This is a genomic window from Saccharopolyspora sp. NFXS83 (assembly GCF_026241095.1).
GTDB lineage: Bacteria > Actinomycetota > Actinomycetes > Mycobacteriales > Pseudonocardiaceae > Saccharopolyspora_C.
Genome location: NZ_JAPFGB010000020.1, coordinates 1 through 115,343 on the forward strand (window position 1 = coordinate 1; position 115,343 = coordinate 115,343).

At 71.7% G+C, this 115,343-nt stretch carries 100 protein-coding genes (1 of these 100 running past the window's edge); 45 read left to right on the forward strand and 55 right to left on the reverse strand.

Annotated features, from left to right (window positions below; translation table 11 throughout):
- Positions 1-83 precede the first annotated feature (83 nt).
- The 6 genes from OOZ19_RS20905 to OOZ19_RS20930 form a co-directional block, all read right to left on the reverse strand.
- Positions 84-638, reverse strand: a complete 555-nt coding sequence (locus OOZ19_RS20905; RefSeq protein WP_266091834.1) for a cupin domain-containing protein — start codon at positions 636-638, stop codon at positions 84-86.
- Between the two features lie 2 nt (positions 639-640).
- Entirely contained in the window at positions 641-2,476 is a 1,836-nt protein-coding gene (locus OOZ19_RS20910) for a class I adenylate-forming enzyme family protein (protein WP_266091835.1), read from the reverse strand.
- Positions 2,477-2,717: 241 nt separating this feature from the next.
- Complete coding sequence (locus OOZ19_RS20915; RefSeq protein WP_266091836.1) at positions 2,718-2,921, reverse strand: MbtH family protein; 204 nt, start codon at positions 2,919-2,921, stop codon at positions 2,718-2,720.
- Positions 2,918-14,287 carry a non-ribosomal peptide synthetase gene (locus tag OOZ19_RS20920; RefSeq protein ID WP_266091837.1) on the reverse strand — a complete coding sequence of 3,790 codons (11,370 nt, stop codon included), beginning with the start codon at positions 14,285-14,287 and terminating at the stop codon, positions 2,918-2,920. The genes OOZ19_RS20915 and OOZ19_RS20920 overlap by 4 nt, the downstream gene beginning before the upstream one ends.
- Positions 14,288-14,866: 579 nt before the next feature.
- Positions 14,867-16,057 (reverse strand): alpha/beta hydrolase, encoded by a 1,191-nt coding sequence (locus tag OOZ19_RS20925; RefSeq protein ID WP_266091838.1) that lies wholly within the window; start codon positions 16,055-16,057, stop codon positions 14,867-14,869.
- Between the two features lie 105 nt (positions 16,058-16,162).
- The gene (locus OOZ19_RS20930; RefSeq protein ID WP_266091839.1) at positions 16,163-16,432 is read right to left on the reverse strand and encodes a GlsB/YeaQ/YmgE family stress response membrane protein; all 270 of its coding nucleotides are present in this window, start codon (positions 16,430-16,432) and stop codon (positions 16,163-16,165) included.
- Positions 16,433-16,618: 186 nt separating this feature from the next.
- Between OOZ19_RS20930 and OOZ19_RS20935 the strand changes: the two genes are divergently transcribed.
- A complete protein-coding gene (locus OOZ19_RS20935) occupies positions 16,619-17,206 on the forward strand; it encodes a helix-turn-helix domain-containing protein (RefSeq protein ID WP_266091840.1) in 588 nt (195 codons plus the stop codon).
- A 225-nt stretch (positions 17,207-17,431) separates the two neighbouring features.
- On the opposite strand, the gene OOZ19_RS20940 is transcribed toward OOZ19_RS20935, so the two are convergent.
- Entirely contained in the window at positions 17,432-17,920 is a 489-nt protein-coding gene (locus OOZ19_RS20940) for a carboxymuconolactone decarboxylase family protein (RefSeq protein ID WP_266091841.1), read from the reverse strand.
- A 414-nt stretch (positions 17,921-18,334) separates the two neighbouring features.
- Between OOZ19_RS20940 and OOZ19_RS20945 the strand changes: the two genes are divergently transcribed.
- Positions 18,335-18,871, forward strand: coding sequence for an AAA family ATPase (locus OOZ19_RS20945; RefSeq protein WP_266091842.1), 537 nt, complete (start codon positions 18,335-18,337; stop codon positions 18,869-18,871).
- On the opposite strand, the gene OOZ19_RS20950 is transcribed toward OOZ19_RS20945, so the two are convergent.
- Entirely contained in the window at positions 18,855-19,757 is a 903-nt protein-coding gene (locus tag OOZ19_RS20950; RefSeq protein ID WP_266091843.1) for a chitosanase, read from the reverse strand. The two genes, OOZ19_RS20945 and OOZ19_RS20950, sit on opposite strands and share 17 nt — an antisense overlap.
- A 390-nt stretch (positions 19,758-20,147) precedes the next feature.
- Between OOZ19_RS20950 and OOZ19_RS20955 the strand changes: the two genes are divergently transcribed.
- Genes OOZ19_RS20955 through OOZ19_RS20970 form a run of 4 tightly spaced genes read left to right on the forward strand, consistent with a single transcriptional unit; the run spans position 20,148 to position 24,032 of the window.
- Positions 20,148-21,656 carry an ABC transporter substrate-binding protein gene (locus OOZ19_RS20955; protein ID WP_266091844.1) on the forward strand — a complete coding sequence of 503 codons (1,509 nt, stop codon included), beginning with the start codon at positions 20,148-20,150 and terminating at the stop codon, positions 21,654-21,656.
- On the forward strand, positions 21,653-22,318 hold the full coding sequence (locus OOZ19_RS20960) for a class I SAM-dependent methyltransferase (protein ID WP_266091845.1): 666 nt from the start codon (positions 21,653-21,655) through the stop codon (positions 22,316-22,318). The genes OOZ19_RS20955 and OOZ19_RS20960 overlap by 4 nt, the downstream gene beginning before the upstream one ends.
- Entirely contained in the window at positions 22,315-23,265 is a 951-nt protein-coding gene (locus OOZ19_RS20965) for an ABC transporter permease (RefSeq protein WP_266091846.1), read from the forward strand. Before OOZ19_RS20960 ends, OOZ19_RS20965 begins: the two co-directional genes overlap by 4 nt.
- Entirely contained in the window at positions 23,262-24,032 is a 771-nt protein-coding gene (locus tag OOZ19_RS20970) for an ABC transporter permease (RefSeq protein WP_266091847.1), read from the forward strand. The genes OOZ19_RS20965 and OOZ19_RS20970 overlap by 4 nt, the downstream gene beginning before the upstream one ends.
- Here the strand turns inward: OOZ19_RS20970 and OOZ19_RS20975 are convergent, their stop codons facing one another.
- The gene (locus OOZ19_RS20975) at positions 24,033-24,758 is read right to left on the reverse strand and encodes an enoyl-CoA hydratase (protein WP_266091848.1); all 726 of its coding nucleotides are present in this window, start codon (positions 24,756-24,758) and stop codon (positions 24,033-24,035) included.
- A gap of 450 nt (positions 24,759-25,208) precedes the next feature.
- On the opposite strand from OOZ19_RS20975, the gene OOZ19_RS20980 reads away from it, so the two are divergent.
- Genes OOZ19_RS20980 through OOZ19_RS21000 form a run of 5 tightly spaced genes read left to right on the forward strand, consistent with a single transcriptional unit; the run spans position 25,209 to position 28,592 of the window.
- The gene (locus tag OOZ19_RS20980; protein ID WP_266091849.1) at positions 25,209-25,991 is read left to right on the forward strand and encodes a transglycosylase SLT domain-containing protein; all 783 of its coding nucleotides are present in this window, start codon (positions 25,209-25,211) and stop codon (positions 25,989-25,991) included.
- A gap of 16 nt (positions 25,992-26,007) precedes the next feature.
- Complete coding sequence (locus OOZ19_RS20985; protein ID WP_266091850.1) at positions 26,008-27,078, forward strand: CHAP domain-containing protein; 1,071 nt, start codon at positions 26,008-26,010, stop codon at positions 27,076-27,078.
- Positions 27,075-27,347, forward strand: coding sequence for a YbaB/EbfC family DNA-binding protein (locus OOZ19_RS20990; RefSeq protein WP_266091851.1), 273 nt, complete (start codon positions 27,075-27,077; stop codon positions 27,345-27,347). The genes OOZ19_RS20985 and OOZ19_RS20990 overlap by 4 nt, the downstream gene beginning before the upstream one ends.
- A gap of 2 nt (positions 27,348-27,349) precedes the next feature.
- Positions 27,350-27,781: a hypothetical protein gene (locus OOZ19_RS20995; protein WP_266091852.1), complete on the forward strand. Its 432-nt coding sequence runs from the start codon at positions 27,350-27,352 to the stop codon at positions 27,779-27,781.
- A 28-nt stretch (positions 27,782-27,809) separates the two neighbouring features.
- Positions 27,810-28,592: a nuclease-related domain-containing protein gene (locus OOZ19_RS21000; RefSeq protein ID WP_266091853.1), complete on the forward strand. Its 783-nt coding sequence runs from the start codon at positions 27,810-27,812 to the stop codon at positions 28,590-28,592.
- A 21-nt stretch (positions 28,593-28,613) separates the two neighbouring features.
- Here the strand turns inward: OOZ19_RS21000 and OOZ19_RS21005 are convergent, their stop codons facing one another.
- The 5 genes from OOZ19_RS21005 to OOZ19_RS21025 form a co-directional block, all read right to left on the reverse strand.
- Complete coding sequence (locus OOZ19_RS21005) at positions 28,614-29,801, reverse strand: heparan-alpha-glucosaminide N-acetyltransferase domain-containing protein (protein WP_266091854.1); 1,188 nt, start codon at positions 29,799-29,801, stop codon at positions 28,614-28,616.
- A gap of 149 nt (positions 29,802-29,950) precedes the next feature.
- Positions 29,951-30,769, reverse strand: a complete 819-nt coding sequence (locus OOZ19_RS21010) for an SAM-dependent methyltransferase (RefSeq protein ID WP_266091855.1) — start codon at positions 30,767-30,769, stop codon at positions 29,951-29,953.
- Positions 30,770-30,853: 84 nt separating this feature from the next.
- Positions 30,854-31,303 carry an acyl-CoA thioesterase gene (locus OOZ19_RS21015; protein WP_266091856.1) on the reverse strand — a complete coding sequence of 150 codons (450 nt, stop codon included), beginning with the start codon at positions 31,301-31,303 and terminating at the stop codon, positions 30,854-30,856.
- Positions 31,304-31,313: 10 nt separating this feature from the next.
- Positions 31,314-32,066 (reverse strand): Clp protease N-terminal domain-containing protein, encoded by a 753-nt coding sequence (locus OOZ19_RS21020; protein WP_266091857.1) that lies wholly within the window; start codon positions 32,064-32,066, stop codon positions 31,314-31,316.
- Between the two features lie 31 nt (positions 32,067-32,097).
- Positions 32,098-32,688 carry a TetR family transcriptional regulator gene (locus OOZ19_RS21025; RefSeq protein WP_266091858.1) on the reverse strand — a complete coding sequence of 197 codons (591 nt, stop codon included), beginning with the start codon at positions 32,686-32,688 and terminating at the stop codon, positions 32,098-32,100.
- 227 nt (positions 32,689-32,915) lie between these two features.
- Between OOZ19_RS21025 and OOZ19_RS21030 the strand changes: the two genes are divergently transcribed.
- The 5 genes from OOZ19_RS21030 to OOZ19_RS21050 all read left to right on the forward strand — a co-directional run bounded on the left by OOZ19_RS21030 (position 32,916) and on the right by OOZ19_RS21050 (position 35,914).
- Positions 32,916-33,107 (forward strand): GXWXG domain-containing protein, encoded by a 192-nt coding sequence (locus OOZ19_RS21030; RefSeq protein WP_266091859.1) that lies wholly within the window; start codon positions 32,916-32,918, stop codon positions 33,105-33,107.
- Positions 33,104-33,253, forward strand: a complete 150-nt coding sequence (locus OOZ19_RS21035; protein WP_266091860.1) for a DUF4334 domain-containing protein — start codon at positions 33,104-33,106, stop codon at positions 33,251-33,253. Before OOZ19_RS21030 ends, OOZ19_RS21035 begins: the two co-directional genes overlap by 4 nt.
- A gap of 79 nt (positions 33,254-33,332) precedes the next feature.
- On the forward strand, positions 33,333-34,421 hold the full coding sequence (locus OOZ19_RS21040; RefSeq protein ID WP_266091861.1) for an NAD(P)-dependent alcohol dehydrogenase: 1,089 nt from the start codon (positions 33,333-33,335) through the stop codon (positions 34,419-34,421).
- Positions 34,422-34,535: 114 nt separating this feature from the next.
- Positions 34,536-35,159 (forward strand): hypothetical protein, encoded by a 624-nt coding sequence (locus tag OOZ19_RS21045; RefSeq protein ID WP_266091862.1) that lies wholly within the window; start codon positions 34,536-34,538, stop codon positions 35,157-35,159.
- 284 nt (positions 35,160-35,443) lie between these two features.
- Positions 35,444-35,914 carry an STAS domain-containing protein gene (locus tag OOZ19_RS21050; protein WP_266091863.1) on the forward strand — a complete coding sequence of 157 codons (471 nt, stop codon included), beginning with the start codon at positions 35,444-35,446 and terminating at the stop codon, positions 35,912-35,914.
- Positions 35,915-35,943: 29 nt separating this feature from the next.
- Here OOZ19_RS21050 and OOZ19_RS21055 read toward each other — a convergent pair whose 3' ends face one another.
- The 12 genes from OOZ19_RS21055 to OOZ19_RS21110 form a co-directional block, all read right to left on the reverse strand.
- Complete coding sequence (locus tag OOZ19_RS21055; RefSeq protein ID WP_266091864.1) at positions 35,944-36,318, reverse strand: hypothetical protein; 375 nt, start codon at positions 36,316-36,318, stop codon at positions 35,944-35,946.
- Between the two features lie 233 nt (positions 36,319-36,551).
- Complete coding sequence (locus tag OOZ19_RS21060; RefSeq protein ID WP_266091865.1) at positions 36,552-38,057, reverse strand: SulP family inorganic anion transporter; 1,506 nt, start codon at positions 38,055-38,057, stop codon at positions 36,552-36,554.
- Between the two features lie 239 nt (positions 38,058-38,296).
- Positions 38,297-38,674, reverse strand: coding sequence for a MerR family transcriptional regulator (locus OOZ19_RS21065; protein ID WP_266091866.1), 378 nt, complete (start codon positions 38,672-38,674; stop codon positions 38,297-38,299).
- 127 nt (positions 38,675-38,801) lie between these two features.
- Complete coding sequence (locus OOZ19_RS21070) at positions 38,802-39,800, reverse strand: aldo/keto reductase (protein ID WP_266091867.1); 999 nt, start codon at positions 39,798-39,800, stop codon at positions 38,802-38,804.
- A gap of 168 nt (positions 39,801-39,968) precedes the next feature.
- Positions 39,969-40,874 (reverse strand): bifunctional methylenetetrahydrofolate dehydrogenase/methenyltetrahydrofolate cyclohydrolase, encoded by a 906-nt coding sequence (locus tag OOZ19_RS21075; RefSeq protein WP_266091868.1) that lies wholly within the window; start codon positions 40,872-40,874, stop codon positions 39,969-39,971.
- Positions 40,875-41,066: 192 nt separating this feature from the next.
- Positions 41,067-41,222: a hypothetical protein gene (locus OOZ19_RS21080; protein WP_266091869.1), complete on the reverse strand. Its 156-nt coding sequence runs from the start codon at positions 41,220-41,222 to the stop codon at positions 41,067-41,069.
- A 125-nt stretch (positions 41,223-41,347) separates the two neighbouring features.
- On the reverse strand, positions 41,348-42,997 hold the full coding sequence (gene groL, locus OOZ19_RS21085) for a chaperonin GroEL (protein ID WP_266091870.1): 1,650 nt from the start codon (positions 42,995-42,997) through the stop codon (positions 41,348-41,350).
- 60 nt (positions 42,998-43,057) lie between these two features.
- A complete protein-coding gene (locus OOZ19_RS21090; RefSeq protein ID WP_266091871.1) occupies positions 43,058-43,501 on the reverse strand; it encodes a hypothetical protein in 444 nt (147 codons plus the stop codon).
- Positions 43,502-43,566: 65 nt separating this feature from the next.
- Positions 43,567-43,893, reverse strand: coding sequence for a propane 2-monooxygenase effector subunit MimD (gene mimD, locus OOZ19_RS21095; protein WP_416309475.1), 327 nt, complete (start codon positions 43,891-43,893; stop codon positions 43,567-43,569).
- A gap of 5 nt (positions 43,894-43,898) precedes the next feature.
- Complete coding sequence (locus OOZ19_RS21100; RefSeq protein ID WP_266091872.1) at positions 43,899-45,008, reverse strand: aromatic/alkene monooxygenase hydroxylase subunit beta; 1,110 nt, start codon at positions 45,006-45,008, stop codon at positions 43,899-43,901.
- Positions 45,009-45,086: 78 nt separating this feature from the next.
- Positions 45,087-46,118, reverse strand: a complete 1,032-nt coding sequence (locus tag OOZ19_RS21105) for an FAD-binding oxidoreductase (protein ID WP_266091873.1) — start codon at positions 46,116-46,118, stop codon at positions 45,087-45,089.
- Positions 46,119-46,309: 191 nt separating this feature from the next.
- Positions 46,310-47,944, reverse strand: a complete 1,635-nt coding sequence (locus OOZ19_RS21110) for a ferritin family protein (RefSeq protein ID WP_266091874.1) — start codon at positions 47,942-47,944, stop codon at positions 46,310-46,312.
- Positions 47,945-48,187: 243 nt separating this feature from the next.
- Here OOZ19_RS21110 and OOZ19_RS21115 point away from each other — a divergent pair, with 243 nt between their 5' ends.
- Positions 48,188-50,029 carry a sigma-54-dependent Fis family transcriptional regulator gene (locus OOZ19_RS21115; protein WP_266091875.1) on the forward strand — a complete coding sequence of 614 codons (1,842 nt, stop codon included), beginning with the start codon at positions 48,188-48,190 and terminating at the stop codon, positions 50,027-50,029.
- A gap of 114 nt (positions 50,030-50,143) precedes the next feature.
- Positions 50,144-50,419, forward strand: coding sequence for a hypothetical protein (locus tag OOZ19_RS21120; RefSeq protein WP_266091876.1), 276 nt, complete (start codon positions 50,144-50,146; stop codon positions 50,417-50,419).
- A 112-nt stretch (positions 50,420-50,531) separates the two neighbouring features.
- Here the strand turns inward: OOZ19_RS21120 and OOZ19_RS21125 are convergent, their stop codons facing one another.
- The 4 genes from OOZ19_RS21125 to OOZ19_RS21140 form a co-directional block, all read right to left on the reverse strand.
- Positions 50,532-51,011, reverse strand: coding sequence for a pyridoxamine 5'-phosphate oxidase family protein (locus OOZ19_RS21125; RefSeq protein ID WP_266091877.1), 480 nt, complete (start codon positions 51,009-51,011; stop codon positions 50,532-50,534).
- A gap of 187 nt (positions 51,012-51,198) precedes the next feature.
- Positions 51,199-51,903, reverse strand: a complete 705-nt coding sequence (locus OOZ19_RS21130; RefSeq protein WP_266091878.1) for a dienelactone hydrolase family protein — start codon at positions 51,901-51,903, stop codon at positions 51,199-51,201.
- A gap of 145 nt (positions 51,904-52,048) precedes the next feature.
- Positions 52,049-53,989 carry a YhgE/Pip domain-containing protein gene (locus tag OOZ19_RS21135; protein WP_266091879.1) on the reverse strand — a complete coding sequence of 647 codons (1,941 nt, stop codon included), beginning with the start codon at positions 53,987-53,989 and terminating at the stop codon, positions 52,049-52,051.
- 20 nt (positions 53,990-54,009) lie between these two features.
- Positions 54,010-56,739, reverse strand: a complete 2,730-nt coding sequence (locus OOZ19_RS21140; RefSeq protein ID WP_266091880.1) for an MMPL family transporter — start codon at positions 56,737-56,739, stop codon at positions 54,010-54,012.
- A gap of 175 nt (positions 56,740-56,914) precedes the next feature.
- On the opposite strand from OOZ19_RS21140, the gene OOZ19_RS21145 reads away from it, so the two are divergent.
- Positions 56,915-57,610, forward strand: coding sequence for a TetR/AcrR family transcriptional regulator (locus OOZ19_RS21145; protein WP_266091881.1), 696 nt, complete (start codon positions 56,915-56,917; stop codon positions 57,608-57,610).
- A 230-nt stretch (positions 57,611-57,840) separates the two neighbouring features.
- On the forward strand, positions 57,841-58,278 hold the full coding sequence (locus OOZ19_RS21150; protein WP_266091882.1) for an OsmC family protein: 438 nt from the start codon (positions 57,841-57,843) through the stop codon (positions 58,276-58,278).
- Positions 58,279-58,401: 123 nt separating this feature from the next.
- On the opposite strand, the gene OOZ19_RS21155 is transcribed toward OOZ19_RS21150, so the two are convergent.
- Complete coding sequence (locus tag OOZ19_RS21155; protein WP_266091883.1) at positions 58,402-59,889, reverse strand: amidase; 1,488 nt, start codon at positions 59,887-59,889, stop codon at positions 58,402-58,404.
- 253 nt (positions 59,890-60,142) lie between these two features.
- Here OOZ19_RS21155 and OOZ19_RS21160 point away from each other — a divergent pair, with 253 nt between their 5' ends.
- On the forward strand, positions 60,143-60,994 hold the full coding sequence (locus tag OOZ19_RS21160) for an EamA family transporter (protein WP_266091884.1): 852 nt from the start codon (positions 60,143-60,145) through the stop codon (positions 60,992-60,994).
- A gap of 54 nt (positions 60,995-61,048) precedes the next feature.
- On the opposite strand, the gene OOZ19_RS21165 is transcribed toward OOZ19_RS21160, so the two are convergent.
- The 5 genes from OOZ19_RS21165 to OOZ19_RS21185 all read right to left on the reverse strand — a co-directional run bounded on the left by OOZ19_RS21165 (position 61,049) and on the right by OOZ19_RS21185 (position 67,686).
- Positions 61,049-62,512, reverse strand: a complete 1,464-nt coding sequence (locus OOZ19_RS21165) for a condensation domain-containing protein (RefSeq protein ID WP_266091885.1) — start codon at positions 62,510-62,512, stop codon at positions 61,049-61,051.
- A 6-nt stretch (positions 62,513-62,518) separates the two neighbouring features.
- Complete coding sequence (locus OOZ19_RS21170) at positions 62,519-63,958, reverse strand: condensation domain-containing protein (protein ID WP_266091886.1); 1,440 nt, start codon at positions 63,956-63,958, stop codon at positions 62,519-62,521.
- Positions 63,955-65,505, reverse strand: a complete 1,551-nt coding sequence (locus OOZ19_RS21175) for a condensation domain-containing protein (protein ID WP_266091887.1) — start codon at positions 65,503-65,505, stop codon at positions 63,955-63,957. The genes OOZ19_RS21170 and OOZ19_RS21175 overlap by 4 nt, the downstream gene beginning before the upstream one ends.
- A gap of 571 nt (positions 65,506-66,076) precedes the next feature.
- A complete protein-coding gene (locus OOZ19_RS21180) occupies positions 66,077-66,541 on the reverse strand; it encodes an Lrp/AsnC family transcriptional regulator (protein WP_416309476.1) in 465 nt (154 codons plus the stop codon).
- Complete coding sequence (locus OOZ19_RS21185; RefSeq protein WP_266091888.1) at positions 66,538-67,686, reverse strand: M24 family metallopeptidase; 1,149 nt, start codon at positions 67,684-67,686, stop codon at positions 66,538-66,540. The genes OOZ19_RS21180 and OOZ19_RS21185 overlap by 4 nt, the downstream gene beginning before the upstream one ends.
- A 398-nt stretch (positions 67,687-68,084) precedes the next feature.
- Here OOZ19_RS21185 and OOZ19_RS21190 point away from each other — a divergent pair, with 398 nt between their 5' ends.
- A complete protein-coding gene (locus OOZ19_RS21190) occupies positions 68,085-68,996 on the forward strand; it encodes a 5'-3' exonuclease (RefSeq protein ID WP_266091942.1) in 912 nt (303 codons plus the stop codon).
- Between the two features lie 133 nt (positions 68,997-69,129).
- Here OOZ19_RS21190 and OOZ19_RS21195 read toward each other — a convergent pair whose 3' ends face one another.
- The 6 genes from OOZ19_RS21195 to OOZ19_RS21220 all read right to left on the reverse strand — a co-directional run bounded on the left by OOZ19_RS21195 (position 69,130) and on the right by OOZ19_RS21220 (position 78,858).
- Positions 69,130-70,350 (reverse strand): GNAT family N-acetyltransferase, encoded by a 1,221-nt coding sequence (locus OOZ19_RS21195; protein WP_266091889.1) that lies wholly within the window; start codon positions 70,348-70,350, stop codon positions 69,130-69,132.
- 49 nt (positions 70,351-70,399) lie between these two features.
- A complete protein-coding gene (locus OOZ19_RS21200; RefSeq protein ID WP_266091890.1) occupies positions 70,400-70,996 on the reverse strand; it encodes a DUF4333 domain-containing protein in 597 nt (198 codons plus the stop codon).
- A 352-nt stretch (positions 70,997-71,348) separates the two neighbouring features.
- Complete coding sequence (locus OOZ19_RS21205) at positions 71,349-74,180, reverse strand: DEAD/DEAH box helicase (RefSeq protein WP_266091891.1); 2,832 nt, start codon at positions 74,178-74,180, stop codon at positions 71,349-71,351.
- A 284-nt stretch (positions 74,181-74,464) separates the two neighbouring features.
- Entirely contained in the window at positions 74,465-75,376 is a 912-nt protein-coding gene (locus OOZ19_RS21210) for a diacylglycerol/lipid kinase family protein (protein ID WP_266091892.1), read from the reverse strand.
- A gap of 299 nt (positions 75,377-75,675) precedes the next feature.
- A complete protein-coding gene (locus tag OOZ19_RS21215; RefSeq protein ID WP_266091893.1) occupies positions 75,676-77,052 on the reverse strand; it encodes a helix-turn-helix domain-containing protein in 1,377 nt (458 codons plus the stop codon).
- A 486-nt stretch (positions 77,053-77,538) separates the two neighbouring features.
- Positions 77,539-78,858: a COG1470 family protein gene (locus OOZ19_RS21220; RefSeq protein WP_266091894.1), complete on the reverse strand. Its 1,320-nt coding sequence runs from the start codon at positions 78,856-78,858 to the stop codon at positions 77,539-77,541.
- Positions 78,859-79,080: 222 nt separating this feature from the next.
- On the opposite strand from OOZ19_RS21220, the gene OOZ19_RS21225 reads away from it, so the two are divergent.
- The 5 genes from OOZ19_RS21225 to OOZ19_RS21245 all read left to right on the forward strand — a co-directional run bounded on the left by OOZ19_RS21225 (position 79,081) and on the right by OOZ19_RS21245 (position 87,511).
- Positions 79,081-79,707 carry a helix-turn-helix transcriptional regulator gene (locus OOZ19_RS21225; RefSeq protein ID WP_266091895.1) on the forward strand — a complete coding sequence of 209 codons (627 nt, stop codon included), beginning with the start codon at positions 79,081-79,083 and terminating at the stop codon, positions 79,705-79,707.
- Positions 79,708-80,163: 456 nt separating this feature from the next.
- Complete coding sequence (locus tag OOZ19_RS21230; protein WP_266091896.1) at positions 80,164-83,223, forward strand: hypothetical protein; 3,060 nt, start codon at positions 80,164-80,166, stop codon at positions 83,221-83,223.
- Positions 83,224-83,239: 16 nt separating this feature from the next.
- A complete protein-coding gene (locus tag OOZ19_RS21235) occupies positions 83,240-83,932 on the forward strand; it encodes a Pvc16 family protein (RefSeq protein ID WP_266091897.1) in 693 nt (230 codons plus the stop codon).
- The gene (locus tag OOZ19_RS21240; RefSeq protein WP_266091898.1) at positions 83,929-85,905 is read left to right on the forward strand and encodes an AAA family ATPase; all 1,977 of its coding nucleotides are present in this window, start codon (positions 83,929-83,931) and stop codon (positions 85,903-85,905) included. The genes OOZ19_RS21235 and OOZ19_RS21240 overlap by 4 nt, the downstream gene beginning before the upstream one ends.
- Before the next feature lie 1,210 nt (positions 85,906-87,115).
- Positions 87,116-87,511: a hypothetical protein gene (locus OOZ19_RS21245; protein WP_266091899.1), complete on the forward strand. Its 396-nt coding sequence runs from the start codon at positions 87,116-87,118 to the stop codon at positions 87,509-87,511.
- A 222-nt stretch (positions 87,512-87,733) separates the two neighbouring features.
- Here the strand turns inward: OOZ19_RS21245 and OOZ19_RS21250 are convergent, their stop codons facing one another.
- A complete protein-coding gene (locus OOZ19_RS21250; RefSeq protein ID WP_266091900.1) occupies positions 87,734-88,324 on the reverse strand; it encodes a TetR/AcrR family transcriptional regulator in 591 nt (196 codons plus the stop codon).
- Between the two features lie 89 nt (positions 88,325-88,413).
- Here OOZ19_RS21250 and OOZ19_RS21255 point away from each other — a divergent pair, with 89 nt between their 5' ends.
- Positions 88,414-89,358, forward strand: a complete 945-nt coding sequence (locus OOZ19_RS21255) for an alpha/beta fold hydrolase (protein ID WP_266091901.1) — start codon at positions 88,414-88,416, stop codon at positions 89,356-89,358.
- Positions 89,359-89,507: 149 nt separating this feature from the next.
- Here the strand turns inward: OOZ19_RS21255 and OOZ19_RS21260 are convergent, their stop codons facing one another.
- Complete coding sequence (locus OOZ19_RS21260) at positions 89,508-90,338, reverse strand: helix-turn-helix transcriptional regulator (protein ID WP_266091902.1); 831 nt, start codon at positions 90,336-90,338, stop codon at positions 89,508-89,510.
- A gap of 114 nt (positions 90,339-90,452) precedes the next feature.
- On the opposite strand from OOZ19_RS21260, the gene OOZ19_RS21265 reads away from it, so the two are divergent.
- Both OOZ19_RS21265 and OOZ19_RS21270 read left to right on the forward strand, forming a co-directional pair.
- Positions 90,453-91,517 (forward strand): aldo/keto reductase, encoded by a 1,065-nt coding sequence (locus tag OOZ19_RS21265; protein WP_266091903.1) that lies wholly within the window; start codon positions 90,453-90,455, stop codon positions 91,515-91,517.
- A gap of 182 nt (positions 91,518-91,699) precedes the next feature.
- Positions 91,700-92,134, forward strand: coding sequence for a VOC family protein (locus OOZ19_RS21270; RefSeq protein WP_266091904.1), 435 nt, complete (start codon positions 91,700-91,702; stop codon positions 92,132-92,134).
- On the opposite strand, the gene OOZ19_RS21275 is transcribed toward OOZ19_RS21270, so the two are convergent.
- Positions 92,135-92,698: an eCIS core domain-containing protein gene (locus OOZ19_RS21275; protein WP_266091905.1), complete on the reverse strand. Its 564-nt coding sequence runs from the start codon at positions 92,696-92,698 to the stop codon at positions 92,135-92,137.
- A gap of 234 nt (positions 92,699-92,932) precedes the next feature.
- On the opposite strand from OOZ19_RS21275, the gene OOZ19_RS21280 reads away from it, so the two are divergent.
- From OOZ19_RS21280 to OOZ19_RS21340, 13 genes are all read left to right on the forward strand, one after another.
- Positions 92,933-94,450: a phage tail sheath family protein gene (locus tag OOZ19_RS21280; protein ID WP_266091906.1), complete on the forward strand. Its 1,518-nt coding sequence runs from the start codon at positions 92,933-92,935 to the stop codon at positions 94,448-94,450.
- A 25-nt stretch (positions 94,451-94,475) separates the two neighbouring features.
- Entirely contained in the window at positions 94,476-94,916 is a 441-nt protein-coding gene (locus OOZ19_RS21285; RefSeq protein ID WP_266091907.1) for a phage tail protein, read from the forward strand.
- Positions 94,913-95,380, forward strand: a complete 468-nt coding sequence (locus OOZ19_RS21290; protein ID WP_266091908.1) for a hypothetical protein — start codon at positions 94,913-94,915, stop codon at positions 95,378-95,380. Before OOZ19_RS21285 ends, OOZ19_RS21290 begins: the two co-directional genes overlap by 4 nt.
- Positions 95,377-95,535: a DUF6760 family protein gene (locus OOZ19_RS21295; protein WP_323055165.1), complete on the forward strand. Its 159-nt coding sequence runs from the start codon at positions 95,377-95,379 to the stop codon at positions 95,533-95,535. The genes OOZ19_RS21290 and OOZ19_RS21295 overlap by 4 nt, the downstream gene beginning before the upstream one ends.
- Before the next feature lie 4 nt (positions 95,536-95,539).
- Positions 95,540-98,290, forward strand: coding sequence for a hypothetical protein (locus OOZ19_RS21300; RefSeq protein WP_266091909.1), 2,751 nt, complete (start codon positions 95,540-95,542; stop codon positions 98,288-98,290).
- Positions 98,291-98,305: 15 nt separating this feature from the next.
- Positions 98,306-98,731 (forward strand): phage tail protein, encoded by a 426-nt coding sequence (locus tag OOZ19_RS21305; RefSeq protein ID WP_266091910.1) that lies wholly within the window; start codon positions 98,306-98,308, stop codon positions 98,729-98,731.
- 13 nt (positions 98,732-98,744) lie between these two features.
- The gene (locus OOZ19_RS21310; protein ID WP_266091911.1) at positions 98,745-99,464 is read left to right on the forward strand and encodes a CIS tube protein; all 720 of its coding nucleotides are present in this window, start codon (positions 98,745-98,747) and stop codon (positions 99,462-99,464) included.
- Positions 99,464-101,284, forward strand: coding sequence for a VgrG-related protein (locus tag OOZ19_RS21315; protein WP_266091912.1), 1,821 nt, complete (start codon positions 99,464-99,466; stop codon positions 101,282-101,284). Before OOZ19_RS21310 ends, OOZ19_RS21315 begins: the two co-directional genes overlap by 1 nt.
- Positions 101,285-101,316: 32 nt before the next feature.
- Positions 101,317-101,631 carry a PAAR domain-containing protein gene (locus OOZ19_RS21320; protein WP_266091913.1) on the forward strand — a complete coding sequence of 105 codons (315 nt, stop codon included), beginning with the start codon at positions 101,317-101,319 and terminating at the stop codon, positions 101,629-101,631.
- Positions 101,628-102,050 carry a GPW/gp25 family protein gene (locus OOZ19_RS21325; RefSeq protein WP_266091914.1) on the forward strand — a complete coding sequence of 141 codons (423 nt, stop codon included), beginning with the start codon at positions 101,628-101,630 and terminating at the stop codon, positions 102,048-102,050. The genes OOZ19_RS21320 and OOZ19_RS21325 overlap by 4 nt, the downstream gene beginning before the upstream one ends.
- Entirely contained in the window at positions 102,050-104,014 is a 1,965-nt protein-coding gene (locus OOZ19_RS21330) for a putative baseplate assembly protein (RefSeq protein WP_266091915.1), read from the forward strand. The genes OOZ19_RS21325 and OOZ19_RS21330 overlap by 1 nt, the downstream gene beginning before the upstream one ends.
- Positions 104,011-104,577 (forward strand): phage tail protein, encoded by a 567-nt coding sequence (locus tag OOZ19_RS21335; RefSeq protein ID WP_266091916.1) that lies wholly within the window; start codon positions 104,011-104,013, stop codon positions 104,575-104,577. The genes OOZ19_RS21330 and OOZ19_RS21335 overlap by 4 nt, the downstream gene beginning before the upstream one ends.
- Positions 104,578-105,095: 518 nt before the next feature.
- Positions 105,096-105,632 carry a discoidin/SUN/FTP domain-containing protein gene (locus OOZ19_RS21340; protein ID WP_266091917.1) on the forward strand — a complete coding sequence of 179 codons (537 nt, stop codon included), beginning with the start codon at positions 105,096-105,098 and terminating at the stop codon, positions 105,630-105,632.
- A gap of 94 nt (positions 105,633-105,726) precedes the next feature.
- Here OOZ19_RS21340 and tatC read toward each other — a convergent pair whose 3' ends face one another.
- The 5 genes from tatC to OOZ19_RS21365 form a co-directional block, all read right to left on the reverse strand.
- Entirely contained in the window at positions 105,727-106,608 is an 882-nt protein-coding gene (gene tatC / locus OOZ19_RS21345) for a twin-arginine translocase subunit TatC (protein WP_266091918.1), read from the reverse strand.
- Positions 106,609-106,710: 102 nt separating this feature from the next.
- On the reverse strand, positions 106,711-106,983 hold the full coding sequence (gene tatA, locus OOZ19_RS21350; protein ID WP_266091919.1) for a Sec-independent protein translocase subunit TatA: 273 nt from the start codon (positions 106,981-106,983) through the stop codon (positions 106,711-106,713).
- Between the two features lie 70 nt (positions 106,984-107,053).
- Positions 107,054-107,260: a bacteriophage holin gene (locus OOZ19_RS21355; RefSeq protein WP_266091920.1), complete on the reverse strand. Its 207-nt coding sequence runs from the start codon at positions 107,258-107,260 to the stop codon at positions 107,054-107,056.
- A gap of 18 nt (positions 107,261-107,278) precedes the next feature.
- A complete protein-coding gene (locus tag OOZ19_RS21360) occupies positions 107,279-108,253 on the reverse strand; it encodes a helix-turn-helix transcriptional regulator (RefSeq protein WP_266091921.1) in 975 nt (324 codons plus the stop codon).
- Positions 108,250-109,260 carry a helix-turn-helix transcriptional regulator gene (locus OOZ19_RS21365; protein ID WP_266091922.1) on the reverse strand — a complete coding sequence of 337 codons (1,011 nt, stop codon included), beginning with the start codon at positions 109,258-109,260 and terminating at the stop codon, positions 108,250-108,252. The genes OOZ19_RS21360 and OOZ19_RS21365 overlap by 4 nt, the downstream gene beginning before the upstream one ends.
- 209 nt (positions 109,261-109,469) lie before the next feature.
- Between OOZ19_RS21365 and OOZ19_RS21370 the strand changes: the two genes are divergently transcribed.
- Positions 109,470-110,174 carry an SDR family oxidoreductase gene (locus OOZ19_RS21370; RefSeq protein WP_266091923.1) on the forward strand — a complete coding sequence of 235 codons (705 nt, stop codon included), beginning with the start codon at positions 109,470-109,472 and terminating at the stop codon, positions 110,172-110,174.
- Positions 110,175-110,202: 28 nt separating this feature from the next.
- On the opposite strand, the gene OOZ19_RS21375 is transcribed toward OOZ19_RS21370, so the two are convergent.
- Positions 110,203-110,604 (reverse strand): VOC family protein, encoded by a 402-nt coding sequence (locus OOZ19_RS21375; protein ID WP_266091924.1) that lies wholly within the window; start codon positions 110,602-110,604, stop codon positions 110,203-110,205.
- Positions 110,605-110,725: 121 nt separating this feature from the next.
- Positions 110,726-112,084, reverse strand: a complete 1,359-nt coding sequence (pafA, locus tag OOZ19_RS21380) for a Pup--protein ligase (RefSeq protein ID WP_266091925.1) — start codon at positions 112,082-112,084, stop codon at positions 110,726-110,728.
- A 68-nt stretch (positions 112,085-112,152) separates the two neighbouring features.
- On the opposite strand from pafA, the gene OOZ19_RS21385 reads away from it, so the two are divergent.
- Complete coding sequence (locus tag OOZ19_RS21385; RefSeq protein WP_266091926.1) at positions 112,153-113,637, forward strand: bifunctional phosphatase PAP2/diacylglycerol kinase family protein; 1,485 nt, start codon at positions 112,153-112,155, stop codon at positions 113,635-113,637.
- A gap of 51 nt (positions 113,638-113,688) precedes the next feature.
- Here the strand turns inward: OOZ19_RS21385 and OOZ19_RS21390 are convergent, their stop codons facing one another.
- The 3 genes from OOZ19_RS21390 to prcB form a co-directional block, all read right to left on the reverse strand.
- The gene (locus OOZ19_RS21390) at positions 113,689-114,081 is read right to left on the reverse strand and encodes a VOC family protein (protein WP_266091927.1); all 393 of its coding nucleotides are present in this window, start codon (positions 114,079-114,081) and stop codon (positions 113,689-113,691) included.
- Positions 114,082-114,148: 67 nt separating this feature from the next.
- Positions 114,149-114,925 carry a proteasome subunit alpha gene (prcA, locus tag OOZ19_RS21395; protein ID WP_266091928.1) on the reverse strand — a complete coding sequence of 259 codons (777 nt, stop codon included), beginning with the start codon at positions 114,923-114,925 and terminating at the stop codon, positions 114,149-114,151.
- A 93-nt stretch (positions 114,926-115,018) separates the two neighbouring features.
- On the reverse strand, positions 115,019-115,343 hold the end of the coding sequence (prcB, locus tag OOZ19_RS21400; protein WP_266091929.1) for a proteasome subunit beta. Its footprint extends 524 nt past the window's final position; only the last 325 of its 849 coding nucleotides appear in the window; the start codon falls outside the window, past its right edge; its stop codon occupies positions 115,019-115,021.

The following is a 115,343-nucleotide window of genomic DNA, read 5'->3' on the forward strand; positions in this document are numbered from 1 at the left end:
GAGCCACTCGGGAAAAAGATCCCGCAGCGAGGAAGCCGCTGAGGTTCCGCCACCCGACCACCAAAGCAGAACGAGCCGAAATCTCAATCAGGCAAACCAGCACATTCGCGACAAGGGCAGTGGGGGCAGTCCAGGGAGTGCAGGTACCGCGGAGCCCCTGCCGTCTTGTCGCACAGCAGGCAGGTGAGGTCGCCGTCGTCGGCGATGATCTCCTCGTAGGGCACGGGCGTCATCCGGTCGCTGGAGTCGATGCGCTTGTGCGGGGCGCCGACCGCGACGATGAGGTGGTCGGTGATCGCGCCGACCGCGTGCGGCACGGACCCTTCGACGAGGAACGTCTGCCCCGCCTGCGTCTCGTGGATCCGGCCGCCGTAGGTGATGGTGCCGACCCCGGCGACCACCGTGAGCACGTGGTGCCCGGGGTGGGTGTGCGGCACGAATCCTTGGCCCGCGGGCAACCGGATGAGGTCGGCGCCGATCTCGCCGTTGGTGGCGAGTTCCCGGCCGCTGGCCGAGGCGGTGCCGTGCAGCGGGACGTCGAGCCCGCCGTGGTCCACGCGCAGGTCGGTGTGGTCGTCGGTGATGGAGTTCTTCGCCCAGGTGGCGATCTCCAAGGGATGGTCGTCGCGCCGTGCCATGCTCACTCCTCCTGAGTCGGGCGGGCCCAGATGACGCCGCCGAGATCGTGCCGTCCGGCACGCAGCACGGAGCAGCCGACGAGGGCATGTCCGTCGTGCCGGAGCCGGCGCAGCCTGCTCCACCGGTTCACGCGGTGGCCGGTCCCGCCGCCGGTGAGGAACGTCCACACCGGACCGAGCGCCCAGGGCGCCCGACCGGTGGTGGTTCCGGTCGCGTGCGGCAGCACCAGCAACCGCCCGTCTTCGATGGTCGTCTCCTCGCCGAACGGGACGGCCACGGCGGGAGCGCCTTCGGCCGCCGCCACTTCCGCGGCGAGTTCGACGTGGGCCGCCAGCGGCCAGGCCGCGGCGAGCTTCGCGCGCCACACTGATTTCGCCGCCGCCAGTTCCGCGCTCTCGGGGCTCGTCCAGTGCTCGCGGACGAAGTCGACCGCTGCGAACGCCACGTCGTCCTCGGCCGTCGCGGTCGGCGGGGCGAGCGCTGCGAGCGCTTGGAGTTCGTCGGATCCGGGCGCGTCGGCGTGCATCCGGCGGGCGGCGAGGGCGGCGTGCTCCAGCAGCCGCTCGTACCGCCCGGGGGCCAGCCGCCGGGCGGCCAGCGACGCGCCCATCTTCGACCGCTGCGGCTTTCCCGTTGCGGTGGCGCGGAATCCGCCGAACCGCAGCACCGCCGGGCGCAGCGCGGTCCGCTCGCAGAGGTCTTGGACCACGCCCACTTCCGCGTCGTCGGTGACCAGGCCGATCTCCTGGCCCAGCGCGGGTTCGGCGACGCCGACGGCGGCGAAGCGACCGGTGAGGCCGTCGGCGCGCCAGCCGCGTTCGACCTCCAGCGGGTAGTGCTTCTCGCCGCCCCGGTTGATCCGCTCCTTGGTGCGCCCGTGCAGCACGAGCAGCCCGTCGCGCAGGTCGCCCAGGTCGCCGGTGCGCAGCCAGCCGTCGTCGGTGACGGCTTCGGCGGTGGCGGCCGGGTCTTCCCAGTAGCCGTCCATCAGGTCGGGGGTGCGGATCTGCACCTCGCCGGATTCCAGCCGCAGTTCCGTGTCCGGCAGGGCTTCCCCGACAGGCGGGAACCGGTCCAGGTACTGCTCGGAGAATCCCGCCGCGTCCAGCAGGGGCATGGTGAAGCTGAAGTTGACGGCTTCGGTGAGCCCGTAGCCCTGCCGCAGCCGGGGACCGTAGGTCCGGTGGAAGCGGCGGACCAGGTCCCCGGTCAGCGGTGCGGCGGCGGTGATCAGGTAGTCGAGTTCCGCGGGCCAGTCGGGTGCGGCGTCGAGCAGGTCGGCCAGCAGCGCCGGGACGATCGACGCGGTGCGCGCTCCCCCTTCGGTGAGCGCGGCGAAGTACCCGGCCGGGTCGAACCGGGAGTGCAGCACCAGCGGCGCCCCGGTCCGGTGCGTGCCGAGCAACGACATCACCAGCGCGTTGCAGTGGTACAGCGGCAGGCATGTCCCATGTGGACGATCCGGTGAGATCCCGTGCAGCGCGGCGGTCTTCGCGGCGTTGCCGAGCACGGCGCGACGGCTGAGCCGGACGCCCTTCGGCCGCCCGGTGGAACCGGAGGTGAACATGATGAACGCCAGCCCCGCCGCGTCCGGGTGCTCCGGGGGGAGGCCGGTGGCGCGCACCTCGATCTCACCGGCGACCCGCTCCACCACGGCGCTCGCCCGGACCCGCCGCACGATCTCGGCGGGGTCGGTACCGCGCGGCGCCAGCGGGACCGCGACCAGCTCGCGGTCGAAGCAGGTCAGCAGCACGGACGCGAGGTCGGGGCCGTTGGGCAGCCGGATGACGACCCGCGCTCCGGCGGGCAGCGCCGCCAGCTCGGACCGGTACGGCATCGCGGAACACCTCGTTTCGGATAGGCGTTGTTCTCAGCCTCGTCAGGCGGAGGCCGCCGAGAACCCGTCTTCGATCGTCGTCCTGTCAGCGGCGGAGCCGCTGTGCGGTGACCGGCTTGAGCGGGCCGCTCACCGGTGGGTTCTCAGCGGCTTCCTCGCGGGGACGGTTCTTCCTTCGTGGCGGAGCCAGTCGGGAGAAACGACCCCGCGGCGAGCAAGCCGCTGAGGTTCCGCTGAGCGCCTACGCAGGCCGTTCCGCCGACGCGGGCCGGAGGTCCGTCCAGTGCTCTTCGACGTACCGCAGCGCGTCTTCGCGGCTCGCGCCGTCGAGCACCACGTCCCACCCGGCGGGGACCTCGGCGAACGCGGGCCACAGGGAGTGCTGGAGTTCGGTGTTGCGCAGCACCAGGAAGGTGCCGTCCTCGTCGTCGAACGGGTTGGTCATGACCGCCGGTCCTCCTCGTGTTCGGTGTGCTCTCGCAGGTGGTCGCGCAGGATCGCGCCGAGTTCGCCGACGTGGCGCGGTTGCATGACCCGGTGGTGCGGGTGGTCGAGCCGGTACGTCGTGAACGGCCCGTCCAGGTGCGGGCGCCAGCGCCGCGGATCCGGGCCGTCCGGAGTTCCGATGTGGACGGTCGCGCCGGTGTGGTGCCCGGGCCGGTGCCCGGGCAGCAGGCTCGCGTTGTGCCGGGACACCTCGACGAGGTCGGCGATGTCCTGCTCGGTGAGCTCGGCGAGCGCGCTGCCCTCCTGGCGCAGCGCGGCCGACACCTCGGCGAACGAGCGCGGCACGTCCCCGTCGCGGCCGACGGAGGTGAGCAGCACGCCGTGGATCCGCTCCAGGTCGATCGGATCGTCGTCACCGGGAGCTCCACCGCCGAGCGGCGGATCGATCAGGCACAGCAACCCGGTCTCCGCCCCGAGCCGCGCCGCCATCGCGTGCGCCACCAGCCCGCCGAACGACCAGCCCACCAGGTGGTACGGCCCTTCCGGGTGCGCCGACCGGAGCTCCGCGAGGTAGCGCTCGGCCATCGCGTCGACGTCGCCCGGCAGGTCCGCCACCCCGCCCGCACCGATCCCCTGCAGGCCGTACACCGGGTGCGCCGGGTCGAGGTGCGCCAGCAACCCCGAGTACAACCAGGCCAGGCCGCTCAGCGGATGCACGCAGACGACCGGCGGGGCGTCGCCCCCGGTGCGCAGCGGAACGAGGTGACCGGCGGGCGCGTCGGTGGCGCCGAGCACCCGTGCCAGACCGGCCGGGGTCGCGGCGGCGAACACGTCGCGGATGTGCGGCCGGATGCCGAACTCCGCCTCGACGCGGTCCACCAGGCGCACCGCGAGCAGCGAATGCCCGCCGAGTTCGAAGAAGTTCTCCCGGTGCCCGACCCGCGGCACGCCGAGCACGTCGGCGAACACCGCGCACATCGCCTGCTGCGCCGCCGTCCCGGCCGGTTCGGGTTCGACCTCCGCCCGCCCCGGGTCGGGCAGCCGGTCGCGCAGCAGTTTCCCGTTGTGCGACAGCGGAAGTTCCGGCGTGGTCAGCAGCCGGGACGGGACCATGTAGGCGGGCAGCCGCTCCGCCAGGTGCGCCCGCACCGAGGCCAGGTCCGCGCCGGGCGCCACCAGGTGCCCGACGAGCCTGCGGTCTTGGGCGTCGTGGTCGTGCACCGCGACGGCCGCCGCCAGCACCTGCGGATGTTCGGTGAGCACCGCTTCGATCTCGCCGAGTTCCACCCGGTGGCCCCGGATCTTGATCTGGTCGTCGTCGCGGCCGTGGAAGCGCAGCACGCCGTCCCCGTCGCGGGAGGCGAGGTCGCCGGTGCGGTACATGCGGGTTCCGGGCGGCCCGAACGGGTCCGCGACGAACCGGAGCGCGGTGAGCGCGGTGCGGTGCAGGTAGCCGGTGGCCACGCCGCGCCCGGCGAGGTAGAGCTCACCGACGACTCCGGGCGGGACCGGGTTGAGCCACCGGTCGAGCACGTGGCAACTCGTGTTCCACAGCGGACTCCCGAGCGGCACCGCCGCCGGTTGCGCCCCCTGCACCTGGTGCGCCGTGGACCACACCGTGGTCTCCGTGGGCCCGTAGCAGGCGACCACCTCGCAACCGAGGTCGCCGAGCCGCTCGGCCAGCGGGCCGGGCACGAACTCACCGCCGATCACGGCCCGCACGCCGCGCAGGTCCCTCGGTCGCTGCGCGAGCAGCGCGTGCCACAGCGACGGCGTGGCCTGCATCGCTCGCACCCGGTGCCGGTCGACGAGGTCGAGCAGCAGCGCGGGGTCGCGGGTGAAGTCCCGTCCGGCGAGCACCACGGCCGCACCGGTGACCACGCCCAGGTACAGCTCCGGCACCGACATGTCGAACCCGGCGGGCGCGGTCGCCAGGACCCGGTCGTCCGGCCCGAGCCGCAGCCGCTCGCGCAGGGAGCACAGCAGGTTCAGCACCGCGTCGTGCGGCACGACCACGCCCTTCGGCCGGCCCGTGGAGCCGGACGTGTAGATCACGTACGCGGTACCGGGCGGGACCGAGCCCGGCTCGCCGGGACCGTCCTCGCAGGTGAGCGCGCCGGTGTCGTCGTGCGTGACGACCAGGGCCGGGCGGGCGTCGGCGAGCACGCCCGCGACCCGGCGCCGCGGGAGGTCCGGGTCGTAGGGCAGGTACGCGGCACCGACGGCGGTCACCGCGAGTATCGCCGCGAGCAGGTCGGGTTCGCGGCGCAGGCCGAGCGCGACGAGCCGGCCCGGCCCGGCACCGCGCGCGGTGAGTTCCGCGGCGATCCGGTCCACCCGCTCGGCGACCTGCCGGTAGGTCAGCTCCCGATCGCCGTGGATCAGCGCCACCGCCTCCGGCGTGCGGGCGACCTGGGTGGCGAACAGCGAGTGCGCCGTGCCCGGCGGCACCTCCCGGGCGGTGCGCCGCGCTTGGTGCGCCAGCCCGGTGCGTTCGGCTTCGGTGAGCACCGGCAGCTCGGCGACGCTCCGCTCCGGCTCGGCGGTGGCGGCGCGCAGCAGCCGTTCCAGGCGGCCGATGAGCGCCCGTGCGGTGGCCGGGGTGAACAGCTCCGCGTCGTACTCCAGCACGCCGCCGATCCCGGCGGGCGCGCCGCGCTCGTCGTGGCCGGGGCGCAGGCTCCACAGCAGGTCCATCCGCGAGGAGGAACCGTGCAGCGCCACGGGTTCGACGGCCGTGCCGGGCAGGTCGAACTCGGTGGGCGGGGTGTCCTGGAAGGCCAGCATCACCTGGAAGATCGGGTGGTGCGCGAGCGAACGCGCCGGGCGCAGCACTTCGACGAGCCGCTCGAACGGCAGTTCCTGGTGGTCGAAGGCGTCCAGGTCCACCGACCGGATCCGCCGCAGCAACTCGCCGAAGGCGGGTTGCCCGGACAGGTCCGCGCGCAGCACCACGGTGTTCACGAAGCAGCCGACCGCGTCGTGCAGCGCGGCGTCGCCCCGACCGGCGACGGGGGTGCCGATGGGGAGGTCCGCACCGGCCCCGTGGCGGTGCAGCAGGACCGCGAGCGCGGCGTGCAGCACCATGAAGAGGCTGACGTCGTGGTCGTGGGCGAGCCGGGCCGCCGCCGCGTGCAGGTCGGCGTCGAACTCGATCTCGACGGTCTCCCCGACGTGCGCGGAGGCCGTCGGACGCGGGTGGTCGGTCGGCAGCGCCAACTGCTCCGGCGCGCCCTTGAGCACCCGCGTCCAGTGCTCGATCTGGTGATCGGTACCGATGTCCTGCTGCCACAGCGTGAAATCGGCGTACTGCACCGGATCCGAGGTCCACTGCGGAGCAGCACCGCCGATCCGCGCGCGGTAGGCGCGGGACAGGTCGCGGCTCAGCGGGGCGAACGACGAGCCGTCGGCGGCGATGTGGTGCAGCAGGATCAGCAGCACGTGCTCACCGGGCGCCGAGGTGTAGAGGGTGACGCGCAGCGGCGGATCCGCCGCCAGGTCGAAGCGGTGCGCGGAGTCGGCGTCCAACCGCCGAGGCAGCTCCTGCTCGGACACTTCGACGTGCTCGAAGCACAGCGAGTCCGGGGCCAGAACGCGTTGCCACGGGCCGTCTTCCGCTTCGGCGACGACGGTGCGCAGGACCTCGTGGCGGGCCACCACGTCCCGCCACGCCTCCCGCAGCGCGACCGGGTCCAGCGCGCCGCGCAAGCGGTGGGCGAACCGCAGGTTGTAGGTCGAGCCGAACTCGTCGAACCCGCTGATGAACCACAACCGGCGCTGCGCGGGCGACAGCGGGACGCGCTCGGGACGCCTGCCCGCGCGCAGCCGCGGTCGGGACGCCTCGGCCTGGTCGGCGATGCGGCGGGCCAGTTCGGCCACCGTGGGCGCGTCGAACAAGGTGCGGATGTCGAGCTCGACGCCCAGCCCCGAACGGATCCGGTTGATCAGCTGGGTGGCCAGCAGCGAATGCCCGCCGCTGTCGAAGAACCCCTCGTCCACGCCGATGCCCGGCACGCCCAGCGTCGCGGCGAACGCCTCGCGCAGGAACCGCTCCGCCGCGGTGCCCGGCGCCCGCCCCGGCGCCCGCCCGGACACCGGGCTCGGCAGCGCGCGGCGGTCCAGCTTCCCGTTGGGCGTCAGCGGAATCTCACCGACCGGCAGCACGAACGACGGCACCATGTGCCGGGGCAGCACCGCCGCCGCGTGGTCGAGCAGCACCGCCGGTTCGACCTCCGCCGCGAGCACCGCGTAGGCCACCAGGCGCGGTCCGCCCGCGTCGTCGCGGGCGAGCACCACCGCTCGGGCGACCGACTCGTGCTGCTCCAGCACGTGCTCGACCTCGGACGGTTCGATGCGGAAACCGCGCACCTGCACCTGCTGGTCGACGCGGCCCAGGTATTCCAGCGACCCGTCGGGCAGGAACCGGGCCAGGTCGCCGGACCGGTACATCCGGGTGCCGGGCGGCCCGAACGGGTCGGCCACGAACCGGCACGCGGTGAGTCCTGGCCGCCCGAGGTAGCCGCGCGCCACACCGCGCCCCGCGACGTAGAGCTCACCGGGACAACCCGGGGGCACCGGCCGCAGCGCGCGGTCGAGCAGGTGCAGCCGCAGGTCGTCCAGCCCGGCGCCGACGACGCTGCGCGTCTCCGCCGGATCGCGCAGCTCCGCGTACGTGGTGTGCACGGTGGTCTCGGTGATCCCGTACATGTTGATCACGCGCGGGGTGTCCGCCGCGATCCGGCCCCGGACGCGCGCCGGGTCCAGCGCCTCCCCCGCCAGCACCACGCAGCGCACCGAGTCCGGCTCGGCACCGGATTCGACGAGCTGGTAGTACGCAGACGGGGTCTGCGACAGCGCGGTGACCCGCTCGCGGTCCAGCAGTTCCCGGAATTCCCCCGGTGCCCGGCTCACCTCGAACGGCACCACGACGAGCCGCCCGCCCCGCCCGAGCGCGGCCCACAGCTCCCACACCGACATGTCGAACGCGTAGGAGTGGAACAGGGTGTGCACGTCGTCCGGGCCGAACCCGAAGTGCCGGTCGGTGACCACCAGCAGCCGGTGCACGTTGTCGTGCGTGACGACCACGCCCTTCGGCGTGCCGGTCGACCCGGAGGTGTAGATGACGTAGGCGGTGTCGCCCGGCGCGATCGGGACCGCGAGGTCGCCGCCCGGCATCTCGTCCACGGCCGCAGCGACCGCGTCGTCGTCCAGCACCAGCGGCGCCGCCTCCGCGGGCAGCGCGGCGGCCGAGTCCCGCACCGCCACCACCAGTGCCGGATCCGCGTCGGCCAGCGTGGCGCGCAGCCGCTCCGCCGGGTACGCCGGGTCCAGCGGCAGGTAGCCCGCACCGGACTTCAGCACCGCCAGCAGCGCGACCACGAGTTCGGTGCCGCGCGGCAGCGCCAGCGCCACCAACCGCCCCGGACCCGCACCTCGCGACGTCAGCACCCGAGCCAGCCGGTTCGCCCGCGCGTTGAGCTCGCCGTAGGTGAGCCGCCGCTGCCCGCAGGACACCGCGGGCGCATCCGGACGCGCCGCCGAGTGCCGCTCGAACAGCTCCGGCAGCACCCCGCCCGGAACGTCCGGCAGCGGCGCGGGTGCGCGGTGCTCGCCGGGCAGCAGCAGGTCGATCTCGCCCAACCGCGCGTCCGGCGCCGAGCTGAGGCGTTCCAGCAGCGCGCCGAGCCGTTCCAGCAGCAGGCGCGCGGCGGGCTCGTCGGCGACGTCGTCGCGGTGGTCCAGCCGGAAGCCGAGCCGGTCGCCGGGCAGCACGATCAGCGACAGCGGGTAGTGCGTGCCGTCGGACACCCGCAGGTCGGTGATCCGCGGTTCCCGCAGGTGCCGCTGTGCGTCCTGCGGGTCCGGCGGGTAGTTCTCGAACACGAGCACGGTGTCGAACAGCTCGCCGTGCCCGGCGATGGCCTGCAACCGGGTCAGGTCGACGTGCTGGTGCTCCAGCACCGCGAGCTGCTGCTCGCGCAGCCCGGCCAGCGCCTCGGCCACGGTGCGACCCGCTCCGAGCCGCACCCGGACCGGCACCGTGTTGATGAGCAGCCCGACGACGTCCTCCACTCCCGGCAGCTCGGCGGGGCGGCCGGAGACGGTGGCGCCGAACACCACGTCGTCGCGCCCGGTCAACGCTCCCAGCAGCACGCCCCAGGCGAGCTGCACGAGGGTGTTGAAGGTGAGCCCGTGGCTGCGCGCGGCCTGCCGGATCCGCTCGGTCGCGGCGGCGTCGAGCTCGTGGTGCACCCGCCCGTGCCGCGCCGCGCCCGCGCCGGGCGCGGCCACCAGCGCCGGTTCATCCACATCGGACAGCAATGCGCGCCATGCGACCTCGTGCGCGGCGGAGTCCTGCTTCGCCATCCAGTCCAGGAAAGCGCGGTAGGGCACCGGGTCCGGCAGCGGCTCGGCCGCGTACAGCGCGAACAGGTCCCGGATCAGGATCGGCATCGACCAGCCGTCGATGAGGATGTGGTGCGTGGTCAGCACGAACACGTGCCGGTCCGGGCCGGTGCGCAGCAGCGCGGCGCGCAGCACCGGCGGGTCGCTCAGGTCGAAACGTCGGGCGCGGTCCGCGTCGAGGTAGCGGGTGACGTCGGCCTCGGCGGGTGCGTCGAGCTCGGTCCAGTCGACGCCGAACCGGGACGGCCACACCTGCACCGGGACGCCGTCGGTGCCGTGCCGGAACCCGGCGGTGAGCTGCGGGTGCCTGCGCAGCAGCGCGTGCACCGCGCCGCGCAGCGCCGCGGCGTCGAGCGCGCCGGTGAGCTCGAACCCGAACTGCACTAGGTACGGGTCGACGCCGTCGCGGTCGAACAGCGAGTGGAACAGCAGTCCCTGCGCCAGCGGCGGCAGCGCCAGCACCTCGCCGCCGTCCCGGTCGGTTCGGTGCCGCGCCTCGGCGGCCAGCTCGGTGAGCACCTCGAACCAGCGCCGGGCCAGCTCGTCGACCTCGTGCTCCGGCACGAGTTCGCCCGCCCAGGACCAGTTCGCGGTCAGCCGCGGACCGTCGGCGCCGTCGGTGATCAGCGAGTCGAGTTCGATCGGGTGCGTCAGCGGCAGGTCCGGCGGCATCGCCGAGCCGAGCACGCCCGACCACGGCTGCGGGCCCCAATCCTGCTCACCCGCGGCGTCGAAGCGCCCGAGGTAGTTGAACCCGAGCTGCGGGCGGGTACCACCGGCCAGCTCCGGCGCGGTCTGCGGGTTCAGGTGGCGCAGCAGACCATGGCCGATGCCGTTGCGCGGTATCGAATCCAGCGCTGCGCGGACCCGCTCGACCGGTTCGTCCCAGCCGGCGCTCTCGGGCTGCGCGCCGCGCAGGTCGAACCGCACCGGGAACCGGGTGGTGAACCAGCCGACGGTGCGGGACAGGTCCTGGTCGTCGGCGAACTCCTCCCTGCCGTGGCGCTCCACGTCCACCAGCACCGCGTCACCGGCGCGCGGGTGGCCCGTCACGGCCAGCGCGAACGCCGCGAGCAGCACGGTGTCCACCGGGCAGCCGAACACCGCGGCGGCGCGGTGCACCAGTTCACCGGTGACCGCGGCGGGCAGCGTCAGGGACCGGTGCGCGCGAGTGGCTTCCGAGTCGGTCTCCGGCGACAGCGGTCGCGCGGTCAACGGCGGATCGGAGGCGGCGGCCAGGTCCCTCCACAGTGGATGCTCCGCCTGCACTTCGGGTTGCTGCGCCCGCGAACCCGAATCGCGCGCCCACTCCGCGAAGGAAGTGCCGACCGGATCCGGCCGCGGCGCGCGACCTTCGACGACTGCACGCCCGGCGTCGCGCAGGTCGTCGAGCAGGATCCGCCAGGACACCCCGTCCACGGCGAGGTGGTGCACGGCGAGCACCAGCGTGCCCGGCTCGGCACCGGCGTCGAGCCACACCGCCCGAACGACGCGGCCCGCAGCGGGATCCAGTCCCGCTTGCGCCGAGCGCGCGTGCTCGGCGGCGAGCTCCCGCAGCTCCGCACCCCCCAGGCCGCGCACGTCCTCGCGCACGAGCTCGCACTCCGGGTCCTCGGCGACCGACAGCGACCACAATACGTCCGTTGTGGACAGCCGCAATCGCAGCATGTCGTGATGTGCCACCACAGCGCGCAGCACGGCGCGCATCCCGTCCTCGTCGAACCCGGCCGGGGTCCGCAGCACCGCGTACTGCGCGAAACCCGCCACCGAGCCGCCCAGCTCCCGGAACCAGTGCATGATCGGCGTCAGCGGCAGCGGCCCCCGATCCGGCCCGGTGTCGCGACGCGCCGGTGCGGCCGGGACTCCGGCGTGTCGAGCCAGCGCGGCGGACGTGGGATGCCGGAACACGTCGGCGGTGCCGATCCCGAAACCCGCGCGCCGCGCCCGGCTGGCGAACTGGATCGCCGTGATGCTGTCACCGCCGAGCTCGAAGAAGTCCGCCTCCGGCGACACGTCCGCGAGCCCGAGCACCTCGCCCACCAAGCGCCGCAGCACCTGCTCGGCGTCGGTCGAGGACGCCACCTCCACCACTTCCGCGCTCGCACCGGCGGGCGCGGGAAGGGCATCGCGGTCGAGCTTTCCGTTGCGGTTCAACGGCAATTCGTCCACCGGCACGATCGCCGAGGGCACCATGAACGCGGGGAGCGCCGCGTCCGCCCGAGCCGACAGGACGTCGGCGTCGGCCTCCCCGACCACGTAGCTCACGATCCGCCGCCGACCGGGACGGTCCTCGCGCAGCACCGTCGCGACCTGCCGCACACCGGGCGCGCCGCGCAGCGCGGCGTCGATCTCGCCGAGCTCGATGCGGTAGCCCCGCAGCTTCACCTGGCCGTCGGCGCGTCCCGCGAACTCCAACAGCCCCTCGGAGTTCCATCTGGCCAGGTCACCGGTGCGGTACATCCGCTCGCCCGGCGGGCCGGACGGGCAGGCCACGAACCGGTGCGCCGTCGCGCCCGGAGCGCCGACGTAGCCGCGCGCCACGCCCGCGCCCGCCAGGTACAGCTCGCCGACGACGCCCGGCGGCACCGGCCGCAGCGCGTCGTCGAGCAGGTGGACCCGCTTGCCGTCCAGCGGCGCCCCGATCGGCACCGTCGCCTCGTCGAGCGCGGTTCCGGGCGGCACGGGCTGCCGGGTCGCGAACACCGTCGTCTCCGTCGGCCCGTAGCCGTTGACCACGGTCAATCCCGGCACTGCCTCCTGCACCCGGCGCACGGCGGCGGGCGAGACGACGTCACCGCCGGTCCACACCTGGCGCACCCCGGCCAGGCAAGCCGGGTTCTCCTCGCTGAGCGCGTCGAACAGGCCCGCCGTGAGCCACAGCCCGGTGATGCGGTGCGCGGCGACGGTCTCGCCGAGCACGCCGAGGTCGGCGGCGTCCGGCGGAGCCAGGACCACCTCTCCCCCGGTGAGCAGCGGCACCCACAGCTCCAAGGTCAACGCGTCGAAGGCGTGCGGCGAGTGCAGCAGCACCCGCCGAGCACCGCCCTCCGCCCACCACCGGTCGGCGACCAGCCGCACCAGGTTGTCGTGGGTGATCGCGACGCCCTTCGGCACACCGGTGGAACCGGACGTGAACATGACGCACGCGAGCCGCGCCGGCTCGGGGTCCGCATCCGCCTCCGGGGCCGCCGGTGCGGGCTCGGCGAGGTCGAGCACCCGGCCCCGTTCCCGGAACCACGCGGCGAAATCGTCCGTCGTCACGTTGGTGACCAGCAGCTCGATCCGGGCGGTGTCCGCGATGGTGCGCAGCCGGTCGGGCGCGTCGCCCCGGTGCAGCGGCACGTACGCCGCGCCCACCCGGACCACGGCCAGCACCGCCACCACAAGGTCCGCGGACCGCTCCACCAGCAGCCCCACCGGCGACTCCGCACCCGCCCCGGCCGCGACCAGCCGGGCCGCCAGCGCGGCGGAGCGGACGTCCAGTTCGCGGTAGGTCAGCCGCTCGCCCGTGGCCGCCGAGGTCACCGCGACCGCATCGGGCCGGCTGCGCACCTGCTCGGCGAACGCCGCGACCGCGTTGCGCGCGACCGGCTCCGACGGCGCGCCGGTACCGGCCGCGAGCACCTCCGCCCGCTGCTGCGGGGACACCGGCTCGAACCGGCCCAGCGGCGTCTCCGCCGGAGCGTCCACCAGCTGCCGCAGCAACCGCTGGAACCGGTTCCGGGCCGCCGCGAGCAGCTCCTCGTCGTGGTTGGCGGGATTCGCGTCGAAGTCGAAGCGCAGCTCCCCGTCGCCCCGGTCGTAGGCGACCACGGAGAAGTCCTCCGACGGCGGCGCCTGCACGTTGTGGACGCTCGCCGAGCAGTCGCCGAAGCGCAGGCCGTAGGCGAACTTCTGGATGTTCACCACCGGGCCGAAGAACACCCGGCCGTCCTCGGGGTAGCCGAGTTCGCGGCGCAACCGCTCACCCCGGTACCGCTGGTGGCGCTGCACCCCGGCGACCTCGGCGGTGACCTGCTCGACGAACTCGCCGACGGTGGCGGCCGGGTCGACGCGCAGCCGCAGCGGCAGCACGTTCGCCGACATCGAAGGCACGGTGCGGCTGAGCTCGGTGGCCCGGCCCGGGACCGGCAGGCTCAGCACCACGTCCCGGCTGCCCGTCACCGCGTGGGTGTGCAGCGCGGTGGTCGCCACGATCAGCCGCGACCAGCGCTGCCCGAGCCGCTGCGCGGCGGCGCGCAACCCGGCGAACGCCGACTCGTCCAGGACTGCGCTCAACCGCAGCGACCGCGCCGAGGCCGCGGCCGGACGGGCCGCCATGCTCAGGAACCCGGGACCGTCCGCGAGCCGGTCCTGCCACCACCGCCGGTCCGCGTCGAACTCGGCGCGCCGGCGGTACTCGTCCTCTTCGGACAGCAGCGCGGCCGACGACGCCCAGCCGCTGGCGGGCACGGGCTCACCCGCGCCGCGGTGGCCGTAGATCTCCGACACCCGCTGGGAGAACAGCGTCATGCCCACGCCGTCGAGCGCGATGTGGTGCACCCACTGGAAGAGCAGGTGGCGGTCGTCGGCGATCCGCAGCACCTCCGCGCCGAACAGCGGGCCGGTCGCCAAGTCCACGGGCCGGTCCAGTTCCGCGCGCATCAGCTCCAGCGCCGCCGCGTGCGGTTCCGCTTCGGCGCGCAGGTCCCGGACGGCGATGTCGGGCTCACCGGCGCGGAGGCGACGGCGAGGCCGGCCGTCGGAACCTTCGGCGAAGACCGCGTTGATCGCCTCGGTGTCGCGAGCGGCGAGGCGGACCGCCGCCACCAGCGCGTCCACGTCCAGCGGCCCGGCGATGTCGACGTACTCGCCCCACAGGTACCGCGAGCGCTGTTCGGAGCGGGCCTGCTCGGCGATCCAGATGCCGAGTTCGGCGTCGGACGCGGGCAGCTCGGCGGAGTTCTCGCCCAGGTTCATCGGTCATCCTCACCGGCAGTGGTCTGCGCTGTGTCGGCCTCGGATGGCCGCGCCGGTACCGGGGCGGCCCACGAGACATCGCCCGCGGACGGCGCGGGGCGATGGCGTTCTGGGGTCGGCTGATGTCGTACGTCGGGCGGCGGCGAAGTCGCTCCAGCGGTGACCGCGGAGAGCGGTATCCCCCGACGGCGGCGGTTCCGCCCGCCCGGTGGCCACTTCCCGAAGCGGGTGCGGCGGCGGGCGGACTACCGGGGTTCGGTCGCCGGGCGCATTGCGGCTCTGCAAGGCCCGAGGGGGAAGGCGCGGGAGCGCTGCGGCGCGCTAGTTCACGCGCGGCGGGAACGAATCGCGCCGCGCGGCACGCGTTCCCCGTATCTGGTTCGGCTGCAGCTCCCGCACGGTGGGCGGCGATCTCCCTCGCTCACGTGCTGACCTTGACACGCGGGAGCCGACCAGTCGACACAAAGAACCCAATTAGACCAATTCGGACATCTCACTGCATGTCGCTGCCCACATTCGGGTTGCGCCCGCGCGCCACGGCCGACCGTTCGAGGCGAGCACCGCGCCGGGCGTGTCCGCTCACCCCGGCGGGACGTGCGCGCGCAGGAACCGCAGCAGTTCCGCGCGGCTCACCGCGCCGCCGGTGGTGTGGAAGCGGGAGTCGAAGGCGTGGTCGCCGAACGGCACCGCCACGTAGTCCACGACGTCGCCCTCCGCGCGCAGCCGGTCGGCGAACCCGCGAACCCGCTTCTCCAAGATCAGGTGATCGTCGACGCCGGTGACCAGCAGAGTCGGCATCAGCCCCGGCCGGACCCGAGCCACCGCCGACGCGTGCACGTAGCGCTCCGGGAACCGCTCCGGCGATCCACCGAGGTAGGCGACCGCCGTGCGCCTGCCGTAGCCGCCGAGGCCGGCGTCCGCGTAGGCCCCGGCCAGGTCGACCGCCGGGTAGAACCCCGCCACCGCGATCGGCGGCGCCGGCCGCACGCCGCCGCAGCCGCCCACGTCGTCCCGGGCGGCCAGCGCGTACCCGGCGTTGATGGCGAGACCGCCGCCCGCCGACCCGCCGGAGAGCACCAGGCGCGACGGGTCGACGCCCAGCTCCGCGGCGTGCTCGGTGATCCAGGACAGCGCGCACACCACATCGGAAGTGGCGTCGCGCCAGCGCGGCGGCGGCGCCAGGCGGTAGTCGATCGAGATCACCGGATAGCCCCGGTCCGCGAGGTACCGGTACAGGGCGCGCTGCTCGAAGCGGCTGCCCGCGCTGAAGCCGCCCCCGTGCACCCACACCACGGCTGGGCGCGCGGCACCGGCGCGCGGCGGAGACCAGACGGAGGCTCGCAGCTCGTGGCCGCCGACCTCGGCGAAGACCTCGGTCCGGTCCGGTGGCGCGGTGGGCGTTGCCGCGCCCAGCACGTCGGCGAACCCGACCGGAACACCGCGCTCGTGCGCGAAGGACAGCTGGCCGCCGAGCACGACCAGCGAACCGGCCAGCGCGATCAGGGCTGCACCGCCGAGCGCGCTCGCGGCTCGCCGCACCCGCAGCCACCACCCGACCGCGGCGACCGACGCCAGCACGATGCCGAGCAGCACGAACCGGAAGGCCCACCGGCCGACCAGCTGCGGGCCGAGAACGCCGAAGAACGGCAGTGCCGGGATCAGGGCGCCGAGCACCGGGAGTGCCACGGCGACGGCGACCACGACGCCCGCGGAGACCACCACGACACCGAGCGCTCGGGCGGCGGACCACCGCCGGGCCTCATCCGCCACGTCTCACCTCTGCTGGATCAGGACGTCCACGGCCGACAGCGGCCTGGTCCGGGGCCCGTCGTTCCGGGCACGGCGCGGGCCGCCCGGGGCCCGCGCCGCTACCACTCACTTCTGACGGCTCTTACGCCCGGTGACCGCGTTATAAATGATCAACACGACGATCGCGCCGATGATCGAACCGATCCAGCCGGTCGGCTGGAAGCCCCGGATGCCCACGGTGAGCACACCGAAGATGAGTCCACCGACGACCGAGCCGACGACGCCGAGCACGATCGTCATCAGCAGGCCGATGTTGTCCTTGCCCGGAACGACCGCCCGCGCGATGAAGCCCGCGATCAGGCCGAAGACGATCCAGCCGAGGATGGTCCACACCATCGTTTCCTCCTTCTCTCGGTGCCCCTCCCGATCAGGCACCCTACTGGCCGTAAAGCTCCGAGCCGAACCGGAATCAGGCGGTACCGGGTGAAACCGGACCCGATCGGACGCATCGCACCGACCTCGTCGCGGCGCACGCCGTCGCGGACCGTTGACAAATTCCGTTGCCGATCCTGCAATGGCGGGATGAGCGAACCCTCGTCCCCCGAGCTGGACGCGACGCTGGCGGAGGTGGGGCCGCGGCTGCGGGCGTTGCGCAAGCGCAGCGGGCTCACGCTGGCCGGGCTGTCGGAGGCCACCGGCATCTCGGTGAGCACCCTGTCCCGCCTCGAATCCGGCAGCCGCCGCCCGAGCCTGGAACTGCTGCTGCCGCTGGCCAAGGCGCACCAGGTCCAGCTGGACGAGCTGGTCGGAGCCCCCGCCACGGGCGACCCGCGGATCCACGCGAAACCGATCGTGCGCCACGGCATGACGCACATCCCGCTGACCCGGCGCCCCGGCGGCGTGCAGGCCTTCAAGATGATCATCCCCGCCGGCCGGGGCGAACCGGACCCGCAGACGCACGAGGGCTACGAGTGGCTCTACGTCCTCAACGGACGCTTGCGCCTGGTGCTCGGCGACCGCGACATGACCTTGCAGGCGGGCGAGGCGGCGGAGTTCGACACCCGAGTCCCGCACTGGTTCGGCCCCGCCGACGCCGGAACGGTGGAACTCCTGGTCCTGTTCGGCCCCCAAGGCGAACGAGTCCACACCAGAGCGAAACCCCGGAGATGACCCCGGGGTTCGACGTCGTTGCAGAGCGGTAGTGATCTGTGTCGTGTCAGCGGCGGAGCCGCTGAGCAGTGACCAGCTCCACCGGCGGGTTCTCAGCGGCTTCCTCGCGAGGACAGCGATTTCGTGGCGCAAGGGGGCCTACAAGGAGAAATCGATCCCGCAGCGAGGAAGCCGCTGAGGTTCCGCCACCCGGACACCTGCGCAGACCGCCCCGGAGGAACCCGCTCAGTGCGAGCCCGGGGTGTAGTGGCCGGGGACGTTGCGGCTGGTCACTGCGAATCGGTTCCAGGCGTTGATCACCGTGATGGCGGCGATGAGGTGCGCCAGTTCGGTCTCGTCGAAGTGCTTCGCGGCCCGGTCGTAGACGTCGTCGGGCACGAAACCGTCGGTCAGCACGGTGATCGCCTCGGTGAGTTCGATCGCCGCGATCTCCTTCGCCGTGTAGAAGTGCCGCGATTCCTCCCACGCCGAGAGCTGCACGACGCGCTGCACCGACTCACCGGCCGCGAGCGCGTCCTTGCTGTGCATGTCCAGGCAGAACGCGCAGTGGTTGAGCTGCGACGCGCGGATCTTCACCAGCTCCAGCAGGACCGGGTCGAGCCCCTTCCGGGCCGCCGCGTCCAGCCGGACCATGCTCTTGTACACGTCCGGCGCGAGTTCCAGCAGGTTCAGCCGCGGGGTGTGTTCGGGTTCGCAGGCGGATTCGTTCGTCATACCGGCAACGCTAATCCCGAGGTGGCCCGCCCACTTGGTCCACTTCGCGCCCGATCACCTGGTCCAGTCACGGGTGCGCGGGCGCCGAGGAGCCCTTGCGCAGCGACCCGCTGGTCGTCTTCCTGCCGACCGGAGGCGCTACCCGGGCACCTGCGCGGATCGCGCCGAAAGGGCTCTTAGGGGTCCTTGCAGAATGATCCTTGATCGGTGCCTTGCCAGCGGCGGGACCGCCGAGCAGTGACCAGCCCGAGCAAGAAGACCACCGGCGGGTTCTCAGCGGCTTCCTCGCGAGGACAGCGACTTCGCCGTGCAGAGGGCTACGTGAGAAATCGATCCCGCAGCGAGGAGCCGCTGAGAACCCGCTGAGCGACCCACTGCGCAGGTCATTTTGAAAGGACCTCTTAGGCTGAACCGATGTTCGCCGTTGTGCTGACCGGTCCACCGGGTGCGGGGAAGAGCACGGTCGCCACCGCGGTGCACGACCGCCTCGGCGACGCGGGAGTGCCGAACGCGTTGATCGAGGTCGACGAGCTCGAACGCTGCTACCCGCCGTTGGACGAGGCGCGGGTGTTCGCGAACCTCGGCGCGGTCTGCGCCGGTTACCGGGACGCCGGGCACTCCCTGCTGTTCGTCACCGCGACGATCGAGGACGACGCCTACGGCGCGCGGCTGCTGACCGCGCTCGGCGCCGCCGGGCACCTGCTGGTCCGGTTGGAGGCCGAGCCGGGCACCCTGCGGCGCCGGATCCGGGACCGGGAGCCCGCAGGCTGGTCCGGACTGGACGATCTGCTCGCCTCCGCGGATCGGCTGGCGGCGCGGATGCCCGGTCTCAGCGGCGCGGGGCTGGTCCTCGGCACCGAGAACGCGGCACCGGACGAGCTCGCGGCACGCGTCGAAGCCGCGATCGCCGCAACCGGGCACCTGCCGCCGGAGATCACTGCTCGATGCTGAACGGGGTGCCGTAGACCTCCCAGTGCAGTGGTGGGGTCAGGGCGAGGTTGCCTTCGTCGAGGAACCTGCGTTGGGCGGTGTCGACGCGGCTGGTGTCGCTGTGCGCCTCCTCCTCGCGCATCGCCTCGACGCGGGAGTCGAGGAAGGCGTGCAGGTAGGCCGTCTCGTCGCCGCCTTCGGCGGGCGGGGTCGCGCGGTCCAACGCCGCCTGGCGGATGCCGCCGAAGCTGGGCCAGTCCTGGCCGGGACCGTGCATCACGATCGCGTCGTAGTAGGCGAACTGGCCGAGCGCGCCGAGACCGTCGGCCTTGGCCTGGTCCACGGCGGGGGTGAAGTACACCCGGTCGCGTTCGGATTCCTGCGCCTGCTGGAAGTCGGGGTCTTCGGCCGCTCGCGCCCAGGCGTCGGTGAAGCCGGGGTCGAGGCCTTCGTGCGAGTCGGTGCCGTTGACCTCGCGCAGCGCGGGCAGGTACCCGGCGAGCGGATTGTCCGGCTTCGCCTCGGTGTAGGCCTCGACGAGTTCCAGCATGTCCCCGGTGCCGGAGCAGAAGCCGATGATGCCGGCCGTGTAGCCGCGACCGTCGCCGATGTCCTCGATGTAGCCGAACTGCGCGCGCCAGTCCAGCGAGGAGTTCTCCGCGCTGGAGACGAGCTGCATCGCGATGTCCTTGGTGTGCGGGTCGGCGAGGTCGCCTTCCGCGGCGAGGTGCGCGGCGAGCGCGGGCGGCACGAGCGGCGCGGCGGGGGCGGCGACCGGCGCGACCGGCGCGGCGGGGGCGACCGAGAGGGCGGGCAGCGCGGTGGCGCCGAGGGCGCTCGCGGCGACACCGGTGACGAGCAGCGACCGGAGGGCCCGGCGGGACGGCTGGTGCGACGGGGTGGGCATGGCGCTGGCTCCTCTGGCGACGACCGATCTCGATGCGGTGACGGCGAGCAGCCAACCGCGCGGCCACCCGGTCGTCAAGATCGCTCGAGGCGGGCCACCCGCAGCCGTCCCCGGAGCGCGTCCACCGGCCGTGACGTGGCATTCGGCCCAAGCGCTCCCCACCTCGCCAGCTCAGCGCTCCCGGATCACGGGGCCCTCGACTCCCCCGGCACGCCCGTTCGGCCGCTTTTCCGCGGCACAACTGGGAAATTTCCACAGTTCCCGCGTCGGGGCCGTTCCGATCGTGCGCTGCCGCGCTCGGCGGTTCGGGAGGCGATCGCCACTATTGCTCGTCGTCGCTGGCCGGGTCGTGCAAGGATCCGCGTCGGTCTTGTTGCAAGGAGTTGGCAATTGCGACGCGGTGTTGGGTCTCTGGTCTTCGGGCTCGTGCTGGTGCTCGCCGGGTGCGGGTTCACCGGCGGGGGTGCGGATGCGGGCACCTTGCGGGTGGCGGTGACGATCCCGCCGCGGGCGAACTGGTCCCCCGCCTCCGACGACGCCTTACTGATGCAGCGGCTCGGCATCACCGAAACGCTCGTCGACGGCGCCATGGACGGCAGCGCCGAGCCCGGCCTGGCCGAGTCGTGGCTGCGGACCACGCCGACCGAGTGGCGGTTCACGCTGGTCGAGGGCGTGCGCTTCCAATCCGGTGAGCCGGTGACCGCGCGGGCCGCCGCGGAGTCGATCAACCGCGTCGTGCACGACCCAGCCCCGCCGCGCGCGCTGCGGGACACCATCGAGCGGGCCGACGCGCTCGACGAGCGCACGCTCGCGGTGCGCACCTCCGCCCCGGACCCGATCCTGCCGCAGCGGCTCAGCGCCGCGAACACGGCCGTGCTCGCACCCGCCGCGATCCGCCCGGACGGTTCGGTCGACCCGGCGAAGGGTGCGGGCACCGGGCCGTTCGAGGTGACCGGAGCCGACGGCGACCAGCGCGTGTCGCTGCGCCGGTTCGACGGGTTCCGCGGCAGGCCGGCGCGGGTGCAGCGGGCCGAAGTGCGGTTCGTGGAGGACGCCTCGGCACGGGTGAACGGGCTGCGCAGCGGCGAGTTCGACCTCATCGACAAGGTCCCGGTCTCCCAGCTCGCCGAGGTGCGCGCCGACTCCGGGCTCCGCGTCGACGCGGTGAACCTGCCGCGCACGACGGCGCTGCACCTCAACACCTCCGGCGGCCCGTTCGCCGACCCGCGCCTGCGCGAGGCCGCGGCGGCGGCGATCGACCGCGCGGGCCTGGTCGCCGGGGTGCTGCGGGGGCAGGGAGTGGCCGCGAGCCGCTACTTCGGGCCCGCCGTGCCGTGGAGCGAGCAGCACCCGCTGCCGCGGCCCGATCCGGCGGCGGCCCGCCGGTCGGTCACCGAGGTCACCGGCGGAGCGCCCGTCCCGATCACCATCGGCACCTACCCGGACCGCCCGGAGCTGCCCGCGCTGACCACCGTCGTCGCCGACGAGCTCGGCCGGGCCGGGTTCACCGTCCGGATCGTGCAGGAACCCGCCGGGAGCATCGAGCCGCGCATCCTGTCCGGGGAGCTCGACGCCGCAGTGTACTCGCGCAACCAGCTCGTCGACGTCCCCGACGCCGCCGCGCACCTGGCCAGCGACTTCAGCTGCCGGGGCGGGTTCAACCTGGACCACTTCTGCGCGCCGGAGCTGGACTCGCTGCTCGCCGAGCTGCCCGGGATCAGCGACCCCGCCCGGCGCACCGCGGTCTTCCGCCGCGCCGACGACCTGCTCGCCGAGCGCGTCGCGGGCGTGCCGCTGGTCCACGAGCAGCAGCGCTTCGCCCACCGCACGGCGGTGAGCGGGGTTCCCGCCGACCCGCTGGAACGGGATTTCCTCACCGAGGAGGTCGTGCTGCGATGAGCACGCCGATCATCGACTACTGGAACGACCGCGCCCGCCGCGGCTACGACCGGCAACCCGGCCAGGACCCGGCGCGGGACCTGTGGGCGAAGCGCCTCGGGCCGCTGGTGGCGGACCTGGCCGGTCCGGGCGCGCGAGTGCTGGATTCGGGCTGTGGCACGGGATTCCTCGCCCGCATCCTCGCCGCCGACGGCCACCTCGTCACCGGGCAGGACGCCTCACCGGGAATGCTGGGGGTCGCCGAGGAACGCGGCGCCGCCGAAGGGCTCGACGTCCGGTGGCTGCTCGGCACGGCCGACGAGCCGCCCGCGGGGCCGTTCGACGTGGTGGTCACCCGCAACGTGCTGTGGACGCTGCCCGACGCGCGGCGCGCCGTGGAGTCGTGGGCGGAAGTCCTGCGACCGGGCGGGCTGCTGGTGGTCAGCGACGGCCGGTGGAACGCGGCCGACGCCGGGGACAGCGCGACCGAGCAGCGGTTCGGCGCGTCCTACGCGGACGCCGCGCCGGCGCTGCCGATGGGGTTCGACTTCGCGAGCTGCGCCGAGCTCGTCGGCCGGGCCGGATTCGTCGAGCGCACCGATCGCACGGGGTTGTTCGACACCGCGCCGTATCCGAGCGCCCCCGGCTTCTTCCTGCTCTCCGCCCGAACCCCGCGCCGGTGACGGGAGGGCGCGGGCTGTTGGCCCGGTTGGGCATGGCGCCGGTGGTGGCCGCGCTGATCGTGCTGGTCGCGGTGCTGCTGCCGGAGCTCACCGGGGTGGACGCCGCCCGCACCGTGCTCGCCACCCGCTACGCGGAGGCCGATCCGGATCCGGCGGTCCTGGCGGGGATCCGCGCCGAGCTCGGGCTGGATCTGCCGCTGCCGCAACGGGTTCTGGCGCGGCTCGGTTCTCTGGTCAGCGGCGATCTGGGGTCCTCGTGGGTCTCCGGCGCCCCGGTGGCGGCGGTGATCGGACCCGCGGTCCAGGTGTCGCTGGGCATCATGCTGGGTGCGGCGGTGCTGTCGTTCCTCGTCGGGTACCTGGCGGGCCTGCTCGCGGCGCACCGCCCCGGTTCGGTCACCGACCGGGTGCTTTCCGGGCTGGTGCGGGTGTTCTCGGCGCTTCCGGAGTTCGCGCTGGCCCCGATCCTGGTGCTGGTGTTCGCGGTCGGGCTCCAGGTGCTGCCTAGTTCGGGGTGGCGGGGCCCGGAGCACTCGGTGCTGCCGCTGCTGTCGCTGGTGCCGTCGCTAGCGGTGCCGATCGCCGCGGTGACCCGCGAACAGGTGGTGTCGTTGCGGCAGGAGAACTTCGCGCTCGCGGCGCGGGCGCGGGGGCTCGGCGCCGCGCGGATCTGGGGAGTGCACCTGGCGCGGCCCGCGCTGCCAGCGGCGCTGTCGCTGGTGACCTACAACGCGGCGGGCGCCGTCTCGGGCACCACCGCCATCGAGGTCGTCTTCGACATCCCCGGGCTGGGCAGCACCGTGGTGGAGGCGGTGCGCGCGCAGGACGTGCCGGTGGTGCAGGCCGGTCTGGTGGTGGCGGCGCTCGCGGCGCTGTGCGTGGGCGCCGCGGGCGACCTGCTCGGGCTCGCCGCCGAGCCCCGCGCCCGGTGGGAGGCGCGCCGGTGAGCCCGCGTCGCGTCGCCGCGCTGCTCGGAGCCGGGGCGTTCCTGCTGGTGCTGGCATTCGGAGCGGGCGGGGATCCGCTGGCCACGAACATGGGCGAGGTGCTGCGTGCGCCGTCGACGGCACACCCGCTGGGCACCGACGAGCTGGGACGGGACGTGCTGGCGAGGCTCGCGCACGGCGCGGTGGTCACGCTCGGTACCGCGGGCAGCGCGCTGGCCGCCGCCGTGCTACTGGGCTCGGTGGCGGGCTGCGCGACGGGCTGGAGTTCGTCACCGGTGGCCGCGCTGGTGCGGGCCGGGGTGGACGTGGCGACGGCGCTGCCCCCGCTGATCGTGGCGCTGGTGACGTCGCTGATCGCGGGGCCGAGCACGACGGCCCTGCTGCTGGCCCTGGCCGGGGTGGGCTGGTTGCCGTTCGCCCGGAACGCGGACGCGATGACTGCGCAGCTGCGGACGCGGAACTGGGTGCTGGCGCACCGGGCGCTCGGCGCGAGCCGCCTGCGGATCTGGCGCCGCTCGCTGCTGCCGTTCCTGGCGCCCGCGACCGGCGCGCTCGCCGCGGTCCGGCTGCCCGCGCTGGTGAACACCGTGGCGGCACTGGGTTTCCTCGGCCTCGGGCCACCACCGCCGCGCCCGGAGTGGGGCGCGATGATCGCGGAGTCGGTCGATCACCTCGGCACCGCGCCGTGGCTGCTGGCGGCTCCGGTGCTGGCGCTGGTGGCGGTGCAGACGATCGTCAGCGCCTGCTTCGCGCGCACCCGCGAGTGATCACTTCCCCTGGAACCGCGGCGTGCGCCGTTCGGTGCGGGCCCGGCTCGCCTCGGCGGCGTCCTCGCTGGCCCAGCAGTCCGCGTAGGCCGCTTCGAGCTCATCGCCCTGCTCGCCGGAGTCGAGCGAGTTCAGCGCCATCTTCGAGTAGCGCAGCGACAGCGGCGCCAGCTCACCGATCTCCCGCGCCCACGCCACGGCCGCGTCGTGGTCCCCGAGCCGGTCCACCACGCCGCGCTGGTGCGCCACCTCGGCTCCCAGCCGGTCGGCGGCGAGCAGCAGCGAGCGGGCGGCGCCGCCTCCGGCCAGCAGCGACAGGCGCCGCACCGTCCACGGGTCGACGGCGAGCCCGTTGCGCGCGGTGGGCACCGCGAAGTACGCGTCCGGGGCCGCGATCCGCAGATCGGCGGCCAGCGCGAGTTGGGCGCCCGCGCCGACAGCGGGTCCGTTGACCGCGGCGATCACCGGGACCGGCACGGTGAGCACGGTCTGCAACGCGTCGTAGAGCCCGTCCCGGAATTCGTCGCCGTACACTCCGTCGAGGTCGGCGCCCGCGCAGAACGTGCTGCCCGCGCCGGTGATCACCAGTGCTCGCGCGCCCTGCTCCACCAGTGCGAGCACGGCGTCGCGCAGCGCCTCGCAGTGCTCCAGGTCGAGCGCGTTGCGCCGTTCGTGCCGGTCGAGCGTGATCAGTCCGATCGACCCGTCCCACCCGGTGGTGATCATCGCTGCGCCTCCAGTGCCGCACCGGCGTGCCGGTGATGTCGTCCCTTCGCCACCGCGGCCGGTGGCACGGGCCAGTGCACCATCGCCGAAGTGCGCGCGGGGGTTCCGCCGCCACAGATCACATGTCCGCGGCTGCTCGGCCGAATCGGTGATGTTCGCCAGACCGAACGCGCGAAGGCCGGCGTCCGATCATGTCCACGTCTTTTCGCCCGCCCGCACTCGTTTCCGAACGACCCGAAGACCCAGCACCGGAAACCGCTCGTGCACGTGGACGTTCCATGTCGATCCACCGTCCACATCGAATCTGATCCACTGTGCACACATTTTTCGATTCGTTATCGAAATCGCCCGGTCGACCATTTTCCCCCCGGAAACCCGCATCTGTTCCTTTTCGCAGGAAATACCCGAATTCGCCGCCTTCGGAGTAGCGGCGCGCCCATACTCCTCACCGTGACGACACTTTCACCGGAGCAGATCGCGCAGCACGCCTACGACGCGGGCTTCCGCGGTGAAGCACTGTCCACCTCGGTGGCGGTGGCGATGGCCGAGTCCAGCGGGAACGCGGAAGCGCACAACGGCCAGGGGGACGACGATTCGTACGGCCTCTGGCAGATCAACATGCTCGGCGACATGGGTCCGCAGCGGCGCGAGGCGTTCGGACTCGACTCCGACGACGAACTGCTCGACCCGGCGAAGAACGCCGAAGCGGCGTACCAGCTCTACCAGGACCGCGACGGTTTCGACGACTGGTCGACCTACAACGACGACAGCTACGAGGAACACCTCGACGAAGCCGAGAAGGCCGCCGCTCAAGTCGAGGACGGTGGGGACACCGGCGCCGAGCAGCCCTCCGGCCCACCGGGCGGGAGCAACGAGCAACCTTCCGCCCCTCCCGGCGACGACGGCGGCCAGGAGAACGGCTTCACCGTCGAAACCGATCTCCTCACCGACTACGCCAAAGCGGTGGAGGCGATCGCCGAGGAATTGGGGAACATCGGCAAGCGCGCGCTCGATTCGGTCACCGGACTCGCCCCGAACAGCTTCGGCGAAGTCGGCGAGGAGACGGGTTTCGCCGGCGCGCTGGCCGATCTCAGCAAGAGCCTCGACAAGCAGGTCGCCGCGGTCGGCGAGAGCGCCCGCTCGCTCGGACAGGCCGCCGCGGACGCGGCCAAGACGTACCTCGACGCGGACGACGAGTCGATCAAGGCACTCGAACAGGTCTTGAAGAGCTGAAACCGGGGAGGCACAGGTGGATGTGGCAGCGATCGCCACGAAGTTCGTCGGCGAGCTCACCGCGCACCAGGGGAAGCTGGCGGGCGACGCCGGGGGCGTCCAGGACGCGCAAGGCGCGCTGGAGCGGGCCGCCGAAGCCGTCCGACAGCAGAGCGACGCCCAGCGGGAAGCGGCCGAGGCGTTGCTCAACGGCTGGCAGAGCAAGGCCAACGACGGGTTCAAGCAGCTGACGGAGAAGCTCACCGCCGACCTCGCGACCACCGCCGAGGCCGGCACCGAGGCCGCGAAGATCGTCGACGAGGTGTCCCAGGCGCTCGGCGGCAGGCACGACACCGTCGGCGGACTGGTCGGGGACTTCATCGAGAAGTCCACGCAAGTGCTCAACGCCGGGCTCGCCGCGGTGGGCGTCGACGCGGGCGGGGGCCTGATGCGGGCCGCCGCGCACCTGAGCGACCTGGCGGGCGGGTTCATCAAGGACTCCGGCGGCGAGCTCGAACAGGCCCAGGGCGAGATGGAGCGGGCCGCGCAGAAGCTGCGCGAGCTGCAGCAGCGGCTCGACGGCGACGGCATCGCCGATCCGCCGGAGGGCGAGGAGACCGGCAAGCCCGCCGAGGACCAGGGCGACGCCGGGCAGGCCGAGCCGGACGACGGGAAACCGGGCTCCAAGACCGAGGACATCCTCGCCAAGGCGCGTGAGAACCTGGGCTTCGAGGAAGGCCCGAACGACAAGAACAAGTGGGGACCGGACGGACAGCCGTGGTGCTCCTACTTCGCCACCGCCATGTGGAGAGAAGCCGGGGTGGACATCGACAGCCTCGGGTACAGCGGCGACGTCTACGAGTGGGGCCAGGAGCGCGGCACCGCCTACGACCAGGATTCCCTGGCGGAGAGCGCGAAACCGGGCGATGCGCTGCTGTTCGGCACCGGTCCGGATCAGATGCAGAGCACCCACATCGGCATCATCGAGAAGGTCGAGGGCAACCAGATCACCACGATCGAGGGCAACTCCAGCGACAAGGTGCAGCGGATGACCTACACGCTGCCCGAGGACGCGCACATGTTCTACGGAGGGGTGCATCCCGAATGACCACCACCGGACGTGCGGAACGCGACGGCGTTCGCGTCGAAGTGGCTCCCGGCGGAGCGTTGCGCTCCCTCGTGCTGGAGCCGAGCGCGCTGCGCGGCGGCGGCGCCAAGCTGGCGAGCACGATCACGGCGCTGGCCCGGGAGGCGAACGTCGACGCCACCCGCGCGGCGGCGCGCGACCCCCGGCTCGCCGGGCTGAGCGCGGCCGATCGAGCGGCACTGGGACTGGAACCGGGCGAGGCCGCCCGCCGTGCCGAGGAATGGAGGTAGCGATGGGCGACGGACGCAGCGTCAAGACGCTGATCGCCATCGCCGCGAACCTGCCCGCGAATCGCGGGCTGGCCTCGGGGATGGCCGAGATCCGCGGCACGGCGAGCGGCGAGGGCGTCTCGCTGTCGGTTGATCTGAACGGCCTGCTCACCGAGCTCACCGTGTCGGAGCAGGCGATCGCGCTGGGACCGCAGCGGCTGGCCGCCGAGATCACCCGGCTCAGCGCCGAGGCGTGCGCCGAGTCGACGCGGCGGGGCCTGGTCGCACTGGAATGGGGCTGCGGTCCCGGCGTGGCGGCGGCGATCGGCGAGCAGCTCACCCCTGCCGAGCAGGTGAGCGCACCGGACCGGGACTCCGGCGAGGACGACGAGGACTTCGCCGAGGCCCCGCGCACGACGTCCTGGGCGTCGAACCGCCCCTCGTGGGGGCGGTGAGCGCAACGGCACCCGGTACGGTTCGGGGGTGCGTGTTGAGGTGCTCTCCGACCATCCGCGGTTCGCCGCCCGCCGTACCGAGCAGGCCGCCGAGCAGCGGCGCACCCGGTACGAGCAGGCGGTGGCGGACGTGCGGGCGCGGCACGCCGCCCGGCGCTGGTGGCAGGTCTGGAAGCTCCTCCCCCAGTGGCTGGAGCTGCGCAGGCTCCAGGCGCAGCGCCCGGCGGACGAGGACCAGGTGCGGCACCGCTTGGCCCAGCAGGAGGCCGGGATCGAGGCCGAGGACGCGATGACCTCGGCGCTCGACCGGCTCTCCGACGACTGGACGGTGTTCCGCGGCTACCGCAACGGCCGCGGCGAGGTCGACCACCTGGTGGTCGGTCCCGGTGGGATCTGGGCGATCGAGGTGAAGAACCACCCCGGCAAGGTGCACGTGGACGGGGATTCCTGGCGCTCCGAGGTGTTCGACCGCTACGGCAACCTCGTCGAGAACCGCACCCTCGCCGACCGCAGCGGACGCAGCTGGGGCCGCCAGGTCACCGACGTCTCCAAGGCCCTGGCGGACTTCCTGCAGAAGCGGGGCCGCCAGGCGCTGGTGCGCTCGGTGGTCGTCATCATCAACCCCCGCGCCCAGCTCGGCACCGTGCGCCGCCCCGGTTTGGCGCTGGTCAGCGTCGGCACCGACGAAGTGGTGCGCACCCTGCGGCAGGCGCCGCCGACGCTGGGCCCTGCCAGCGCCGACGAGGTCGCCCGGCTGGTGCGCCGCGACCACGCCTTCCACGAGAAGCGACGCGCCCAGCGCGGCGGCTGACCGGTTCGCGGGTGGTCCCGCTCATCGCTGCCCGAACCAGGAGGCGGGGACGGTCGAGACCCGGTGCAGCACCCGCTCCAGCGGCCCGCGCCCGAGCAGCGCCCGCCACGTCGTGGCGATCGCCAGGGTGCTGACGACGAGCACCAGGAGCGGGATCCACGGCCAGGCTTCCCGAATCGGGCCGAGGCGGCTGGTGCCGACAGCGGCCAGCGCCACGATGTGCCCCGCGTACGCGGTCAGCGCGAGCGCGCCGACGGAGGCGACCGGCAGCAGCACTCCCGTGCGTTCGACGAACAGGCAGACACCGACGACCAGCAGAGCGGACCCGGTGGCGCCGATGATCTCGAACGGGCTCCCGCTGTGCGCGCCCGCCGATAGCAGGAACACCGGGTCGGTCGTGGGCACCGCCCCGAAACCGGTGCTCAGCAACATGTCCACCATCTCCGGCGGCAGCGCGCCTCCCATCAGTTCCACCACGCGGTCACGGCCGCCGAACACGGTCATCGCCAGCCACGAACCGCCGTAGCCCAGCAGCGCGAGCCCGGCACCGATCACGGCGATCCTGCCGCGAACCGCTCGCAGCTCCAGCCTGCCCAGCGCCATGCCCGCCAACACGAAGGGGATCCAGGTCAGCACCGGGTACGCACCGGTGAGCAGGATGTTCTGGAACGCGGTGCCGATGCCCGCCAGCGAGCCGAAGTCGTCGAAACCAGGTGTGGCACCGAATTCCGTCGCCTGCCCCATGCCCTGCCGGATGAAGAACGACACCAGTGGCCCCGCGACGGCGAACACCGCGGCCAGGACCGCCAGCGCCGTGGCGCGCCACCGCAGCACCGGGATCGACAGCAGGAACAGCACCCCGTACGAGGTCAGGATCACCATGACGGGCGCTTGCAGCGCGGACAGCGCGAGGCCGAGCACGAACAGCACCACCGCGCGGATCGCGATCCGCAGCACCACCCGCGACCGCGTTCCGGCGATCGGCGCCGAACCACCGCTCAGCAGCGCGATCGACAGACCCGCCAACACCGCGAACAGCGCGGCCGAACGTCCCGCCACCAGCGTGTGCAGCCAACCTGGCGGTCCGACGTGCGCCGCGAACATGCCGAGCACCGCCAGTCCGCGCGCCACGTCCACGCCGATGAGCCGCGCGGGCGGCGGTGCTTCGACTTCCCTTGCTTCCGATGGTGAAACCCGTGTCGTGTGCATGCAGCCATGCTCGCGAAACGACCCCTCGACCGGATCATGCTTCGCGCCATCCTCGGGTACGACTTTCGGTCAAGTGGGGCGCGTGGATCCGGCCGTTCCGCCGAGCCCGGCCGGCGGGTGGCTCCGCGATCCCGGTCCGCCCGGAGAGGTCACCTACCGATCTCGGCGACTCCCGCGCGGAAGGCCACCCGGTTCGGATCCACCTCGGGCTCGCGGTCGGGCCGCCAGTGCGACGGCGCCACCAGGCCGGGCGGGACGAGCGTGGTCCCGCGCAGCAGAGCGAGGATCTCGTCGGGCGAACGCCAGAAGCTGGGCGGGTTGACGTTGCGGTACACCTCCGCGACGCGCTCGGCGGTCTCCTGCGGGAACCCGGCGGCCGTCGAGTGCGACAGCACGAGGTAGCTGCCGGGCACGAGCGCCTCGGCGTAGCGCCGCACGACGTCGGCGGCCAGCTCGTCGTCCTCGACGAAGTTCAGGGCCGAGATCATCAGCAGGCCGAGCGGTCGCGCGAAGTCGATCAGCCCGGTCGCCGCCGCGCCGCTGAGCACGGAGCGCACGTCCCGGAAATCGGCCTCGACGATCTCGGCCTGCTTGACGTCGTCCAGCACTTGCCTGCTGTGCGCGACCGCGACGGGTTCGCGATCGACGTAGATCACCCGAGCCGCGGGGTCCAGCGAGTGCGCGATCTCGTGCGCGCTGCCGACGGTGGGCACCCTCGAACCGAGGTCGAGGAACTGCTCGATCCCCTGACCGGAGAGGAACCGGACGGCGCGGGCGAGGAAGCCCCGGTTGGCGTGGATGGACTGCACCACTTCGGGCATGGCCTCGACCACTTCCTGCCCGGCCTCGCGGTCGATCTCGAAGTTCGCCGAGCCGCCCATGAAGAAGTCGAACATGCGCGCCGAACTCGGACGCCGCACATCGATGTCCTCGGTGTTGCAAGGTCGTGCGTCAGGCCACCGCACCATCGGCCCACCTCCGACTCCCCTGAATCACTCCATGTTACCGAATCGACACCTCCGGCCATGGCGCGCTGTCGGCGTCCCCCCAGGTCAGCCGCCGACGACCTCCAAGTCGGCGAGCACCTTCCTGATCCGCTCGGGCACGCGCACCGGGCGCCGCGTCTCCCGGTCCACGTACACGTGCACGAATCGGCCCACGGAGGCCGGTTCGGCGGCGCCGTTGCCGAACACGGCGAGCCGGTACACCACACTGGAGTTGCCCAGCCGCTCCAAGCCCACACCCACCTCGACGTCATCGGGGAAGCCGAGTTCGGCGAGGTACCGGCAATTCGTCTCGACGACCAGCCCGATCTCGGGGAACTCGCGGATGTCGGCCCCGGTGGCGCGCATCAACCAGCCGTTGACGGCCGTGTCGAACCAGGAGTAGTGCACGACGTTGTTGATGTGCCCGTAGACGTCGTTGTCGGACCAGCGCGTGGTGATCGGCCAGAGGACGGTGAAATCCGCACGACCCGGCGGGGTTTCGGCAGGTTCGGCCATGGAGCCGACCCTAGTCACCCGCCGGCCCCGCCTCCGCGTCGAGTGCTTCGGCCCTGGCGGCGAGGTCCGCGACCGCGTGCTCCTCGACGGCGGGCTTGCGCAGGCCGAGTTCCGCGAGCACTCCGCCGCCGTTCTCGTGCTCCAGCATCGCCAGCAGGACGTGCTCGGTGCCGACGTGGTCGTGCTCCAGGCGCAGCGCCTCGCGGAAGGTCAGCTCCAGCACCTTCTTCGCGCCCCCGTCGAACGGGATCAGGTCGGGCACCTCGTCCACCCCGGCGGGCAGCGGCGCGGCGGCGGCTCGGCGCACGGCGTCCGGGGTGAGGCCGTGCGCGGTGATCGCGCGCATGGCCAGGCCTTGCGGCTCGGCGAGCAGTCCGAGCAGCAGGTGCTCCGGCCGGATCTCGGTGTTGCCCGCCGCGCGCGCCTCGTTCTGCGCGGCCAGCACGACGTTGCGGGCGCGCGGTGTGAACCGGCCGAACCCTTGTCCGGGGTCGAGGTCGGGCGAGCCGCCCTTCGGCAGGAAGCGCTGCTGCGCCGCCTGCTTCGTGACGCCCATGCCCGCGCCGATCTCCTTCCAGGACGCGCCGGAACGGCGTGCCTGGTCGACGAAGTGCCCGATGAGGTGGTCGGAGACCTCACCGAGGTGGTCGGCCGCGATGACGGCGGCGGAGAGCCGGTCGAGCGCACCGGAGTGCACGTTCGTGATGGCTTCGATCAGGTCGTCGAGGCGAACGGGGTTCGCCAGCTGCAGTGGTTCGCTCATGCGTCAACCATAGGTTGACCCTCGGAGGTCGTCAACTTTCGGTTGACGATGGCTCGGCCACCCGCTGGGCCGCGAGGACCGCGGCCCGCCGGATCCCCGCGGCGTCCCGACCCCGAGCACCGCCGTCGATCTTGCCCACCGCCAGCGCCGACAGCGCCATCGACCGCGCGATCCCCAGCAGCACGATGAGCAAGTCCGCCGGATGCCAGGCGGCGTCGACGTGCCCGTCGGCCTGCCCCTGCCGGATCGCGTCGATCTTCGGGCGCAGCGCGGTCAGCCGCAGGTCGTCCGCCGCGAGCCGGTCGGGCTCGTCCAAGTCGATCCACGCCTGCAATCGGGCGCTCTGCGGGTTGTCCAGGTAGTGGTCGAACAATCGGCCCACGTAGCCCGGGATGTCGTCGCCGCGCACCGCGGTCCGCTCGTCGACGTCGACGACCCACTGCCGCACGACCTCGTCGAACAACGCCTGCTTGCTGGGGAAGTACGCGTAGAGCCGGTCCTTGCTGGCGCGCGCCTCGGTCGCGATGCGGTTGATCCGGGCTCCGGCGACCCCGCGGGCGGCGAACTCGGCGGTGGCGGCGGCGAGGATCCGCTCCCGCGTGGCATGTCCGGCTGCGCGCATCGGGCGAGACTACCTTGCCGAACCATTCGGTTCGGGAGTACGGTCGGCCGCCGGACCGGTTGGTTCGGCAACGTTGCCCGCCGAAGCCCAGGAGTTGACGTGCACCTCGACCAAGCCCACGCCCGGTTCGCCGCACTGCGCGATCAGGACTCCGGTGTCTCCCCCGACGAGCTCGACGAGATCTGGGCCGCGCTGGACACCGTGGCCGCCGCGGACATCCTCGGCGCTTGGCGGGGCGCCGACTTCGCCACCGGCTCGGCGAGCAGCTCATCGCCGCTCGCCGGCACGGCAAGACCTTCCACTCGGTGCTCGACGCGAAACCGCTGATCTGCCGGGACGCCAACGGAGAACTGTTCTCGCACGCCGAGCTCGGCGGCGGGGAGGCCACGCTGTGGGACGTCGAGTTACCGGCGAGGTGACCGCGACGATGGTCTACGACGGGCGCCCCGTGTTCGACCACTTCAAGCAGGTCGACCCGGACACCCTGATGGGGATCATGAACGGCCGGCCGGAGCAGGTCCTCGACGACGGCCACTTCTACTACTTCCTGCTCGAACGCACCTGATTCCGATTGGCAGGGCCTGCGCGGCGGGCCGGGCGGCGGAACTCCCCGTTGGCGGGGTGCAGATCAGATCGAGGGGTCCATGCAGATCACCGCAGCCGTCGTTCCGGAACCGGGCGGCGAGTTCGTGCTGGAGCGCGTTGAGCTCGACGATCCGCGCGAGGACGAGGTCCTGGTGCGCGTCACCGCCGCCGGGCTGTGCCACACCGACCTGGCCGCCAAGGACGATCCGCGCCGGCGGGAGCCGATCGTCCTGGGGCACGAGGGCACCGGCGTGGTCGAGCGGGTCGGCGCCGCGGTGACCAGGATCGAGCCCGGTGACCGGGTGGCGCTGAGCTACCGCAGCTGCGGGCGCTGCCGCCCGTGCCGGGCGGGCGACCGGCCGTACTGCGAGCAGGCCCGGCGGCTCAACAGCGCGGGCAGGCGCCCGGACGGGTCGCCGACGCTGACGTGGCGGGGCGAGCCGGTGGCGGGTTCGTTCTTCGGCCAGTCCTGCTTCGCCACGCACGCCCTGGCCACCGCCGACAACGCCGTGGTGATCGGCGACCAGGCGGATCCGCTCGTCGCGGCACCGATGGGGTGCGGGTTCCAGACCGGAGCCGGTGCGGTGCTCAACGTGCTCCGGCCGGGCGCCGAATCGAGCTTGGTGATCTTCGGCGCGGGCGGGGTCGGCCTGGCGGCGCTGCTGGCGGCGCGGTCCGCCGGGGTGCGCACGATCATCGCCGTCGACGTGCAGCCCCGGCGGCGGGAACTCGCGCTGCGGCTGGGCGCGAGCGACGCGCTGGACCCGGCGCGGACCGACGTCGTGGCGACGATCGCGGAACTCACCGGTGGCGGCGCGACGCACGCACTGGAAGCGACCGGGCTGGCCGCCGTGCTGACCCAGGCGGTGGCCGCGCTGGGCGCCACCGGTGTGGCCGCCGTCGTCGGTCTCGGCGCGGCGGAGGCCCCGCTGAACCTGCGGGACCTGCTCTACCGCGGCAAGACCGTCCGGGGCTGCATCGAAGGCGACGCGGTGCCGCAGCGGTTCATCCCGGAACTGCTGGAGCTGCACGCCGCCGGCCGCTTTCCCGTGCGGGAACTCGTGGCGGAGTACCGGTTCGCCGACATCAACTCGGCCGTCGCCGACCAGCGCGGCGGGGAAGCGGTGAAGCCCGTGCTCGTCTGGTGATCCCGCGCGGGCTCCGCCGTGGCGGCGCACTGATCGAGCGGTGCGCGGTCCTTGATCGGGATCCGGTTCGCTGGTTGTCTTGGTGGCGCTCGGCCCGGCGAGGAGGAGGGACTCGTGCGCCTTTACGCGCAGACACCGGCGCGCGCCGGTAGGCAGGTGCTGCACGACCTCGGCGCCGTCGCCTGGTGCGCGGTGTTCGCCTGGCTGTCGCACCGGGCCTACCTCGCCGTGCTGGGGTTGCAGGCACCCGGGCTGCGGATGATCGACGCCGGGCGCGACCTGGAGCGCACCATGGGCGACGCCGCTCGCACCGCGAGCCGGGTTCCGCTGGTCGGCGACGACCTCGCCGGTGCCCTCGACCGGGGAACCGCCGCCGGGGACATGCTCACCGACGCCGGGCGGACCCAGGTCGACGCGGTGAGTTCGGGGGCGCTGGCCGCCGCCGGGCTGGTGGTGCTGCTGGCGCTGATCCCGCTGGTGCGGTGGTGGCTGCTCCCCCGGATCGAGTACGCCCGGGCGGCCACCGCCGCGTGCGAATTGCGCACCGCCGCACCGGATCTGCTCGCACTGCGCGCACTGTCCACTGTGCCCTATCGCAAACTCCGCGCGGTGCACGAAGATCCGGCCGCGGCGTGGCGCGAAGGTTCCGGTGCCGTCATCGACAGCCTGGCCGCGTTGCACCTCGCCCGGCTCGGCCTCCACCGCGCCGAGACCTCGGAGCACCGGCCCGGCCGGTGACATCGGTATTCCTGCGGCGCAACGGAGGATCCCGCACCGCGCACGCCGGAGCCGGTTGCGTCGGGATGTAGCGTGGAAGGCGGTTGAGCCCACAGCCGTGAGCAGACTTTCCCCGCCGAGGACGAGCGCTCGGCCGTGACGTCGCGGCGCTTCCCGCCGCCGTCCGGCGACCACCTCGGCGACCACGAAGAGTACTCGCGGGCGCGTGATCCGCCTCGTCCCGGCAGCAGCCGATGAGGTTCGGGCCGCGCGGATCGCCCGCGGAAGACTCGTTAGGAGACGGCATGAGCGCGACTCCCACCGCGACCGACCCGGTACTGCCCCAGGACGTCCCCGCCGATGTCCGCCTGCCCGACATCCCGGCACCCGCCCGGGGTGACCGGCCGCAACGCCGCGCGGAACACCACGGCGGGGCGCTCGACCTGCGCCTCGACCGGCCCAGCCCGGACACGATCGTCCTCGCGGTGCGCGGCGCCGTGGACACCAGCACCGTGCGGCGGCTGCGCGAGCTGCTGTGGCACCGGCTCGCCTCGTGCACCGGCACCGTCGTGCTGGACCTCTCCGCGATGACCTTCGTCAACACCAGCGGGTTGCACCTGCTGGACCAGTGCCAGCGGCGGGCCGAGGAGCACGACATCTCGTTCCGCGTGGTGCGCGACGACCAGGGCCTCCTGCTCCGGTTGCTGGACCTGGCCGACGCGCACGTTCGATTCCTGGTGCACGCCGACCTGCCCGGCGCCCTGTCCTCGCGGTGACGGCGGGTGGCCGCCCCCGGGCCAGCGGATCAGTTGTTCTCGTCCCAGTCGATGCCGATCGGGCCGTCGGAGACGAGCAGGAACTCGCAGCCGTGCACGGGGTCGGCTTCCTCCGGGCCGTAGACGTGTCCTGCCTGCACGCCGCGCACCGAGTTCGCGCCGACCCAGCCCTCGTCGCCGAAGCGCAGCGCGCCCTTGACCATGTGGTAGGTCGTGTTGAACGGGTGGCTGTGCGCGGGCGCCGAGTAGCCCGGCGGGAACCAGGCGTAGAAGACGTTCGGCGCGAGGATCTTCACTTGCGCCGCGTTCTCGCCGCCGGGAAGGTGCGGATCCTCGAACGGAACCCAGGGTTCCTCGTCGAGGACCTTCGCCCACACGGTGGGAACGTCGTTGTCGATGCTCATCGGTGGTGGATCTCCGTCCGGGACGCGGCAGGGGAACGTTTCGGTGCCCGACAGTCTGCCTCCTGCGGCAGGTGAAGATCCATCGCCCCGTGCGCCAATTTTTCGGCATATACCTCTGGTTTTATGCCACAACGGCGGAGCGCCGATCACCCATCGCAAACATCGCACGACACAGGACCACGCGGACGGGCGATCCCTGGCGAGGACGTGCTCCCGCCCGTATCCGCTTCGGCTCACCCGGCCCCGGCGGGAGCGGGTTCCGCCTCCGACAGCCGAGCGTGCAGCCTGGCGCTGTGCTCGTCGAGCCCGGTGATCTCGACCGCCACGCCGCGCGCCGCGAACCGCGCGACCACCGCGTCCAGCGCGGTGACCGCCGAGGAGTCCCAGATCCGGGCACCACTGAGGTCCAGCACCACCGCGTCCACGTCCGCGGAGTCGTCGAAGGCGTGCACGAAATCGTTGGTGGAAGCGAAGAACAGCTGTCCGGTGACCCGGTGGATCCGGGTGCCGCCGTCGGGATCGAGCACGCTGGAGACCTCGACGTGGTGCGCCACGCGGTGCGCGAAGAACACCGCGCTGAGCAGCACCCCGCACAGCACGCCGAGCGCGAGGTTCCCGGTGGCCACCACGACAGCCACCGTGACGACCATGACCGCCGTCTCGGCGCGCGGAGCACCGCGCAGCCGCTTCGGGCTCACGCTGCCCCAGTCGAACGTGCTGATCGACACGAAGACCATCACCGCGACCAGCGCGGCCATCGGGATCAGCGCCACGACCTCGCCGAGCGACATCACCAGGACGAACAGGAACACCCCGGCGGCCAGCGTCGAGAGCCGGGTCCGCCCGCCCGATTTCACGTTGATCATCGACTGCCCGATCATCGCGCAGCCCGCCATGCCGCCGAGCAGCCCGGTGATCACGTTGGCGATGCCCTGCCCGCGCACCTCGGTCGCCTTGTTCGAGCGGGTGTCGGTGATGTCGTCGAGCAGACGCGCCGTCAACAGGGACTCCAGCAGCCCCACCAACGCCAAGGTCAGCGCGAACGGCGCCACGATCAGCAAGGTGCCGGTGGTCAGCGGCACGGCCGGGATCCCCAGCACCGGCAACGCGTCCGGCAGTTCGCCCTGGTCGCCGACGGTCGGCACGGTGAACCCGAGACCGACCGAGATCGCCGTGATCACCACGATGGCCACCAGCGGAGAGGGCACCGCCCGCGTCACCTTCGGCAGCAGGTAGATGATCGCCAAGCCGAGCGCGACGAGCCCGTACACGGGCAGGCCGACGCCGGTGAGGTGCGGCAGCTGCGCGGTGAACAGCAGGATCGCCAGCGCGTTGACGAATCCGAGCATCACGGTGCGCGGCACGAACCGCATCAACCGGTGCACGCCGAGCAGGCCCAGCACCACTTGGAACACGCCCGCCAGGACGGTCGCCGCGAGCATGTACTCCACGCCGTGCTCGCGCACCAGCGGCACCATCACCAGGGCCATCGCCCCGGTGGCCGCGGAGATCATCGCCGGGCGACCGCCGGCGAGCGAGATGATGATCGCGATGGAGAACGACGCGTAGAGCCCCACCTTCGGGTCCACCCCGGCGATCACCGAGAACGACAGCGCCTCCGGGATCAGCGCCAGCGCCACCACCAGCCCGGAGAGCAGGTCGGCGCGCGGGTTCGACCACCAGGCCCGGCGCAGCCGCGCGGGAATCCCCGGCGCGGCAACGGTTTCTGCGGAACTCATGAACACCTCTCACCGGGACGCGGAACGCGCGTCGTCAGAACGTCGTCCTGCGCGAGGAGTTCCCCTGCGTCCACAGTGGTCACCCGGCGGCGATCGGGCGGGCACGAGCGCGCGCCACGACGGCGGGCCGCACCCGCGCAGGGTCACGGCGGCGGTGGCGCGACCGCGAGGAACTCTAACCTAACGTAAGGGTAGATTTGCCCTGAGTGGGACGGACGTCACCGCGCCTCCGGCGGCGATCAGGCTCCCGGCAGCCGCGATTCGAGGGTGGCGGCGAAGTCCTCGGCGAGCTCCAGCTGCCTGCGCAGCTTCTCGCAGCGCCGGTCGGCGAGCTCCCGGAACTCCGCGAGGCGGCGATCCTGCTCGCCCGTGCCGTCGCCGCGCTCCTTCGCATCGAGGATGCCCAGCAGCTCCCGCATCTCGTCGAGCTGGAAGCCCAGCGGTTTCATCCGCATGATGACCTCCAGCCGCCGCACGTCGGCCTCCCGGTACAACCGGAATCCGCCCTGCGTGCGCGCGCTCGGCACCGCGAGGTCGACCTCCTCGTAGTACCGGATGGTCCGCAGCGACAGCCCGGTGCGCTCGGCCACCTCACCGATCTGCATGTGCGTGGTCACAGCATTCCCCTCCGCGGACCGTCCCGTGACCGACGATTCTCCCCGGCGGTCCGCCCGCGGCGCGCACCCGGTGGCCGCCGCGCACGACGACCGCCGGGTCCGCGTCAAGAATCCGCAGGGCCGCCCGTCACCGGCTGAGGCTGCCGCGCAGGTTCGCGCTGTAGCGCTCCCCGGCCGTCGAGCCGGGCGGGAACGTCTCGGACAGTTCCGCGACCAGCTCCGCGGGCAGCTCCAGCCGGGCCGCCTCCAGGTTCGCGTCCAGGTTGGCCGCGCGCCGAGTACCGGGAATCGGCACGACGTCCTCGCCCTGGGCCAGCAACCAGCCCAGCGCGAGCGCGGCCGGCGTGGTGCCCAGCTCGTCCGCCCGCGCCCGCAGCCGGTCGACGCGGGTCAGGTTGTGCTCCAGCGCCTCCTCGGAGAACCGGGGGTACCGCGCCTGCCTGCCCGCCAGGTTCTCCACGTCCGAGGCGCTGCGGATCGAGCCGCCGAGCACGCCGCGCCCCAGCGGCGAATAGGCCACCACGCCCACCCCTAGCTCCCTGGCGACGGGCAGCAGCTCCGCCTCCAGATCGCGGGTGAACAGCGAGTACTCCTCTTGCGTCACCGCGATCGGATGCACCGCGTGCGCCCGCCGCAGGGTTTCGGCCGACACCTCGGACAGCCCGATGTAGCGCGCCTTGCCCTGCTCGACGACCTCCGCGAGCGCGCCCACGCTGTCCTCGATCGGCGTGGACGGATCGACCCGGTGCAGGTAGTACACGTCGACGTGATCGGTGCCGAGCCGCCTCAAGCTGGAGTCGATGGCCTCCCGGATCCGCTCCGGGCGGCCCAGGCCTTCCCCGCCGCCGCCACCGGTCTTGGTCGCCAGCACCACCCGCTCCCGCAGGCCGCCGGAGAGCGCCCCGCCGAGCAGCATCTCGTTGTGCCCGTTGCCGTACACGTCGGCGGTGTCGATGAGATCGATGCCCGCCTCGACGAGGTGCCCGATCAGCTCCCGCGACTCGCCGTCATCGGCTTCGCCGTACACCCCGGACAGCCCCATCGCGCCGTAACCGAGCGCGCTCACCGCGGGACCGCGGTCCCCGAGGCGGTGCCGCGGGACGTCCTCTCGCCGAACCAACGCCATCAGCCCATGACCTTCCTCGTCGCCGTGGCCCGCACTCCGCGGCGGACCCCCGCCCGCAACAACGACCGACTCCTCGCCGTGCTTCCCGACCGCGGGAAGTTCCCGCACTCCGGGACGGTCGAGCGGTGGTCTGCGCGCGAGCACGCCGCCGCCGCGGGAACCCCCGGGTCAGCTGTGCCAGTTGCGGTAGAGGCGGACGGCGTTGCGCAGGGCCATCGTCACGGTCATCGGGCCGATGCGCGGGACGAACACCCCGGCGGCGTCCACGACGTCGTCGTCGTAGTTCTTCAGCGTGGAGAAGTTGATGCAGGTCGCGCCCGGCTTGATCTCGGCGGCGCGCACCAGCGGGAACTCCCGCGAGGGCACACCGGTGACGACCACGTCGGCCTCGGCCAGCGCGGTCGCGCGGTCCACGGAGGTGGGCCGCACCTCGTAGGAGCCCTTCTCCTGCGAAGGCACGTAGGCCAGCGGGCCGTCGACGTCGAAGGACGTCACCTCGGCACCGTCGTTGGCCATCATCGCCGCCAGCGGTTGGCCGACGATCTCGCTGCGGTTGAACACGCACGCCTTCAGCCCGGCCAGCGGCTCGGCGGCACCGCGCTCGCCGACCTCGGCCTGCTCGATGAGCTTCAGCACCGCCAGCGGCGTGCACGGCAGCACGGCGCGCTTGGTGTGCTCGGCGTCGATGTAGCGGCGGTTCTCGTAGAGGCAGCGGCTCCAGAACGAGTGCAGGCCTTCGACGTCCTTGCGCGGGTCGACGAGTTCCCGCAGCCAGCGGTCCTGCGCGAGCCCCATGATCGGGTAGTACAGGAAGATCCCGTGCACGCTCGGGTCGCTGCCCGCCTCGTGCACGGCGCGCTCGACCTCACCTGCGGGCAGCACCCGCTGGTCGAAGCGGATCCCGACCTTCTCGCAGCCGCGCCGGGTGTACTCGGCGTAGGTCTGGGTGGGGCCGTCGCCTTCGACGCGGAAGCCGGTCAGCGTCAGCGGTTCCGGCAGCGCGGCCACCTCGGCGCGGATCTCCGCGCGGAAGTCGTCGGCGAGGGCACTGGGATCGAGCAGTCGAGCGGGCACGGGTAGTTCTCTAGCACAGCGGCCGACCTCCGTCGACGCCGCCCCGCACCGGCGCGTGCCACCTCGCGACGCTCTGACCAGCCGATCAGCTGTTGCGAGACCGTCGCGTTTCACTATTGCCGAGGTCGGGTGTGGCCGATGTCAACCACGTCGGCACCCACCAGGCCCCGATCGTGGAACGGCCTCGGGCGCTCACGCGGCAGGACGGTCCGGTCCGGCGGGCGCCGCGTTCCGGTCACCTCGCGGGCCCGTCGGCACCACTCCGCCCCGGCGTTCCACGAACTCGACGTGGACGCGCTGGTGCTCCGGTTCCAGCCGTTCGACTCCGAACAGCGCCGCTTCGCCCACGAGGTCATCCCCCGCTACCGCGCACCGGCCGGGGAGGCCGAGACGCTCCCCGGCCCCGTGGGATCCCGTTCGCCGCGACCCGCGCGGGATCCCACGGGTTCCGCCGGCGTGCGGCGGTCCGGGGGTCAGGCGATGTTCGACGGGCGGACCAGGCCCTCGGCGAGGTCGCCGAACTCCGGTGCGGGGATCGCACCCGGGTTCTGCGCGATCTCCTCCACCAGCAGGGTTTCCGTGGTCAGCAGCAGCGAGGCGATGGAGGCGGCGCTCTCCAACGCCGACCGCGTCACCTTGAACGGGTCGATCACGCCGAAGGCGAACATGTCGCCGTACTCACCGGTGAGCGCGTTGAAGCCGTGGCCCGCGGGCAGCTCGGCCACCTTCTCCAGCACCTCGTCGGCCGGGTGGCCCGCGTTGATCGCGATCCAGCGCAGCGGCTCGGCCAGGGAACGGCGCACGATCTCCCGCCCCACCGCCGCGTCGCCGGTCAGCGAGCTCGGCCCGAGCGTGGCCGCGGCCCGCACCAGCGCCGCTCCCCCACCGGCCAGCAGACCTTCCTCGATCGCCGCTCGCGTCGCGGACACCGCGTCCTCCACGCGGTGCTGCTTCTCCTTGAGCTCGACGGCGGTGGCCGCCCCCACCCGCAGCACCGCGACGCTGCCGGACAGGTGCGCGATGCGGTCCTGCAACGTGTCCCGGTCGTGGTCGTTCTCGGCGCGGGCGAACTCGCGCTTGAGCTGGTCCACGCGGGCCGCGATGTCCTCGCCGCGCCCGGCGCCGCCGACGATGGTGGTGCTGTCCGCGGTCACCGTGACCTTCTCGCAGCTGCCCAGGTGGTCCAGCTGCACCGACTCCAGGCTCAGCCCGGCGTCACCGGTGATCACCCGGCCGCCGGAGAGCGCGGCGATGTCGCCGAGCCGCGCGAGCCGCCGGTGCCCGAAGCCCGGCGAGCGCACCGCCACCGAGCGGAACGTGCCGTGCACGTTGTTGGTGACCAGCATGCCCAGCGGCGGCCCCTGCACGTCCTCGGCGAGGATCAGCAGCGGCCGACCGGTCCGGGTGACCTGCTCCAGCACCGGCATCAGCGTCTGCACCTGGCTGATCTTCTCGTTGGTGAGCAGGATCAGCGGGTTCTCGAAGACCGTCTCCATCCGCTGCTCATCGGTGACCATGTACGGCGAGAGGTAGCCGTGGTCGAACTCCAAGCCGTCCACGAAGTCCACGTCGATGCCGACGGTCGGCGACTCCTCGACGGTGACGACGCCGGTGGTGCCCACCCGGTCCATGGCCACGGCGATGAGCTCGCCGATCTCCGGGTCGTTGTTCGCCGACAACGACGCCACCTGGGCCAGGTCCTGCTTGCCGCACACCTGCCGCGCCCCGGCGCGCAACGAGGCGACCACCTCCGCCGCCGCCTGCTGGATCCCCTGCTTGAGCAACATCGGGTTGGCGCCCTCGTCGACCGCGAGCAGTCCTTCGCGGACCAGCGCCTGGGCGAGCACCGTCGCCGTGGTCGTGCCGTCCCCGGCGACGCCGTTGGTCTTGTCCGCGACCTCCTTCGCGAGCTGGGCGCCCATGTTCGCGAACGGGTCGCGCAGCTGGATCTCACGGGCGATCGTCACACCGTCGTTGGTGATCGTGGGCGGACCGGTGAGCTTCTCGATCACCGCGTTGCGCCCTTTGGGGCCGAGCGTGACCTTGACCGCGTCGGCCAGCGCGTTCACCCCCGATTCCAGCAACGCCCTGGCCTGCCGGTCGAACCGAAGTTCCTTCGCCATCGTGGACTCCTTCGCGCTCCGGGACTGTGTTCTGCTTCGCTTCGAAGGTGCTGCGCCGGTTCAGACCGCTTGCAGCGTTCCGTCCGATGTGGACTGCTCGGCGGGTTCGATCTCGGCGCGGATCAGCACTCGGACGGCGTCCTGCTCCGCTCCCCGCTCGATCTGCCAACCGCGTTCCCGCCAGTCGGCCAAGCCTCGATCGGCGCAGCGCTCGTGACCGGGCTGCGCCGTGTCCGCAGCCGGGATCGAGGTGTCCAGCCGCACCGCGTGCAGCGCCGGGATCGCGGCCATCGCCCGCTGCGCCGCGAGCAGGAAACCGCCGTCGCCCTCGCACCGGATCGACGCGGGCAGCCGCAGCAGGACCCGCACCTGCCTGCCATCGGTGGAGACCGCGGTGACGAACCCCCGCACCCCCAGTGCGAGCCTGCCCTCGCGAGGGCAGACCTGTTGCAACGACCGCCAGATCTCGGTCAGCACGCGGCTGCGGAATTCGGGATCGGACATGGCATTCCCCTGTTCCTCCGAGCGCGGGCGCGGCGCCCGTGGGCGCCCGCGCCCGCCACGATCGGTCAGCTCACCGGTGTCAGGTCGAAATCGATGTACTCGGCGGCGTCCTCCGGGTTCGCGAACAGCACCGTGCGGTCGTCGAGGTGCACCATGCGCCCGTAGTGGGTGGACATGATCTCCTCGAAGTCCGACTGGTCGAACTCGAAACCGATCTCGTCGGCGATCTCCTCGAACTCGAAGATCAAGGTGCCGTGCGCGTCGACGCGGATCATGGAAGGCAGGTGGTCGACCCGCACGCCCTCCTTGCGGGCCATGATCTCGGCGACGATGTGGCCGTTCTGGTTGTTCATCAGCGTCACGCCGCACATGTTTGAAGCGGTCACACCCATGACGTTCACCCCTTCTGTTCGGTGAGTCCGAGATCGCCGAGCACCGCGGCGAATCCCTCTTCGGCGGCGGCGAAGGAGTCGGCGAACGTGATGACCTTCTCCTGCGGCTGGGACCAGATCGGCTGCAGCTCGTGCGCGGCGGCCCGGCACATCGGCGCCCACCGCCGGACCCAGCCCTGCATGACCTGCCGGTTCACGTCCCCGAATCCGGCGTCCTCGGCCAGCATCCGGAACAGCGCGCCGCTGTAGCCGAGGTCCCGCTCGTGGTCGTTCTCTCCGGTGCCGACCAGCGACGGCGTCACGTAGTCGCTGTTGCGCGCGGCGATCTGCATCACCAGGTGGCTGCGGAACAGCACTCCCACCAGCGACTCGAACACGACGTTGGCCGCGAACACCGCCTCGGCCCAGTCGCCGATCGCGGTGAGGTTCTCGACGACCTCCCGCACCGGCTGCCACGCCGGGTCCTCCTGCCACACCCCGCGATGCGCCGATCCGTCGAACTCCAAGCCGGATTCGGCCAAGTCCAAGTTGTAGAGCGCGAGGTCCTGGGCGAACCGCAGCTTGTGCGCGGCGTTCACCGCAATCGCGTTGTTGATCATGTTCGTGGGACCGGAGCGCTGCGCAGCGGTGAACACGTGCAGGCCCAGCCCGTTCTCCACGTGCATCCACGCACCGAGGTGCCGCTCCACGAACCGCGTCCAGCCGCGGGGCCAGCCGCTGTAGGCCCCGGCTTGCTTGGCGTTGGTGAGGTTCTGCTGGATCTGCCGGACCACGTTGGCGTTGTTCCGGTAGATCGTCTGCTCCCACTCCTCGTTGGGATCCCGGAACGTGTGCCAGTCGGTCGACTTCAGCGCCGTCCAGTCCTTCGGATAGCCGCCCTCGCCGTCACCGAAGCCGTAGATCCAGCCCTGCGTGAGGTGGCGTTCCGGGTCGGGCTGCACGTCGAACGTGACGTCCTCGTACATCGTCGCGCGCATCTTGCGGGGGCTGAAGTAGTTGTAGGCGCGGGAACCCGAGCTGGGGAACTCCAGCGCGCCCGCCTCGGCGTCGGTGAACTCCGGTTTGGGGAAGCTGCGGGTCCGGCTCTCGGATGCCGGCGTTTCCTGCGTCGTCATGGCCGTCCTCCTTGCTGCTGGCGGATGTTGCGGGCTCGCTCACGGATGTTGCGGGCCGGCTCGCGGATGTTCCGCACCTCAGCCGGCTTCGGCGGAGACGGTGAACTTGTCGTAGAAGATCTGTTCCTGCGGTACGGAGCGCTCCTCCAGCACCGCCAACCCCGCGTCGATCATCGGAGGCGGGCCGCAGAGGTAGATGTCGCAGTCGGCCAGCGAAGCCTCGCGTTCGGCCGCGACGGCGGTGACCATGCCGCGCGCACCGGACCACTCCGCGTCCGAGAGCACCGGCACGAAGCTGAACCCGGGGATCCGGCCGCCCAGCTCGGCGATCTCGTCGAGCAGGAACAGATCGCGTTCGGTGCGCGCGCCGTAGTAGAAGACCACCTCGCGGTCGAAGTCGTCCTTGGCCGCGATCTGGCGCAGCAGCGACAAGATCGGCGCCATGCCCGCACCACCGGCCAGCAGCACGATCCTGCGGTCCGTGGAGACGCGCAGGGTGAACGTGCCGTAGGGACCGGTGATCGACAACGGCACGCCGGGACGCAGCTCGTCCTCCAGCAGCCCGGAGAACCTGCCGCCCGGATAGCGCTTGATGATGAACTCCAGCTCACTGCCACCGACGCGCGGCAGGTTCGCCATCGAGAACGACCGGTGCTCCTCGCTGCCGGGAACGGTCACGTCGACGTACTGGCCGGGGTGGAACTTGAACTCGTCGTCACCGGTGACCGCGAGCCGCAGCAGGCTGATGTCGTGGGTCAGCTCTTCGACGGCCGCGACCTCGGTGTCCACGGTGACGACGGGCAACCCGGCGCGGATCATGTCCTCGTCGTAGTTGAGCAGTTCGACGTCCAGATCGCTGTAGGCGTGCGAGCGGCACAGCAGGACATAACCCTCGTCGCTCTCGTAATCGGCCAAGGCGAACGTCGAATAGCGACCCATCTGCACGTCGCCGTCCAGCAGGAACGACTTGCACGCCGAGCACTGCCCTTCCTTGCACCCGTGCATCAACATGACGCCCTGCCGGAACGCGGCGTCCAGCACGGTCTCGCCTTCGTCGGCCTCGATCTCGATGTCCACCGGTTCGAACCGGATCCGATGCGCATCGCCCATGACGCTCTCCTTTCGCCCACAGGCTGGTATCGGGCAGCGGCGCCCAGGCCCCACTCGACGCCACTGCCCGAGTTGAAGAGTCCGTTCGGAGTGGTTCGCCCGGCGGTGCCGGAGGCGCTGAGGCAGGCCCGCCGGCTTCGCCGTTGACGCGCACTGCCGCGACCCACCCCGAGCGGACCGCTGATGACCGCTCAGAAGGACACGTTCGGATTCGCCCGGTATTCGGCGACGTGGCGTTCGCGCTCCGCGTCGGTCATCTCGTTCAGCGAGATGTTCGGGCTGCTGAACTTGATCCCCCGGATGTCGTCCAAGGTCCACAGCTTCTTCGGATCGTCCAGGTCCAGATGCGGTTGCGGCACCAGGGTCTTGCCGTCGTCGCGCACGTAGTCCAGGTCGGTGAGCACGTTCGCCAGGTCCCAGCCGTGGTAGAGCGTCTCCCACTCGCGCTTCCCGGTCAGCCGCCCCATGTTCGGCGTCTCCCGGCCTTCGTAGGTCGAGCGGAAGGCCACGGTGTCGGTCCAGTGGCAGGGCTCCGAGCAGTAGGTGCGCCACTGGCCGTCGACCTTGTCCACCGCCATGTCCTCGCGGACCAGGCAGGGCACCATGCACGTCCAGCAGCGGTGCGGGTACTCGTAGCCGACGTCCTCGAAGGCGATGGGCTTGTTCCGGCCGGGGTAGCGCAGCCGGTTGTAGTTCTCCCACCACTTGCCGAACTGGTCGTACCAGCCGGGGTACTTGTGCTCGAACCACTCGAAGTCGGCGTCGGTCATCGGGTCGATGCGCCAGAAGTTCACCGGCCAGCCGGTCGCGAAGAACTGCGCCACCCGGTGCACGTAGAAGTCGTCGACGATGCGGCTCCACGACTTCTCCACGAGGTCGTGCGGGATCTCCAGGCCGTACTTCTCCAGCGGTAGCAGGTAGCTGCGGTAGTAGTCGTCGTAGATCCAGCGCCGCCACATCTCCGCGTAGCTGTCCCGATCCTTGCGGCGGTCCTTCGAGCCGTACTCGATGAAGGTGCCGATCGCGGCGTCCACGACGCAGTGGTTGTTCCACCAGGCGTAGCGCAGATCGCGTTCGAGCAGCTTGCGGTTCTGCTCGTCGGCCAGCGCCATCAGCAGGATCGAATAGCCGTTGCTGATGTGCCGGGACTCGTCGGACTGCACCGAGTGGAACACCGTCGGCAGCAGGTAGTCCCCGTTCGCGGCGGCCTCCGACGGCATCGCGACGAACAGCGTGTTGGTGAACGCGGTCTCGGCCACGACGGTGAGGTAGATGTTCGCCGCGGTCACCGCGTCACCGGTGATGAACCCCTCGCCGAACTGCCTGCCGATGGTGCCCGCGTAGCAGTTGGAGAACGCCTTCTCGCTGATGTCGAACCCGGCCGGGTCGATGTAGTGGTTCATGTAGAGGCGCTTGAGGTTCATCTGGATCGTCGAGTGCCGAACCTCGTCGATCATCTGCACGGCGAGGCCGTTGTGGATCTGCGGATTGGGCACGGCGTCGATCGCCATCGGCATCGCGCGGGCCGCGGAGATCTCCGGGAACGGGATGATCGACAGGAACAGCTTCTGCCACTCCATCCAGCGCTCCTGCACCTGCCGGAACATGTTGCCGCGGATCGCGCCGTCCATCGCGCCGTAGACCCGGTTGTCCTTCTCCTCCTCCATCGGGAAGTAGGACCGGAGGATCTGCTTGAGCGGGTCCTTCTTCGGCGACTTGTCGAAGCGGTAATCGGTGCCGAACCGGGTGGCCGGAGTGGCGAACGTCGGCTCCCAGGACAACTCGGTGATCTTCTTGTGGGCCTTGCTCAGGCTTTGTCGGCTCACGTCGCGCCTCCTGCGTCGTCGTACTCCCGGAGAGTCGTCGCGGGGCCGGGATGAGTAGCATCACATCGCACCGGCGAGCGTCCGTTCATCTCAATATGAGACAATCCCGCGGCACTTCCACCGGATACGATGACCGTCACGCAACGTCGCGCAGCCCTCACCGACCGGACGCGTTCCCGGCGGTTCGAGGAACGGGTCCGCCCCGGTCAGCGGCGTCGAGACCGCCGTAGTCCGGGAGGTGCCATGACCGTCCGCCGTCGAGGCCCGTCGCAGTCCGAAGATCCCCGCCGATCCGCTACCACCCCGGAACCCCCGCCCGGCCCGGCCCGGCGGCACTTCCTCGGCGACGCACCGGTCGAGTCGGCGGCGGTGCGCGGTCCGATCCTGGCGTCGTGGCGGCGCTCCAGCGACTACCGCGTCGACAGCGAAGCGTTGAACGCGCCGTACGTGGACGACCTCGACTTCCAGGGCGTGCTGGTGCGCGCCGCTTCCCCCGTGCTGGACCACTTGCACGACGAACTGCCCGACCAGCCGGTGAGCGTGGTGCTCACCGATCACCGGGGCTACGTGCTGGACCGCCGCACCGGGCGCCCCGAGCTGCGGGACCACTTGGACCGGGTGTGCTTGGCGCCCGGTTTCGGCTACGCCGAGCGGTTCGTCGGCACCAATGGGATCGGCACGACGCTGGAGTCCGGGCAGGCGACGTTCGTCTACGAGCAGGAGCACTTCACCGGGCCGCTGATCGACCTGGCCTGCGCCGGGGTGCCGATCCACGACCCGATCACCGGAGAACTCGCCGGCGTCCTCGACGTCACGTGCTTCGCGCCCGACGCGGGACCGATGCTCAAGGCCGTCGCCGTCGGTGCGGCGCGCGGGATCCAGGAGAGGCTGCTCAACCACAGCAGCGCGAACGACATCACCCTGATGCAGGAGTACCTGCACGCCTCCCACCGCTCCCGCGATCCGATCATCGCGCTCAACGCCGACGTGCTGATGCTCAACCGCAAGGCCCAGCAGGTGCTCGGCGCGCAGGACCAGGTGCGGTTGCTGGAACACCTGCGGGACTCGCCCCGGCAACGTCCGATGTCGGGTGAACTGGACCTGCCCAGCGGGGCGCGCTGCCGCGTCTACGCCCGGCAGGTCCCCGGCCGCGAGCCGGGCACCATCGCGCGCATCCACCTGCTCGCCCCCGCCGTTGAACCGGTCATCTCCTCGGCACCCACCGGACCGCTGCCGGGCATCGTCGGTTCGGAACCGCTGTGGCGGCACTGTTGTCGCGCGGTGGAAGGACACCGCGGCCGGAACGCGTGGATCTCCTTGGAAGGCGAGCCCGGCACCGGGAAGAGCTCGCTGGTGCGCGCGGTCTGCCGGGCGAACCGGCCGGATCGGCACGTCCGGATCGTCGACGCCGACGAGGTGGGCATCGAGCGCGGCTGGTGGGAGCGGACGCGTTCGGAACTGCTGGAACGGCAGGGGCCGCTGGTGCTGCGCGCCGTGCACCGGCTGAGCGCGTCGAAGCTGACCGAACTCACCTGCCTGCTCGACGAGGTGAAGACCGCCAACCCGGCGCTGTGGGTCGCCGCCACGGTCGATCCCGGCGTCGTCCCCGGGCCTGCGCTGCACGCGCTGCGGGCGCTGTTCCCCCAGTCGGTGCAGGTGCCGCCGCTGCGCCACCGCATCGACGACCTGGAGGCGATCGCGAACCACCTGCTTCGGCAGCTCACCAAACGCCCGGAGTCGACCTTCTCGCCGGAAGCGCTGCACCTGCTCAAGCGGCGGCATTGGCCGGGAAACATCACCGAACTGCGCGAGGTCGTCCGGGAGGTGACAGGCCGGACCCGATCCGCCACGATCACCGCCGCCGACCTGCCACCGCAGTGCACGAGCCAGAGCAGGCGCGTGCTCACCCCGATCGAGTCCATGGAGCGCGACGCGATCGTCACCAGCCTCGACGAGGCGGGGGGCAACCGGGCGCGGGCGGCCCGGAACCTGGGCATCTCCCGCGCCACGATCTACCGCAAGATCACCGATTACGACATCGGCGATCGGGCGTCGAGCGGCCCGTCCCTCCGCCGCAAGTCCTGAGCGCGCGCTCGCAGCGAGCCGCGAAGATCACCACTCGATTCAGCGATGCAGCGCCGGAGCGAACCGGTCGATGATCTTGAGCGCGACCGATCGGAGCGAAAGGTGTGACGGCACGTGCCATTCCGCAAGACCAATCCACTGTGGACGATAGCGGCGGCGGCAGCGGCGCTGCCGTTGTCCACCGCGAGCGCCGGAGCGGCCCCGCTGGTCGACGTGCACGACGTCCAGGGCGTCGACCTCGGACCGGCCGAGGACGGCATCGCCCGCGACGTCGCGCGGGACCTGGCGAAGGACGTCGCACGCGACCTGGCACGGGACGCCGCGAAGGACCTCGGCCGGGACCGCGAACCGATCCGCCGGACGATCGACGAGATCACCGACCGCCTCTGACGACTCGTCCGGCGACAGCGGGCGATCCCCGAGCGAACCACCCCTGATCTCCCGTGGGACCGGATCGCGTGCCCCTTTCCGGTCCCACGGGTTCCCGCCGCCTCCGGGCGGCTCAGGCCTGCGGCGCCGCCATCTTGCGGAAGTCCCAGCTGGCGATCTTCGTCGGGGTGATGCGCAGCCAGCCGTGGCGGCCGTCGTGGAAGACCTCGTCACCACCCATGTACTTGCGGGCGAACAGCAGCTCGATGGCGGTGAGCGCGTCATTCGGCTCGCCCGTGCGCGGGAGCTCCCCGACGACCTCGACGGTGCCGGTGATCTCGACGCCGCGCAGCTCCTGGAACTCGACGCCCGCGTCCACCACGACGCTGATGCGCGGATCCCGCATCAGGTCCGCCCACCGCTTGCTGCGGGTGATCGAGTAGAGCCACAGCGCGTCGCCGTCCCACCCGAACCACAGCGGCGTGGCGTGCGGCCCGTCCGGGCCGATCGTCGCCACCCGGCAGGTGCGCTCTTCCGCGAGGAAGGCGTCGACCTCCTCGCCGGTCATGGCGATCCGGCGCCCGCGCTTCTGCGGCTTGAGCTCCTCGGTCATCGCGCACTCCCCGTCCTCGATAGTTCTTCGTCCACGGCGAAACGACCGCACCACCATCGGAGTGATGCCGTCAAGATCGGTCGGGTGGTCCTTCCAGCGCGGTCTTCGACCCGTGCCTCGTCAGCGAGCGCGCCGCCGAGGTCACGCCACCCGCCCCACCGCGCAGGCCACTCCGAACGGCCCCGGATCACCGCAGGTGTTCGGCGAAGAACGTCGTCACTCGCCGCCAGGCGTCTTCTGCGGATTCCTCGTGGTGGCCGAAGCCCGCCACCCGCAGCAGCGGCTTGAACGGGCCGACCTTGAGGTGGTTCGCGAAGCTGTGCCCCGCGTCCGGGTATTCCTTGACGTCGTGCGGCACTCCCAGTTCGGTCAGGTGCGACTCCAGCTGCGCGGCGGCGCCCTTGAGCGTGGCGTCCTTCGCGCCGAAGCTCGCGACGACCGGGCACGCGCCGTCGAGCACCGCTTTGTCGGCGGGCACCTGGCCGTAGTACGGCGCGGACGCCTGGAATCCGCGCGGGGCGGCCAGCAGCGCGAAGCCGCCTCCCATGCAGAAGCCGACGACGCCGACCGCGCCGGTGCAGTCCTCGCGTTCGGCCAGCAGCCGCCGGGCCGCTTCGATGTCGTCGAACGCTTGGCCGCCGCCCTTGCTGAGCTGGCCGAACACCGTGCGGACGCAGCGGGCGAAGCCGCCGCGCGCGTAGAGGTCGGGCGCCACCGCGAGGAATCCGGCGGCGGCGAACCGGTCGGTGATCGCCTTGCTGTCCTCGGTCATGCCGAACGCGTCGTGCACCACGACCACGCCGGGCCAGGGGGGCTCGCCCGAGATCGAGGGGTAGGGCACCGCCAAGTGGCCCGAGATGTCACCGTCGGACGAAGGGATGGTCGCAGTCACGACCCCGAACCTAGCCCGCATCCGCCTCGATGTCACTCGCCGAAAGGCCCTGCCCGGCGGAGAATTCGGCCGGGCAGGGCCACATCGCACGATCAGTCCACAGTGGATACCGGGGCGGCGGCGACGGACCCCGCCCCGGTTCCGATCACGCCAGTCCTGGACCGCGCCGGGTGAATCCGGACGTCAGCGGCGACAGCTGGGTGGCTCGGACCGTGCGGGTCCGCTCGATCGCCAGGTAGCTGAACACCACCCCGGCCAGCCCCCAGATCACCAGCAGGGCCACCGCTCCACCGCCCGGAGCGACGCCGTCGGTCACCGCGCGCAGCGCGTCCTGCGCCGGGCCCGCGGGGGTCGCCGCCAAGAGCTCGCCGAGCACCGCGGGCACCGCGGTGATGAACCCGGTGGCCAGCAGCAGCAGCGCGACCAGCATCGCGAGGAACCGACCGAAGCCGCCGAGCGCACCGGCGAGCGCCTGGTTGACGGCCGTGAACGCGACCGCCGCCAGCATCGCCAGCCCGGCGCAGCCGAACCACTGGCCGACCGAGAGGTCCTGCGAGGCGCCGACGACCACGGCCACCAGCAGCCCCTGCGCCAGCCCGATCACGGCGGGCAGCCGCAGCTGGCGCAGCGCCAGCGCGAACGACGAGCGCGTCGACTCCAGCGCCCGGCGCGGCACCGCGCGCAGCACCAGGAACGTGGCGATCGCGCCGACCCACAGGGCCAGCACCGCGAACAGGGCCGCCCCGGAGGAACCGAAACCGAGGCTGGTCCCTTCCGCGGTGGTCACCGGGTTCGCCACGGCCTTCGCTAGCTTGTCCCGGTCACCGTCCGGGTAGCTGGGCAGCTGCTCCACTGCCTGGTCCAGCCCGCCCGCGAGCTCGCCCGAGCCGTCGCCGAGCTGGTGGGCTCCGTCGGAGAGCTGGCGCACGCCGCCCGCCAGCTGATCGGCGCCGTCGGCGAGCTGGCCCGCGCCACCGCCGGTCTGCGAGATGCCGTCGGCCAGCTGGCCGACACCGCCGTCGAGCTGCTTGGAGCCGTCGGCGAGCTGATCGATGCCACCGGCGAGCGCGGGCAGCCCGCCACCCGACTCGGGGGTCTGACCGGCGAGCGCGGCGAGACCACCGGAGACACCGGTGCTGGCCTGCTGCACCTGCCCGGCGCCGTCGCTGAGGGCCTGCGCGGTCGCCGCCTGGATGGCGATCTTGGTGCAGATCGGCAGGGTGCCCGGCGGGCATTCCTTGGTCATCTCGCCGAGGCTCTCCGACATGCCCTGCAGGCCGCCGGAGAGCTGCTGCACGCCCTCGGCCTCCTTCGCGGACACGTCGGCGAGCATCGCGGTCTGCTGCGGGAGCTGCGCGGTCTTCTCCTGCAGCTGCCCGATGCCGTCGGACAGGCCCGCCATCCCGGTCTTGAGCTGCAGCGCGCCGTCCTCCAGCGCGCCGATGCCGTCGGCCAGCGCCCGCGACCCGTCGGCGAGCTGGTCGGCACCGCCGGCGAGCTCGTCGGTGCCGCCCGCGAGCTGGCGGGCGCCGTCGGCAAGCGAGGTGGCGCCGTCTGAGGCCTCGCCGAGCTTGTCGCCCAGCGTGTTGAACCCGACGAAGACGTTGTCCAGGTAGGTCGTGGTGAGCTGCCGGCCCAGCAGGTTCGCCGCCGTGGTGGTCACCACTCGGCTGATCGCCTCGTCGGCGAGCTTGCTGCGGCCACCGGTGCTCACGTCGATCGTCGCCTTCTTCGCCTCGGCGGGATCGCCGGAGAAGGAGGTGGCGGCCTTCGAGAAGTTCTCCGGGATCGTCACGACCGCCGCGTAGTCGCCGTCTTCGAGGCCCTCGGCGGCGGTCTGCGGGGTGGCGAACTCCCAGCTGTAGTTGCTCTCGATCTCGCCGCCGACGAGTTTCGCCGACAGCTGGCGCCCCAGCGGGGTGAGCTGGCCGTTGACCTCGATCGGTTCGTCGTTGTTGACGACCGCGGCCTTGGTGTCCTTCAACCGGTCCTCGGGATTGCCCATCGACCAGGTCAGCAGACCGGCGATCACCAGCGGCACCAGCAGCAGGCCGGCCAGCGGTAAGAGCAAGCGGCTTTTCGCCATCGTCAGATTACCTCTGCTTTCTAGCGGATCGCGCCGGAGAGGACACCGGGCATCGCGGCGGAGTCATCGCGCAGTTCGGTGAGGGTGGCGCCACCTGTCGCGGGCAGGACGTCGCGCGCGTCGGACAGGCCGGTGCTGCCCGCGATGACGGTGGGCCTGCTGCCGGTGAGCAGCTCGCGGATCGCCAGCCGCTGCCCCGGATCGGAGATCCGGTCGGTCCGGTCGAGCACCAGGACCTCGGGGTTCTCCCGCAGCGCCGCGCGCACCGCGTCGGCACCGCCGTCACCCGCGTCGACGTAGGAGACCTTGGCCCGGACGGTCGAGGCCCGCGCGGGCAGCACGTACCCGAGGACCTTCAGCCTGCCCTGCTCGGCCTGCAGCCTGCCGGACAACGTCAGCAGCACCGCCGTGATCGCCGACTCGTACCGGCCGCGCACCACGTGCACGCCACCGCGCGGCACCAGGAATCCGACGTCCTGGTAGACCGGCGCGCCGGTGGCCGGGTCGTCGAGGCGCAGGCCTTCGCAGGCGACCGCGTCGTCGGCACCGGGCCGCGGCCAGTCGGCCAGCGCGATCTCCTCGCGCAGGTTCTCACCTTCGACGTCGAAGGCGGGCAGCACGCGGTCGAGCTTGCGCGGCATCCACCACGCCTTGTCCCCGAGCAGCGCCAGCACCGCGGGCACCAGCGTCATGCGGACGATGAACGCGTCGACGAACACGCCGACCGCGAGGCCCATCGCGATGGGCTTCAGGTTCGCGTCGCCGTCGGGCACGAACGCGGCGAACACCGCGAACATGATCACCGCGGCGGCGGTGACGACCTTGCCGGAGGACACGAAGCCGGTGTGGATCGCGGCCTGGGCGTTCTTGGTGTGCACGTACTCCTCGCGCATCCGGGACACCAGGAAGACCTCGTAGTCCATGGCGAGGCCGAACAGGATGCCCATCAGCACGATCGGCATGAAGCTGATCACCGGGCCGGTGCGCGGCACGTTGAGCAGCTCGGCCATCCACCCGTCCTGGAAGACCAGCGTCACGATGCCGAAGGAGGCGCCGATGCTCAGCAGGTAGCCGAGCGTCGCCTTGATCGGCACCGCGATGGAGCGGAACACCATGGTCAGCAGCACCAGCGACAGGCCGACGACGACGATGCCGAACGGCAGCAGCGCCGCGCCGAGCTGGTCGGAGACGTCGATGCCGATGGCGGTGAAGCCGGTGACGGAGATGTTGATGCCGTAGGTGTCGAGGAAGTGCCCGCGCAGCGAGCGGATCTCCTCCACCAGGTTCTTGGTCTGCTCGGAGTCCGGAGCGCCCTCGGGGATGACCTGCACGATGCCGGTGTCGGCGGTCGGGTTCGGCGTCGCCATCGGCACGTCGGCCACGCCGGGCAGCCGCTCGATCTCGGCCTTGAGGTCGGCCATCAGCCCGAGCGGGTCCTCGCTGGTGACGATGTCCCCGGTGACGATCAGCGGACCGTTGAAGCCCTTCGGGAAGTGCTCGGCGGTGAGGTCGTAGGTGACGCGGGCCGGGTCCTCCTTGGCCAGCGCGCCGGCGTCGGGCAGCGCGAGCCGCAGGCCCGCGGCCGGCACCGTCGCGATGCCGAGCACGCCCACCACGACCAGGACGGTGACGATCGGGAACCGGGTCGCCGCGCGCACCCAGCCCGCGAAGAACCGGTCGCCCACCGGGGGTTTGCCCGAGCTCGCGCGGGCGCGCTTGCCCCGCTTGGGCGCCTTGGGCGTGAGCCGCTCACCGGCGAACCCGAGCAGCGCGGGGATCAGCGTCAGCGACACCAGCACGGCGATGCCGACGGCGACCGCCCCGGCCACGCCCATGGTGGTCAGGAACGGGATGCCCGCGACGCCGAGCCCGCCGAGAGCGATCATCACGGTCAGCCCGGCGAAGATCACCGCCGAGCCCGCGGTGGCGGTGGCGCGCGCCGCCGCCTCGTGCGCGGACACGCCGCCCGCGAGTTCCTGCTGGTGGCGGGACACGATGAACAGCGCGTAGTCGATGCCCACGGCGAGGCCGAGCATCAGCGACAGCAGCGGGGTGGTCGCGGTGACCGGCCCGAGCACGGTGGCGATCAGGATCAGGAACGTGGACACGCCCACGCCCAGCAGCGCGTTCAGCAGCGGCATCCCGGCGGCGAGGAACGAACCGAGCGTGATCATCAGGACCACGATCGCGATCACCAGGCCGAGGGCTTCGACGAAGCTGAGGCCGGGGAAGCTCTGCGCGAACAGCGGACCGCCGTGCGAGGCCTGGGAACCTTCCGGCAACCGCTGTTCGAGGTCGGCCGCGATCCCGGCGATGTGGTCCTTGGTCGGCTCGCCGACCTCCATGGTCTGGCCCTCGAGCTGAACCATGATCAGACCGGCTTCGCCGTCCTCGCTGATGCTGCCGCCGAGGTCCTCGTTGTACGGCGAGACGATGGACGCGGCCTCGTCCATGCCCTCGAGCTCGTCGACCGCGCGCTCGACCTCGCGCTGCACCTCGGGGGCGCGCACGCCGTCCGGCGCGACCACGATGATCTGCGCGGAGGCACCGCTGGTCTGCGGGAAGGTCACCGAGAGCCGGTCCAGCGCGTTCTGCGCCTCGGTGCCGGGAATCGTGACGTTGTTGTCCATTCCCTTGAACAGCAGACCGGCCGCGCCGCCGGTGACGACCAGCACTAGCAGCCAGATCGCGAGGACGGTCTTGCGGGCCGCGTACGCCCTGCGCCCTAGTGAGTAGAGGAACGAGGACACGCCACACTCCTGTCGCCGGGAAGGTTCTCGCCGGACGGCGGGTCACCAGAAAGGGGGAAGTGGATACAACGCTGTATCCGATACATGAGCGTATCCGATAAGGTGGGGCGGTTCCACGCGGGCCGCGCGCAGCGGGAAAGCCGCTGGTACAGGACCGCAGGAAGGAAGGTTCGTGGTGAACGCGAACAAGCTCGCGCACCGGAGCGCGGAACGGCCGGAGACCGGCGCCCGCGAGACCGCACGGCGCACCAAGACCCGAGAACGGCTGATGGACGCCGCCTACCGGCAGTTCAGCGAGCACGGCATCAACGGCACCCCCGTCGAGGCGATCACCGACGACGCCGGGTTCACCCGCGGCGCGTTCTACTCCAACTTCGGCAGCAAGGAGGAGTTGTTCTTCGCCCTCACCGAACGGGAGAACCGGGTCCGGTTGGAGACGCTGCGCGAGCACTTCGCCGGGCTGGTGGCCCCGCTCGGCGGCACCGCGGGCAAACCGGCCCCGCACCTCATCGAGGGCGTGATCGCCGACGTCCTGTCGTTCCAGCCCGACAACCGCCAGTGGTGCCTGATGCAGAGCGAGTTCCGCCTGCTCGCGCTGCGCGATCCCGAGGTGGCGCCGCGGTTCCTCGCCGCCTCGCAGTCGTTCCTGCGCGAACTCGCCGCGATGGTCGACACCGCGGTCCAGTCGGTGGGCGTGCGCTTCCTGATCGACACGCTGGACATGACGCGGTTGCTGGTGGACCAGTTCGACTCGGCCATGCAGGAGGCGATCCTCTCCGGCGCCGAGGACCCCGAACTCGCCGTCCGCGAGCACGTGATGCGCACCCTCCCCCTGCTGGTGCACAGCCTCACCGACACGATCGAGCCTTGATCCCGCCTCCCTCGTGAGGTGAACCTCGGTCGCGGCGGCGACCGGCTTGCACGAGTGCGGCCCCCTGCGCGGAATTCGGAGCGGAACCACCGGATGCTCGGTGCGCTCACCGGGGGGATTCCGCACGGCGTGATCCAGGAAGCTCTGCGAAGGTCGGATCGTTCTCGCCCACGGGTGCGCCGATCGAGCACCGGCGGCGCACCGGACGAACCCCGACACGAGGAGATGTCATGGCCGACCGCAACGCGACGACGAGCTGGACCGGCGATCTGGGATCCGGCTCCGGCATCGTCACCCTGGATTCCTCGAACGCGGGGCAGTTCCCCGTGTCGTTCGCGACCCGCGCGGAGGACCCGGCCGGGCAGACCAGCCCGGAGGAGCTCATCGCCGCCGCCCACTCGTCCTGCTACAGCATGCAGCTGTCCGCGCTGCTCGGCGGCCTCGGGCACACGCCAGAGCGGATCGACACCAGCGCGGAGGTCACCCTCGGCAAGTCCGGCGACGGCTTCGCCATCACCGGCATCGCGCTGACCGTGCGCGCCACCGTCGCCGGCGCCGACGCCGACGCCGACACCTTCCAGCAGGCCGCGCAGCAGGCCAAGGAGACCTGCCCGGTCTCGGCCGCGCTGACCGGAACCACCATCACCCTGGACGCCCAGCTCGCCTGACCTGGCTGATCACGCGCGGAACCCCGGTCGCCTCCACGGCACCGGGGTTCCGCGCGTTCGATCCCGCAAGCGGGTCCCGCTACCCGACCCACCACGCGAATCCGGCGGAAGGGGACGCGGGAGTCAGTCCCCGGCGAGCGCGGTCGGCTCGTGGTGGGCCCACGGTGCGGCCTGTTCCAGCTGGGCGGCGAGGCGGAACAGCGTGCCCTCACCGGTGAGCGGCGCGACGAACTGGACGCCGAGCGGCAAGCCGTCCGCGGTGCGGTGCAGCGGCACCGACATCGCCGGGCGTCCCGTGATGTTCGCCAGCTGCGTGTACGGGACGTGGCGCATGTTGGAGCGCGCGATGCGGTCGACGACGCCGGTGCGGCGCAGCAGCCCGCCTGCCCGCGCGGCCAGCACGATCCGGCCCAGGACGTGCAGCGGAGCCGGGGTGGCGAGTTCGCCGACGCGCACCGGAGGCCCCGCCAGGCTCGGGGTCAGCAGCAGGTCGTGGTGGCGGTGGAACTCCGCCAGCCGCGCGGCGTGCCCGTGCCAGGACTCCAGCACGGACACGTAGTCCGGGCCGCTGATGCTGCGCCCGACCGCCGCCAGCAGGCGGGTGTCCAGTTCGAACTCGCTCGGACGGGCACCGGTGAGCTGCTCCGCTTCGCCGAGCGCGTGGGCCAGCTTCACCGACCAGGCCTGGAGGAAGTCCACGGTGAGCGAGCCCAGGTCCACCGGTGACGGGACTTCCTCGACCTCGTGGCCCAGCTCGGTGAGCAACTCCGCGGCGGAGTGCATCGCGGCCACCGCCGCCGGGTCCGGGTCGCCGAGCGCGGAGGCCGCGCTGAAGCCGATGCGCAATTTGCCCGGCTCGCGCCGAACCTCCTCGGCGAACGGACGTTCCGGTGCGGCTGACGCGTACGGGGCCATCGGGTCGGGGCCGACCAGCGCGTCCAGCGCGACCGCGCTGTCGCGCACGGATCGCGACACGACACCGTCCACCGCCGCGCCGTGGAAACCTTCCGCGCGCAGCGGCCCGGCGGGAACCAGCCCACGTCCGGCCTTGAGCCCGAACACCCCGCAGCAGGCCGCCGGGATGCGGATCGAACCGCCGCCGTCGCTGGCCGCCGCCAGCGGCACGATCCCGGCGGCCACCGCCGCCGCGGCACCGCCGGACGAGCCGCCCGGCGTGCGCTCCAGCGCCCAGGGGTTGCGGGCCGGGCCGAACGCGACCGGCTCGGTGACCGGCTTCGCGCCGAACTCCGGAGTGTTCGTGCGCCCGAACACCACCAGCCCCGCGGCCTCCCAGCGCCGCACCACCTCGGCGGTCTCGGTCGCGGCGAACCCCCGCAGCGACCGCGATCCACCGCTGGTCGGCAGCCCGTCGATCTCCTGGTTCAGATCCTTGAGCAGGAACGGAACTCCACCCAGCGGCCCCGCCGGGGTGTCCCGGACGCGCTCGCGCGCGCGGTCGTCGAGCCGCTGCGTGATCGCGTTGAGCCGCGGGTTCACCTGCTCGGCCCGCGCCAGCGCCACGTCCAGCACCTCACCCGCCGAGACTTCGCCAGCACCGATCAGCTCGGCCAGCCCCGCGCCGTCGTGCCGACGGTATTCCGCGTACTCCATGCCACCTACCCCGCTCGTCGCACAGTCCGCCCACCATGATCCCGCCTCCGCTCCCGGCACGGGAGAACCACCGCTCGCTGCGCCGATCCCTGCCCTCGCTGCATACCCCTGCCAGCGCTTGCTCGGTCAAGCGAACTCCTCCGGGCCGGAGCCGAGCGATTCGGTCGTCAGCAGGGGCGCCAGCGGTGCGGCGCGTGGGGAAGACTCCGGTCGGCGCCGGACTTCGGTGGTGGACGCGTGCGGGGAGCTTCGGATGGCCGTCGGGATCGGGGCCGATGTCGTGGTGGCCGTGCTCGGGGCCGCGCTGCTGCACGCGGCGTGGAACGCGATCGCGCACGGCATGAGCGATCGACTGGCCGGATTCACCTTGATCGCGTTGAGCTACACCGCGATCTGCGGGGTCGCCGTGGTCTTCACCGGGCCGCCCCCGGCGGCGGCGTGGCCGCTGATCCTCGCCTCGGCGGGTGTGCACGTGGTCTACCAGGTCGCGCTGATGCTCAGCTACCGGCTCGGCCAGTTCAGCCAGGTCTACCCGCTCGCCCGGGGCACGGCGCCCTGGGTGGTCACGGTGCTGTCGTACGCCGTGCTCCAGCAAGGGGTCTCCGGGTGGGAGCTGGCCGGTGTGCTGGTGATCTCGGCGGGCCTGACCGGCTTGGTCTTCATCGGCGGACGTCCGACCAAGCGGCAGCTCCCGGCGCTCGTCGCGGCGTTCGGCACCGGCCTGATGATCGCGACCTACACGGTCATCGATGGAGTCGGAGTTCACCGGACCGACGTGCTCACCTACGCGGCGTGGATGTTCTTGCTGCAGGGGGTCGCGGTCGCGCTGCTGGCGCTGGCCGTGCGCGGCCGGGCGCTGCCCTCCCAGCTCCGCGCCACGCCGGTCCAAGGACTGGCCGGGGGGACGTTGTCTCTGATCGCCTACGGGATCGTGCTGTGGGCGCAGACCCGAGGAGCGCTCGCGCCCATCGCCGCCCTCCGCGAGACCAGCATCATCTTCGGCGCGCTGATCGGGGCGATCTTCTTCCGCGAATCCCTCGGGCGCGGCCGGACGCTGGCCGGTGCGGTCGTCCTCGCGGGGATCGTGCTGATCAACCTGCCGTGACCGTCGAGTGTCCCGCCCGGCCGATCGGCCGAACCGGCTGTGCGGTTCGCGGAATCAGCGGTGGGTGGCGAGGGCGCGAGGTTCGGAGGCCGCCGTCAGAGCCGTGCTGAAGCGGTCGTGGAACGCGCGGACCGCCGATTCCGCCGCGGCCACGCCGGGGTGGCGGGTGCGCAGGAACAGGCCGTCCGACGTGCGCGACACCCACAGCTGGACGTCGTCGGCGTCGGTCTCGCTGCTGATGTGGCGGGGGCGCGACTCGGGGAACTCCAGCGAGACCGGCATCGCCCGGTAGTCCACGTAGGACATCATGAAGATGTCCTTGCGCACCGGGCGGTATTCGTCGGCGACCGCGGCCAGGATGTTCGGCAGCGGCACGCCGAGGGTGCCCAGCGCCTCCCGGAAACCCACCTTCGCGTGCGTGTGGGTGTCGGCGAACCGCCCGTCCACCACGTTGAACGTGACGGGGGCGTTCGTCGTGAACCACCCGACGGCGTGCCGCCAGCGCGGTTCGTGCCTGGTGTGCAACGGGATCAGCAGGCTGATCCGGTCACCGGCGCCCAGTTCGCGCAACGCGAGGCCCGCGGCGGCCAGCACTCCGGTGAACGCGCTGCCCGAACCGTCCCGGCACGTCACGTCGAAGGCGTCGGCGGTCTCGGCGTCCAGCAGCCGCGCGGTCATCGAGCGCTGCCGGACCGGACGCCCCGGTTCGACGCCGAGCTCCAGCGGGAACGACGGCGTCGTTCCCCCGCAGTCGCGCAGGAAATCCCGCCAGTACGTCACCGCCGGGTGCTCGCCGCTCGGCAGCGGCGGCGGGACGGGCAGGCCGTCGGGGCCGGGCGCGTCCCACTCCGCGGTGTCCGGCCGCCCCGGGGCCGCCAGGTCCTCGGCGGCCACGGCCTCGTGCTCCTGCGCGCAGTAGTCGACGAAGCCGCCCACCTCCGCCAGCGAAGGGGGCGTCCCCGCTGCGGCGGCGAAGTACAGCACCTGCAGTTCGTGCGCGGCCACGGCCATCGAGTGCGCGTCCACGCAGGAGTGGTCGAACGCGCCGAACACCGTGCTGCCCCCCTCGTGGCGGACCGCTCCCAGCAGGAACGGCGGCCACCGCAGCGGGTGGCACTGCTCGTCGAACCGCCTCGACAGGTGCTCCCGGACCGCGGCCGAGCCCGTGAACGCACCCGACTCCCGCCGCCGCAGCACCACCCCGTCGGCGGGCAGCAGCGCGCGGCGGAACTCGCCGTCCTGCTCGGTGAACCGGCTCAGCAGCCCGGCGTGCCTGCGGACCCACTGCCCGAAGGCCGCTTCCAGCGCGTCGGTGTCCAGCTCCCCCGGCAGCTCGAAGGTGCAGGCCAGCCACGGGGGCGGCGTCCCGTCGTCGCCGAGCGCGCTCAGGTGGAAGGACTGGTTCAGCGACGGCGGTACGTCACTGGGCGCGAACTCGTGGCCCGGCGCGGGTTCCGCGGTCCACTCCACGACGTCGCCGGGCGGGGGGTCGAACGCGCTGATCGTCGTGACTCGCACCGGTCATCACTCCGCGAGGACGGCGGCGGGCACCGCGGACCGGAACTCGTGGTCACCGTCGGCGATGACTCGGTGCAGCACCGCCATCGTGCGGTCCAGGTAGCGGGCGACGTTCTCCGCCGCGACCGCGGTGTCGGGGTAGCTGGCCTTGAGGTACGTGAGGCCGCGCAGCCGGTTGATCCACATCGGCACGTCGAAGCCCTCGCCCGGCCCGCTGAGCACCTGCGCGTCCGCCTGCTCCCACAGCTCGCCGCCGCGGATCCGGCGCAGGTCGATGAACGACACGATGGGCAGCACCGTGCGCGCGTCCTCCTGCAGCTTCAGCTGCGAACCCAGCAGCTCCACCAGCTTCACCACCGGCACGTCCGCGATGGCGCGAGCGCGAGCGAAGGCCTGCTCCGCCGCGGTGAGCACCTCGCCGAACGTGCCGAGGCCGGTGAGCGCGAAGTGCAGCGGGACCAGGTTGATGAACCAGCCCTGCGCCGCCGCCCACTGCCGTTCGTCGCGGGTCTGCACCGGCGTCAGCGTCCGGAACGACTCCGTGCCGGCCAGTTCCGACGCGGCGATCGCGAGCGCCGCGAAGATCCCTGCCGCGAAGCCGCCGCGGTGCTCCCGGCAGCGCTTGCCGAACGCGTTCGCCTGGTCGGCGTCGAACAGCTCCCGCTCCATCAGCAGCTTGCCGCGAGGTTCGTCGTCGTCGAGCCCCAGCGGCAGCGGGAACGATGGCGGCCGTTCGCCGCCGCTGAGCCAGAAGTCGCTCCAGGTCTGCACGGCGGCGGCCTGCGCCTCCGGCTCGATGGCGAGTCCTCGCTCCCGCGCGGCGAACACCGCGTGGTCTCCGACCTCCGGCAGCGCCGCGGGTTCGCCGCCGATCTGCTGCTCGTAGAGCCGGCGCAGCTCGTCGAACACGAGGAAGATCGAATATCCGTCGGTGTGCGCGTGGTCCACGGCGAAGAACACCGTGGAGGATTCCTCGCGCAGCACCGCGCCGAGCACGAACGGCGGCCACCGAAGGGCGCTGGTGGCGGTGTCGAACCGGTGCAGCAGGTGCTCCCGGATCTGCGCTCCGGTGTCGTAGTCGCCGACCTCCACCGGGACGAACTCGACGTCGTCGGTGTCGAGCGCGCAGCGGCGCAGCTCGTCGCCGGTGTCCTCGAACCAGGTCAGCAGCGTGCCGTGCCTGCGCACCCACTGCTGCCAGGCCACGGCCATCGCCTCGGCGTCGAGCCTGCCGGGCAGGTCGAACACCGTGGACAGCCACGGGGAGTGCACCGCCCCGGCCGCATCGTTGGCCAGCGAGCGGCGGATGTGGTTCTCCTGGAAGGACGACGGCGGAGCGGGGTGCTCCCGCGCGACACCCATCGAGTCCATTGTGGACTCGATGGGTCGCCATTCGACGAGCGTGCCGGGGACGGGCTCGTACTCGCGGAGTGCGTTCATCCTCATGAACGGGATCCCTTCGCCACGGGGTCGTGCTCGAGGCCGGCACGCCGCGTTCCCGCACCGACCGGAGTTCGAACGCCGGACCCTACCTGATCTTCGAACGACCTCTCCGTCCACAGTGGCGCGACGGTGGCGGCGAAATCCGGGTCCGCGGTCGCCGCCGCGGCGCACACCGCCCGGCGGATCCGGTCGACGTAGTCGCGCACCGCCGCGTCCGCGCGGTGCGTTCCGGGGAATCGGCTCGTCACGTAGATGCCGTCGTTGCTGCGGTTGACCCAGATGTAGACCTCGTCGGTGGAACTGGCCGGCGCGTGCAGCGCCCTGGCGTTCCACTCGTTCCAGCGCTGCGCTCCGGGACTCGCGCGCAAGTCCATGTAGGACACGACGAAGCGCGGCACCAGCTCGGCGTCGAGCAGCTCCGCCACCTTCGGAACCGGGACCGTAGAGAGCGGTTTCGCCCGTCGCAGCGCCGCTCCCGCGCTGGGCAGCAGATCCAGCACGTCGACGCCGTCCGGCGCCCCGAGACCCACCGGCATCGCCAGTTCCACCGGGGCCAGGCCGACGAACCAGCCCAGCGATCTCGCCCACTGCCGGGCAGAACGGGTGTGCATCAGCAGCAACGTCCGGAACGTCTCCGCATCGCCGAGCCCTGCTCCGGGTCTCGCGGCGGCGAGCGCCAGCGCGCAGAGCACTCCGGAGAACGCGCTCCCGCCGTTGCGCCGGCAGGCCTTCTCGAACGCCGCGGCGCCGTCGGCGTCCACGAGCCATTCGCACAGGCCGTGCTGGCTGACCCGGGGAGCGGGCGCCGCGCCCGGTTCCGCGGCCAGCGGCAGGGGGAAGCGGGGCAGCTCACCGCCGCAGTCGGCGAGGAACTCGGCCCAGCGCGCGACGGGCTCGTCGGTGCGCTCGAATCCGTCGCTGTACTCCCGTTCCCGCGCGCAGAAGTCCACGTAGCTGCCGACCTCCGCGAGGCCGGCGGGCCGCTGGTCGCGGGCGGCGGCGTAGAGCTCCTGGACCTCGTGGGCCACCAGCAGGATCGAGTACCCGTCGACGTTGCCGTGGTCGAAGGCCAGGCAGGCGGTGCACGAGTCGGCCCGCGAGACCGTGGCGAACACGTAGGAGGGCCAGGACGTGGGGTCGGTGTTGTCGTTGAACAGCTCGCGCAGCGCGTCGGAGAGCGCCTCGGAATCCTCGTAGGCGCCCAGTTCGTCGCCCGAGACGGATAACCTGCCGGTGCTCCAGGTGTAGCGCCGCACCCCGTCCGAGGCAGGCCGCAGACCGCTGCGCAACGTCTCGTGCCGGTCCACCCACTGCAGCAGCGCGGTGCGCCAGGCGTGCTCGTCGAGCGGGCCGTCCAGGTCGAAGCAGATCGCGAGCCAGCTCGGGTCGTGCACCACTCCCGGCTCGGACCTGCACCGCACGTGGGCTTGCTGCAGGTGCGACGGCGGGCGTTCGTCGAACCGGGGTTCCGCTCCGCCGGCGGGGGACACGCTCCACCGCGCCGCCGTGCCGGGCCGGACGCCGTAATCCGCGATCTCCGTGAATCTCATGCCACCCACTCAGGTTTTCGATGTCGCGTTCCCCGCTCGCGCCGATAGCGCGCCGAACCACGCCGATCACACGCGGGAGCCACGATGATGCCGCAAGGGAACTGGTCGAGTTCCGGGCCCCCGGTCATCGAGCACGCCGGGCGGTCATTCAAAACCGGCGAACGCGACGACCGCAAGCCCCTGCCGATCACAGCGGGTGTTTTCGCAGTTCACAGGCGATCTGCCGAGTGTCCACAAAGTAAGATCTTTGCAAATCCCCCCAACATTTCGAATTTTTCTCACGCCACGGGATATCTTCGACTGGCATTGCAAACTTTCACGCTAAATGAGAGTTTCACCGGCGTCCGGAACAGGCTTCTTCCGCGCCACGCGCAATGGCAATGCCGTGTTCACCGGGGAAATCACGACGTCACGGGCACCGCGTGGTTCCGGCACCAGAGCACCCGATCGACGTCGGCCGGCATCGGAGTTCCTCCCGCCGCGGGACGAACCGGACTCGACGAGCACCGGCGGTGCAGAGCAGAACGTGGCGGCGCCGACGAATCGGCACCGCCACGTCATCGCGTCCCGGCTAGATCTGCGGCGGCCGGTGCTCGTACGGAGTGGACAGCACCACCGTGGTCCGGGTGGAGACCTTCGCCGCCTCCCGGATCTGGCGCAGCAACTCCTCCAGTCCCAGCGGCGAAGCGACCCGGACCTGCAGGATGTAGGACTCGTCGCCGGCCACCGAGTAGCACGACTCGATCTCCGACAGGTGCTCCAGGCGCTGCGGGTAGTCGTCCGGTGCCGCCGGGTCGATCGGCGTCAGCGAGATGAACGCCGTCAGCGGCAACCCGATCTGATCACCGTCCACTTTGGCCACGTAGCCCTGCAGCGCGCCGCGCTGCTCCAGCCGCCGAACCCGCTGGTGCACCGCGGACACGCTCAGGCCGACGCGCTCGGCCAGGTCGGTGAAGCTGCACCGGCCGTCGTGCGCCAGCTCGCGCAGGATCGCGCGGTCCGTCGCTTCCAGTTCGCCCGAATTCCGGTCGTTCACGCCGGCAGCACCACCAAGTCGTGCGGCTGCGAGTTCACGCTGAGCACACCGTCGTCGGTGACGATCACGATGTCCTCGATCCGGGCGCCCCAGCGTCCGGGCTGGTAGATGCCGGGTTCGATGCTGAACGCCATGCCCGCCTCCAATTCCAGGCTGCTCCCCCCGACGATGTACGGCTCCTCGTGCACGTCGAGGCCGATGCCGTGCCCGGTGCGGTGGATGAACCGCTCACCGAACCCGGCCGCCACGATGGGTTCCCGCGCGGCGGCGTCGATCGACTCGGCCGTCGCTCCGGGGCGCACCGCGCGCACCGCCGCGTCCTGCGCCGCCTGCAGCACCGCGTAGGTCTCCCGCACGTCGGGCTGCGACGGATCCCCCACCGCGTAGGTGCGGGTGCAGTCGGAGTTGTAGCCCGACGGGATCGGCCCGCCGATGTCCACGACCACCACGTCCCCGGCCCCGATCACCCGGTCCGACAGCGCGTGGTGCGGGCTGGCACCGTTGGCGGCCGAGCCGACGATGACGAAGTCGGCCTCGGTGTGGCCCTCCTCGACGATCGCGGCGGCGATGTCCGCGCCGACCTGCGCCTCGGTGCGCCCGGCTCGGAGGAACTCGGCCATCCGGGCGTGCACCCGGTCGATCGCCGCTCCCGCCGTGCGCAGCGCTTCGATCTCCGCCGCGTCCTTGCGCATCCGCAGCTCGCGCAGCACCGACCCGGCCAGCACCTGCTCCGCGCCCGTCGCCGCGCGCAGCGGCAAGGTGTGCATCGCGGGCATCACGTCGGCGACGCCCAGCCGCGACGGCGCGCCACCGCGGCGCAGCAGGTCCGCGACCAGCGCGTGCGGATCCTCCCCGTCGACCCAGGTCACGATTTCGATGCCGAGCTCGTCGGCGGGCACGTCGGCGTAGCCGGGCGCCTCCAGCTTCGGCAGCACCAGCACCGGAGCGGCGCCGTTGCCCGTCGCGGGCAGCACCAGGGTGCTCAACCGCTCGAACGACTCACCGCGGGCACCGAGCAGGTACCGCAGATCCGAACCGGGGGTGATCAGCAGGGCGTCCAGGTCCGCGGTCGCCGCCGTCGCCGCGGCGCGGCTCAGTCGGGCGGAGAACACCGCGGGGTCCTGCTTGAGCGAGTCAGTGGCCATGGCCACCTAGCCTAAAGAATGGAGTCACCGCGAGTCGCGCGGCGGTGCCGCGCCTCCGGCGAAGATCACCCCGGACGGAACAGGCCGGGCAGGAGGATGTCCTGCCCGGCCTGCTTCCGTGCCTCCGGCCGAGTCGTGGCGTCCGGGGAGGACAATGCGCCCAGCCGGAGCGGCCCGCCGCCTGTCGGGGGTTCGACGACGGCCCGTTCCCGTCCCGGTCCGGCGGACCGGGAAACCTCCGCGCCGCACCTCGATCCGGACGGTGCCGTGCGCTGATCCGACTGTATGAGGCCGCTCGGGCGGCGTAGTGACAGTGATCTGACAGCTCGCGTCCGCGCCCGGCCTGCGGTGCGGTGTCGGCGGGGCGTGACAGAGTGGTCCGCGTGACGGGTTCTGTGATGCTGATCGACTCCGCCGGGTTGTGGTTCCGCTCGTACTACGCGCTGCCCGACTCGTTGACGGCCCCGGACGGAACGCCGGTGAACTCGGTGCGCGGGTTCTGCGACATGCTGGCGAAGCTCGTCGGCGAACGGCGGCCGACGCGCCTGGTGGCGTGCTTGGACAACGACTGGCGCCCGCAGTTCCGGGTCGACGCGCTGCCCTCCTACAAGGCGCACCGCGTCGCCGAGGAGGACCCGGACGCCGAGGAAGTGCCGGACACGCTGAGCCCGCAGATCCCGATCATCCTGGACGTGCTGGACGCGCTGGGCGTGGCCACCGCCGAAGCCGAGGGCTACGAGGCCGACGACGTCATCGGCGTGCTCGCCGACCGGGAACGGGCCGACCCCGTGGAAGTCGTCACCGGCGACCGCGACCTGTTCCAGCTGGTGCGCACCGGACCGACGCCGGTGCGGGTGCGCTACGTCGGCGCCGGGCTGGCGAAAGCGCAGGACTTCGGTCCGGCCGAGCTGGCGGAGCGCTACGCGCTGGACGCGGCCCGCGCGGGCGACGCCTACGCCGAGATGGCGATCCTGCGCGGCGACCCCTCTGACGGGCTGCCCGGCGTGGCGGGCATCGGGGAGAAGACCGCGGCGAAGCTGATCACCGAGTTCGGCTCCCTGGACGCGCTGCTGGCGGCGGCCGGGCAGGGCGACCGGCGGCTCACGCCTCGCGTGCGCGGGAAGCTCGCCGAAGCCGCCGACTACCTGGCCGCCGCGCCCGCGGTGGTCCAGGTCGTGCGCGACGCGCCCGTCGTGGTGGACCGGCCCGACACGACACCCGCCAAGCCCGCCGACCCGGAACGCCTCGCGGAGCTCGGCGCGCAGTGGGGGCTCGGCGGCCCGCTCGACCGTCTGATCGCCTCGCTCTGACGATCTCTTCGTGCTCGGGTGGGCGAGTTCTCGGCGTCGGCCATGCGCTTCGCGCGTACGAGCACGGCCTCGCCGCGGGGGGCTTCACCGCTGACAGGAACCGATGCTCCGGCGCGCGCACGTTGGTGAGGTCTCAGAAACCCGTGCCGCACCAGGGTGGGCGGGTGGTGGCTAACAGGCGGTCGGCCTCGGCCGTGGCCGCCGGGTCGTGCACCTCGACGCGGTTCGCGTCGACGAGCGTGGTCACCGCGACGTCGCCCAGGTACAGCGAGCCCAGCACGTCCACGTCCAGCGTCAGCTGCGGCCGGTCGTCCACGGGCGCGGCGCCGTCCGGGCCGATCCGGTAGGTGCCCGCGTTCTCCGGCAGCACCGCGTCCCGCACCTCGAGCACCACGGGTTCCGCGGCGCCGTAGGAACGCGCGGCCAACGCGGTGGGCACGTCGACGAGCCGCACCCACAGGTCGTCGTCGAGCCGGTCCACGGCGTAGCCGCGCCGGTCGGCGAGCCACCACGGCAGCGCCTCGTCGAGCGGGCGGTCGATCGCGCTGACCGTCGTGACCAGGTCCAGGTTCAGCAGGAAGCGCCAGAGCGACGCGGTGGCGACGGCGTCCGCCGCGTGCAGCTCGCCGACGTGCAGCGCGACCGATCCGTCGCCGAACTGGTAATCGGTCTTCGCCGGTTCGAACAGCACGAACCCGTCATCGGTGCCGGACTCGTCGGAGTGCACGGCGATCCGCTGCGCGCCGCCGTTCTCGACGGTGCCGAACAACCGGGTGCTCCACCAGCCTTCGCTGCGACCGATCAGGCCGGGCCTGCCGGTGCTGATCCGCGCGTACAGCTCCGGGAGCAGCTTCTCCGCCGTCGGCCCGTCCACCAGCCGCACCTGCCCACCGGCGGGCGCGTCGTCCCGCAGCCCGCTGAGCAACCGGGACACCGAGACGCGGTGCGCGCGGGTGGCGAGGCCGTAGCCGAACCGGGGGTAGATGCGGGTCTCGGAAGCGTGCAGCATCGCCACCGGCTCACCGCGCCGCCGGGTGTCCGCGAGCTGCGCGCCCATCAGCTCCCGCAGCAGGCCGCGCCGGGTGCGGTCGGCGCGCACGCCGACACCGGTCACGGCCGCCGCCGGCAGCACCGCGCCGCCGGGCACCTCCAGGGAGGACGACAGCGACATCGCGGTGCCGCTGAGCTCCCCGTCCAGGTACGCGCCGAACACCCGCCCCGGTTCGTACCGGGTCACCGACCGGCGCCAGCGCTCCTCGCTGCTGCGTTCCGGCACGTGCAACGACGCGAGGAACAGGTCGTTCGCCTGGCGGTACTCGGATTCGGCCAACGGCCGCACGTCGACTTCGCTCACACCTCGCATCCTGCCGAAGGCACGAGCCGCACGTCGAGCGAATTCCCGGCTACCTCGGGTATCCGACCTCGTAGGTGCCGGACTCGTCCCGGACCGTCACCGACACGGGCTTCTTGCCGCCCTGCAACGTCACCTGGCAGTCGAAGCTGCGTCCGGCGACGACCAGCTGGCCCTTCGGGCAGGTCACGGATTCGACGGTGCCGAGGTGGTAGGAGCCCTCCAAGGTCTGGCGCACGCCGTGCTGCACGCTGTTCGCGTCGAGCTGGTCGCGCACCAGCACACCCGGGTGCACGAAGCCCACCACGGCGAGCGAACCGGCGACCACCACCAGGATCACGCCGCCGAACACCCACGGTGCCTTGGACTTCCGGCGCGGTGGCGGAGGCGGCGGCTGGGAGCCGCGGCCGGGCGGGCCGACGACGATCGGCGGCAGGCTCGGGTGCGTCGACTCCGCTGGCCGGGGCGGCGACTGCGGCGGCGCGCCGCCGGGGCCTCCGGGGTGCGGGGGCCGCATCGGACGGCCCGGCTGCCCGGGTGCGGGCGCTCCGGGACGGGGCTGCTGCCCCACCGGCGGGCCGGGATGGCCGCCCTGGTGCCCGTGCGGTGGCCGACCTCGCTGCGGAGACGGGCCGTAGGGGCCGGTCATCTGGTACCTCCGGGGAAAGCTGAACGTTCCGGCGCGGCGCGCGACCCCCGGCGCACCCCGCCGATGAATCCAATCACAGCCAGCCACCACCCCCTGACACCACCGGGTGCCTCGCTCCCGCCCCCGCACCACCCCGCCACCAACAGCGACCGCGCACCGTCGCGAGAAATCGGAGGCCCCCACCTAGCCGAACTCGACCGGCAATCCCGAGTTCGACCAGGTGAGCACCGAGGTACCGGGGTCACCCCCGAAGCGGGCGACTGCGATTCCTCGCGAGATCGCGCGAGTCGTCCGCAGTTCCCCACCGGATCGTGGTGACATCTCCGGAGTCGTTCCGATCAGCGCGAGGTGGTCACATGGCGCCCGCCGCGACGACGCCCCGGCGGATCGCCGTGACGGCCTTCGCCGCGGCCGATCCCACCGGATCGGACTTCCCGGTGACGACGTGGATCTGGTCCAGCAGGTCCACCACTTGGCGGCACCAGCGCACGAAGTCACCGGCGGAGAGCTCGTGCCCGGTGGATTCGGCGGCGGTGAGCACCCGCTCCAGCGACTCGCCGCGCACCCACCGGTAGACGGGCCAGGCGAACCCGGCGTCCGGTTCGCGGGTGCGGTCCAGCTTGTGCCTGCGCTCGTCCTCTTCCAGCTCGCCCCACACCTGCCAGGTCGCGCCCAGCACCTCGGCGACCGGACCGGAGGGCACCGGCGGCTGCACCGGGCTCTCCCGGCGGGACTCGTAGACCAGCGAGGACACCACGGCCGCCAGCTCCGCCGGTTCCAGCGACTCCCAGATGCCGGCGCGCAAGCACTCCGCGGCCAGCAGGTCCGACTCGCTGTAGAGCCGGGACAGCCGCCTGCCGTGCTCGGTCACCGGCTGCTCCGGGTCGTCGGCCACCACGTACTCGCGTTCGGAGAGCAGCGCGATGATCCGGTCGAACCCGCGCGCCAGCGAATGCGTGGTGGTGGCGACCTTGCGCCGCAAGTGCTCGGTCTCCGAACGCAGCCGCTCGTGGCGCTCCGCCCAGCGAGCGTGCTTCTCGCGCTCGTCGCAGCCGTGGCAGGGGTGCGCCTTCAACGCTCGGCGCAGGCTCGCCAGCTCGGCGTCGTCACCGGAGTCCGACCGGTTCCGGCTCCGCCCGCCCTTCACCGAGATGCCCGTCTCGCGCAGCCCGGAGGCCAGGTCGCGGCGCGACTTCGGCGACCGGGTGTCGACGTGCTTGGGCAGCCGCATCCGGCCCAGCGCCTCCACCGGCGAGGTGAAGTCGGCGACCGACAACCGGCCCGACCAGCGGTCCTCGGTGACGACCAGCGGGCGCGGCTCCCCCATCGGTTCCAAGCCGGGGTCGATGACCACGGCCAGCCCGGAGCGCCGTCCGGCCGGGACCTGGATCACGTCGCCCTTGCGCAGCTTCTCCAGCGACTTCGCCGCCTCCGCCCGCTTGGACGCCCGGTTCTGCCTGGCCAGCACCTTCTCCCGCTCGGAGATGCGGCGGCGCAGCGCGAAGTACTCGCCGAAGTCGCCCAGGTGGCAGGTCATCGACTCGGTGTAGCCCTCGAGGGCGTCGGCGTTGCGGTCCACCCGCCGCGACATGCCGACCACCGACCGGTCGGCCTGGAACTGCGCGAACGACTGCTCCAGCAGGTCCCGCGCGGCGTCCCGGCCCACCCGGTGCACCAGGTTCACGGCCATGTTGTAGCCGGGCCGGAACGAGGAGCGCAGCGGATAGGTGCGGGTGGAGGCGAGCCCGGCGACCTGCTTGGGGTCCATGCCCGGCTGCCACACCACGACGGCGTGGCCCTCGACGTCGATGCCCCGGCGGCCCGCACGACCGGTGAGCTGGGTGTACTCGCCGGGCGTGAGGTCGACGTGCGATTCGCCGTTGAACTTGACCAGCCGCTCCAGCACCACGGTGCGGGCGGGCATGTTGATGCCCAGCGCCAAGGTCTCGGTGGCGAACACGGCCTTGACCAGGCCGCGGACGAACAGCTCCTCCACGGTCTCCTTGAACGCCGGCAGCAGTCCGGCGTGGTGCGCGGCCACGCCGCGCTCCAGCGCGTCGCGCCACTCCCAGTAGCCGAGCACCGTCAGGTCCGCCTCCGGTAGCGAGCTGGTGTGCTCCTCGATCACCTCGCGGATCTCGTCCACGTCGTTCTCACTGGTCAGCCGCAGTCCGGCGCGCATGCACTGGTTGACCGCCGCGTCGCACCCGGCGCGGCTGAAGATGAACACGATCGCGGGCAGCAGACCTGCCGAGTTCAGGCTGTCGAGGATCTCCACCCGCGACGGCGCGAAGAACCGCGGCGGACGAGGCCCCTTGCGCCTGCCCCCGCCGGGACCGCCCCGGCCCCGGCCGTACGGGGAGTGCACCCTGGCGAGTTCCTGGGTGTGGCGCAGCAGCTGCGGGTTGAGCTTGAGCTCGCGGTCGGAGGTCTCCCCGCCGAACAGGTCGAACATCCGCGACCCGACCTGCATGTGCTGCCAGAGCGGCACCGGGCGGTGCTCGTCGACGACGACGGTGGTGTCGCCGCGCACCTCCACCAGCCACTCGCCGAACTCCTCGGCGTTGCTGACGGTGGCCGACAGGCTGGCCAGCTGGACGTGCTGCGGCAGGTGCAGGATCACTTCCTCCCACACCGCGCCGCGGAACCGGTCGGCGAGGTAGTGCACCTCGTCCATCACGACGTAGCCGAGCTGGTCGATGCCGCGCGAGCCCGCGTAGAGCATGTTGCGCAGCACCTCGGTGGTCATCACGACCACCTGCGCGTCCCCGTTGATGGAGGTGTCGCCGGTGAGCAGGCCGACGGCGTCCTCGCCGTAGCGCTCACAGAGGTCGGCGAACTTCTGGTTGGACAGCGCCTTGATCGGCGTGGTGTAGAAGCAGCGGCGCCCCTCCGCCAGCGCGAGGTGCACCGCGAACTCGCCGACCACGGTCTTGCCCGCACCGGTCGGCGCGCACACCAGCACGCCGTGGCCGGATTCGAGCGCCTGGCAGGAGGTGCGCTGGAACGCGTCGAGCTCGAAGGACAGCTCGGAGGCGAACTCGGCGAACTTCGGGTGGGCGCTGCGGCGGCGATGCGCCGCGTAGGAGTCGGCGGGCGACGGAGCCGGTTCGGCCGCCGGGGCCTTGGCGGCCGGGCCGGTCGGTCGACCCGCTCTGGTGCGGGTGCGGCGCGGTGGTTCCACCTTCTCCCCCTGGCCGGCGGGTGCGCCGGCGGATTCTCCAGCGCCGGGGGCCACGGGGTCCGGGGTGCCCGGCGATTCGGGGCTCCCCCCACCCGAGCCCGGGCGTTCCGGATGCGACATGTCAGAGTGCGAACGGCTTACAGCCACCCCACTAGGTTTTCACATCGCACCGACGGTCGTCGCACGCGTGCGGCTGCGGAGCCCTCCCGCCTCGGAACCGGCGCGCCGCGGTCGCCCGAGCGCGCCCGGTGCCGCCTCCGCCCCTCACCGGCGAGAACGAGGTCTCACGCGGCTTCGCCGTCGCGGTTCGCCTTGGCGGGGGCGAGCACCTGCAGCGCGCCGGGCTGGCAGCGCAGGCTCACCGGCAGGCGCACCTGCGGTTCGCCGTCGGCGAACGCGGTCCAGCCGTTGCCGCCGCCCAGCCGCACCGAACGGGCCCGCAGCGTGCGCACCGCGGGGTGGTCGACGTGCTTGCCGCTGCGCATCGTCGGCAGCACCCGCAGCATGTCGGCCCGGCTGATCTCGCCGACGACGGTGACGTCGAACATCCCGTCGGTCGGGTCGGCGTCGGGGCAGATCGGCACGCCACCTCCGTAGAAGGGCGTGTTGCCCACCGCCACGCAGGTCGCGGCCACGTCGAGCACGACGTTGTCGGCTTCGACCCGCAGCGGCATGGCGCGCAGCTCCGCCAGCTCCCGCAGCACCGCCACGTCGTAGCGGGCGCGCCCGAGGGGCAGCCGGGAACGATTCACCCGGCCGTTGACCTGGGCGTCGAACCCGGCGCAGAGCACCGTGGCGAACCGTTCGCCGCCGACCACCCGGCCGAGGTCGAGGGCGCGCCGGTGCCCGCTCTGCACCGCGTCGGTGGCGGCGCGGGCGGCGTCCATCGGGTCGGCGGGCAGCCCCAGGGCGCGGGCCAGGTCGTTGCCGGTGCCGACGGGGATGACCGCCAGCGCCGTCCGCGCGCCCGCGCAGGCCTGCACCGCGGCGTGCGCCGCACCGTCGCCGCCGAGCACGGCCAGCACGTCCACGTCGTCGGCCACCGCGGTGCGGGCCGCGGCGGCGAACTCCGCGGCGTCGTCGGCGACCACGACGCGGACCGCCGAGACCACGCGGAACCGCCGCACGACCTTCGCCGCGATGGCCGCGGCACGGCCTCGGCCGGAACTGGGATTGATCAACACCACGGTGCGCATGGGGCAACATCGTGGCCCACACCCCCGTCACCTGACCAGCGACCACCCCTGAAGCCGGTATCCGGCTCGTTCTGCGCAGGCGCACGGGTGGCGCGACCCCGGTTGCCCTCTCGCTGCGGGATCGACCTCCCGAGCGGCTCCGCCACGAGCGCAGTCCTCGCGAGAACACGACCGCGAACCCGCCGCAGCGCCGGTTTGCCGGGGTGCTCGTCGCTCAGCGGCTTCCCACGGCCAAGACAACGGGGGAAGGGGAGTCGGGGCTCATTCCGAGAGGACGCCCTCGTCCGCGTCGAGGGAGTTCAGCACCGGGGCTCGGCGACCGGGCACTGGACGGGCTGAGCCGGACGCGACGTCCGGGGTGCGGTGAACGGTCGGGGTCGGGCCGCGCAGGAGGGTTCCCGGCCCGGTTCCTCCGCGCGGAGCCGTTCCTCGGCGAACAACCGCAGCAGTTCGCGCAGCACGTAGCGACCGGTGCCCGCCGCGCTCTCCAGCAGCCCGGCGTCCACCAGTTCCTCCAAGCCCCGTTCGGCGGAGTCCACGTCGACCTCGGCCAGCGCCGCCGCCCGCCGCACCGTGATCTCCGGTTCCTCGGCCAGCGCCAGCCGCCGGAACACGGCCCTGGCGAGCTCCCCACACTCCCGGTAGGGCGCCTCGAACGTGGTCCGCACCCGCAGGTCGCCCGCGGTGAGCGCGGCGAGCCTGCGCCGCCCGTCCCCCAGCAGCCGCAGCAGATCCGCGACCCGCCAGCGGGGCCGCCCGGCGAGCCGGTTGCCCGCGATGCGCAGCGCCAAGGGCAGGTGTCCGCAGAGGTCGGCCAGCGCCAGGCTCGCCGACGGTTCGCGCCGCACGCGCTCGGTGCCGACGATCCCGGCCAGCAGCCGCACCGAGTGCGCCGGGGTGAGCACGTCCAGCGGGATCCGGACGACGGACTCCAGCCCGGCCAGCCCGCGCGCGCCCGCGAGCAGCACCAGGCAGTCGGGGTTGCTGGGCAGCAGCGGGCGCACTTGGGCCTCGTCGACGACGTCGTCGAGCAGCAGCAGCACTTTCCGGTCGCGCAGCAACGACCGGTACAGGCTGGACCGCGCGTCCGCCCCGGCCGGCAGCTGGTCGGTGGCGACGCCCAGCGCGCGCAGCACGGTGCCCAGCGCGTGCTCCGGGGACCGCCGCCCGTCCCGGCGCATCGACAGGAAGAAGCAGCCGCCGGGGAAGCGTCCGGCGAGCCGGTGCCCGGCGTGCACGAGGAAGGTCGACTTCCCCACCCCCGGGGCGCCGGTCACGGCGACGACGGGGGCGCTGCGAGCGCTGCTGTGGCCGTCGAGCACCGCCAGCAGCGCCGCGGTCTCCTGCTCGCGACCGGCGAGGTCGGCGGTCTCCGGGGGCGGCTCGCACAGCAGTCCGCCCCACCCGGTCCTCGCTTGGCCGGGGTCGTTCCCGTTGCGCGGCAACAGGTTCCGCAGTTCCGCCTCGTCGGTGGCGAGCGCGGCGGCGAGCGCGCGCAACGTCCGGGCCTGCGGCCGGGCAACCCGGCCGCGTTCCATGTCGCCGATGGCGCGCGCGCTGATGCCGGTGCGGCGGGCGAGTTCCTCCTGGGTCAACCCGGCTCCCGCTCTGCGGCGCCGGAGGACGGGGCCGAAGCCGAGCTGGGGAGGCGAACCCCCTGGTTCGACCTGCGCCATGTGCCCACCACTCCTCCGCAGCGGCGACGCGGTCCGCTCGCCGATGTGCCGCGCCGGAATGTCGGCCGCTGTGCAGCGGTACCGATGTTCCCCTGCCCCCCCGGCAAGGTCCGGGGACATTATCGGGCGCCGCACGATCCGGCACAATGGCGGTTCTCACGCCTCGCCCGAAGGCGCTGTTTCATCGACGCAGGCAGTGCACGAATAGCCATTCCACTGGTAGGAATAGATGCACCCGAATGGCAGCGGAACACCACTCTTTCAGCCGATCCGTCCACCGAGAACCGGAAGAAAAGACTGCCCTTTCTTCCGGCGGATCTTCCTGGCCGGGTTCGCCTTTCCGTGATTCGCTGGCGATGGGGCGCCGGGTCGGGCGGCGAGCGGGACGAATCGGGGAGAGCGCGCATGGCGGGTCACCGGAACGCGGGCGGACAACGATCACGCGCGCGCGGCTCGCAACCTCCCGCGCGGCACCGGAGACGCAGCTCAACGCGGCAGATCACGCAGCACACCGTTGACGTGAAGCACCTCCACGCACCGGTCCGCCTGCTGTCCCGAAGGCGGGGTTCCGGGCCGCGCGCAGTTCACTACGCCGCTCACCCGCGCGTCGGCCGGAACCGCGATGGGCGTGACCCAGTGGTAGTCCTGGTTGCGGAAGGTCTCCAACGCGATCGTGGTCAACTGCCTTTCTCCGAAGTAAATGGTGAGCACGCCTTCATCGCCCTGGAAGTTCGCCAGCACCAAGTCGGTAATGAACAACACCTTGCCTTCCGGCACCCGGTACACGCGCGATGCGCTGTCTCCCCCATCCGAGACCACTCGAATGGTCTCCGAGAACTGTCCTCCGTTCGGAGCCGTGTTCAACCCGGGCCCGGCATCTTCGCCCGGTTGCTTCCCCGGTTGTTCGGCGGGCGGTGGCGCCGGCGGAGGTTCGGGTTGCGGTTCCGGTGGCGGCACCAGCTCACCGTTCTGCGCCATCTCCTGCGCCCGGTTCTCCGCCGCTTCCTTGGCGGCGCTTTTCACCTGCGGCAGGAACAGCGTGTACCACAGCAGCAGCAGCGCCAGCAGCAACGCGAGCAGGGCGAGCAGCCAGCGCGGCAGGATCGGCAGTTGGAGGAGTTCACCGTCGAGCTGCTCCGGGCGTTCGTCGAACTGCACCGTGTCGGCCGAGATCCCCGCGTGCACCGGCTCCTCGACGAGGGCGCTCGCCGGGGACGCGGTGACCAGGAACGGTTTCGGGGTCGGCCTGCCGAACCAGATCAGCTTCGACACCCGTGCCCGCAACCGGATCTCGACCTGGTCGTCCGGTTCGAGCGCGGGCCGATCCGACTCCACCCGGAACCGCAGTTCCTCGGCCGGGTCGCTCGCGGTCAGCGGTACCGCGATCGGCGCGTTCCCCTGGTTGTGCAACACGACGTGGAAGCGCCCGGTGCGCCACGCGCGGCGGCGCTGCGGCGCGAGCCAGGCGCGCAGCTGCTGGAACGGTTCGACGCGCACCGTCATCTCGGGCACCGCGACCAGGTCGGGCCGTTCCACCGGGCGGACCCGCACCGCCAGCGGCGTCTCCCCCGCGTGCACGGTCGCCGACCGCGGCGGGCGCAGCACGACCGTCACGGTCCCCTGGGTGCCCGGGTACAGCGAGAGCCTGGCGGGTTCCACGGTCGTCCACGCCGCGCAGTCGCCGACGACCTCGAACTCGTAGGCCTCCACGATGTCGGTTCCGTTGCGCACGGTCAGGGTCGTGGTGGCTTCCCCGCCCGGGGTGACCACGACCGTCGTGTTCTCCAACTCCGCTGAAGTGCTCACCAGACGAAAGCTAGGTGCCCCGCGCGGCCGGCGGCAGGGACGCGGGGGCAGCGGACGGGCAAGGCGGCTGCCCCCGCCGACGCCGCGGCGCTTCCCCGAACCTCCCGGCCCGCCGGATCCCGTTCAGATGATCTTCGGTCGGCGCCTCGCCGGCGAGGAAGCCGCCGAGGTTGCGCCACCCGACCCGCTAGGCAGGAGTCTTACGAGGTGAGGAGTGCGGAGATGACGACGAGAGTGCCCGTCTCGGTGCATGCGGGGGATCCCCTGCTGCAGGCCGGGGTCACGGCGCAACTGCGTCCGCGTCCGGAGGTGGACGTGCTCAAACCGGACGAGCAGGAACGGGCGCAGGTCTCGCTGGTCGTGGTGGACCGGGTGGACGAGGAAGCGGTGCTGCTGCTGCGCCGGTTGCAGCGGGCGTCGACGACCCGCACCGGACTCATCGTCGGCGAGTTCGGCCAGAACGCGCTGCGCGTCACCATCGAGTGCGGGGTGGGGGCGGTGCTGCGGCGTTCCGAGGCCGATCAGGACCGGGTGCTCGGGCTCATCACGGCGCTGGTGCGCGGCGAGGGCATGTTGCCGGGCGACATGCTCAGCAGGCTGCTCGACCACGTGGGGAGGTTGCAGCGCAATTCCGCCGACGCGCAGGGGTTCAACCTGTCGACGCTGACCGCGCGGGAGGTGGAGGTGCTGCGGTTGATCTCGGAGGGCTTCGACACCGGGGAGATCGCGGTGAAGATGTCCTACTCGGAGCGCACGGTGAAGAACATCCTGCACGAGGTCACCACCCGCCTCCAGCTGCGCAACCGGGCGCACGCGGTGGGCCACGTGATGCGCCAAGGGCTGATCTAGCGACGTCTCGACGAACCACCGGCGGACGGTCGCGATCCGCGCGCTGTCAGCGACGCACGGCTTTGAACCCGCCCCTGATCTCGTTGTTCCAGGTGAGCGACGGTTTTCGATCAGCGTCCGGTCAACGGCGAAGCCGCTGAGCAGTGACCAGCTCGAGCACGAGGACCACCGGCGGGTTCTCAGCGGCTTCCTCGCGAGGACAGCGATTTCGCTGCGCATCGGACATGCATGAGAAATCGGTCCCGCGGCGAGGAAGCCGCTGAGGTTCCGCCGAGCGGCCAACCACGCGGACCCGGCTCACGGGCGGGCTCTGAAGTTCCGCCACCCGAGCACGATGAGCCGACTCCGGTTGCCCGAAAGTCCCCGCACCGCTTCCCGCACCGGTGCCTGCCGAGCCCTCTGCGCGACCGCGCGCACTCGCGAGGATCGGGCCGGGAGCAAGCGGGGAGGTCGTGGATGAGGGTGGTCCGGTCGACACGGTCCGGGGTCGCGTTGGCCGGGGTGCTCGTGGTGCTGTGCGGGTTGATCTGGATCCCCACGGCGACCGCGCAGCAGGAACCCGCGCCACCGGCCGACGAGGGGCGGATCGCGTTCTCCGGCACGGGGCACCGGAGCCTCGGCACCGTGCCCGGCGACGGCCAGGGACCGTCCGAGCCGTACCTCGACGACGGCCACTACGCGCAGGAGCCGGACGCGCGCGGCGGGCTGGTGGTGTTCACGAGCCTCCGCGACGAGGCCAAGCCGCAGGTGTACCTGCGGGACGTTTCGGGGGCGGTGCACAAGCTCACCCACGGGCGCGACGCCGCACATCCGAAGCTGTCGCCCGACTTGCGGTGGATCGTGTTCGATTCCGCCGAGCACGGGAAGAAGGGACCGCAGCGGGAGCTGTGGATGGTGCGGGTCGACGGGAAGAAGATGCTGCGGCTCACCTTCTCGCCGGTCGACGAGACGTGGCCGACGTTCTCCCCGGACGGCAAGCGGCTCGCGTTCGCCAGCAATGCCACCAAGAGCTGGCAGATCTACACCCGGTACGTGTTCGGCGAGTTCGCGCACCTGCGCACCGAGGAACCGACCGGCGGCGCGGTGCAGCCCGCGTGGAATCCGGTCGACGAGGACCGCATCGCCTACACCTGGGACGCGGACGGGAACCTCGACGGCACCGACGACCAGCAGGTGCGGGTGCTGTCCGAGCCCTCCCACCACCATCACCACCCTCCCCACCCGGCGGTCGGCGTCCCGCTGCTGGGCGGGGATCAGCAGGGGTGGCCGAGCAGGTGGCCGGTGTGGCGACCGGACGGGAACTCGTTGCTGTTCCTGAGCGAGCACAAGATCGGCGTCGGCAGGTCCGAGACCACCTACGTCTACCGGGTCGACGCCCCCACCGCGCCGACGACGAGCACGCCGGTGCTGCTGATCGACGAACCCAGGGACGTCTCCTCGCCCACGCAGCTGCCGGACGGCAAGGTGCTGGTGGAGCGGCCGACGGCGGCCGAGAACGTGGCGGTGCTGCAGGACGTCCGGCCCGACGGCAGCGATCCGCGCAGCCTCGGGGTGGAGGTGCTGCACGAGGACCCGCTCGCGGTGGAGGACTCCAGCAAGCTGTTCGAGCCGCGCGAGGGCTACGACCCGTGGACGCAGCGGCAGTCGTACTCGCCGGACGGCGGGACCATCGCGGCGAGCGTGTTCAGCGGGCCCGCGGACGACCGGGTGCAGCGGATCGAACTGATGAATTCGGACGGGACGAACCGGCGGCTGCTGAACATCGCCGATCGTCAGCCCGGCGATTGGGAGACCGACGCCGCCTGGTCCCCCGACGGGAGCGAGATCGCCGTGGCCCGGCGTTCCCCGGGCGGCCTGCCCACGGACGGGAACCGGGGCAAGAGCCGCATCGTGGTCGTGAACGTCGCGACCGGCGAGATCACCGGCCGGGTGTCGCCCGAGAACCCCGCGGTGGACGACACCCAGCCCGTGTTCTCGCCCGACGGCGGAACCCTCGCGTTCAGCCGGGGTGAGCTGATCAAACCGGTGGGCGAGCGCTACAACCACATCTGGTTCGCCGACGCCGACGACCTCCAGAAGCAGAACAACATCACCGCGGACCTCTGCCAATGCCCGGAGCTGGTGGTCGACGACAGCGCCGCGTTCACCCCGGACGGGCGGAGCATGGCGTTCAACCGGGAACCGCACGGCCTCTACCGCTACGAGCTCGACGATTCGAGCTGCGAGGTGATCCTGCCCAGTGACGAGGACGCGTGCCGCGACACCCCGGGGAAGGTCGAGGAAGGGCAGGAACCACCCGAGCACTTCCAGCCGCGCGACCTCAGCTGGTCGCCGGACGGGCGACGCGCCGTGTTCTCGGAGCGGACGGATCAGAACGCTGCCGAACACTTGTCCGTGGTGGACGTGGAGACGGGTGAGATCACCCCGTTGACGCAGGGATTTCCCGGTCGGCAGAAGGAAGCCACGTGGCAGGCGACGGTCGACATGAGCGTGACCGCGCCGGAGCGCACCGACGAGATCGACGTGGGCGACTCGGTCCGGGTGACCGCGCAGGTCACCAACAACGGTCCCGCCGCCGCCCCCGGTTCGGTGGCGGACCTGACCGTGCCGGACGGGGTGCGGTTGACCGGGATCGACTCCAGCACCGGGGAATGCGGCACCGGCGGGCGCTGCTCGCTCGGAACGCTGCAACCGGGCCAGACGGTGCGGGTCACCGCGACCGTCGTCGGGGTGCAGGGTGGCGACCGGCGGCTGAGCTGGGAAGCCGGCGGCCGGATGCGGGACAGCAGACCCGCCGACAACACCGCCACCACCGTCGTCCCGGTGCGAGCACCGGAACCTCCGCCACCACCGCCGCCGCCGCCACCTCCGGCCGGGCCGGGCGTGGCGGTGCGGGCCGACCCGAACCCGTCCTACGTGGGAGGCCGCACCGATGTGCGGTTCACCGTGCGCAACACCGGCGGCTCCCCGGCGACGGGCTTGACGCTGGACATGGCGCTCCCGCCGGGAATCCCGGTGACGGCGCTGCCACCTGGCTGCTCCGCCACCCAGTGCCTGCTGCCGGACCTCCCGCCTGGCGCGGAACGGCCCGTGGTCGTGGGGCTCGCCCCGAACGCCGCGCTGGACACGACGATCACCGGCACGGTGCGCACCACCGGGACGGACACCACTGCGGCCGACAACGTGGCGCGCACCCCGTACCGGGTGCTGCAACCGCGCATCGTCGCGGTGCCGGAGGTCGGTGAGCCGGGCTTCGTGACGTCGGTGCGCGGCTTCGACTTCCCGCCGGGCGTGCCGGTGCGGCTGCGCTGGACGCCGGGCATCACCGCAGCCGCCGCACCCGCGTTCCCCAGCGCCGACGGCCGGTTCGCCGCGCAGCTGCTGATCCTGCCGAAGGACGTGCTCGGCCCGCGCAGGATCACCGCGAGCGGTCCGGGTTTCAGCCCGGTGGACGCGCCCAGACCGTTCCTGGTCGTCGCTCCGACCGTCCCGCCGCCGCTGATGGGGCGCCGATGATCCGGAGGTGCGCGCGGTGATCCACGAAGTGGACGAGGGCCTGCGGCTGCTGCTGGCCGAGGAGGGCGTGCCCGGTTCCGGGGTGGAGCTCGCCTTCGACCCGCCCACCACGGAGTGGGCGGCGAAGCGCAACGCGCCGACGGTGAACGTGTTCCTCTACGACATCCGGGAGTACTCGGCGCAGCGCCAGCGCGGTTCGATCGAGAGGCTCGACGAGTCGGGCGCCGTCGTCGGCCGATTCGACCCGCCGCGCTGGTTCCAACTGTCCTACCTGGTCACGGCATGGACGAACCGCCCGCAGGACGAGCACCGGCTGCTCGCCCAGGTGTTGCGGGGACTGGTCCGGCACGAGGCGCTGGACTCGCAGTGGCGGATCGGAACCCTCGCGGAGCTGGGATTGTCGGTGCCGTTGGAGACCGGCGGGGAGCTCGCCGAGGGCCGCTCGCCCACCGACGTGTGGTCGGCCCTGGGCGGGGAGCTCAAGCCCTCGATCACGCTGCGGGCGACCGCGCCGCTGGCCGGTGACCTGCGGCCCGTCGGCCCACCGGTGACCGAAGGCGTCTCCCTCAACGCCCGGGCCGCGGTGTCCGACGGCGAGGCCGACGAGCAGCGCCACCTGCACTACGAGGGCACCGGCGCCGAAGGCGACGACTTCTCCTCGCACCGGCCCCGGCCGGGCGGTCGGCGGCGCATCCGGGGACCGTTGTGAGCGGCGAGCTGTGGGACCGGCTGCGGGCCGTGGAGCAGCGGGTCCGGGTGGCGCTGGACGCGCGAGCCGATCCGGGCCGCGACGACCCGTACCGCGGCCTGTACCTGACCGAGGAACTGGTGCGGCAGGTGCTGGAGACCCCGTCGGCGGCGTGGTCAGCCGAGCCCGTCGAGGTCGCCGAGCCCGATTCGCGGCTGGCGCGGCTCGCGGCGGATTTCGCCTTGGACGCGTGGGACGTGGAGTTCCTGCTCATCGCGCTGGCACCGGAGCTCGACGCCCGGTTCGAGCGGCTCTACGGCTACCTCAACGACGACGTGACGAGGCGGCGGGCGACGGCGGGCATGGTGCTGGAGCTGTGCGGCGTGCCGACCGCGGGCGCGGACCGGTTCCGCTTCGCCCCGGACGGGCCGCTGATCTCGGGCGGCCTGCTGGAGGTGCAGGAGCCGGAGCGCCCGCTGCTGACGCGGACGCTGCGCGTGCCGGACCGGGTGGTCGCGCACCTGATCGGCGGCGACGCGCTGGACCCGGCGGTGCGCGGGCTGGCGCGGGCGGTGGACGAGCCGGTCACCGAACCGGCGGAGCTGGTGAAGCGCCTGGCCACCGGTCTCGACGCGGGCATCGGGCCGGTGCACCTGCGCGGTTCGTCGGGCGCCGAGCAGCACGCGGTGGACGCGCTCGGGGTGAGCGGTCGCGCCGCGCTCGTCCTGGACGTGGCGGCGCTGGCCGCCGAAGCGGAACCGCCGGTGGCGGAACTGGTGCGGGAGGCGCGGCTGCGCCGGTCCGGCCTGGTGCTCGGCCCCGTGGAACCCTTGGCACGGCCCGAATCCACGCGCATCCTGCGACGACTGCTCGACGCGGCCGAGCGGATCCCGCTGCTGCTGCACGGCTCCGGCGGCTGGGACCCGACTTGGGCGCGGCAGGCACCGCTCACGATCACGCTGCCGGAACCGGATCGAACCTCGCGCTCCGCGCAGTGGCACCGCGCGCTCACCGAGGCGGGCGCGTCCGACGAGGTCGACGTGGAGGCGTTGAGCGCGTACCGCCTCGACACGGACCAGGTGCGCCGAGCCGCCTCGGTGGCGACCAGGCTCGCCCGCTTCGAAGGCCACCCGCTCACCCCCGAACACCTGCGCACCGGCGTGCGAGCGCAGAACGGCGCCGGTCTGGCGCGCCTCGCCCGCCGCATCACCCCCGGCGTGACCTGGGACGACCTGGTGCTGCCCGAGCAGACGAGGCGAGCGCTGGCGGAGCTGTCGGTGCGAGCCCGGCACCGCGACCGGGTGCTCGGCGAATGGCGGATGCGCCCCGGCGGCGGACGGGGACGCGGCGTGGTGGCCCTGTTCGCCGGGGAATCCGGCACCGGCAAGACCATGTCCGCGGAGGTCATCGCCGCCGACCTGGGCATGGAGCTCTACGTCGTCGATCTGTCCACAGTGGTCGACAAGTACGTGGGCGAGACGGAGAAGAACCTGGAGCGCATCTTCACCGAAGCCGCCGGGGTGAACGGAGTGCTGCTGTTCGACGAGGCCGACGCGATCTTCGGCAAACGCTCCCAGGTCAAGGACGCCCACGACCGCTACGCCAACGTCGAATCGGCGTACCTGTTGCAGCGCATGGAATCCTTCGACGGCGTCGCGGTGCTCACCACGAACCTCCGCGCCAACCTGGACGACGCGTTCACCCGCCGCTTGGACATCATCGCCGACTTCCCGATGCCCGAACCGGCGCAGCGCCGAGCCCTGTGGGACCGCACCCTCGGCGACGCCCTCCCCCGAGCCGAGGACCTCGACCTGGACCTCTGCGCCGACCGCTTCGAGCTCGCGGGCGGCTCCATCCGATCCTGCGCCGTCAGCGCGGCCTACCTCGCGGCCGAAGCGGACCGCCCGGTCGCCATGCCGGACCTCCTCACCGCGATCCGCCAGGAATACGCGAAGCTCGGGCGGCTGGCCGTGGACTCCGAATTCGACCAGTAAAGTCGGGTTTTCCTAATTTTTCGTCGTGATCTTTTCAGCCGCGTCCAGGCGCAGGCCAGCAGAGTGAATTCTCGACGCCCCACCGTGGAATCGCCACCATCGCGATGCGGCCGATTCATTTCCCTGCACGCGCCCCGGTGGCCGTCGACGCATTCGGGCGAGAAACACATCTCACACGTTCGTCGACGACCACCGGAGTTCGAGCGGCAGAACGGACCGGGCGCTCTTTTCGGAATGCGGCCGGCCCGTTCACCGAACGCCTGCGTCACAAGCACGATGACGACAGGCAAGGCACTACCCATGCCGCGACCCGCGGGCTCGCGGGTCACCCGCTGGTCAATCCTGCGACTGACGGATCAGAAAATCCGCAGTTCGTACGACCCGCCGTTCCATGAAAGGCAGCTCCACCCGCTCGCCTTTCCGCTGTCCACATAGCGCTGACCGGCCGCGTTGCACGCCTTCTTCGTCGGGAAGTGACCGACGACGTCCGCAGGCTGGACGTCCGCCGAGCTGGGGGCCTCAGTCGAGCTGGGGGCCTCAGCCGAAGCGGCACCCGCGCCGACCGTCGCGACCCCTGCGGCGCACAGCGCGAGTGCGGTCATCGTTTTGCGAATCAACATTCGAACCACCTTTTTCAATCAGGAAGGCGACGAGCACCCTTACACGAACGAGACTAGGCGGAAACGATCCACCAGGGCGTTGGCACGAACGTCCCGGAGGGCTTTCCCTCATAGTTGCGCGCGGCGCGAAACCGGGCGAATTCGACATCCAGAGCACGGTCGGCGAATCGTCACGCGACCTACCGTCCACAACGGATTTCGAATCGACCGGCAAAGCCGATGTCGATGCTGGGATCGACGACGTTCTTCGACGTTCTCGCACTGCGTCGACCGCGCGGGGCGTGCTGCGCAGGAACGGCGGAGAACCGCGAGATCGTGCACTTCGAGGACGTCCACCGGCTTTCGCCACGTCTGCGGGCCCCGGAACCGCGCCGGGGTGTTCTCGCGTCTCAGCGGGACGACTTTCCAGCCTTTTCACCTGCGGTGACAGCCATGATCGGGACATTCTCCGCGAGCGGCTCACGACCGCGGGCCGAGAACCACTTCAGAGCTCAACGCCAACCTCGACGCCGGGGCGGCAGCCCCTGCCAGGCCGACCGGAATCCGCAGGCCAGGATCGGGTCTCCACGGCGATTTGGTAGACATCAGGTATGGCAGCGCACGAAGAGGACTCGGCCTGGACGGTGTACGTGTCGGACGCGTTGCAGGCACGCCTGGACACCTACTGCGGCGACGACGGCACTCCCACCGCGGCCGTGTTCGAGGCGATCGAGGCGCTGCGCGACCGGTTGCCGGACGTGGTGCGGGGCGCGCGGGCGCGGCTCCAGTCGCCGCACGCCCGCGACGAGGTGCACTACCTGGGCTCCGGACCGGTGCAGATCCGGATCCACCCGGACGCGGCCCGGGCCGCGCTGCTGGACCGGCTGTCCGACGAGCTCGACGTCCCGATCACGACCTGGCTCCCCCCGCTCCTCAACGCCCACCTCCCCGGCCGCCAGGAACCGGACAACATGCCCTGGATCGTCCAGGACCCCGCTGAGCGCTGAGCGCGGCGCGCACGACGCGCGGAGCGCTCCCGGGAACCCTGCCCGTTGTGGGCGTTCTCCGCGCAGGCCAACGCGATCCGCGACCGCGGCGCCAGCGCGGTCGTACGACGACGTGCCCGGCCCTGCAACACCTGGGGCTCGTCGTCGGTCAGAAGTAGGGGCGACGGCTTCGGAGTCGGCATCCACACCCGCCGGACCGCCGACGAACTCGCAATCCAGGACCTAGCTCCGGGCGCGCAACGCCTGCGAGAGCGCGCTCGTGCTGATGTCGATCACCGCCTGGAGCTGCTCCTGACTCGTCCCGGCCCTGCTCATCACGGCCAGCGACTGGTTGACCGCCGCGATGTGAACGGCGAAGTCGTCGGCGTCGCTGTCGGCCAGCTTCACGGCCTTCAACGCGGTCCGCAGCCGCGCGCGCTGAAAGCCCAGGGCTTCGATCGCGCGCGCGGCGATGTCGGGGCGCAGCACCGGTATCGCCATCGCGGTCTGGGCGACCAGGCATCCGTCCGGCAGGTCGGGGTCGGCGATGCGCTTCAGCGTGACTCCGAAGAACTCCCGGATCGCCCGCAGCGGCTCCTCGGGCGCACGTGAAAGGGCCTGGTCGTAGCTGTCCCCGTAGCGCGTGGCGTAGCGGTCCAGGCAGCGCAGGTAGAGCGAGTCCTTGTCGCCGAGCGAGGAGTAGATGGAACTGCGGTTCAACCCGGTAGCCCGGGAGAGGTCGTCGAGAGACGTGTCGGCGTAGCCGGCTCGCCAGAACTGGACCATCGCCGCATCGAGCACGACGTCCACGTCGAACTGCTTCTTTCCGGCCATCACGCATGCACCTCGTTCTCGAGCCCAGCCGTCGTGCCCTGTCCATCTTATCTTGAACCAGACAGTTCAAGATGCGCTAGGCTTGGGACATGACTGACGCTGAAACCGCCGCGAACCGCGCTAGCGGCCAGAACTCGATCTCCGGGTTGCCGCTGCAGGACCTCGCGGGATTCACCCACCGCTGGGTCGACGCGGACGGCGTCCGGCTTCATGCCGTGGAAGGCGGTCGGCCGACCGGCCCCGCCGTCGTCCTGCTCGCCGGATTCCCGCAGACCTGGTGGGCTTGGCGCAAAGCGATGCCGGGCCTCGCCGAGCGATTCCGCGTGATCGCACTCGACCTGCCAGGACAAGGCCACTCCGACCGCCCTCACGACAGCTACGACACGCACACCGTCGCTTCGCGCGTCCAGACCGCGGTGACCGCGCTGGACGTGCCGAAGTGCTGGCTCGTCGCCCACGACATCGGGGCCTGGGTCGCGTTCTCGCTAGCCCTGAAGCACGAAGAGGGCCTGCACGGTGTCGCTCTGCTCGACGCCGGAATCCCCGGAATCACCCTCCCGGACGTCATCTCCACGGATCCCGACCAGGCCTGGAAGACCTGGCACTTCGCGTTCCACCTGGTGCCCGATCTTCCCGAGAAGCTGCTCACCGGGCGCGAGCGCGACTACGTCGACTGGTTCTTGAAGGCCAAAGCGCTGTCCCCGAACACGTTCGACGGCGCCGAGGTCGACCACTACGCCGCCGCCATCGCGGCCGAGGGTGGTCTCCGAGCGTCTCTCGCCTACTACCGCGATGCGGCGGAATCGGCGCGCAAGAATCATGACGCTCTTGCGCGGCAGCACTTGACCGTCCCGGTCCTGGGAATCTCCAGCTCCCATGGCTCGATCCCCGACATGGCCGCTTCCCTCAGCCCCTGGGCGGACAACGCGACAGGCGTCGTCATCCCGCACGCCGGACACTTCGTCCCCGACGAGCAGCCCGACGCAGTCGTGGACGCGTTGACCGCGTTCATCGATCACGAACGCGCGGAGTAGTTCGGCCCGCCCCCAGCACCCTCGCCGCGCGCTGCCGACGAACCGACGACGTTTCGGTTGGCGCGGGCCATCAGATGCGCGGAGCCGATCACGATCGAAGACCGGCACGACGACCAGCCCGGTGCGCGCTCGCGGCGTCGCGTCCCACGTCACCGCGTCCGCAGGCGTTCCAGGGCCGCTCGGCTGGGTTCATCGGCGCCTCGGCAGATCATCAGGCGCTGACCGGAGTCCTGCAGTGGCGCGAGCACTTCGAAGTGCACGTCGATCGCGCCGATCTCGGGGTGCCGCATCGCCTTGCTGCCGCGGCCGTTGAGCTTGACGTCCCGTTCTTCCCACAGCCGCGCGAATTCCTCGTCGTGCGCGATGGCTTCGGAGATGAGACCGGTCAACGCCGGGTCTTGCGGGTGGGCCGCCCACGCGGTGCGCAGGTGGGCGACGCCCTCGCGGAGGACGCGGTCGCGGTCGACGTAGAACTCGCGGATCTCCGGGTGCAGCAGGCACAGCCACATCGCGTTGCGCCGCGACGGCGGGAGCGCGTCGAAGCCCACCAGCAGCCTCGCCATCTCCTCGTTCCAGGCGAGGACGTCGAAGCGGTGGTTCATCAACATCGCAGGCAGCGGCGACAGGTCGGCGACCAGCCGCGCCAGCGGCGGCGCCGCGGCGGTGGCGGGCCCGTCGGCGTCGCGGGGACGCTGCCGGGTTAGGTCGAAGAGGTAGGCGCGTTCGTCGGCCCCCAGGCGCAACGCTCCCGCCAGCGCCTCCACCACGTCCGCCGACGGCCGCAGCCCGCGCGCCTGCTCCAGCCGCACGACGTAGTCGATGCTGATCCCGGCCAGCTCGGCGACCTCCTCGCGGCGCAGCCCCGGAGTCCGCCGGGATCGCCGACGCGGCAGGCCGAAATCGTCCGGGTCCAGGCGTTCGCGCCGGGTCCGCAGGAACGCGGCCAGTTCCTGCGTCGGATCCACCGTGGCGATCGTCATGTGCTGTTCAACAGCCGGGGTAGGACCGATGTTCCCAGGAAGTTCCTTCCCTTACCCGTCCTCCGCCATCGGCGGAGGCTCGGCTGCGAACGAGGACGAACGCAGGAGGACGCAGTGCAACTCACCCTGGACACCTACCGACTGCTGGGCCGCTCCGGGCTGCGGGTCTCACCGCTGGCGCTGGGCGCGGCGACCTTCGGCACCGAGTGGGGTTGGGGCGCCGAGCAGGAGGACGCCCGCAAGTTGTTCGACACCTACGTCGAGCGCGGCGGCAACTTCATCGACACCGCCAACACCTACACCGACGGCAGCTCCGAGCGACTGCTCGGCGAATTCACCCGCGCCGACCGCGAAGGCCTGGTGCTGGCGACGAAGTACACGACGCTGCGCCGCCCCGGCGACCCGAACTCCGGCGGTGCGAGCCGCAAGAGCCTGTTCGCGTCCGTGGAATCCAGCCTGCGGAAGCTGAACACCGACTACATCGATCTGCTCTACCTGCACGTGTGGGACTTCGCGACACCGGTCGAAGAGATCCTGCGCGGACTGGACGACCTGGTGCGCAGTGGGAAGGTGCTCTACGTGGCCATCTCCAACGCCCCGGCCTGGCAGGTGTCCCGGATGCAGGCCATCGCCGACCTGCGCGGCTGGTCCCCGCTGGTCGCGCTGGAGATCGAGTACAACCTGGTCGAACGCGGCGGCGAACGCGACCTGATCCCGATGGCGCGCGAGATGGGGTTGGGCGTGGTCCCGTATTCGCCGCTGGCCGGTGGCATCCTCACCGGCAAGTACACCCGCGAGGACCTCACCGGGGGCGGCACCGCGTCCGAAGGCAGCAACCGGAAGAACTTCAACCACGCCCTCGGCACGGTCACCGAACGCAACCTCGCCGTCGCCGAGACCGTGCGGGAGGTCGCCGCCGAACTCGGCCACACCCCCGCTCAGGTCGCGCTGGCCTGGACCCTGCACAACCCGGGCGTGACGGCACCGATCATCGGCGCCCGCACGCCCGTCCAACTGGAGGACAACCTCGGCGCCCTGGACGTCGACCTCACCGAATCCCAGCTGTCCCGCCTCGACTCGGCCGGCGCGATCGAACTCGGCCTGCCGCACGACATGTTGGCCAGCGACCACATCCGCAACGCGAGGGCAGGAGACCTCAAGCTCGAAGCACGGCGATGATCGAACCCCGAGGGGCGGCACCACCGCCCTCAGGACCACTCGAACCCGGCGTGCGCGCGCAAGGCCGACTTGGTGAACCGGGTGTTCGCGCAGCGGTGCGGCCGTCTTCGCCGTGCGGCTCGATCGGCTGATGGCGTCGGTGTTCGGCGCCGGACGACGGAGGTCGCCTCTACCGTCACCTCATGACGATTCTGCGGATGGACCACGTCGGGGTGAACGTCGAGGATCTCGACGCCGCCGTCGCGTTCTTCACCGAGCTCGGGATGGTGCAGGAGGACAGCGCTTCGATCGAAGGTCCGTGGGTGGACCGGGTCAACGGGATCGACGGCGTCCGGGTCGACATCGCGATGCTGCGGACTCCGGACGGGCACGGCCGGCTGGAGCTGACGAAGTTCCGCAGCCCGGCCGCGACCGGTGGCGGTGCGGAGCCGCCGAACACCCGAGGACTGCGCAGCATCATGTTCGCCGTGGACGACGTCGACGACACCGTCGTCCGGCTGCGCGACCACGGCGGCGAACTCGTCGGCGAGATCGCGCAGTACGAGGACGCCTACCGGCTCTGCTACGTCCGCGGCCCCGCGGGCATCATCGTGGCGCTGGCCGAACCGCTCGGCTGATCAGCCCTCCGACTCCTCCACGGGGCCGCGCATGACGCGGTGGGCGTTGTCCTCCGCCGCGCGTTCGAAGCTGTCCGAGGGGTCGGAGATCTTCAGGCCGTTGCCGTTGTCGGTACCCGCGACGGGGCCGGAGCGCTGCTGGATGACGTGGGTGAGCTCGTGGGCGAGGGTGTGCTTGTCGGAGGCACCGGAACCGAGCACGACGTTGTTGCCGGAGGTGTAGGCCCGCGCTCCGATCTCGGAGGCGGACCGCTGCGCGGTGGCGCCGGTGTGCAGCCGCACGTCGGAGAAGTTCTCCCCCAGGCGGGATTCCATCTCCTGGCGCACCGGCGCGTCCATCGGCTTCCCGGACGATTTCAACACGTCGTCGCCCGACCAGACCGGCTCGGGAGCGGGTTCCGGTGGCGCCATCCGCCGCTGGATCAGCTGGGCGACGGCGGCGTTGCCGAGGGTTCGCTGCAGGTGCAGCAGCTCCTCGGCGGCGCCGGAGTGCTCGGGTGCTCGGGTCGTGCGCTCGGGTTTCGCCGCGGACTTCGCCGTCTCGTGCTGTTCGCGCTCCCGCATGGTCCCTCCCCTGGCCCGGCAACGGCACCACTCCTACCGGACCCGCCCGCGCACCGGGAATGCCCGGAGGGGCAGAGGGAGGGGCAACTCGCCACCACCTGCCTGCCGAGGCAAGGCCGGGTTGCCCCGGAAGGCAGTCGTGCTGCCCTCGGCGCAGGCCGGGCGGACATGGCCGCGCGGGCCCGCGATCGCGAAAGCTCTGGGTGCACGAACGCCGCAGACGAAGGAGCGAACATGCCGTCGTACCTGTCCCCTGGCGTGTACGTGGAGGAAGTCCAGAGCGGGGCCAGGCCGATCGAAGGGGTCGGGACCGCGGTGGCCGCCTTCGTCGGCTTCGCGCCGCAGGGCCCGTTCCACGAGCCGACGCTGGTGACGAACTGGAACCAGTACGTGCAGAACTTCGGCGGGTTCGACGACGGCTACCTCGCGCACGCCGTGTACGGCTACTTCGCCAACGGCGGCGGCTCCGCCTACGTCGTGCGCATCGGCGGGCAGTCCGAGGCCGCGGCGCCCACTCGCCCGGCAGCCGCTCCGGTGGAGCTGGGCGGGCTGCGGATCCAGGCGCTGGCGGCGGCGGACGCCGACGTGACCGTGGAGGTCGCCGACGCGGACGGGGACACCCCGCCGGAGGACCGGTTCAAGCTGCTGGTGCACCAAGGCGGCAAGGTCGTGGAGACCTTCGACGTGTCCACCCGCAAGAACGTCAAGAGCTACGTGGTGACGCAGGTCCGGGACCGCTCCAAGCTCATCGAGGTCACCGAGCAGTCCGGCGGCACCCTCGCCCGCCCGGACAACCAGAGCGTCACCGTGCCCGCGACGCCGCCGAGCGCTCCCCCGGCGAAGCTGAGCGCCCAGGAGTACGTGGGCGACCTGGCCGCCCGCACCGGTTTCGGCGGGCTGGAGACCGTCGACGAGATCACCATCGTCGCCGTCCCGGACCTGATGAGCGCCCACCAGCGCGGCCTCATCGACGCCGAGGGCGTGAAGACGGTGCAGCTGGCCGCGATCTCGCACTGCGAGCAGCTCGGCGACCGGGTGGCGCTGCTGGACGCGCCTCCAGGGCTGAACGCGCAGCAAGTGCGGACTTGGCGGATGGACGAGGCGGGCTACGACTCGAACTACGCGACGCTCTACTACCCGTGGATCAAGGTGTTCGACCCGGCTTCGGGGCGCAACAAGCTGGTGCCGCCGAGCGGGCACGTCGCCGGGGTGTGGGCGCGCAGCGACACCGAACGCGGCGTGCACAAGGCGCCGGCGAACGAGGTGATCCGGGGCGCGGTGGACTTGGAGACGTCGCTGAGCAAGGGCGAGCAGGACCTGCTCAACCCGATCGGCGTGAACTGCGTGCGCGCCTTCGCGGGCCGCGGCATCCGGATCTGGGGTGCGCGCACCCTGTCCTCCGACCCGGCGTGGCGCTACCTGAACGTGCGGCGGCTGTTCAACTACCTGGAGGAGTCGATCCTGCTCGGCACCCAGTGGGTCGTGTTCGAGCCGAACGACGACCGGCTGTGGTCCAGCATCCGGCGCAACATCAGCGCGTTCCTCACGCAGACCTGGCGCGACGGCGCGCTGTTCGGCCGCACCCCTGCCGAGGCCTTCTACGTGAAGTGCGACCGGGACAACAACCCGCAGGAGTCCATCGACCTCGGCCAGGTCGTCTGCGAGATCGGGGTGGCACCTGTGAAGCCCGCCGAGTTCGTCATCTTCCGGCTGTCCCAGTTCTCCGACAGCTCCAGCTTGCTGAGCGAATGATCCCCGTCACGGAAGGTGTTGAGTCATGGCAGAAGGCGACAGTCTTTCCGTCCACCGGTTCGGTGTCCAGCTCGGCGGTGTCACCGTGGAGTCGGTCAAGGAGGTCAGCGGTCTGACCGTCGAGCAGGACGTGGTGGAGACCCAGCAGGTCACCGACACCGGCAAGATGATGAACAAGAAGCAGCCCGGCGGGCACAAGGGCGGCGAGGTGACGATCACCCGCGGCATGGACCAGAGCCCCGAGTTCACCACGTGGATCAACAAGACCTTGACCGATGGCGAGGTCGAGAGCGCCCGGGAGAACCTGACCATCGAGGTGATGGAGCCCAACGGGAGCGTCGTGCGGCGAATCCAGCTCTACGACGCGTGGGTCAGCAAGTGGGAAGGTCCCGGGCTGAACGCGGGCGAATCCAACGCGGCGACCGAGAAGGCCACGATCACGTTCGAGCGGATCGAGGTCGAATGAGGCGGCGGGTCAACTCGCTCGACGACCTGGACCAGCTCAGCGCCAAGAAGCCCGACACCGCCACTACGACCGCCGAACGTCCCGCCCCGCAGGCACCGCACAACGAGTTCGAGTTCGAGCTGCCGCGCGGCTACCTGCACACCGACGGCACGGTGCACCGGCACGGGCGGATGCGGCTGGCGACGGCGCGCGACGAACTGCGACCGCAGATCGACCTGCGCGTCAAGGAGAACCCGGCGTACCTGAGCGTGGTGCTGCTAAGCCAGGTCATCACCCGGATCGGCGCCATCACCGACGTGCACTCGGGCCTGGTGGAGAACATGTACGCCACCGACATCGCCTTCCTGCAGGACTTCTACCGCCGCATCAACAGCGAGGGCCACACCCGCGCCGAAGTCACCTGCCCGTCCTGCCAGACGGCCTTCGAGATCGACTTGGCGGGTGACGGCCTGGGGGAATGGTGACGTACGCGGCCGACAGGCTGCACGAAGAGGTCGCGTACATCGCCTACCACTTCCACTGGGCACGCGAGGAGATCCTCGATCTCGACCACCTGGAGCGCAGGCGCTGGGTGCGGGAGATCGCCCACATCAACACGCGGGTGAACGAGAGCAGGTGAGCAGGTGAGCCGCTGGAACCCGTTCCGCCGCTTCAGCCGACGCGGCGAGCGGCGGCACGACGCGCCCGAGGACCGGGCGGCCACCGCACCGGCGATGCCCCCGTGGGACGGCGGGTGGCGGCGCAGCGCTGCCCAGGACGGCGTGCTGGGGCGCGGTGGACTCGGCGTGATCCAGCCGGCGCGGTTCCGCTCGTCGGTGGTGTCGTTCCGGGATCACGGGGTGCTCGGCGGTGAGCTCGGGCACCGGTTGTCCGCCGACGCACCCGCCGGAACCATGCACGGGCTCGTCCGCCCGCCCACGGCCCCGGTGCAGCGCGCGGCCGTTCCGGGCGGTGCCGCGGTGACTCCGGCCGCGCCGGGCCCGAACGTCGACTCCACTGCGGACTTGCCGTTCGCGGCGGCCGACCCCGGCGCGGATTCCGCGGGTTTCGGGGAACTCGACGTGGCACCGGTGCAGCGTTCCGCGGTGCGGACTCGGCGGCTCGCACCACCGCTGACCCGAGCTCGGCCGGTCACCGGTCTCACCCCTCGCCGATTGCCCGCCGCCAGTACTTCCGGAACCGCGGCGCCCGCGCTCGTGCAGCGGACTCCGAGCGCCACCGCGCCACGCCGCGACGCCGCGGTGCCGACCGCACCGGAGCCGGACGACACCGGCATCGACCTCGCGGTCCAGCGACCGGCCTCTGCGGGAAACCAGGCCCGGCGACCGGCCTCTCCGAGCAGCGAGGTCCGGCCGACGTCGGACGCAGCGGAGAGCAGGCCCGCACTGGGTGATCCGATCCAGCGCCTCCCCTCCGGCGCAGTCCCGCTGCACCGCGACTCCGCGCCCGGTGAACCCCCGGTGGAGCCGACCTCACCGGTCACCGCGTCGGATCCGATGCCGCAGGTCGTCGCACCGGATCCGATGCCGCAAGCCACCTCCTCCGGATCCGCGCCGAGCACCGCCCCGCAACGACCCGCGTCCCGGCGGCGGCCGGCGGCGAACGTCCAACGGGCCACGCCGAGCGCGGGGAGCACGCAGGGGATCGGGGCACCGCTGGCGGAACTTCCGAAGTCGGCGACGCCACTCGGTCCCCATGCGCCGAACGGCCCGCGCACGGGCGCACCATCGAGCGCCGGCCCCGCGGCACCCGCCGATCCACCGGCGCACGACGGCGAGAAACCCGTCGTCCCGGCGGAACCGGCGTCGGCGAGCTCGTCCACGCCGGGTTCCGCGCCCCTGCTCGGCGCGACTCCGCAGGTGCAGCGCCTGCTGCGGGAGACCACCGCAACGACGGACGCCGCCGCGCGGCGCTCCGAGCAGGATCCGCCCGGCGTCGTCACGCCCGGCACCGGGGCCCCGGAGGTGCCGGCGCCCGGCACGACACCACCCGTCCAGCGGATCCGGCGGTCGCCGCACCCATCCGAAGACGCCGCACACCCGCAACCGATGACCTCAAGCGCCGCCGACGCAGGTGCCGTGCACCCCGAGGCGGCGACCACGGACTCCCCTGTCGTGCAACGGAGTTCCACCGCCGCCGACACCCCGCGGACGAGACCCGCGCAGCCGCTCGATCCACCGGTGCCGACCGAACCGGATACCAGCACGGCGGCGGTGCAGCGACTCGCCGAGCCCTCGCCGGGACGGGCCGCTCCCGCGAACTCCGCCGCAGGCGGAGACGTCCCACGGCCGCCGAGGAATCCCGTCGACGCCCGCTCCGGCCCAGCCGCGACCGACCGGCCTGGGCCGACCGCACCGCTCGTGGGCGACTCCCCCACCGTGCAGCGCCTCTCCGCGTCCGCGCGGAATCCGGTTCCACCGGCGACGAGTTCGACTGTGGAACCGACGGCCCTCACGACCTCTCGACCTCCGCATGATCCGGGGCGCGCAGACGACGGGCCGCCGGAGCCACCGACGACCTCTCCTGACGAGCAGGCCCCGATCCAACGCTCGGTCGTTCCCCTGGACGCCTCGTCGCCGAACGATCTCGTCGTCCCGCGGGCAGATCGCGCATCCGCGAACCAGGCGCCGAGCACTGGATCGTCGGATGCACCGTCGGCTCAGCGCGCCCTTCCCCTTCCCAGCACCGCGAGTCCGGACTCCGCGCCGCCACGTTCCCGGCCTCGGCGACCGGTCCAGCGCGTGCTGCCGCTGATCGCCACGCGCCCGCTGCCCGTTCGCACGCACCACGCGCAGACCGGGTCGCGCACCCCGCCGAACCGCTCCGAGGACGCACCGGCGGTGGCGCCGCTGCGGTGGGGGCGCCCGGACGAGCGCGCACCATCCCCGTCCGCCCCGCCGAGAATCGCGAATCCTCCGCCGGTGCAACGCTCTCCCGCAGCGCCGCGCGGCGCTGCGGTCGGCGAAGGGCCGCCACGCGCCGGGAAACCCGTCGCGCCGACGCTCGCGGCTCCCACGGTTCTCTCCGCAGTGGACGCTCCTGCGACTCCGGAGTCGTCCCCGCCGCTCGCCGTTCAGCGCCGTTCAACGCCGCCCGCGCAAGAGCGGGAAGCCCCGCCCGCGCCAACACCGTCCACCAGCACCACCGAAGCGACACCACCGATCCCCGGCGTTCCGCCCGGCGTCCCGGTCACCGTCGTACCGACGGAGCACGAGCCCGCCACCGACGACACCCAGGCCGCATCCAACGACACCGGAGGCGACGACGTCGACGAACTCGCCCGTCGCCTGGTCGAGCCGGTCGGCAGGCTGCTGCGCACCGAACTCCGCCACGGCCGGGAGCGGTTCGGCCGCACCTACGACCGCAGGCGCTGACAAGGAGAACCAACGATGTCCGAAGACATCTTCGCCAGCAGCGTGTTCTTCCGGCTGGCCATCGGCGGCAACGACCTCGGCCGCTTCCACACCTGCTCCGGGCTCGGCGCGCAGGTCGAGGTGGAGCAGTTCGCCGAAGGCGGCAACAACTCCTTCTCCTGGCAACTGCCCACCCGCATCACCTGGACCAACATCACGCTGACCCGCCCGGTCACCAAGGACACCACCAAGATCTCGAAGTGGCTCTCGGACACGATGCGCCGCGCCGAACGCAAGAACGGCGAGATCGTCGCGCTGAAGCCGAACCTGAAGCCCATCGCCCGCTGGCAGGTGATCGGCATCGTGCCCGTCAGCTGGCAAGGCCCGTCGTTCGACCCGTCCAGCTCCCAAGCCGCGGTGGAAACCCTCGAAATCGCCCACGAAGGTCTGCAACCATCCTGAGAGGAGGGGCCGGATGGCCGCCACATCGGGCAAGAACCTCGCCCGCGCCGAAATCCTGATCATGGAACCGCCCGCCAAGGTCGGGGCGAAACCCGGCGCGACGATCAAACGCGTCAAGTTCCAGTTCAACCCGAACAAGCTCGCGCTGACCAAGAGCACCGAGTGGCGGCGCAAACCGGCCCGGATGGCCAGCGAATCGGCGCTGCCCGAGTTCGTCGGCAGCGGACCGCGCTCCCTGCAGCTGGAAGTGTTCCTGGACGCCACCGCCAAGCACGACAACTCGGTGGAGAAGAAGGTCGAAGACCTCATGACGGCCTGCGTGCCCACGCCGAAGAGCCTCGCGGCCAAGACGCCCGCCAGCCCGTGGATCCGGTTCGAATGGGGCACCGCCCGGACCACCTCCTTCGACGGAGTGCTCTCCAGCTTCTCGGTGGACTACTCGCTGTTCGACGTGGACGGCAAGCCGCTGCGCGCCACCTGCTCGCTGGGCATCGAGGAAGCCAGCGTCGACACACCCGGCCAGAACCCCACCTCCGGCGCCGAGAACTCCCGCCGCACCCACCGCGTCGTCGCGGGCGACAGCCTGCCGCAGCTCGCGTGGCGGGAATACGGCGACGCCACCGCGTGGCGGATCGTGGCCGCCGCCAACGAGATCGACGACCCGATGATCCTGGTGCCCGGCAGCGAACTGCTCGTGCCGGCACTCGACGAAGCCGAACAGGACGGTGCGTGATGGGCGCAGCGGCAGAACAGGACGGCCGGTCGTTCGCCGCCGACCCGATCGTCAAAACCCCCGGCAAGCTACCAGATGTTTGGCAGGACCAGCTCAGCTCCTGCGTCGTCGACGAGAACGTGGGACTGCCCGACACGGCGACGGTGACCTTCCGCGACCCCAACCACGAACTGCTCACCGCCACCGGCATCAGCATCGGCTCGCCGCTGACGGTGTCGATGGCGACCGCGGGCGCCAAGACCCCGGAGAAGCTGTTCGCCGGTGAGGTCACAGCGCTGGAACTGGACTCCGACAGCACGGGCTCGTTCACCGTGGTGCGGGCCACGAACAAGGCGCACCGGTTGCAGCGCGGCCGGAAAGTGACGGCATTCAAGAACATGAACGCCGACGCGATCGTGCGCAAGGTCGCCAAAGGCGCGGGGCTCAAACCCGGCAAGATCCAAGCCAAGAAGATCACCTACACGCAGCTGGCCCAGCCCAACATCTCGGACTGGGAATTCCTGCAGAACCTGGCCGAAGAACACGGCGTCACCGTGCGGGTCGACGAACTCGGCAAGCTCGACTTCGCCCCGCTCACCCCTGCCTCCTCCGCACCGGCCCCGACGACGTCGGCGGCGAAGAGCCCGTTCGTGCTGGAGTACGGCCGCAACCTGATGGCGTTGCGCGCGGTGCTCACCTCCTCCGACCAGGTCCACAAGGTCCAAGTCCGCGGGTGGGACGTGAAGACCAAGAAACCCGTGATCGCCGACAAATCCATCACCCGCAGCAAGACCATCGTCCCTGGACTCACCCCGGCGCAGGCGACCGCCAAGTTCGGCAAGAACAACAGCATGGTCGTCACCGACACGCCCTACGGCACGCAGGCGGAGGCCAACGCCGTCGCGGACTCGCTCGCCACATCGCTGAGCGCCGGACTCGGCGAGATCGAAGCCGTCGTCGAAGGCGATCCCAAGCTGCGCGCCGGAGTTCCGGTGGCCCTCGGCAACGCGGGGGCGAAGTTCTCCGGCAAGTACACCGCGACCGCCGTGCACCACGTCATCGAACCGGGCCAGGGCTACCGCACGACCGTGCTGGTCAGCACGACCCCGGACCGGTCACTGGCCGGGCTCGCCGCCGGCGCCAACCCACCCGACCACGGCCCGCGCATCCCCGGCGTGGCCAACGCGATCGTCACCGACATCAAGGAGCCCGCCAACGGCCAACGGGGCTGGGTGAAGCTCACGTTCCCCTGGCTCGACGCCAAGTACGTGTCCGACTGGGCGCGCACCGTGCAGCTCGGCGGACAAGGCGGCGGCGTGATCAGCCCGGACGTCGGTGACGAAGTGCTCGTCGGCTTCGAGCAGGGCCTGCTGGACCGGCCGTACGTGCTCGGCGGGCTCTACAACGGCAAGGACAAACCGTCCGAGCACAAGACGAAACTGCTCGAAGGCAGCAAGGTCGGACGCCGCTCGCTGGTCTCCCGCACGGGACACCGGCTCGAACTGCTCGACGCCAAGAAGGGACCGCCGGGCGTGCGCATCGCCAGCGGCAACGACCGGCTCGAAATCCGGCTCGACGAGAAGAAGAACTCGATCGAGATCGCCGTCAAGGACCGCACCGGCCGGCGAGCGCTCAGCTCCATGACGCTGGACTCGCGCGGCATCACCCTCGACGCGACCACCGGCGACATCAACCTCAAGGGCAAGAACATCTCCGTCGACGCCACGCTCAACGCCGCGATCAACGCCAATACCAAGGCCTCGCTCTCCGGCAAGGTCGCCGCCGACGTCGACGGCGGCGCCACCGCCAGCCTCCGCGCCCCCATCGTCCGGATCAACTGACCTGTTCTTCCCGCAGCACAAGGAGTTCCGCGATGCCCCCAGCCGCCCGCCTCGGCGACCCCACCAATCACGGGGGCACCGTGGGCCCACCACCACCGCCCGCGGCGGTCCGGGTCGCCACCGTGCTCATCGGCGGCAAACCCGCCGCGGTCACCGGCAGCCAGGTCATCTGCCCCAACCCCCCGCACGCCCTGCTCGGACCGGCCAACGTGCTGATCCCCAGCCCGCCGCGCGGTGGAATCGTGCTCATCGGCAACCTGCCTGCGGCGAAGATGCTGGACAAGAGCAGTTGCGGCGCGCAGGTCATCATCGGCGCCCCCAACGTCCTGATCGGAGGTCCGATGTGAGCGAACGGTTCATCGGCCGCGGCTGGGGATTCCCGCTGCGCGTCAGCGCCACCGGCGGCATCGGCCTCGTCGAACGGGAGCAGGAGATCGAAGAGGCCATCCGGCTCGTGCTCGGTACCGCACCCGGCGAACGCCCCATGCGCCCCGAATTCGGCTGCGGCGTGCACGACTACGTGTTCGCCCCCGCCGACGGCGCCACCGCCGGGCGCATCGCCTACGAAGTGCGCAGCGCGCTGCATCGCTGGGAACCGCGGATCGAAGTCACCGACGTGGTGGTCGCGGCCGACGACGACGAGGAAGGCGTGCTCTACATCGACGTGCACTACACGCTGCGCTCCACCAACGACCGCCGCAACCTCGTGTTCCCCTTCTACACCATCCCGGACGCGGGCGAATCCGAGACGGGAGGCGCGGCCTGATGGCGATCCCCTCCCCCAACCTCGACGATCGCCGATTCCAGGAACTCGTCGACGAAGCCAAGCGCTACGTGCAGCAACGCGCCCCGGAATGGACCGACCACAACGTCTCCGATCCCGGTGTCACGCTCATCGAGACCTTCGCGCACATGGTGGATCAGCTGATCTACCGGCTCAACCGCGTCCCGGAGAAGAACTACCTCGCGTTCCTCGACCTGATGGGCGTGCGGCTGTTCCCACCGGCCGCCGCGCGCGGTGACGTCACGTTCTGGCTTTCCGCCGCGCAGCAGGAAACCGTGCTGTTGGACCGCGGCACCGAAGTCGCCACCGCGCACTCCGAACTCGAACAGGACGTCGTGTTCGCCACCGTGGACGACCTGCCGATCGTCCCGTGCGAACTGCGCACCCTGGTGACGATCTCAGCGGCGGGCGCCATCGAGGACCGCACCGGCGACCTCGGCGCGGAGCGGGACGTGCCCTGCTTCCAGGCCGAACCCGCCCCCGGTGACGCCATGCTGTTCGGGCTCAGCAACGCCGTGCCCCGCTGCGTGATCGCCGTGCAGCTCGACAGCCAAGTCGAAGGGATCGGCGTCGATCCGCGCCAGCCACCGCTGGTCTGGGAAGCCTGGGACGGAACCGGCTGGGCCGAGTGCGAAACCTTCGACGACTCCACCGGCGGGCTCAACAAGCCCGGCGAAGTCGTCCTACAGGTCGGCCCCGGTCACGCGCCGTCCGCCGTCGCCGGAGTGCGCGCGGGCTGGCTGCGCTGCCGCGTCGTGGAACCCGAAGCGGGCCAACCGTTCTACTCCGAATCCCCCACCGTCCGCGTCGCCGAGGTCGCCACCGTCGGCGGCACCACCACCGTCGAACACGCCGAAACCCACACCGAGGTGCTGCTGGGCGAATCAGCCGGCGTGCCGGGGCAGCGATTCACCCTCGAAGAGGCCCCGGTGCTCACCGACGGCGAACCGGTCGTGGTGCAGGTGTCCGACGGTGAAGGCTGGGAGGACTGGACCGTCGTGGACCACTTCGGCCGCTCCGGGCACGCCGACCGGCACGTCACGCTCGACGCGGCGACCGGCCAGTTCAGCTTTCCGCCCGCCGTGCGCGTTCCCGACGGCAGCCTGCGGAACTGGGGCGCGGTGCCCGCCAAAGGCGCGCAGATCCGCGTCGCGCGCTACCGCACCGGCGGCGGGCGAGCGGGCAACGTGGCGCGCGGTGCGATCTCCGTGCTGCGCAGCTCGGTGCCCTACATCTCCGACGTGGAGAACCGCGAAGCCGCCATCGGCGGCATCGACGGCGAAACCGTGTCCGAGGCGAAAGTGCGTGCGCCGCAACAACTCCAACTCCAGGAACGCGCCGTCACCGCGGCCGACCACGAGCAGATCGCCCGCCAAGCGGCACCCGCGGCGGCCCGAATCCGGTGCCTGCCCGCGGGCAGCGACCACGAACCCGGTGCCGCTCGGGTGCTCGTCGTGCCCGACGCCGTCCCCGACACCGGTGATCGCATCCGCTTCGAGCAGCTCATCCCCTCCGAACAACTGCTGTCCACGGTCGCCGCCCGGCTCAACGAACGGCGGCTGCTCGGTGCCCGGCTCATCGTGGAACCGCCGTTCTACCAAGGGATCACCGTCGTGGCCCGGATGCGCGCCACCGGCGACGACGTGAACCGGATCAACAACGACGCCCTCGACGCGCTCTACCGCTACATCAACCCGTTGCACGGCGGCGTCGACGAAACCGGCTGGCCCTTCGGGCATCCCGTGCAGTCCGGGGAGATCTTCGCCGTGCTCCAGCGCGTCGCGGGCGTCGGCCTGGTCGAGGAAGTGCGGCTGTTCCCGGCCGACCCGATCACCGGCAGGCGCGGCAGCCCGGCCGACCGCATCGACCTCGCGCGGCACGCGCTGGTCTTCTCGCACCAGCACCAGGTCGTGGTCAACCCGCCGGACGGTGCGGAGCCGAGATGACCCGACAGGCAGTGCCCGGTCTACCCAGCCGCTACCCGCTCGGGGAGCAGCTGCCCGGACTGTACGCGGGCGACGACCTCGCCCAGCGGTTCACCGCCGGTCTGGACACCGTGCTCGCACCCATCTTGTCCACATTGGACAACCTGGCGTACTACTTCGACCCCCGGGTGGCACCGGAGGACTTCGTCGCCTGGATCGCCGGCTGGGTGGCGATGGAACTGGATCCCGGTTGGCCCCCGGAACTGCGGCGCGCCGTCGTGATCCGCGCCGTCGAACTGCACCGCTGGCGCGGCACCGCGCGCGGACTCGTCGACCGGCTCTGGCTCTGCCTCGGCGTGCACGCCCGCGTGCTCGACGGTCCCGGCGCGGCCTGGTCCACCCGGCCCGCCACCCCGCTACCCGGCGCGCCCACGACCGAAGCACGGGTGCAGGTGTGGGCCGGTCGCTCGGCGGTGGACCGCGACCAGGTCGTCGCGCTGGTCAACTCGAGCTGCCCGGTGCACCTGACGTGCACCGTCGAGGTCATGCCCGAGCCACCTCAGCAAGAACGGAGGCGATCATGATGCGTCCCTGCCCGACCTGCGGTGCGCACACAGCCGAAACCGACGACTTCTGCGGCAACTGCGGCTCCTACCTCGGCTGGGACGCCACCGTGAAGAAACCGGCGCCACCACCACCTTCCCGGCCCGCCGCTCCGCAACCACCACCTGGGCAGGCCCCCGCTCCGCCACCGCCTGGTCCGCGTCCCGCCCCGGGATCGCCACCTGGTCCGCGTCCCGCTGCGGGCCCGCCCCGACCCGAGGCGCCACCAGGGCGCCACGCTCGTCCCGATACCGGCCCCGCCCCGGAAGCCGAAGAACCCGTCGCCGTCCAGCCCGCGAAACCCGTGGCGCCCCGACCCGAATCGAACACCGTCGTCCCCAGCAACCCCCAGGACGGCCCGCCGTGCCGCTCCTGCGGCACTCCCAACCCACCGGACCGGCGCTTCTGCGTGCGCTGCGCGACGCAGCTGATCGAACCGGAGCCCGAGCCGACGCGCTGGCTGCGCAAGAAGCGATCCGACGGCAACGGTCTCGGCTGGTTGTGGCGGCGGCTGACGATCCTCAGCGTGGTCCTCGCACTCGTGATCGGCGCCGTCCTGCTCTTCCCGTTCGGCCAATGGCTGGTGCAGGACGTCCTCGACAAGACCATGGCGCCCTCGAACCTCCAACCGACGAAGATCACTGCGAGCAGCGAGATCGCCGGCCATCCCGCGACCGCGGCGGTCGACGAGTTCACCAACCAGGGGTGGGGAACCACCGACGTCGGCGAATGGATCGAGTTCGAGTTCGATCCGCCATTCCGGCTGTTGAACGTGCTCGTCACGACGGGGCCGCCGGGAAACGCGTTCCAAGCCCAAGCCCGTCCCACCCGGGTGGAGGCCATCATCACCGACTCGAACGGACGCGTCCACCCCCAGCCCACCTGGATACTCGGCTCAGCCCACGAAGCGAAGCAGTTCCCCATCCAGATCAGCAACGTGCGGCAAATCCGGCTCGTGGTCCACGAGACGACCGGCGTCACCCGCGGCAAGCACATCGAACTGGGCGAGGTCGAGTTCCAGAAACGAGGAAGCTGACACCACGCGGGTACCCGGCTTGCTCACGCGCTCGTCCCCCGTCACCGCAGCGACGGGGGACGAGCGACGAACTCATCGGGAGGCTTGAACGGGATCAGGTGGCGTCGTCAGCGCTGCCGACCCGTGACTCCGAAGCGGAGGTGTCCAGCGACGATGCCCGGTAGTCGACCTTCGACGCCTCGTCGAGGTCCACATCGTCCATGTTCATGCCCTGCGCGGCCAGCTTCTTCGCCTTGGAGCGATCGTGCGCCCGGCAGATGACCATGGCGACCAAGAACAGGATCACCAGGCACCCGGCCAGCGCCAGCATCGAGAACGGGTCCTGCCCCGGCGTGGCGATGGCCGCCAGCACGAACAGTCCGAACACGATGCCTCGCCACCAGCTCTTCAGCTTCACGTAGCTGACCACACCGGCCCGGTTCAACATCACCAGCACCAGCGGCATCTCGAAGCTGATGCCGAACATGAGCAGCATCAGGAGCACGAAGTTGATGTACTCGCCACCGGTCAGCGCGGTGAAGAACGCGCCGCCGCCGAAGCTGGTCATGAAGCCCAGGCCCTCGGGAACGACGAAGTACGCCAGCACCGCGCCGAACACGAACAGCAGGCTCGCGATCGTCACGAAGGTACGAGCGAACTTGCGCTCGTTCGCGTGCAGTCCCGGCGTGATGAACGCCCACAGCTGGTACAGCCACAGCGGGCTGAACAACAGAGCACCGACGGCGATGCCGACCTTCAGCTGCAGCATGAAGACCTCGAAGGCCTTCGTCTGCAACAGCTGGCACTCGCCGTTGGGGCTGAACCGCACGCTCGCCGGCAGCTGGCAGTACGGCCGGATCAAGATGTCGCTGAGCGTCGGAAGCCCGAACACGTGGTTCGAGAACCAGATGAAGCCGAAGATCGCGCCGACCAGGATGCCGAAGGCCGCCCAACCCAGCCGATACCTCAATTCGTAGAGGTGATCGATCAAGGTCATGGTGCCGTCGGGGTTGTGCCGACGACCCCAACGGCGACGGTCACCGCGCCACGGGTTCAAACGGCGGAACGGGTTTGAACTCACCGTGCGTTCCGTCCCCGATCAGTTCTTGGTTTCTTTGCGCTGCGCCTCTTCCGCGTTGGACGCGGTCACCGGCGCACTGGCCTCACCGGTGGTGAGCTGCTGCGGCTCGGACACCGACTCCTTGTCGCGCTTCGCGGCGGCCTCGTCTTCCTTCATCCCACGAGCCTCAGCCTTGAACACCCGTGCGGACTGGCCGAGCGAACGCGCCATCTGCGGCAGCTTGGTGGCACCGAACAGCAACACCAGCACACCCACGATGAGTACGAGCTCCCACCCACCTGGCAAACCCATCAGTGCACACCTTTCTTGGGGCTTCCTGCGAGCGCAATGGTACGCGGGCAGGTGTCGGTCTGATAGGCCGTTACGCGGCTCCATTACGACGCTCGGCCAGCGCCACCTGGAGTCCCGCGATTCGTGCTTTCAGCAGACCGGACCGGTTCGAGACGTCGTTGGCGACCTCGCGTTGCACCTTCTTCACCCTGCGCAACAAGGTGAAGAACCGGACGAGGAGGACGAGCAGGAGCAACACTCCCGCCACGAACAGCACAAGACTCCACACGTAAGGCACCGGATCACCGTAGCGCGCTCACAGGGACGGAACGTGATGCGCCCGCGCCAGCGCCTCCTCGGCGCGTCGTCGCACGTCATCGGCGAGGTCGCGGGGTTCCACGACGCGTCCCTGCCCACCCAGCCCGAGCACCAGGCGCACCATCCACGAACGATCCGAATACCGCATCCGCACCCGGATCCGCCCGTGTTCCAGCTCGGCGAGCTCGTCCACCGGGTAGTACTCGCTGACCCACCGGGCATCGGGATCGAGTTCGAGCACCGCACTCGGCTGATCGGGCATCGGCCGGAACAAGCCGGCCGAGAAGTCCGTCGGTTCCGCCTCCCGCGGTGGCCGCGCCGCCTCGTCGAGCACCTCGGCCGCGTCGATGCGGTCCAGCCGGAAGCGGCGGACCGCCGTCGCCGAGCGGCACCAGGCCTCCAGGTAGCTGCGCCCGTCGACGATCACCAGCCGCATCGGATCCACTGTGCGTTCGCTGATCTCGTCCCGCGAGGCCGTGTAGTACCGCATGGACATCGCGCGGTGCTCGGTCACGGCCCGCTGCACGGCCTCCTGCACCCCCGGCTCCATCGGGCCTTCCCGACCGACCAGGCCCACCACGACCCCGGTCGGCTCGGCCTGCCCGACGGCTTCTTCGACCTTCGACAACGCCCGCTGCACCGCCTCGGTGTCGGCGATGCCCGGCGTGTCGGCCAACGCCCGCAGCGCCACCAGGAGCGAGGTCGCCTCCGACGCCGTCATCCGCAGCGGACGACGCATCCCCGCGTCGTAGGTGACGGTGATCGTCTCGCTCTCGAAGGACAGATCGATCAGGTCACCCGGCCCGTAACCGGGAAGACCGCACATCCACAGCAGCTCCAGATCCCGCCGCAGCTGCTGCTCGGTGACACCGAAGTCCGCCGCCGCGTCGGCCACCGGAATCCCCGGCCTGCTGAGCAGGTACGGCACCAGCGCCAGCAGCCGTGGCAGTCGCTCCGTCGCCCCCGTCGTCATCCGATCACCTCCCCAGGTTCCGCCACGTCGAGCGCACCGACGGCCGCAGCCGCCCCCAGGTGCGCTTCGTGCACCGATTTGCGCAGCACATCCGGTTCGAGCACCGCCACGTCCGGGCCGTAGCCCGCGATCCACGAGGCCGCCGAATCCGGGTAGAACAGGTCGAGTTCGAGCACCTCGCCGTCGAGGCCACCGAGCCGCATCGTCTCCACGACCGTCGCCCGCCGCCTCAGGCCCTGCGCGCGCCCCTGCGCCACCCAGACCCGCGCCGGCGTGCGCGGCGGCGCTCCTCGTTGCTCGCCGGCCACGAGCGTCAGCAGATCCACGTCCGGCGGCCGGCTCACCACCCCCGGCCGACCCTGCGCCCGCGGCTCCCCGACGACGCGGGACAACCGGAAGCAGCGCGACGCCCGCCGATCCCGGTCGTGCCCGACCAGGTACCAGCGACCTCGCCACGCCACCACGCCCCACGGTTCCACGGTGCGCGGCTGCGCCTGCGCCTCGTTCGGCCGCCGGTAGTCGAAGGCCACCACTCGTCCCGCCTGCACCGCCGCGAGCAACGCGGGGAAGGCGGGCTCGCTGGTGCGCACCTTCGGTTCGATCGTGCCCGCCGCCCGATCATCGACGTCGACCCCGGCCGCCCGGAGCTTCAGCAGCGCGCCACGAGCCGCGCCGGTGAGTTCCGGAGAGTCCCAGAGCCGCAGGGCCAGCGCCACGGCCGCCGCCTCGTCCGGCTCCAGCCCGATGTCACCGAGTTCGTAGTCACGCCGAGCGATCCGGTAGCCGTCGGCGGCGTCGAACGCCGAGTTCCGGCCGGTCTCCAACGGCACGCCCAAGTCCCGCAATTCGGACTTGTCGCGCTCGAAGGTCCGGAAGAACGCCTCGTCATTGGGCGCATCGGTGTAACCCGGAACAATTCCCCTGATTCGCTCCGCCGTCAGGTACTGGCGCGTCGAGAGCAGGCACAGCACCAGGTTCACCAAGCGTTCAGCACGCGCAGTGGCCACTTTTGAACTCTAGCTCCATCACAGTTGATCAGGTCTTTCGGGCACGTCCCGAGACCGGGCGGTTCCCGCCCCAGCCCGTTTTGAAGATGCCCCTGCCCCCTGGGGACAGCCGCGTTGCGATGGCGCCCCGCATTCATTTCATTCGACACTGAAAACCTCGCAATCACAAAGTTGTTCATGGATACCCTCTCCGCTCGTACACTGCGGACATGTCAGCCCCGGTCCTGCTCATCACCGGCGCGTCCCGCGGGATCGGCGCGGCGACCGCCCGAGCCGCGGCCGACGCCGGCTACCGCCTCGCCCTCGTCTCCAGGTCCGCCGAAGGGCTAGATCCGCTGACCCGAGAGCTCGGCCGCGAGAACGCGCTGGCCTTGCCGTGCGACATCACCGAATGGACCAAGGTCAGCTCCGCCGTGGAACGAGCCGAAGAGCACTTCGGCAGGCTCGACGCCGTGTTCGCCAACGCGGGCCACAGCGTGTCCACCTCGTTCCTGGGCACCGACGGCGCCGATCCGGACCAGTGGCGCGAGATGGTGCTGACCAACGTGCACGGCACGGCGCTCACCGCACGCGCCGCACTGCCCGCGCTCGTCCGCAGCAGCGGCCACCTGCTGCTGACGGGTTCGGCGGCAGGCCGCGGCATCCGACCCGGCAACCTCTACTCCGCGACCAAGTGGGCCGTGACCGGCATGGCTCAGAACATCCGAGCCGAATGCGTCGGCACCGGCGTCCGAGTCACGCTGCTGCAACCGGGCCTGGTGGAGACCGGGATGAACACCCCGGAGCAGGCCGACCGCCCCAAGCTGCGCGGCGCGGACATCGCGCGGGCCGTGCTCTACGCACTCGCCCAGCCCGACACCGTCGACGTCAACGAACTGCTCATCCGCCCCACCGGCCAGCATCCGCTGCGCTGAACCCGCACCACCCGGCGACCGGGCCGGTTCAGCCGTCCTGGGCGCTGATTCCGTAGAGGTTGCCCTCCGGGTCCGCGAACTGCGCCCATCTCGTCGACCCACCGGGGTCCCACGGCGCCGCCTGCGGCTCGACCGGGAACGACACGCCCTTGGCGCTGAGCTCGGCGAAAGTCGCGTCGAGGTCATCGGAGTCGAACCACACCGTGCTCATCGGCCCGCGGCGGAGCCGGATCTGCTCGGCGAGCTCGGCGTCCTCCGCCGCGAGCACCAGGTACGTTCGCGCACCCGGCGGGCGCACCTCGACCCACCGAGCACCCTCTCCGTACGGGGCGTCGGTCAGCACTTCGAAACCGAGCGTCCCGGAGAAGAACTCCAGAAGCCGAGCCTGATCCACGACGTAGAGCACGGCGAACTTCGGCTGAGTGATCATGGCGGAGATCCCTTCGTCGGCGCGTTGACGCCAACCTTATCCGAACTTGCGTTCGATAAGGGGACCTCGGGTCGTGCTTCACCGCATCGGGTGGCCCGCCGATCGGTCGGTCCGCCGTCGGCTACAACGACCCGATGAGCCGCTCCACTCGCTCGTCCACCGCGCGGAACGGGTCCTTGCACAACACCGTGCGCTGCGCCTGATCGTTCAACTTCAGGTGCACCCAGTCCACGGTGAAGTCGCGCCCGGCGGCCTGCGCGGCGGCGATGAAGTCCCCGCGCAGCTTCGCCCTGGTGCTCTGCGGCGGCGTGTCCTTGGCCGCTTCGATCTCCCCGTCCTCGGTGGCCCGATCGACCAGGTCCTTGCGCTGCAACATGTCGAACAGGCCCCGGCCGCGCCGGATGTCGTGGTAGGCGAGGTCGAGCTGCGCGATCCGCGGGCTGGACAGCTCCAGGCCGTGCTTGGTGCGGTAGCGCTCCAGCAGCCGCAGCTTGATCGCCCAATCCACCTCGCGGTCGATCAGCGAGTAGTTCTGCGTCTCCACCGCGTCCAACGCCCGGCCCCACAGGTCCAGGATCCGCTCCGACATCGGGTCCGAGCCGCGGCGAGCGACGTGGTCCACCGCCCGGCTGTGGTACTCGCGCTGGATGTCCAACGCCGAGGCCTCTCGGCCACCGGCCAGCCGGACCGTCCGCCTGCCGGTGAGGTCGTGGCTGATCTCGCGGATCGCCCGGATCGGGTTGTCCAGGCTGAAATCGCGGAACTGCACGCCGCTCTCGATCATCTCCAGCACCAGGTGCGCGGTGCCCACCTTGAGCAGCGTCGTCACCTCGGACATGTTCGAGTCGCCCACGATCACGTGCAGCCTGCGGTAGCGCTCCGCGTCCGCGTGCGGCTCGTCCCTGGTGTTGATGATCGGCCGGGAGCGGGTCGTGGCGCTGGAGACGCCCTCCCAGATGTGCTCGGCGCGCTGGGACAAGCAGTACACGGCGCCGCGCGGGGTCTGCAGCACCTTGCCCGCACCGCAGATCAGCTGTCGCGTGACCAGGAACGGCAGCAGCACGTCCGCGATGCGGGAGAACTCGCCGGACCGCCCGACCAGGTAGTTCTCGTGGCAGCCGTAGGAGTTGCCCGCCGAGTCGGTGTTGTTCTTGAACAGGAAGATGTCGCCGCCGATGCCCTCATCGGCCAAGCGGCGCTCGGCGTCGACGAGCAGGTCCTCCAGGATCCGCTCCCCCGCCTTGTCGTGGGTGACCAGCTGTGTCAGGTCGTCGCACTCCGCCGTGGCGTACTCCGGGTGCGAGCCGACGTCGAGGTAGAGGCGGGCGCCGTTGCGCAGGAACACGTTCGAGGAACGTCCCCACGACACGACCCGCCGGAACAGGTACCTGGCCACCTCGTCCGGGGAGAGCCGACGCTGCCCGTGAAAGGTGCAGGTGACCCCGAACTCGGTTTCGATGCCGAAGATCCGCCGCTGCATGCCCTCCACAGTAGGCGCATCGGCGACCATCGGCGGTCCGCCGTTCGGGCATCGGTAGCGTTCGAGATGTGCGGCAGTGGCTACTCAAGATCACCGGCAGGCTCGACGCGGCGGACCGGGAGCTCGCGCGGCGCAGCGCGGCGCTGCCCGCGACGGCCGCCGACCCGGGCCTGAAAGCCCTGAGCACGGCCGCGAACCACAGCTTGCTGTGGCTGTCGGTCGCGGGTGGCCTGAGCACTCGGAAGGGTGCGCCGCGCCGGGCCGCGCTGCGAGGTATCGCGGCCATCGCCGCGGCGAGCGCGACGACGAACCTGCTGGGCAAACCGCTGTTCCCGCGGCGGCGACCGGCCGCGCACCTGGTTGCCCGGCACCGCAGGCTCAGCGACCCGCCGAAATCCTCGTCGTTCCCGTCCGGGCACGCCGCCTCCGCCGCCGCGTTCGCCACCGCCGTCGCGATGGAGTCGCCCGTGCTGGGCCTCGCCGTCGCCCCGGTGGCCGCAGCGGTCGGCTACTCCCGGGTGCACACCGGCGTCCACTGGCCCACCGACGTGCTGGGCGGCACCGCCATCGGCGCCGGCCTGGCGTGGGCGACCCGCCGCTGGTGGCCGTTGCGGCCGGACGCGCCCGCCGCGGTCCGGCATCCCGCCGAGGTCCCCGCGCTGCACGACGGCGAAGGCGTCCTGGTGCTGATCAATCCCGGGTCGGGCGACGGCACGTTCGACCCGGAGCACTGGGTGAACACCCGCTGGCCCGCCGCGAAGGTCGTCTACACCGAACCGGACGCCGATGTGCTGACCGGCCTCGAAGCCACCCTCGACCGGGAAGGCGACTCGGTGCGCGCGCTGGGCGTCGCCGGCGGGGACGGCACGGTGGCAACCGTCGCGGCGCTGGCCACCCGCAGGAAGATCCCGCTGGCGGTGCTCTCCGCGGGCACCCTCAACCACTTCGCGCGCGACGCGGGCGTGGACGACTCGGATTCGGTCGCCGAGGCCGTCGACCGGGGCAACGCGGTGCGCGTCGATCTCGGCGGCGTGGCCGTCGACGACCGGCCGACGCGCTGGTTCCTCAACACCGCCAGCCTGGGCGGCTACCCCGACATGGTCCGGTTCCGGGAGAAGTGGACCGGGCACTGGGGCAAGTGGCCCGCGGGAGCGGCGGCGCTGGCGAGGGTGCTCTACGAGTCGAGCCCGCTGGACGTGGACCTCAACGGGGTCCGGCGACGGGTGTGGGTGCTGTTCGTGGGCAACGGTTCCTACGCGCCGCGCGGGTTCGCCCCGTCGTGGCGACCGCGGCTGGACAACGGCCTGCTCGACGTCCGCTACGTGCGCGCCGATACGCGGTGGTCCCGGATGCGGTTCGTGGTCGCGGCGATGACCGGCGCGCTGCACCGTAGCCACACCTACGTCGAGCGCGACCACCGATTCCTCGACGTCGTCGTGCACGGTCCCGCCGTCGCGGTGGCCACCGACGGCGAGGTGGGGCCGCGCGGCAACCGCTTCGCGTTCACCGCGCACGACGACATGCTCAGCGTCTACCGCCCCGAACGGCCGTGAAGAGCTCCTCGGCCTGCGGGGTCCCACCGAGCGGATCGCTGCGCGCGGAGCTCACCCGCGCTGGTCCGGGCCGCTGCCGTACTCGCGGGTGAGGATTTCGAGGTTGTGCCCGTTCGGGTCGTCGAAGTAGATGCCCCGACCGCCGTCCCTGGTGTTCACCACGCCCGGCTCGCCGTGGTGCGGATCGGCCCAGTAGGTGATGTCCCGCTCGACGATCCGGCCGAAGATCGCGTCGAACTCCTCCTCGCCGACGAGGAACGCGTAGTGCTGCGGGGCGATGTCACCCCCGGATTCGAGCACGTCCAAGGTGACGTCGTTGTCCGGGCGAACGGTGCGGAACGGCCCGAACCGCCCTGCTTCAGGCAGGCCGAGGACCTCGGTGAAGAAGCGGGCGGTCCGGTCCTGGTCGTGCGCCATCACGATGGTGTGGTTGAGCTGGATCATGGGCTTCCTCCTCCGTCGGACGACTCCACGATGGGAGTTCGACCGCGCTGGAGGTCAAGCCCGGACGCTACTTCCCGTTGCCGGAGCTCTTCCCGTCGTCCTCGGACCCCTCGTCGGCCGCGGCCTTGTCGTCCGCACCGTCGGAGGCGGGCTCCGGCTTCGGCAGCAGGGCCTCCAGCGCCGCTCCCGCGATCCGGCGGAACGTCCGGTGCGGGCGCGCCCGGTCCAGGACGGCGACCTCGAGCTGCTTGTTGCCCAGCTCGCGGGAGCTCTCGCCGCTGGAGGCCAGCGCCTTCACCGACAGCTCCACGGCAGGGCCGAGCTCCATCCCGTCGACGAACGAGTCCTTCAACGTCGTGTTGATCGTGTCGGCCTGGCCGCCCATGACCACGTACTGCTGCTCGTCCACGATCGACCCGTCGTAGGTGAGGCGGTAGAGCTGGTCGGTCTCCGCGCTCGCGCCGACCTCGGCCACGCAGATCTCCACCTCGAACGGCTTGATCTGCTCGGTGAAGATCGCCCCCAGGTGCTGGGCGTAGGTGTTGGCCAGCGACCGCCCGGTCACGTCGCGCCGGTCGTAGGAATAACCGCGGAAGTCGGCGATGCGCACGCCCGCCACCCGCAGGCTCTCGAACTCGCTGTAGCGGCCGACGGCCGCGAATCCGAGCCGGTCGTAGATCTCGGAGACCTTGTGCAGCGTGGTGGACGGGTTCTCCGCCACGAACAGCACACCCCCCGCGTACTTGAGCACCACCACGCTGCGTCCGCGGGCGATGCCCTTGCGGGCCAGCTCGGAACGCTCCCGCATCAGCTGTTCGGGCGAGGTGTAGAACGGCATCGTCACGGCTGTGCACTCCTGGGTCGAATCGTTCGGCGCCCCCGCCCGGAGGCGGGGCGACCGTGCTCAGGCGGGGGAACGGCGGCGGGGAACGCGGCGTCAGCCGCCCGGATTCTCGGACCGTCCCTGCACGACCTGCTCGGCGATCTCGGCGGCCTGCTGCTCCGCGAGCCGGACCGCGCCTTCCGCAGCCGTGATCGTCACGACGGTCGGGTAGATCCGCCTGGACACGTCGGGGCCACCGGTGGCGGTGTCGTCGTCGGCCGCGTCGTAGAGGGCTTCGACCGCGTTGCGCACCGCGGAGTCCACGTCGGCGTCCGGGTCGTGGCGCTTCTTGAGCGCCGCCTTCGCGAACGGCGAGCCGGAACCCACCGCGTGGAAGCCGCCGGATTCGCCGTAGCGCCCGCCGGTGATGTCGTAGGAG

What these genes read in the sequence shown, in the direction of transcription:
- OOZ19_RS20905 (WP_266091834.1), bottom strand. Translation starts at nt 638, where the DNA reads ATGGCACGGCGCGACGACCATCCCTTGGAGATCGCCACCTGGGCGAAG.
- OOZ19_RS20910 (WP_266091835.1), bottom strand. Translation starts at nt 2,476, where the DNA reads ATGCCGTACCGGTCCGAGCTGGCGGCGCTGCCCGCCGGAGCGCGGGTC.
- OOZ19_RS20915 (WP_266091836.1), bottom strand. Translation starts at nt 2,921, where the DNA reads ATGACCAACCCGTTCGACGACGAGGACGGCACCTTCCTGGTGCTGCGC.
- OOZ19_RS20920 (WP_266091837.1), bottom strand. Translation starts at nt 14,287, where the DNA reads ATGAACCTGGGCGAGAACTCCGCCGAGCTGCCCGCGTCCGACGCCGAA.
- OOZ19_RS20930 (WP_266091839.1), bottom strand. Translation starts at nt 16,432, where the DNA reads ATGGTGTGGACCATCCTCGGCTGGATCGTCTTCGGCCTGATCGCGGGC.
- OOZ19_RS20935 (WP_266091840.1), top strand. Translation starts at nt 16,619, where the DNA reads ATGAGCGAACCCTCGTCCCCCGAGCTGGACGCGACGCTGGCGGAGGTG.
- OOZ19_RS20940 (WP_266091841.1), bottom strand. Translation starts at nt 17,920, where the DNA reads ATGACGAACGAATCCGCCTGCGAACCCGAACACACCCCGCGGCTGAAC.
- OOZ19_RS20945 (WP_266091842.1), top strand. Translation starts at nt 18,335, where the DNA reads ATGTTCGCCGTTGTGCTGACCGGTCCACCGGGTGCGGGGAAGAGCACG.
- OOZ19_RS20950 (WP_266091843.1), bottom strand. Translation starts at nt 19,757, where the DNA reads ATGCCCACCCCGTCGCACCAGCCGTCCCGCCGGGCCCTCCGGTCGCTG.
- OOZ19_RS20960 (WP_266091845.1), top strand. Translation starts at nt 21,653, where the DNA reads ATGAGCACGCCGATCATCGACTACTGGAACGACCGCGCCCGCCGCGGC.
- OOZ19_RS20975 (WP_266091848.1), bottom strand. Translation starts at nt 24,758, where the DNA reads ATGATCACCACCGGGTGGGACGGGTCGATCGGACTGATCACGCTCGAC.
- OOZ19_RS20990 (WP_266091851.1), top strand. Translation starts at nt 27,075, where the DNA reads ATGACCACCACCGGACGTGCGGAACGCGACGGCGTTCGCGTCGAAGTG.
- OOZ19_RS20995 (WP_266091852.1), top strand. Translation starts at nt 27,350, where the DNA reads ATGGGCGACGGACGCAGCGTCAAGACGCTGATCGCCATCGCCGCGAAC.
- OOZ19_RS21005 (WP_266091854.1), bottom strand. Translation starts at nt 29,801, where the DNA reads ATGCACACGACACGGGTTTCACCATCGGAAGCAAGGGAAGTCGAAGCA.
- OOZ19_RS21010 (WP_266091855.1), bottom strand. Translation starts at nt 30,769, where the DNA reads ATGGTGCGGTGGCCTGACGCACGACCTTGCAACACCGAGGACATCGAT.
- OOZ19_RS21015 (WP_266091856.1), bottom strand. Translation starts at nt 31,303, where the DNA reads ATGGCCGAACCTGCCGAAACCCCGCCGGGTCGTGCGGATTTCACCGTC.
- OOZ19_RS21020 (WP_266091857.1), bottom strand. Translation starts at nt 32,066, where the DNA reads ATGAGCGAACCACTGCAGCTGGCGAACCCCGTTCGCCTCGACGACCTG.
- OOZ19_RS21025 (WP_266091858.1), bottom strand. Translation starts at nt 32,688, where the DNA reads ATGCGCGCAGCCGGACATGCCACGCGGGAGCGGATCCTCGCCGCCGCC.
- OOZ19_RS21040 (WP_266091861.1), top strand. Translation starts at nt 33,333, where the DNA reads ATGCAGATCACCGCAGCCGTCGTTCCGGAACCGGGCGGCGAGTTCGTG.
- OOZ19_RS21050 (WP_266091863.1), top strand. Translation starts at nt 35,444, where the DNA reads ATGAGCGCGACTCCCACCGCGACCGACCCGGTACTGCCCCAGGACGTC.
- OOZ19_RS21055 (WP_266091864.1), bottom strand. Translation starts at nt 36,318, where the DNA reads ATGAGCATCGACAACGACGTTCCCACCGTGTGGGCGAAGGTCCTCGAC.
- OOZ19_RS21060 (WP_266091865.1), bottom strand. Translation starts at nt 38,057, where the DNA reads ATGAGTTCCGCAGAAACCGTTGCCGCGCCGGGGATTCCCGCGCGGCTG.
- OOZ19_RS21070 (WP_266091867.1), bottom strand. Translation starts at nt 39,800, where the DNA reads ATGGCGTTGGTTCGGCGAGAGGACGTCCCGCGGCACCGCCTCGGGGAC.
- groL (WP_266091870.1), bottom strand. Translation starts at nt 42,997, where the DNA reads ATGGCGAAGGAACTTCGGTTCGACCGGCAGGCCAGGGCGTTGCTGGAA.
- OOZ19_RS21090 (WP_266091871.1), bottom strand. Translation starts at nt 43,501, where the DNA reads ATGTCCGATCCCGAATTCCGCAGCCGCGTGCTGACCGAGATCTGGCGG.
- mimD (WP_416309475.1), bottom strand. Translation starts at nt 43,893, where the DNA reads ATGGGTGTGACCGCTTCAAACATGTGCGGCGTGACGCTGATGAACAAC.
- OOZ19_RS21100 (WP_266091872.1), bottom strand. Translation starts at nt 45,008, where the DNA reads ATGACGACGCAGGAAACGCCGGCATCCGAGAGCCGGACCCGCAGCTTC.
- OOZ19_RS21105 (WP_266091873.1), bottom strand. Translation starts at nt 46,118, where the DNA reads ATGGGCGATGCGCATCGGATCCGGTTCGAACCGGTGGACATCGAGATC.
- OOZ19_RS21115 (WP_266091875.1), top strand. Translation starts at nt 48,188, where the DNA reads ATGACCGTCCGCCGTCGAGGCCCGTCGCAGTCCGAAGATCCCCGCCGA.
- OOZ19_RS21125 (WP_266091877.1), bottom strand. Translation starts at nt 51,011, where the DNA reads ATGACCGAGGAGCTCAAGCCGCAGAAGCGCGGGCGCCGGATCGCCATG.
- OOZ19_RS21135 (WP_266091879.1), bottom strand. Translation starts at nt 53,989, where the DNA reads ATGGCGAAAAGCCGCTTGCTCTTACCGCTGGCCGGCCTGCTGCTGGTG.
- OOZ19_RS21150 (WP_266091882.1), top strand. Translation starts at nt 57,841, where the DNA reads ATGGCCGACCGCAACGCGACGACGAGCTGGACCGGCGATCTGGGATCC.
- OOZ19_RS21155 (WP_266091883.1), bottom strand. Translation starts at nt 59,889, where the DNA reads ATGGAGTACGCGGAATACCGTCGGCACGACGGCGCGGGGCTGGCCGAG.
- OOZ19_RS21160 (WP_266091884.1), top strand. Translation starts at nt 60,143, where the DNA reads ATGGCCGTCGGGATCGGGGCCGATGTCGTGGTGGCCGTGCTCGGGGCC.
- OOZ19_RS21170 (WP_266091886.1), bottom strand. Translation starts at nt 63,958, where the DNA reads ATGAGGATGAACGCACTCCGCGAGTACGAGCCCGTCCCCGGCACGCTC.
- OOZ19_RS21175 (WP_266091887.1), bottom strand. Translation starts at nt 65,505, where the DNA reads ATGAGATTCACGGAGATCGCGGATTACGGCGTCCGGCCCGGCACGGCG.
- OOZ19_RS21185 (WP_266091888.1), bottom strand. Translation starts at nt 67,686, where the DNA reads ATGGCCACTGACTCGCTCAAGCAGGACCCCGCGGTGTTCTCCGCCCGA.
- OOZ19_RS21190 (WP_266091942.1), top strand. Translation starts at nt 68,085, where the DNA reads ATGCTGATCGACTCCGCCGGGTTGTGGTTCCGCTCGTACTACGCGCTG.
- OOZ19_RS21200 (WP_266091890.1), bottom strand. Translation starts at nt 70,996, where the DNA reads ATGACCGGCCCCTACGGCCCGTCTCCGCAGCGAGGTCGGCCACCGCAC.
- OOZ19_RS21210 (WP_266091892.1), bottom strand. Translation starts at nt 75,376, where the DNA reads ATGCGCACCGTGGTGTTGATCAATCCCAGTTCCGGCCGAGGCCGTGCC.
- OOZ19_RS21215 (WP_266091893.1), bottom strand. Translation starts at nt 77,052, where the DNA reads ATGGCGCAGGTCGAACCAGGGGGTTCGCCTCCCCAGCTCGGCTTCGGC.
- OOZ19_RS21225 (WP_266091895.1), top strand. Translation starts at nt 79,081, where the DNA reads ATGACGACGAGAGTGCCCGTCTCGGTGCATGCGGGGGATCCCCTGCTG.
- OOZ19_RS21230 (WP_266091896.1), top strand. Translation starts at nt 80,164, where the DNA reads ATGAGGGTGGTCCGGTCGACACGGTCCGGGGTCGCGTTGGCCGGGGTG.
- OOZ19_RS21245 (WP_266091899.1), top strand. Translation starts at nt 87,116, where the DNA reads ATGGCAGCGCACGAAGAGGACTCGGCCTGGACGGTGTACGTGTCGGAC.
- OOZ19_RS21250 (WP_266091900.1), bottom strand. Translation starts at nt 88,324, where the DNA reads ATGGCCGGAAAGAAGCAGTTCGACGTGGACGTCGTGCTCGATGCGGCG.
- OOZ19_RS21255 (WP_266091901.1), top strand. Translation starts at nt 88,414, where the DNA reads ATGACTGACGCTGAAACCGCCGCGAACCGCGCTAGCGGCCAGAACTCG.
- OOZ19_RS21260 (WP_266091902.1), bottom strand. Translation starts at nt 90,338, where the DNA reads ATGACGATCGCCACGGTGGATCCGACGCAGGAACTGGCCGCGTTCCTG.
- OOZ19_RS21270 (WP_266091904.1), top strand. Translation starts at nt 91,700, where the DNA reads ATGACGATTCTGCGGATGGACCACGTCGGGGTGAACGTCGAGGATCTC.
- OOZ19_RS21275 (WP_266091905.1), bottom strand. Translation starts at nt 92,698, where the DNA reads ATGCGGGAGCGCGAACAGCACGAGACGGCGAAGTCCGCGGCGAAACCC.
- OOZ19_RS21280 (WP_266091906.1), top strand. Translation starts at nt 92,933, where the DNA reads ATGCCGTCGTACCTGTCCCCTGGCGTGTACGTGGAGGAAGTCCAGAGC.
- OOZ19_RS21285 (WP_266091907.1), top strand. Translation starts at nt 94,476, where the DNA reads ATGGCAGAAGGCGACAGTCTTTCCGTCCACCGGTTCGGTGTCCAGCTC.
- OOZ19_RS21290 (WP_266091908.1), top strand. Translation starts at nt 94,913, where the DNA reads ATGAGGCGGCGGGTCAACTCGCTCGACGACCTGGACCAGCTCAGCGCC.
- OOZ19_RS21305 (WP_266091910.1), top strand. Translation starts at nt 98,306, where the DNA reads ATGTCCGAAGACATCTTCGCCAGCAGCGTGTTCTTCCGGCTGGCCATC.
- OOZ19_RS21310 (WP_266091911.1), top strand. Translation starts at nt 98,745, where the DNA reads ATGGCCGCCACATCGGGCAAGAACCTCGCCCGCGCCGAAATCCTGATC.
- OOZ19_RS21315 (WP_266091912.1), top strand. Translation starts at nt 99,464, where the DNA reads ATGGGCGCAGCGGCAGAACAGGACGGCCGGTCGTTCGCCGCCGACCCG.
- OOZ19_RS21320 (WP_266091913.1), top strand. Translation starts at nt 101,317, where the DNA reads ATGCCCCCAGCCGCCCGCCTCGGCGACCCCACCAATCACGGGGGCACC.
- OOZ19_RS21330 (WP_266091915.1), top strand. Translation starts at nt 102,050, where the DNA reads ATGGCGATCCCCTCCCCCAACCTCGACGATCGCCGATTCCAGGAACTC.
- OOZ19_RS21335 (WP_266091916.1), top strand. Translation starts at nt 104,011, where the DNA reads ATGACCCGACAGGCAGTGCCCGGTCTACCCAGCCGCTACCCGCTCGGG.
- tatC (WP_266091918.1), bottom strand. Translation starts at nt 106,608, where the DNA reads ATGACCTTGATCGATCACCTCTACGAATTGAGGTATCGGCTGGGTTGG.
- tatA (WP_266091919.1), bottom strand. Translation starts at nt 106,983, where the DNA reads ATGGGTTTGCCAGGTGGGTGGGAGCTCGTACTCATCGTGGGTGTGCTG.
- OOZ19_RS21360 (WP_266091921.1), bottom strand. Translation starts at nt 108,253, where the DNA reads ATGACGACGGGGGCGACGGAGCGACTGCCACGGCTGCTGGCGCTGGTG.
- OOZ19_RS21370 (WP_266091923.1), top strand. Translation starts at nt 109,470, where the DNA reads ATGTCAGCCCCGGTCCTGCTCATCACCGGCGCGTCCCGCGGGATCGGC.
- OOZ19_RS21375 (WP_266091924.1), bottom strand. Translation starts at nt 110,604, where the DNA reads ATGATCACTCAGCCGAAGTTCGCCGTGCTCTACGTCGTGGATCAGGCT.
- pafA (WP_266091925.1), bottom strand. Translation starts at nt 112,084, where the DNA reads ATGCAGCGGCGGATCTTCGGCATCGAAACCGAGTTCGGGGTCACCTGC.
- OOZ19_RS21390 (WP_266091927.1), bottom strand. Translation starts at nt 114,081, where the DNA reads ATGATCCAGCTCAACCACACCATCGTGATGGCGCACGACCAGGACCGG.